Source organism: Parasedimentitalea huanghaiensis (assembly GCF_009753675.1).
In the GTDB taxonomy this organism is placed as follows: domain Bacteria; phylum Pseudomonadota; class Alphaproteobacteria; order Rhodobacterales; family Rhodobacteraceae; genus Parasedimentitalea; species Parasedimentitalea huanghaiensis.
Genome location: NZ_WQLV01000005.1, coordinates 115,344 through 230,002, shown reverse-complemented (window position 1 = coordinate 230,002; position 114,659 = coordinate 115,344). Strand labels below are relative to the sequence as shown.

Genomic DNA, 114,659 nt, shown 5'->3' with positions numbered 1-114,659 from the left:
GAACATTGCCGACATTCTGGAGGTAACAAAGCGTACAATTTACCGCGACATCGCATCACTTCAGTCGATGAGGGTCCCCATCGAAGGCGAGGCAGGCATCGGATATGTCATGCGACCCGGGTACAATCTACCGCCGGTTAACTTTGACATTGAAGAAGCAGAAGCCATTTCAGTTGGGCTGAGCATGATCTCCAGAACTGGCGACAAGAGCCTGGAGAAAGCCGCGCTGCGCGCGATGAGGAAACTTTCCGAAGCCACCCAACTCAGTGAGAACTTATTCTCATCCAGTTGGGGTGCAAAAGTTCCCGGCCATATTGACCTTGCCGAAATTCGAAATGCTATCCGGCAAGAAACCAAACTTGGCCTGATCTACCAAGATGTTGAACACAAATCGACCAAACGCAAAATACGACCCATTGCACTGGTTTACTATGCTGAAGCGGTCGTGATCGCTGCCTGGTGCGAACTGCGCCATGATTTTCGACACTTCAGATCCGATCGCATACTCTCATGTGACCTACTGACCGAAGGGTTTGAGGGAGAAGGAGTTGAGCTAAGACGCAAATGGGCTGAGGTGCAGGATACCGATTTTTAGCCTAGGAGAGGCATTACAGTACTGCCTTGCCCGGACACGATCAGACCTCATCAAAATCCAGTCCCAGATCAATTGTTGGGGCAGAGTGCGTCAGGGCGCCTGACGAGATGTAGTCCACTCCGGTCGAGGCAATCGAAGCAATGCGATCGAGTTTCACATTACCGCTGGCTTCGGTCTTCATCCGTCCAGCCACCAGTTTCACGGCCTCACCCAACATGGCGTTATCCATATTGTCAAGCAACACCACCGAGGCCCCGCCGACATCAAGAACCTCTGCCAGTTGGTCCAACCTGTCTACCTCAATCTCGACAGCGACCATGTGACTGGCGGTTGCATTGGTTGCTTCCAGAACTTGCCGGATACCCCCTGCCGCCGCGATATGGTTATCTTTGATCATGATGGCGTCTGACAGGGAAAACCGATGATTGAACCCACCGCCATGCAGTACAGCGAGTTTTTCGACCAGCCGCAGGCCTGGTGTAGTTTTACGCGTACAGGTCACGCGTGTCTTGGTGCCCTTAGTTTCGGCCACAAAGGCAGCCGTCATGGTCGCAATTCCAGTGAGCCGTCCAGCAAAATTCAGTGCGACACGCTCGCCCGACAAGATCGACGCTGCTGACCCTTTTATCGTCATCAGCGTATCCCCTTTCTGACAGCATTGCCCATCGGGAATTTGAATAGCAATTTCAAGTGATGGGTCCACCAAACGAAACGCAATGGCGGCCACCTGCATACCAGAGACCACGGCCTCTTCGCGGGCATTAATTGCAGCTTCATAGAGTGTATCGGCTGCAATAACGGTTCGGGTGGTAATGTCCCCATAACTACCAAGATCCTCCATCAAAGCATTACGGATCATAGGTTCCAAAACAAGGTCGGGAACGGTGGCAAAACTCATACTTTTTCCTCACATGCCTGTGCCCGAATGGTGAGCGCTTCGGCGAATAGCATTTGTGATCGTTGTGCAAACTTCTCTGAGGCGACAGGAAAGTCAGAACGTTCGTGCGCGCCGCGACTTTCCTGTCGCACAAGAGCAGACGCAGCGATCAATGTGGCGGTCGCGCACATGTTCAAAAATGACGCACTATCGCGCTGGCTCGCTTCAAGCGTAGCGATCTTGCGAAGGGCTGTTGTTAATCCCTCGGCATCGCGTACCACGCCAACGAACTGGGTCATTGTTTTGCGCAGTTCAGCCACGGCCTTGGGATCAGCCCGAACACCGCAGGTTTCGAACTGAATATCAATTGGATTGGCAATTTTCACTTCGCCTAAATCGGCGGCAATGCTCAGTGCACAAATACGTGCGTAGACCAACGCCTCTAACAGCCCGTTTGACGCAAGCCGATTGGCCCCATGCAGGCCGGTCGAGGACGCTTCCCCACAAACCCACAAGCCTCGCAAGCTGGCGCGACCATCGGTACCCGTTTTGACACCGCCCATGTGGTAATGCGCCGCCGGGGCGATAGGGATCGGATCATTCACCGGGTCGATCCCATTTCGAACGCAGTGTTCAACAACCGAAGGGAACAGATCGGTGATATGCGCGCCGATGTCTTTGCGGGTATCAAGGACCGGACAGTTCCCCGCTTGCACTTGAGCAAATATCGCCCGAGCCACCACATCCCGTGGGGCAAGCTCGGCATCAGGGTGAACCGCTTGCATGAAGCGTTCACTATGGCGATTGATTAGTATTGCTCCCTCACCGCGCAGTGCTTCTGTTGCAAGTGGCGCCGGGTCTTCACCAACATCCATCGCGGTTGGATGAAACTGTACGAATTCGGCATCCGCGATCAACGCGCCAGCGCGCGCTGCCATGCCAATCACTTGTCCGCGAATACGAGGCGGATTTGTGGTAAGTGCATACAACCCGCCTGAACCACCTCCGGCCAAAAGAACCCCGGTTCCGCGCAGCATAACAGGTGCCGAGTCTTCATCTGCATCCTGGATCTCGATCCCAGTCACACGGCCAGCATCAACGTCCAGCGCCACCGCCATCATACCTTCAAGAACTTGGATCGAAGGCGTTGCCCTGACTTGTTCGATCAGCGCACCCATGATCCCTGCCCCGGCCTGATCACCCTTGACGCGTACAACCCGAGCAAACCCATGCGCCGCTTCACGCGATAAGACATATCCACCATCTTTGGTGCGATCAAAAGGCGTGCCCATAGAGGTCAGATCAAGGATGTAATCCCGAGCCTCTTGGGTCACCAACTCAGCCACTTCGGCATCTACCACACCCGCCCCGGCGTTAACCGTGTCACGGGCATGGTCTTTAGGGCTATCTGCCGGATCCATCGCCGCGGCCACACCGCCCTGGGCCCAAGATGAACTTGTCCCTTTGCCCAAACTTTCGGGTGAAACAACGACCACTGGATGCGGTGCCAACTTTAGCGCAGCATATAATGCACCCAGTCCAGCACCAACAATCACGATGCGGTCAGTGAAAACCTCGTTCATCGAAGCGTCACAGGCCCAGCTTACGAGAGAGATCGATCATCGCCTGTACGGACTGGCGCGCCTTGTCTGCAACCAGAGCATCCACCACAACCTGCCCCTCCATCGTGTGCAAGACATAGAGGATCTTCTCGAGCGTGATCTTCTTCATGTAAGGGCACATGTTGCAGGGGCCAATGAAATCTACTTGGGGCAGTTCATCAGCAATGTTCGACGCCATCGAGCACTCTGTGATCAGCATCGCCTGTTTGGGTTTTTCCTCGCGAACATATTTGAGGATACCACTGGTAGACCCACTAAAATCGGCCTCTGCCACGACATTGGGCGGGCATTCCGGGTGAGCGATCAGACGAACATCAGGGTTCCACTGGCGAAAGTCCCGCAGATCTTGTGGAGTATATTGCTCGTGCACGATGCAAGAGCCAGGCCAGAACACCACATTCTTGTGGCTTTCATTGGCCACGTTCTGTGCCAGGTATTGATCCGGCGTCATGATGACCGTGTCGCTCTCCATCGCGTTCACAATCTGGACCGCATTCGAGGACGTACAGCAGATATCTGATGCGGCCTTCACCTCTGCCGTTGTGTTCACATAGGAAACAACCGGCGCGCCTGGGTACTTGGCGCGCATTTCCTCAACACCTTCTGCAGTTATCGACTCAGCCAACGAACAACCCGCACCCATGTCCGGCATCAAAACTGTCTTTTCCGGACTAAGGATTTTCGAAGTTTCAGCCATGAAATGAACGCCTGCCTGTACAATGACATCCGCTTCAACTTCACCCGCCTTCATGGCCAGCTGCAAGCTGTCGCCAACGAAGTCAGACACACCATGGAAAATTTCCGGGGTCATATAATTATGACCTAAAATCACTGCATTACGCTCTTTCTTCAGCGCATTGATTGCCCTAACGTAAGGCGCATATACAGCCCAGTCGGGCGGTGTAACGACGCGTTCCATCTTGGCGTAAGTCTCCGACATCGACGCAGCAAGCTCAGCCGAAGGGGTCAGATCATAGAATTCGGAAAGGACAGTGTGAACATGTGAAAGATCTAGCAACGGGCTTGTCTCCATTTTCTCTGAGGCCTTGCTGATACACGCCCTCTGACCGGATGCCCACATCATATCTTATGGCAGATAGCCCGGGAAGATGAACTGAAGGAGACCACGCCGTCAGACTGTTCTCACTCAACTCTTTCGATGATGAAATTGTTCCAACTCCAATCCAATCAAACCAATAGTATGCCAAGATGCCTTGAAATCCGGCTGTATTTCCTTACCATCAACAAGTGTTGGCCCTGTTCTAATGTGTAATGAGTGAACAACTTCACGTATTGCGGAGATGCGACGCCGTGGACCAAAACCAAGATGATCCAGTGTTTCAAAAGATAACTGAATTGGTGCCACAAGAGTTTACGAAAGCTCTGACTGACGCCGGGATCGGGTTATGGTTATGGGATGTAAAAGCAGACCAGCTAGACGTCAGCCGCGGGATGGTACAGTTGACTGGCCTGAAGCAGCTTTACAGAGGTAGTCGTCTTGATGTGCTGCGTGACCTAATCCACCCCGAAGACGTCGAGGCCATTCAAGCCTCTACTCGCCGTCTTTTTGAGGATGGCGTCCCTTATGAAACTCTCTGCCGGATGCGACATAGCTCAGGTCACTTCGTATGGGCCAATACCTATGGATCATTGGTCCGCGATGAAAATGGTGAACCCCAGAAAATGATCGGCATCGTCCGGGTCATGGACGAATTGACACGGACAAAACGTGACCTGCTACATGCTGAAGAAATGGCACGCCTTGGAAATTGGACTGTTGATCTGGCCACGGACGAGCTCATTTGGTCGCAAGGAGTCTATAAGATCCTTGGGTATGAACCATTTAGCTTCCAACCCACTTTGGAATTTGCCCGCAAGCTTCGAGCAGAAGAAGACCGTGCGATGATCGAAGGTCTTATCGACGAAGCTGTAGAGAAAAGTGGCGCTTTCGAATACCGGACGCGTGTTCCCCATACCAGCGGCAAAGAAGTTCATATTAAGGTGAATGGCGCAATCGAAACTGGCATTACTGGTGCCCCGGTTTCTTACTATGGGACGATGCAAAACATCACAGCTGAAATCCAGCGTGATGAACAAATTAGGCAATCTCAGAAGCTGGAAACCATTGGCAAGCTGACAGGTGGCGTTGCGCATGATTTCAACAACCTGCTTGCGGTGATCCTTGGCAGCCTTGAGCTTGCTCAGGACGACATCGAGGACAGCGGCGTCAACGAGTTGATACAGATGGCAATTCAGGCAACGATGCGAGGGGTTGAGCTGACCGGAAGCATGCTGAGTTTTGCCCGACAGGCAAAATTGAAACCTCAAATTCTTGATCTCCACTCCGTTGTCGAGCAGACCAATAGCTGGATTGCCCGTACTCTGCCCGAGAATATCAGTATTAAAACCTCACTGCCGACCGATCTGTGGCCAATTTCCGCAGACCCAGGCTCAACTGAAAATGCCCTGCTCAATTTGATCCTAAATGCCCGTGATGCGATGGCTAAAGGGGGCGAGCTGACCATTGAGGCCGCTAATGTCAAAATAGACAGCGACTTTAGTTTTCAGCGGAATGATGAAGTTTCACCCGGTCAATATGTGATGTTGGCCATCAGTGACACTGGCGAAGGTATACCCGCAAACATCCTAAGAGAAATCTATGAACCCTTTTTCACAACCAAAGCACCCGGTGCAGGATCTGGATTGGGCCTTTCGATGGTACAGGGTTTCATGCACCAGTCAGGTGGCACCGTGCAGGTGTATTCTGAACCCGGTGTAGGCACGACATTCAAACTGTACTTCAAAGCTCTGAGCAGCAAAATTGAGACGCCCTCTGTCGAGACCGCGAAAACAAGAACTGCAAATGGAGCAGGTTTTAAAATTCTTGTCGCTGAAGACGAAAAAGAAGTTTTGGAGATCTTACTCGCGACACTCCGTCAGGCTGGGTATGCGGTCACCGCAGCACGGTCGGGCGATGAAGCACGGGAGATATTTGAAGCAGACCCGTCTTTTGATCTGTTGTTAACTGACATCGTCATGCCTGGCTCTCTCCAAGGGACCACGCTCGCACAGTTGTTGCGGAAACAAGCAGAGGATCTCCCGGTAGTCTTTTTGTCTGGTTACGCCAGCGAAGCAACCGTCCGCAGAAATGAAGTAAGATCTGAGGACATACGCCTAACAAAACCTGTCCGGCGCATAGAATTGCTGGAAGCATTAGAAAAAACGCTTGCCTCAAAGGTCGAGCCAAAACTGTAGAAGTCATTCTGATCAGCGCGAAACTGAGGAACAGCCCATGGCTTAAATATCTGGTTCCTACTGTAACCAGATCAGTAAACTGCTAGACTCAAACTCGCTGCAATGCCTCGGAATCAGTTTTTGCCTGACATCTGATTAACCATCTCTCGCACCCTCATTTCTGACGTTTCGAAGCGTCCACTGGGCGGATCGAAATCCGAAAATGCCAAATCGCCTGCCACCCTGACATTGCAAGAGGCGTGAACCTCTTGCACCCCAGTAACTGCAATCACTTCAGCTACATTGTCAGCGGTCAGCCCGCAGCCTGGCATTATTGAAATACGCCCAGCAGCTTGCGTTACCATCTGCGCAATCAACTTTGTGCCGTCTTGCGCAAATGGTTCAGCACCAGAAGTCAGAACCCGCTCAAACCCTAGATCAATCGCCTGACTAAGCGCGACAAGAGGCTCAGGTACTACGTCGATGACCCTGTGCAAGGTTGTCCCCAAATCGCCAGCAGCCGCCATCAATGTTGCCAACATTGGCACATTTAGACCGCGCGCAGCATTCTGCGCGCCCAACACAACCCCTGCTAGCCCGGCCTCACGTACCATCGCAATATCAGCCAACATAATACTGGCCTCAGCGTCAGAAAACTCAAACAAGCCACTACGCGGGCGGATCATTGCATAACACGGCACGGGGATCGCGGCTGCGGCATGCATCAGGCCTGCAGACGGCGTCAGCCCGCCCTCAGAGAGCGATGAACACAGCTCTACCCGCCCTGCCCCGCCATTCATTGCAGCAATCACGCCATCAATCGTATCGACACAGACTTCCAGCATGTTGCGTCCCTTCGTTTGCTTTGCAGGCCAACAGCCCACCAGATGCGCTCATGATTGTCAGACTTCAAGTCACTTGAAAACTACTTTGAGCGGACGCGACTACCCATCTCGAGCACTGGTTTGGCATGTTGAACCATGCGCGACTTTTCGAGCTCGGCGCTTACAGTTGGTTGGAACGCATATTCAAGTATTCAAGACGCGGTACAGACCAGCGCAAACCGATTTTCACTACTTTGTCGCAGTCGCACAGAAAGAGGCCAGGCTTTCATTCCCTGCCCATAAAGTGTGGATACACTAACCTTCTGCACGATTACAAACCCCGCTTGAATCAGGTCATGGCGAAGGTGTTCCAGAGTGAGCCCGTTTCGGTATGGCAGTTGCTTGCGGATCCTTTGATCTTTGGTCGTCTCGTCTGGAGATTTTTCCGGGAGCGGAGAAAGGAAGTCAGCAATTTGGCGCCGCAACCGATACAAAAACGAATGGCCCTGTTCCCAGTTGCCATCAACGAGCAACAGACGCCCTCCTGGCTTTAAAACACGACGCCATTCCGCATATGCTTTCTCTGGCTTGGTGAGTGTCCAAGCGAGGTGTCGTGTTACAGCAAAGTCAAACGCATCGTCAGCTACTCCTAACAAGTTTTCTGCATCGCACAGCAACGGTGTCCACGACTTCCCCATGAGCTTCTCTTTAGCTCTGTCATGCATTTTTTCGGAGAAATCCAGCCCCACGACCTCAGCACCAAGACTGCACAGTACCCGGCTGATCTCACCTGTGCCGCATGCAATATCAAGCACCTGCTTTCCGACCAGCATTTGGTCCGGCCCAAGCTCAAATGAGCGACGAATAAAATTCTGCCATACGGCTAATCCGTACTGATTTTCAATAAGATGCGAAGGGCTATCATCAAACGTGGCTGCACGATCCGACCAATAGCTTCGAATTTCTTCTTTCAGGTCAAAATTATGCCCACGAATATCCATCACGCTGAAAGACGTGCGTCAACGTAGAGCGCACCTCGTGTGGTTCGTTCCAAGTCCGTTTCCACCTTATAGGTCTCGCCAATTTCTGACAGTGCAAGGATGGTTTCAGGCGTCCCATCCGCTAGAATTTTCCCGTCTCGCAACAGGATCAACCGGTCACAAAATTTTGCAGCAAGATTCAGATCATGCAGGGCCGCAATGACCACTGGTCTATGCCGTCTGACCTCCGTTTTAATTGATGTCATGATCGACAACTGATGGTGTAAATCCAAGGCACTGGTTGGTTCATCCAACAAAATCACATCCGGCGCGCGGACCAGCGTTTGGGCCACCGCCACCATCTGTGCCTGACCACCGCTGAGATCAGCGATACCGCGATTAGACAAATGCGACAGACCTAATGCGGCAAGGATATCAGAGACCTGATCCAGATTTTCAGCCTCGACCCGCCATCCGGAGGTTTGTTTTAATGCCAACAACACACTTTCGAACACTGTCAGCAATGCATTGCAGCCAAAGGCCTGTGGCATATAGCCGAACCGCTGGGACCGGTCCCGGCGACGCATATGTGTAACATCATCATCATTCAACCGGATCGTCCCTGCACGAGCCGGGATTAGGCCCGCCAAGGTTTTGAACAAAGTAGATTTTCCTGACGCATTGGGCCCGATGAGTCCCACAAATGCCCCGTCTTCAATTTCTGGCACCGAGATATCGCTCAGAACTGTACGGTTGCCATACCCGGCCGCCAGATGCTCGATCGTTAGGGTCATGATAGCTTCTCCCGTCGTGAACTGAGGATGATGGAAATGAAAACCGGAACACCAATCAGCGACGTAATAATGCCGATCGGGTAAATGATCCCGGGTGTGATGGATTTCGAAATCAACGAGGTCAGCGAAAGCACCAATGCCCCGACCAGCGCTGAAAGTGGGACAAAGAACCGTTGATCCTCGCCCACCAACAGGCGCGCAATATGAGGCCCAACAAGACCAATGAAGCCAACGGTTCCAACAAAGGACACCGCCGTCGCTGCCAGCAGCGAAATGCAAATCAGCATCTCGACCCGAAGACGCGCCACATCAACACCCAGACTTTCTGCCGTTGCCTCGCCCATCCGCAGCGCCGTCATAGGCCAGGTTCTCAGCAAGCTGAAAGGGATCGCGACCCCAAGCAACAGTGTGCCAAGTGAGATTTTCTCCCAACTTGCCCGGCTTAATGAGCCCATCATCCAAAACACGATCCGCGCAATTTGATCTTCAGACGCCATGTACTGCATCAGGGCCAACAAGGCAGAAAACGTAAAGAAAATCGCAATCCCAAACAGGATCATGGTTTCTGATCCGACACCTTTTAAGCGGGTCGCAAACAGGATGAAGCCGCAGGTCAACAGCGCAAAGAAGAAGGCATTTGTGGTGACCAAAAGCCCGCCCACCGCAGGGACGATGCTAAATCCCAGAACGATGGCCAGCGATGCGCCAAAACTGGCCGCAGCTGACACACCAAGGGTAAAGGGCTCAGCCAAAGGGTTGTTCAGGATCGTCTGCATCTGCGCACCGGCCACAGCCAGCAACGCGCCGACCAGCACAGCGGTCACAGCCACTGGCAAACGATAGTCCCATACAATCACCTTGAGACGCACGCCGTGCGACATTGGGTCTGCAAAGACTTCGAGGACGGTAGACAACGGGTAGTGACCAGGGCCTGTAGCTACGTCGAGGACGAAGCTGAGAAGGAGAAGGCCTGCCACGCAGGCAATCATCACATAGCGCCGCATCACTTGGGATGCATAGGCCTGCCGCATCTCTGCGGGGCTCACATTAATTGACATATTGAAGATCTCTAATTGGATGAATGGTCCCGCCCAAAGGCGGAACCAATAGACCTAAGGGCTCAACCGCCAGCTGATAGGCTGCCCCAGAAAACGCCGGAGTAATCGATTGGCAGGAACTTCTCATGCAGTTCAATCATCGTGGCTTCTGGATCCAGATCCGCGAACAGATCAGGATGCAACCATTTGGCAAAAGCTTGCATCGCTACAAAGTGGTAAGGACTGTTGTAGAACTGGTGATAGATTGAGTGGAAATTACCATTCTTGACCGCCGACAGATCTGACCAGCCTTCACGGGCAGCCAGTGCGCCAAGACGCTCTTGAACCATGTCTTCACTGGCTTCATAGCCGAACAAAACCGCAGCGGTTGCCGGATTTGCCTCTGCCCAGTTTGCACCAGTTCCGATGATCACTTCAGGGTCGTCGGCAAAAATAGCTTCCAGGCTCACAGCGGTTTTGAACCCAGGGAATTTAAGCGAACCCCAGTTGCGACCACCGGCCAGATCAACCAGACGTCCCAAATTTGCGGCTCCAAAGGTACCACAACACTTGGCCGGATTATAGCCTGCCGCGCGCTCGATAAACACAATCGGGCGGTCTTCTGCGGGGATGGATTCAACGCGGCTGTAGATTTTCTTCATCTGCGCCTGATAATAGTCGGTAAAGGTATCTGCCTCGTCCCGCTTATCAAAGATCCGTCCCAACAACTGGATACTAGGCACTGTATTCTGAGTAGGGTCCTGCCGGAAATCGACAAAAACAGTAGCAACACCAGCCTCTTCCAGCTTCTCAATGATACCGCTTTCCTGGGCCTTCATCAGGTTGCCAAGGTTCATCAGTACCACTTCGGTACCCAGTGAAATCACCGACTCGAGGTTCCATTCGTCAGCATATGGGCTGCCAAAACTCGGAATGTCAGCAGCTTCGGGGAAGACGGCCTGATATTTACGGTAAGCATCCGGGTCATATTTGACCATGTCGTCTTTCCAACCGACGATACGCTGGAATGGGTTGTCACTGTCTAACAGCGCGATCGAATAAATCATCCGACCTTCGCCCAGAACAACTTTTTGTGGGTTCTTTTCGACTTCGACCGTACGGCCGGCGATATCAGTTATGGTTACGGTCTCGGCCAAAGCGAACGTGGCGGATGCGAAAGAAATCGCAGTAGCTGCGGCAGCGGAGCAAAGACCCCGTGTCAGAAGACTGACTGTCATGGGTCTCTCCAAATTATTAGGCTAACGGATGCATCCGTTAACCAGAGGAATGCTATTAACCCAGTTAAATTGTCAAGATATTTATTCCATCAAATTACAAGGCTTTCACCTGCAACCGAACCCAAACACTCGCATTGTCAGGGTCCGGTCTTCAGGTTTTAGCTCACCATCTTTAGTCCAACGGTTTATAAACCATCGCGTCGATCTCAACTTTGGCATCAACCATGATCTGCGAGCGCACGGTCGACCGGGCAGGACCACCATTGGGGAAATAACTCGCGTAGACCCGGTTGAAGGTCCAGAAGTCACGCGGATCATCCAACCAAACGCCAACCTTGGCGATGTCCTCCAATGTGCAATCAGCCAGCGCCAAAGCGGCAATCAGGTTCTCCATAGTTTTGCGGGTCTGACTTTCGATACCACCGGCTTCTATTTCGCCGTTTTCCTTCATGGCCACCTGACCGGAAATAAAGACAAAATCACCGGCACGAACCGCTGGCGCAAATGGCAGGGCCTGGCCACCTGCCCCGGTACGATCATCGCCTAAACGCACGATTTTCTTGCTACTCATTTTAGATAGTCCTTTTAAAGTTTAGAGTGTGTGATTGAACGGGATTGAATCAACCGCGCCATAGCCAGTGGTGGACAAGGCTGCTCCGCTGTTGGCGATTTTTGCAGCGTTCAAGATATCGCCGTCACGCAGATAGTTCGCCAGAAAGAGCCCATTGAAACAGTCGCCTGCTCCGGTTGCGTCTTTGGCCTGCACTGGTGTACCGGGAATGGTAACAACATCATCGCCACCAGAAACGGATACACCATCTGCACCCAGTGTCAGGGCAACAATTTTGACCCCCAGATCATGGTAGAATGCGATAATGTCCTCGGGGTTGTGCAAGCCAGTCAACTGGCGCGCGTCATCCAACCCTGGCAAGGCAATGTCGCAACATTGCATTAGGTCATGTGTCACCGAGCGTGCCTGTTCCAGTGACCAAAGCGCAGTGCGCAAGTTCGGGTCGAATGCCACCGCCACGTTGTTTTTCCGCGCAGTCGCCACGGCCTGAAAAGTTGCGTCGCGCAGGCAGCTACTGACCCCAAGCCCAATGCCTGAAGAATAGAACATACGGGCCTTGGCAATCGCGTCGTCAGGCAGGTCATCTGCCGTCATCTGGCTGGCGGCAGAGCCCTTGCGCCGATAGACAAAGTGATGCCCCTCCGCATCATGAAACACAAAATAGATCCCGGTTTCCTGCCCCGGCACCACCTTTACATGATCTGCCGAAACCCCTTCACGCTGCCATAGCTGACAAAGATCACGTCCAAATGGATCATCTCCAACCCGCGAGATCAGACCAACGTCCACACCCTGTCTTGCGGCTGCAATGGCAACGTTGGACACATCCCCGCCAAAGCCCGCCCGAAAAGAACCATCAGGCTGAGCATTCAATTCACAAAGTGGTTCGCCAAGACATATGAGCGCACTCATCTGATCACCACACCTTGCCCCGAGCCACCACTGGACTTGCACCCAGAGCTGTTCCCCCTCGGATCAACTGTACCTCGTCCAACATATTGCTGACCACACAGACGTGGTTTGGAATAATGCGAAGGCGGTCGCCGACGTTTAAGTTGATATCATCCGCTGTCAGCACTCCATGTTCTTCGGACAGGCCCGCCACTTTGATGTCGGGGCGACCCAATACATGACCATGCCCATCCAGCCCTAACAGATCCGAAGTCAAAACCTTGGTTCCTGCATCAACAACGGCGCGCCCCGCGGATGGGACGGAAATAACAGTGACCAAGACACTAAGAGCGCAATCATCCCAAGTACAAACGCCACGATCCTGCAGTGAACGATCGTTATAGACATAGGTCCCAATCCGGTATTCGGTGGCTACCGGTACATCTTGCGCTTGCCACATGCCGGGAGACCCACCGTTTGAAATTATCGGAACCGATACCCCCGAAGTCTCAATCATCTTTTTCGCTTTGGTCAGCCAGTCCTGAACTGCAGGTTCTTGGCCCGTCGGCGGGTAGGTCATTAACCCACCAAACATCAGTCCGCTTTGGCCATCAATGTAAGCGGCCAATTCAGCCGCTGCCTCACTAGTGGTCACCCCGCAACGCGCACCTCCCGTGTCACATTCGACAAGAATAGTAAGCGGTACATCCGCGTCACAAAAGGTCCCAGCCAGCCCGTCAATTGTCGCGACGTTGTCGGCCACGACACTGAGACGAACCTTTTGAGCCAGCTTTTTCAGCCGGGACAGTTTGTCTGCGCCAAAAATGTTGAAAGTGATCAGCACATCTTCGATGCCACCTTCAGAAATCATTGCTTCGGCTTCGCTGACCTTTTGGCATGTGATGCCAATCGCCCCGGCCTGTATCTGCCGTTGCGCCAATCTCGGCAATTTGTGAGTTTTAATATGTGGGCGCAGCTTCAGGCCATATTCATCACAATGGGCTTGAAATCGGTCGATGTTTGCCTCGGCAATGTCCAGATCAACCAGCACCGCAGGCGTGTCAATATCGGGAAAGGTCATGCGTTCTCAACCTCGAATGGATTTGCAGCGATCGGCCACAAAGGCCGCGTTAGTCGGGTGTATTTGGTTTGTGTCGGGTCATTGGGATACGGCCCGTTAACCGCGGCATATAGAATTTCAGAGGCGACCGTGGCAAATGCCCCGTGGAAATGATTAGTCGATTTCACAACCAATATTTTTCTGGACCCGATATCGACCCCAAGATTGGTGAACAAGTCCGGCGAAAACGCCTGAGAGCGGTTGGAGTTCAACACCACCTCAACCTCATCAATGCGAATTACCGCACAGTCGCCCAAGGGAACAACAGACGCACCAAAGCTCTGCACCGCATCGCTGGCAACCTTCACCACCGTTACCGCGGCATCAATTGGAGCACCGGCAAAGGCAGAGGTTTTGCCACCAAAACGCAGGTCAAGTTGTGCCCCTTCTCCGGCAGCATGACACAGGCGCACAGCCATCGGGTCCCAGATTGTGGCCAGCGCCAGAGATTTTAACTTCATCTCAAGCGCGGCGCGGAGCAGAATTGTGGAATCCCCAGCAACGCCGCCTCCAGGATTATCCCAGACATCCGCGATCACAACCGGGCCTGCCTTTGCATCGTTGGCAGCCGTGAGCGCATCCTCGACGGTCAAAAATTCTGGCTTGGTTGTTCCACGAAATGAAAACAACTCCATCCCCAGATCATGGGCAAGCTTATCGCCAGCATTTTGGTTGCCGTCCGAAATCACGATAATTTTGGCCCCCAAATCCGGCGAGTCCCCGGCCATGAAGCCGTGAATGGTGGATATGGAAAGCGCAGATCCATCCGCCTCTAGGGCTAGCATTTTATCCACGAACCCGCGCATTGGGGCGCGGCTAGTTGGCAGCACATCAATCATACGCACATCAAACACCGACAAGGTTGGCGTGATTTCTGAACGCGCGGCTCGTAGGGTCAGATCAACACAGTTTTCACCGGTTTCGGCAAAGTCGGTGTGCGGAAATTCTTTAAATACAGTAATAACATCAGCGTTTTCGACCCGACGTGCGCTAAGGTGACTGTGCGGATCGAAGGTAACCCCGATCTTGGTCTTGGGACCCGTAATCTGACGTACGGCTTCAATCAGAACACCTTCGCAATCGACGCAGCCATCGGCAATCATCGCGCCATGTAAACCCAGTACGACAGCGTCAACCGGAAGGGCAGCGCGCAGCTGGTCCAGCACTTCATCGCGCAGTCGCGCCCAGGTTCGCGCGTTGACCAAGCCACCGGGTTCAGCCCATGTGGCAGTGCCCTCAACCAACTCAATCTCTCCGGCTCGCGCACGTTTACGGAGGGCCGGAAACACGGCGCTACAGAGGGTCGGCGTTTCCGGATGGTCCCCCGGAGCCGCATAGAAGCTTTGTTCGAAATCGGTAAAATCGGTGCGTAGAGGCGAAAACGTGTTGGTTTCGGTAGCAATCGAGGCGCAGAAGACCCGCATGTTTCGATCCTTTAGTCTGAATAGGTAGGCAGGTATCCAGTGGATACCTGCCCGCTCCCCACCCACGTTGCCGCAGGTGGGGTGGGAGTGAGTTAATTGAGGTAAGCAGCAGCGTTTGCAGCAGCAACTTCAGACTTGAACATGTCCAACAGCTCGCCTGCGCGGGCATCCATGTTTTCGGCAACGTGGGCCTCAAAGGCTGGCTGAGCAGCTCCGGCCATGGCGGCACGCTGGTCGGCGGACAAAGCCGTCACTTCGATCTGATCCATCAGGCCTGCGAGACCACGATCAGAAGCTTCGATGATGCGCGACAACCCACGACTTGCAGCAACACAGTTTTCAGCTGCGGTATGCAACGTCGCCTGCTCACTGTCACTCAGACCTTCATAAAACGCGCGGTTGATCATGAAAGTATAAGGCGAGAACAGGTGGTTGGTCAGTGTCATGTACTTTTGTACTTCGGCGAAGTTTGCAAAAGAGATGATTGGAACCGGGTTCATCTGACCGTCGATCACACCAGTTTGCAGACCCGAATATACTTCACCCCAGGACAAAGGATAGGCTTCGGCACCCAGCGACTGCATGATTTTCTGGTGCGACGGTAGGGTCATTGTACGAATGCGGATACCGTCAAAGTCCTTCAAATCGGCAATGGCGTGTTTGGAGTTGGTCACTGCAAAGAAGCCACCTGTGTCCGGGAAGCCAAGCACAACCACATCACCCAGTTCGGCTTCAATATCGGCTGCTAGTTCTTTGCCAAATGCGCCGTCAAAAACCTCGTAGGTCGATGCATTGCCGTCGAAAGCAAACGGCAGATTCAGCACGTCAATACGCGGGTAGTAGCTGGCCAGCGCACCTGTGGATGTCAAGGTTGCCTGAATGATACCATCGCGGACCTGCTGAACGTGCTCAGACGCGGACCCCAATTGGTTGGAGCCAAAGACTTCGACTGAAACAGAGCCGTTGGTGTCAGCGGTGACAATGTTCGAGAACACAGCGGTACAGGCGTGTGCCGGGTTTTCAAACGGGTCGGTTTTGTTGTCATGGCCGAATTTGATCACGCCACCTTCAGCATAGGCACTGCCGGCTGTCATCGTCGCGGCAATGGCCAGACCTTTGATAATCGTTTTCATAGTTTCCTCCAGTTGGTTTTGGTTTTGATTTTGGTTGGTCGTTATTGTGCGTAGCCAAGCAGGCGAGGCAGCCAAAGGGCGGCATCCTCCCAAAAGGCAAAGGCAAACAGGATGGCAATTTCAGCAATCAGGAACGGCATTAGCTTGATCGAAATGCGTTCCAGTTTTTCACCGGTGACTGACGACAGAACAAATAGGCAGGCCCCGACCGGTGGCGTCATCAGTGAGATATTGAGTGCCAGAACAAAGATAATGCCTGCATGGATCGGCTCGAGCCCGACCTGTTCGGTCAGAGGCACCAGAACCGGAGCCAGAATGATCAGGATCGCGGTGATATCCATCACCATGCCAACAACCAGCAACAGTCCAATGATAATTGCGATCACAGCATAGCGATTGTCGGACAGGCCCAACACTGTTTCGGCGATCAGCTGAGGGATACGCTCAAAGCTCATCCACCAGCCAAGAATGCCAGCAAACGCGATGATAACAAAAATCACACCCATGATACGCGCCGTGCGTACCAGCATGCCGTAGAACCCTTTAAACGTCAGTGTGCGGTAGACAAAAATACCAATGAACAGGGCATAAGCCACGGCAATGGATGCTGCTTCGGTTGGCGTCACGATGCCACCTAAGATACCGCCCAGAATGATCACCGGCATGGCCAAGGCAGTTAATGACGACACGAATGTATCCCATATCTCACGCGGACTGGCACCACGAATAGCTTTGGGCAGATTTTCGCGTTTACCGCCAATGGCAATCACCGCCATACAGACCACACAAATCACCAGTCCAGGCAACACCCCTGCAGCAAACAGTCCTGCAATCGAAACGCCCATCAGCGAACCATAGACGACCATTAGACCTGAAGGCGGAATGGTTGGCCCAATGATCGACCCTGCCGCAGTGACCGCACAGGCATAGTCGCGATCATAGCCTTCTTTAACCATCGCCGGGACCAGTGTACGACCAAAGGCAGCAGCATCTGCAGTAGCGGAACCGGTTAGCCCAGCAAAGAACACCGACGCCAGCATATTGGTATGTGCCAGCCCACCACGAAACCGTCCCACCAACACTTGTGCCAGCTTGACCAAGCGGCTTGTGATGCCGATGTCATTCATGATTTCACCAGCCAGGATAAAGAATGGCATGGCCAGGAACGGAAAAATATTCAGCCCGTTGAAGATCTTGCTTGGGCCAATTTGCAGAAACTGGGTTCCGCCCATATCGATTAGGCCCACAACTCCTGCCAGGCCGATGGCAAAACCAATTGGCATACCAAACAGGACGAGCGTGACAAAACAGATAGCAACGATCATGGCAGCTCCTCCTCCAAATGATCGGCAAATGGCGGTTCATCAATGTGAGATCCCAGATCGCGCAATAGAACGAGAACGAGCTGTAAGGAGGACATGAAGGCCGCTGCTGGGATGGCTGCGTAGAATGGGGCAAGGCTAGCCCCAAAAATCATCGCATGGCGTGGAGCCCCGCTTTGTGCAAATCCAATGCCAAACCAGGCCACGTATAGAAACAGCGCAAGAGCGAGCAGATCCATACAGATCAGGAGGGCGCGGCGAAGCTTGAATGGTATGGCCATAATAAACGCTGTCAGACCAATATGGTCCCGCCGGGCCACACCCGATGACACCGCCAGCATCGCAGCCCAGATCATCAGATAGCGGGCCAGAACCTCGGGCCAGGGCAATTGCCAATGGAAATAATAGCGGTCCATCACCCCCAACCAGACGTCAAGAACCAAAGCAAGCATCAAAGCTGCGACAATAGCTTCGACGACAGTGTTGATCCTTGCACTGGTTACTTCTGCCCAGTTACGCACCTGTTTCCTCCCCTGAAACGAACATGTAATTGAGTTACATTAAGTCGCGACTCGCATCGTAAATCAAGCCCATTTCGTTACGGAGTTACACATTTCGCTCAAACCACGGGAAAACTTGGCTTTTGCTTGTGTAATTAGAGTTGATATGTATCTTAGTTACAGGCCGCATGTAGTTGAGGAGAGCACAGTGCCCGCTGATTCCACTGAAACGAACGGCGTTGATCTACCGCCACAAAAAGGTCAGCCCGGTGTCGCGGACGTTATCTCAGCGCTGTATCACCACGATGGCAAGCTGGCGACCCAAGAGCAAAGAGTAGCGAATTACGTCAAGGACCATCTGGAAGACATCAGCGCGATGACAATTGCCGAGCTGGCAGGTCAGTGCAATGTCAGCACCCCAACGGTGATCCGGTTCTGCCGGACGCTTGGCTGCGACGGGTACCGTGAATTCAAGCTGAGATTGGCGCAAAACCTTGCGGTGAGCATGCAATATTTGTCGGCGGATCCGAAAGCTGGTCCGACAGCGGGTGACAGCGCCATTGACCAGATCCTCAACGCCATTAATGCGACAGCAAACGTCATGCGCCGTCAGATCGACCCGTTTGTTCTAGATTGCGCCAAAGCCGCCCTCTTGGACACCCGCCACCTACTATTTGCCGGGATTGGCGGTGGATCCTCGACTGTAGCACAGGAAGCGGCCAATCGATTTTTCCGGTTGGGTATTCCATCCATGTCGACCAGCGACAGCTACACCCTGCAAATGCGCGCAGCCACACTAAAGGAAGGCGATGTATTATTCCTGGTCTCTGCCAGTGGCGAAGCAGACGCCATTATTGGTGCCGCCAAAATCGCAAACAATTACGGCGCTACGACCATCTGCATTACCAAGCCTGGAACCAAACTGGCTGATGTCTGTTCGGTCCCGATCCTGGTGGACCTTCCCGAAGACCGAGACATCCACAAACCAACATCTTCGCGCTACATTCACATGATCATCGTCGACGCTCTTGCCATGTCTGTTGCCCAAGAGATGGCGCACGAAACAACGGAAAACCTGCGCCGAATCCGGGCTTCCCTCACCGCATACCATGGCAGAACCGGGCCCCAACCCCTAGGGGATTGACCCGCGCCACTCAGGCCACCCCATTGTGCCGCCCCCTAGCTAGAGACGGCAAGACCACATTATTCTGGGCAATAGCCCATTCTAGCGCTCCCAGCATCCAGTTGAACACCTCTGTTCCGGCAATTTCCTCTATTGTCCAATTGATCAGATCACCGACCACCCCGTCATGATCAACCGCTCGCCTAATTGCGACCAGCTCCCCCCACAGCCAAATTTACTGACCGATCAGTACACAATATTACATAAATATGTAAGATTTTTCGGCCCTTTTTTCGTGTTTTTACAAGAAATTTCCACATATGCCGATCGTGATTGCGCAAAATCCAGTGAAACCAATTGACTTCAAGTACAGATTGGTACATCTAGCTCAAACCGTAAGGTTACCGATCTGTACATCATTATCTGCATTGGAAAACGCAAATGACCCGCCCGCCTCTCCCTCCATTTGACACGCCGTCTGCCGAGAGCAAGGTCCGGATGGCTGAAAACGCCTGGAACAGCAGGAATCCGGATGTTGTAACTGCAGCCTATACGGAAACCAGCCAATGGCGGAACCGGTCTGAAATTTTGTCAGGTCATACCGAAATCCACGCTTTTCTGACCCGCAAGTGGGCCAGTGAACATGAATACCGACTTATCAAAGAGCTTTGGGCCGCAGCTGGGAACCGCATTGCTGTCCGCTTTGCATATGAGAGCTGCGACCTGGCAGGCAACTGGACCCGCTCCTACGGTAACGAAAACTGGGAGTTCGCAGCAGATGGCCGCATGGCCCGTCGCATTGCCAGCATCAACGATCTGACAATCACTCCAGAACAACGGCTATTTTTTTGGCCTCAAGGCCCCCGACCTGAGGATCACCCCACCCTAAGTGACCTTGGTCTTTAAAGTTGAAAGAAGGAGAAGAAAGATGCCTCTCGCATTTGCAGATATTGCCTTCACACCAAAAGTTCGCGCCGAACAGGAACGACACGGATCCTCCAAGGCATACGGTAAATTCCTGTCGGACGAGCGTTGGGGCGGAGACCGTCTTGGTCCGGAAGAAGCAGCGTTCCTGAGCGAACGTGACGGCTTTTTTCAGGCCAGTGTCTCGGAAAGCGGCTGGCCCTACGTACAGTTTCGGGGTGGCACACCTGGCTTCATCAAAATTCTGGATGACCAGACGATCGCCTACGCTGACTATCGCGGAAATCGCCAATACATCAGCGCAGGTAACCTGGCCCACTCCAGCCGCCTGTCGATCATTGCAATGGATTATCCAAATCAGCGGCGCCTAAAACTATGGGGTGAGGTTGAACTAATCGACCCAGAGACCGACCCGCAACTTCTTGGGCAACTGCACGCTGGCAAAGAAACCGTTGAACGCATCGTCAAGATCCGTCTGTCTGCGTTTGACTGGAACTGCCCACGCCATATCCCGCGCCGCTTCACTCTGGAGGAGTTGGAGCCGGAACTGGCCCTGCTGCGCAAACGCCTGTCCGAACTAGAAGCAGAAAACGCACAACTCAAACGCACGCTATGAACACAACTATCCACCAACGAAGACAGCCTGCGCGAGTTTGAAGACCGGGTAAAAGCCCAGTGGGCTGACCCATCAGAGGCAAATGGCGATGCACTGAGGGGTTATCTGAAAATGGAAGCTCCAAGCTGCGGTTCAGTGATGAACGTCAAGATCAACAACCGCCAATCAGAATGTCCAAACGACAATGGTTGCTCGATCTGTGCCTCCAGCAATACCCCTTGTCGAACCATTAAGTTGCTTTTGATCGTCACTGGCTACTGTATCAGACATAGTATTGTCGGGTTTTGGTACATCATGAATGCAACGCAGGTCGTCACCGAAAATTCGGCTCGCGGCAGCATCCATTCCGGAAGCGAGTTGCCCATACAGACTTTTCTTGGGGAAATACAAAAACAGCGGCGTGTCGCGGTTGACCGATACCCCGTGCAGAACAAGTCGCGCCTGTAATCCAAGTGCCATCGCGTCATACCCAACCGCTAGCAGAGGCTCGTTCACATCCCCTACATAGAACACCGACGGATCAGCTTCGGCCTGAGCCTGCACAACTCGGACCGCGTCGGGGAAATGCCCCAAATGGCAAGCCACAGTAGCCCCAAGTGCGCGCAATGCATCAATTTTCCATTGTGGCGCAGAGGCAGCCAGATGCACTTCCGCCTGAAATCCCAAGGCCCGTGCAGCCACACCGACGGCCAGGCCGATATTGCTGGGCGCCGCAACACTGATGGTGTGTTGCGAAAACTTCTGGCGGATCTGTGGCGAGGTCAATTCAATCGGGTCACTACCTTCACGAAACGCTCCGAGGTCACAGGCCAAAGCCCTTGCGTGCTGGAGCACACTGAAAACACCACCAATAGCTGGAACTCCACCCACTACAGGCTGCTCCTCACTGCCCGTCGTATATAACGCACCAGCTTCTGTCAGGAAATCAGTGGCTGCTAAATTGGCTGGTAACCGTGTCTGTAGCACCAAATCGGAAAAATTGACCCCAAGCATCGGCGCAAGATGCAGCCAATCTCTGCTGAGCCAACTCCCTTGGACACCCGCCACAGGATCCTCGCTCCAGAACGGGCTCTGATTTAGAACCCCGACTGGCCAATTGATTGCACGCTCAGCGCAAATTTCATCTATATTGGTTCGAATAGCCAAGTTCATGAGGCAAGCCCTATCCTTCAGGAAAGTCGCACGTTTCAGTCACAAAATTTCCGAGAAGAAAGAGTACCAGGCCTGTACAAATATTCGCAGGCAAACTCGCAAAATCCGGCAAATAGCCGAACTACTATTAACCTAGTATTAACCTTTCCGCTTGGTCACAAGCATTTGATTGACCTAAGGGCGAACTGTGGCAAAATAGTCCTACCCGCTAAGGTTGCTCCTTCAGAAGGAAACGCTGAATCTTTCCGGTCGCAGTTTTTGGCAACGAAGGCGTAAAGACCAGAGATCGAGGGTATTTGTATGGCGCGATCACCGCTTTGACATGGGTTTGCAGCTCTTTGATCATGGCCTCGTCAGCCAACATGCCCTGTGCCAGCACCACATGGGCCTGCACAATTTCACCCCGTGCCTCGTCCGGCGCCCCAACCACTGCGCATTCCACCACAGACGCATGACTTAGCAAGGCCGCCTCGACTTCAGGACCGGCGATGTTATACCCAGACGAGATGATCATATCGTCATTTCGCGCTGCAAAATGAAGATACCCGTCCTTGTCCATTCTGAAACTATCGCCGGTGATGTTCCAGCCATCCTTCACATAGGCCCCCTGCCGGTCATCCGCCAGATAGCGACACCCGGTCGGCCCTTTGACAGCCAGTCGCCCAACTTCACCACTCGGCACTTCAACACCATCCTGGCCCAGAATTTTCACTTGATAACCAGACACGGGCTTACCTGTGCAGGCCGGGCGATGGTCCGAGAACCGATTGGTCACAAAGATATGAAGCATCTCGGTGGCACCGATGCCATCCAGCATCGGCTTGCCAGTTTTCGCCATCCAATCGTCATAGACCGGCGCGGGAAGAGTTTCTCCTGCTGAAACTGCTGCACGTAGACTGGAAAGGTCTGCCCCCTCCTCCATCGCCCGCAACATAACACGGTAGGCTGTGGGGGCGGTAAAGCAGACAGTCGCTCTATATTTCTCAATAATCTCGATCAGATTTGGAGGCGAGGCATCTTCAAGTAATGTAGCAGCTGCCCCAAAGCGTAATGGAAAAATTGCCAATCCACCCAAACCAAAAGTAAAGGCCAAAGGCGGGGAACCGACAAACACGTCTTCCGGGCTGACGTCCAACACTTCGCGGGCATACCCGTCCGCAATAATCAGTAAGTCACGATGAAAATGCATGGTTGCTTTGGGGGAACCGGTGGTGCCTGATGTGAACCCCAACAGCGCCACATCATCACGCCCCGTAGTCACGGCCTGATAGGTCACCGGCTTTTCAAGCGCCAGGTGATCCAGCTCGGCATTGTGGTTCTCTGTGCCGTCAAACCCTACTACGGATTTCAGAAAATTTGATCCTTTGGCACAGATCTCAAGCTCCTCCATCAGTCGCGTATCGCACAGCGCATGACTGATCTCAGCCTTATCAACAATTGCCGACAGTTCTCCTGAACGCAGCATCGGCATAGTATTGGCCACCACAGCACCTACTTTGGTGGCCGCCAGCCAGCAGGCCACCATCGCCGGATTATTGGCAGATCGGATAAGCACCCGATTTCCGGGCTCAACACCCAGATCTTCGCTCAACACATGTGCCAACCGGTTGGTCCAGTCCGAAAGCTCTTTATAGGTGCGCCGGCGCCCGTTGCCGATCAGGGCGGTATGATCACCAAATCCCTTTGCGACCATTGCGTCTGTCAGCTCAACCGCAGCATTCAACTGCTCCGGGTAGTCATATCCATCCAGCAGGAACTCAGGCCACTGATCCACCGGTGGTAGATTATCCCGGGTAAATGTATCGATATGTGCACTCACTCCAAGCATCACATTCCTCCCAAATAGGCAGCCATAGCCTGCCGTGCGATCACCACGCGCTGCACGTCCGAAGCACCTTCGTAGATACGTAAGGCGCGAATATCACGGTATAATTCTTCAACCTTTTGACCATGCCGCACTCCATCACCACCATGCAATTGCACTGCCTTGTCAATCACTTGCTGCGCCTGGTCTGTTGAAAACAACTTGGCCATTGCGGCCTCACGCGTGACCCGCGCCGCGCCGCTATCCTTGGCCCAGGCAGCCCGATAAGTCAGCAATGCCGCAGCATCCACATCCAGGGCCATGTCAGCAATGTGTCCTTGCACCATCTGCAGGTCAAACAGTGGAGCCCCCTGTACTTGACGCGTTGAAACTCGGTCCAGCGCCTCATCCAAGGCGCGACGGGCAAACCCCAGCGCCGCTGCCGCAACAGTTGAACGAAACACATCCAGTACCGACATCGCAATCTTGAAACCCGCTCCGGGCTGGCCCAGCAAGGCTCTGGCGGGGACGCGGCAATCACTGAACCGCAAGCGCGCCAAAGGGTGCGGTGCAATAGTAGTTAAGCGTTCAACTACTTCCAGTCCGGGCAAATCTGCGGGAACGACGAAGGCACTCAACCCTTTGGCCCCCGGAGCCTCGCCAGTGCGCGCAATCAGAGTGTAGACATCTGCAATACCGCCGTTAGAGATCCAGGTCTTTTCACCGTTCAGCACATAGTCATTGCCATCCCTAACCGCAGTCATGGTGGAATTGGCCACATCCGATCCCGACTGCGGCTCTGTCAGCGCGAATCCGGCAATGGCCTGTCCCGACCGGGTCAAAGGCAGCCACTGTTCTTGCTGGTCCAGGGTGCCAAACAGAGAGATCGCTCCTGTGCCAAGTCCCTGCATTGCAAAGGCAAAATCGGCCAAACCATCATGACGCGCCAGTGTTTCACGGATCAGACACAGGCTACGAACATCCAGAACCTCACCTGTTCCAGCACCAGAATGTTGGGTCCAACCTGCTGCACCAAGTTCCGCCACCAAGCAACGACAACTTTCATCTACGTTTCGATGATCAATTCCTGCCAGGTTCTTACTTGCCCAATGCTCGAGCTCTTCTGCAAGCGCCTTATGACGATCCTCAAAAAAAGGCCAGTTCAAAAATGTCCGGTCTGCCATATCTAGCCTCCCCCTGGGTATTCCTGTCTTAACAACCTCCACCAGAGGCGTCTTTTAGGTGCCACTCGTGGCCCCCTATCGTTTCGGGCGTAAGGTGCGTGCTCGCACGCACCATCCATCAGTTGCCCTCGAACAGTGGCTTTTCCTTGTTCACAAAGGCCTCATAGGCGCGGGTGAAATCCGCCGTTTGCATACAAATTGCCTGCGCTTGCGCCTCTGCCTCGATCGCCTGTTCAATCGACATCGACCACTCCTGCGCCAACATAGTCTTGGTCATCATATGTCCAAAGTTTGGCCCGGCCACGATACGCACAGCCCAGGCCTGCGCCTCTTCAAGCAGTTTGTCCGCAGGCACCACCTTATTGTGAAACCCCCAGTTGGCCCCTTCTTCGGCACTCATCGAGCGACCGGTATACAGCAGTTCCGCTGCCCGGCCCTGGCCAATGATCCTGGGCAAAATCGCACAAGCGCCCATATCACATCCGGCCAATCCGACCCGCGTAAACAGAAATGCAGTCTTTGCCTCTGGTGTTGCAATACGCAGATCCGAAGCCATAGCGATGATGGCCCCAGCCCCGACACAAACACCATCAATAGCTGCGATGACTGGCTTGCCACAGTTCACGATAGCTTTAACCAGATCGCCAGTCATGCGGGTAAATTCCAACAGCTCTTTCATACTCATCCGGGTCAATGGTCCGATGATATCATGCACATCCCCACCCGAACTGAAATTGCCGCCGTTTGGTGCAAACACCACAGCTTTAACGTCCTCACAATACACCAATGCTCTGAACCAATCCCGCAGTTCGGCGTAGCTGTCAAAACTCAGGGGATTTTTACGTTCCGGGTGATCCAGCGAGATGGTTGCAACGCCATCGTTGACCGCGCACAAAAAGTGCTTTGGTTCCATGTTGATCATCGCTCGTCCTTATCGTCTAGTTGTCGTGCAACGGCATCCAGTGCATCTGCAATCGGCACCACCTGCTCGGCTGCAACACCTGCAAACATTGTATCAATCCATTGCTCGTGCGCTGCCGCCTGCTTGGCAAATTCTGCGCGCCCCTTGGCGGTCATCTTGACCAGACTTGCGCGCCGGTCGCCGGGCACCTTTTCACGGATCACCAAACCATCTTCGACCAACCGCTCAACAATACCGGTGACATTGCCATTCGACACTTTAAGAACCGTCGATAAGCCACTCATCTTCAGCCCATCATTGTGTTGTGTCAGGGCCGCCATCACATCAAATCGAGGGAGTGTCGATGAAAATTCGCGGCGCAGGTTTTCACGCACTTCGTTTTCAACAGCTCGGGTTGCCTTTAACACCCGCAGCCATAACCTCAGTCGATCTTTGGACGCCTGCGTGTCTACTGCAATTGTCTTGGTCAAATCTCACCTCCAGTAATCGGCAACGCGGTCCCGTTCACCGAAGCAGCTGCCTCACTTGCCAGCCACAGCGCAGCATCAGCCACTTCACCGGGTTGTATAAACCGGCCCTGCGGATTTCCGGCACGAAGTGATTTCGCAGCCTTATCCGCACTCATCCCAGTTTTAGCCACGATGGTCTCAATAGATCGTTGCAGCAATGGTGTTTCAACAAAACCTGGGCAGATCGCATTCACCGTCACGCCGCTTCGTGCCAGTTCAACCGCCAATGCTCGGGTTAACCCGACAACCCCATGTTTGGCCGCACAGTACCCCGAGACATAGGGGTACCCCTTCAACCCAGCGGTTGAGGAAATAGCGATAAGCCGCCCCCATCCTTGAGCTTTCATTCCTTCCAGGCATGCCTGCCAAAGGTTGAATACTCCGGTTAAATTGACCGAGAGGGCCGACTGAAAATCCTCTTGGTTCATCTTTTCAAATGGCATGCTGGGCGCCGAACCCGCATTTGCAATGGCGATATTGATCGGCCCATTCATCCCCACCGCTACGGCCAACCCGGCGTTCAGACCCTCGCGATCGGTCACATCACAGGCCACAGGTAAGGCCCCGGAACTTTGTGCAACTTCATCAAGCACATCCGCCCGGCGCCCCAGAATGGTCACATTAGCCTCGTTTTGCGCGAACTGAGCCGCCATTTCTGCACCAACACCGGAGCCCCCGCCCGAGATCACCACGTGTTTACCCGCCACGTTCATGCTCGGATCACCTCCGCTTCACGATCTGCCAGCCGCCAAATCTGATCGCGTCCAGGCTGATAAGGCAGGGGCCAGTTTGCATGACGGTCCCCAATCTTTGCAGCCTCGCGTAGGATCCAATACGGGTCCGCCAAGTGTGGGCGTCCAACACAGACCAGATCAGCTCGCCCAGCCATCAAAATCGAATTGGCGTGGTCCGCCTCATAGATATTACCGACGGCCATAGTGGCTATACCAGCCTGATTACGAATCTGGTCAGAAAACGGTGTTTGGAACATCCGACCATAAACCGGCTGCGCCTCGACCGAAGTCTGACCGGCTGATACATCAATGATGTCTGCACCGGCGGCACTGAACATCGCAGCAATCTGCACTGCCTCTGCTGGCGTCACACCATCTTGACCCGCCCAATCATTGGCAGAAATCCGCACTGACATAGGCTTATCTTCAGGCCAAACAGCCCGCATAGCTTCGAACACCTCCAGTGGGTATCGCATCCGGCTTTCCAAATCCCCACCGTAGTCATCCGACCGTTGGTTCGAAAGTGGCGAGATAAAGGATGAAATCAGATATCCATGAGCGGCGTGCAGCTCGATCATGTCAAACCCGGCGCGGTTGGCCATCTCGGTGGAGGCGACAAATTCATCCCGGATCACGTCCATTTCTACGCGCGTAATCTCTTGCGGGGTGGCATTGTTTTCCGACCACGGGATGGCCGAGGCTGAAACGAGATCCCAGTTTCCATCAGCCAAAGGGGCGTCCATTTCCTGCCACCCCAACTGGGTCGACCCCTTACGCCCGGAGTGACCAATCTGACAGCAGATTTTGCTGCTGGTTTCGCTGTGTACAAAATCGGTCAACCGCTTCCATCCGGTCTCGTGCTCGGGGGCGTACAGCCCTGTACACCCCGGTGTAATTCGCCCAGCAGAGCTGACGCAGGTCATCTCTGTATAGACCAGTCCAGCCCCCCCTTTTGCTCGTTCACCATAGTGGATCAAATGCCAATCATTCGGGCAACCATCCGTCGCTTTGTACTGCGCCATTGGCGACACGACGATACGGTTTCCCAATTCCATTTCACGCAACTTGAATGGCGCAAACATTGGCGGCCTAACCGGTGCATCCGTAGGTGCGCCTGCGCGGGTCTGAAACCACTTCTCGGCCGAGGCCACCCAGTCCGGGTCACGCAAACGCAGATTTTCATGACTGATCCGTTGGGACCGGGTCAACAGCGAGTAGTTAAACGTCACTGGATCCATATCCAGATAACGCTCCACATCCTCGAACCATTCCAATGAATTTCGCGCAGCAGATTGCAAACGCAGCACATCTAGCCTGCGTTCTTCCTGATATCGTTCAAAGGCTTGCGGTAAGCTCGGTTCGGTGCAAACAAATTCGGCCAGCGCAATTGCGCTATCAAAAGCGAGGCGCGAACCTGACCCGATTGAAAAGTGCGCAGTGGCAGAGGCGTCGCCCAACAGCACGACATTTTCATGGTACCAAGTCTCACACAGAACACGTGGGAAATTGATCCATACCGCTGATCCGCGCAGATGATCAGCATTTGAAATCAGTGAATGCCCATCTAAATGCTCTGCAAAGATCTGCTCACAGGTACGGATGGTTTCTTCCTTGGACATTGTCTCAAATCCCCAAGCCTCCCAAGTTTCAGCCGAGCATTCGACAATTACTGTCGCGGTATCATCATCAAATTGATAGGCGTGTATCCAAACCCAACCATGGACGGTTTTTTCAAAAATAAAGGTGAAAGCGTCATCGAATTTTTGATGCGTCCCAAGCCAAATAAACTTGCAGGGGCGGACATCAATATTGGGCTTAAACTGATCAGTAAACTCAGTACGGACGGCCGAATTCAGCCCGTCACACCCAACCACCAGATCATATTCTTTTTGATATTCAGCAGCAGGCTTGGCAGCGGTTTCAAATTGCAAATCCACCCCAAGTTCTAGCGCGCGTTGCTGAAGGATCAGCAGCATTTTGTGACGCCCAATCCCGGCAAACCCATGTCCGCCCGACACTGTACGCTGGCCGTCGTGTACAACCGCTATATCGTCCCAGTAGGCAAAGTTCTTCCGGATCTGTTCGGCGCTAACCGGATCATTTATCGTCAGATTGTCCAGCGCATCATCGGACAGCACGACACCCCAACCAAAAGTGTCATTCGGCTTATTGCGCTCGATCACTGTGACTTCGGTATCAGGTTGGCGAAGCTTCATTGAAATCGCAAAATACAGCCCGGCTGGGCCTCCTCCAAGACAGGCGATTTTCATCACTCACACTCCCTGCAAACTGTCATCACTATATGTCAGGATAGGCCGACGCCAGTAAACTTCAAGCTTAAAGTTTCATACTTAAAATTTATTCCATCTAATTTCACCGCAAGAGGTGCCTAAGCTATGCGAAACCATCACAATTGGTAGTCGAAAGTTATCCAAGCAACGCAAGCACTGCCCTCATCTATGCTTATGCTAGGGTCTTGATGATCAAACTGGGTTTGGGTTTACTTGTTGTTATTCAATTCAGTCGCAGAATGTCTTAAACTTCGTGAACTTCGCTTCATCCGTGCAACCGTCATGCTGGCCCACAATCATTGACCCTGCTCATCGGCTACGACTTTGTTCGTCTTGTAGCCGCACAGCAGTCATTTGCAGACACTTGCCAGCTTGCAAAAGCGGTCTCCCCTCTGAGCCCAATTGTCGACCCTACCCCCCGGCCAGGGGTTAACTTGATATTAACGTTTGTTTTCAATCAGCAACAAGACATACATAATGTGATTAACTTGTGGGCAGAAACTGAATAACTTCAAGATCACCATTTTGCACCGGAAGGTTCCCTGCAAAGAAACATCACGCAGAAGAAAGGTATCACAGAGCAAACTTATTTCTGTCTTCAACTGAATGCCAGGACGTCAAACACACCTCGAGACGAAACGTGTTCAATTGAGAGAAAAGGTACACAAATCTTCTGACTTATACACATTTTGACATCTAAAAGTGGAGAAAGCTGAATCAGCTCACCCCTCCTCAGACGCAAGAATGTCCCTTCCCCACGTCTCTCCCCGCCAAAAGGCCGAACAATCGTGTCGGAATTCACTTGCTTGCAAGTACTTTGTTGAGGCAATCAAAGGTCGCGAAGGTAGTCCATCACTGCCGGGCGCACTGACTGGTCGCCACGATGGCGGGCATCAGCAATGATTTTACGAAGCGCGCCTAAATCTACACGCAGTAACAGCGACTTCACCGGCCCAATTGATGCAGGACGCATCGACAATGTGCGAATGCCGATCGCGGCAAGACACACCGCTTCAATCGGACGCCCCGCATCTTCACCACAAAAGCTGAGAGGTGTGTTGGTTGAATTACAACGCTCAACGATACGTTCAATCAAACTCAAAAAGCTGACATTCAGTGTATCGTAGCGTTTGCGTACCCGTTCATTTTCACGGTCGGCTGCAAAAAAGAACTGTTTCAGATCATTGCCACCAATTGAGAGAAACCCAACCTCTTCGAAAAACTTCTGCGGCGCAAAGGCCAATGACGGGGTTTCCAACATGGCCCCGACATCCAAAACCTCTGGCAGGGCGTGGCCCAATTTGCGTTCAAGCTCGAGAGTCTTTTCCACCTCGGCACGAGCGGCGCGATACTCTTCGAACTGTGCAACAAATGGAAACATGACGGTCAGTGGGCGGCCGTCTGCGGCCCGTATCAGCGCCTGGAGCTGCATTCGCATGATTCCAGGCTTGTCCAACCCCACCCGGATCGCACGCCAACCCAGGGCCGGATTTGGCTCGTCGGTGGGCTTCATATAGGGCAACACTTTATCTGACCCGATATCCAGTGTGCGAAAGACCACTCGTTTGCCATTCCCAGCGTCCAGCACCCGCTTGTACAGAACCACCAACTCGGATCTTTTAGGCATTTTGTTGCGCACCAAAAACTGCAATTCGGTTCGAAATAGCCCAACACCCTCGGCCCCCGAACTCTCTAGCGACGGTAGATCCGCCATAAGCCCAGCGTTCATCAGCAAGTCAACGCGCTTACCATCTTTCGTCACTGCGGGCAGATCACGAACCGAACCATATCGTTCCTGCGCATTGGCTTGCATCGCGATCTTGTCACGAAATGCGCTGGAAACTGTGTCCTCTGGGCGAAGGTGAACCAGTCCCTGGTCACCATCGACCATAATATGGTCGCCGTTCAGCGCTTCGGTTGTGATACGTTTGGCATTGACGACTAGCGGAATGGCCAGTGCACGGGCAACAATTGCCGCATGTGACCCAACCGAGCCCTCTTCCAACACCAACCCACGCAGGCTACGTCCATACTCCAACAAATCTCCGGGTCCAATATTGCGAGCAATCAAGATTGGATCGGCGGGTAAATCAGCGCTCGATGTCGCCCCCTGTCCAGTCAGGATCCGCAATAGACGGTTCGACAGGTCGTCCAGATCGCTCAACCGTTCACGCAAATAGGCGTCTTGCACCTGGCTCATCCGCGCCCTTGCCTGGGACTGCTCTTTTTCAACCGCCGCCTCGGCGCTTAGCCCTAACGCGATGTCCTCTTCCATCCGCCGCATCCAGCCCTTGGAGTTCGCGAACATGCGATAGGCCTCAAGCACTTGCACTTGCTCTTTGTCACCATCCAGCGACATTTCCAGCATTTTATCGACCCCAACCCGCAACTCGTCCACAGCCTCGTGCAGGCGTTCGCGTTCTCGGTGCGGATCATCGGCAATGGGATTGGTTATCACCACCCTCGGTTCATGCATCCAAACATGACCCTCAGCAGTCCCCTCTTGGGCCGATGTTCCACGCAGAAGAACCGGCTGTTGATGTAACGGTGACAGCGCCGCGCCTTCACCAACAAAAGCGCCAAGCTCGGTCATCTCAGCGATGACCATAGCCACCACTTCCAGCGCATAAACCTCATCAGCAGAAAACTCACGCGCATCGCGCGACTGTACAACCAAAACGCCCAGCTTTTCACCCAGACGTTGCACAGGAATACCTAGAAAGGATGAAAACCGCTCTTCGCCGGTCTCGGCCATATAGCGGAAACCCTTGGCATTGGGGGCATCCGGTGTGTTTACGACCTTGCCGTATTTTGCGACTCGGCCAACCAGCCCTTCGCCTAGCCGCATGCGGGTTTTGTGAACGGATTCGAGGTTTAAGCCCTCAGTAGCGCAGAGCTCCAGCGTCTCGTCGTCACGAAACAGATAGACCGAACACACTTCGGTTCTCATGCTGTCAGCGATCAAATGAGTGATTTTGTCAAGCCTGGTCTGGCCGGCGTCATCGCCAGCCATCGCTTCTCTCAGCCGCCCCAGTAACTTGCGGCTTTCAGATTCTGTACTGTCTGCCATAGGCCCTGTTCACGCAATACGGGTGTCAGGTCGCCGAAATAAAGTCAGGCAACCTTGTCCAGATCAAAGGCATCATGCAGTGCTTGGACCGCAAGTTCCATGTATTTCCGATCAATCAGCACGGAAATTTTTATCTCAGAGGTCGTAATCACCTTGATGTTGACGCCTTCATCCGACAACACTTTGAACATCTTAGCAGCCACACCAGACTGCGAGCGCATGCCGATTCCAACAACCGAAACTTTGGCAACATCTTTGTCAGCGACCAGCTCGGCATAGTTCAATTCACCAGCATTTTTTGTACCAAGCAACGCCTGTTCAGCGCGCGCCACTTGATCCGTTGGGCAAGAAAACGTCATATCGGTGCGACCATCTTCGCTGATGTTCTGCACAATCATGTCGACATTGACGCCGCCCTCGGACAGCGAGTTAAAGATAATGGCCGCAATGCCTGGACGGTCAGCAACTGACAACAGGGTCAGCTTGGCTTCATCGCGGGAATAGGCCACTCCGGCCACTGCATTGGATTCCATGATTTCCTCCTCGGCACAGACTAAGGTCCCAGCCTCATCAGATTGTTCTTCAAAGCTGCTCAAAACACGTAGTTTAACCTTAAACCGCATTGCCAGCTCAACAGATCGGGTCTGTAAAACCTTCGCGCCCAGCGACGCCAGCTCCAACATTTCTTCGAAAGAAATCTTATCCAGCTTACGAGCTTTGTCGCAGATCCGCGGGTCGGTTGTGTAGACCCCATCCACATCGGTGTAGATGTCGCAGCGTTCGGCACCAAATGCAGCGGCAAAGGCTACCGCTGTGGTGTCAGAACCACCGCGACCCAACGTGGTAATCCGTCCCTCAGAGCTAACCCCCTGGAACCCGGCAACTACCGCCACCTTCATCCCTTCGCCGAACTTTTGGTTGATATTGTCGGTGCCGATCTCTTCGATCCGCGCCTGGCTGTGGGCACTGGTGGTTTGCAATGGCACTTGCCAGCCTTGCCAGCTTCTCGCCGGAACATCCATTTCCTGCAACGTCAGCGCCATCAACCCGGCTGTAACCGCCTCCCCCGAAGACACCACGGCGTCATATTCGCGGGCGTCAAACAGAGGCGAGGTTTCTTCAACCCAACCCACCATTTCGTTGGTTTTACCTGACATCGCCGAGACAATGACGATGACGTCATAGCCTTTGGCGACTTCCACACCAACACGTTTGGCGGCCCGACGGATCCGGTCCAGGTTGGCGACCGAGGTGCCGCCGAATTTCATCACAAGTACCGGCATGGGGGACACTCTCCGTGCGCTGGCTGTTTTCGATCTCCCGCGTCTTAAGCGAGCTGTGAAATAAGAGCAAGAGCAACGGCACCGTCGCGGTATTGCGACGCAGGCCAACATTGCCTCACATCCGGGTTTACAGCCCCGGGTCCCAATGCAAGAGTCCCCGCAACACATTATCGACGAAAGGAATAGTCATGCGGTTTTTTGCCTTCTTGGCCATCACCACCCTGTTGCCCCTGCCCGTGCTCGCCAGTGGTACTAACATCGCAGGCACCGATGGTACTCGCTCAGTCGGCCACGTCTCCTGCGCTGCAATGGATGGCCAGCCTTCAACAGACTGTCCGCTTGAGATCCTGCCGAAGGAAGATGGCTCAGTGACCCTACGCGTTCTGCTTCCCGGCGGCCAGGTACGCTATCTCTATGTCACCGATGGCAAGATCACCTCCACCGACAGCACAGGCTCACTGGCCTCAAAGCGACTGGCAAACACCACCGTGGTGCATATCACTCCAGAAGAACGGTTTGAGATTCCCAATGCCCTGCTGGAAGCAAATTAGACGCTAAATCAATGTGTAGGGTGTGCAGATGCACCCTGCATTCTGTTCGTCGGCAGCGCCGGACAATAGTGCTCGATAGTCCAGCGGGCCGGTCAGGCTCTCCAGAAACGGACAGTAAAAAGAACATAAACAGCCATCAGTTCCAGCCGACCAATCAACATGGCGGCGATCAGGATCCATTTGGCTGCGTCGTTCAGGCCGCCAAAATTTCCTGCAGGTCCAATGCGGTCGCCCAGACCCGGCCCAACATTGGCCACCGCAGTAGCCGCCCCCGATACAGCAGTGGTGAAATCCAGCCCCGTCAACGCCAGCGCCCAGGCAACAATGCCAATGGTGACAACGAAAAATACAAAGAATGAGATGACCGAGCTAAGCACATCATTGCCTACTTTGCGACCTTCATAGCGTGGAATAAAAACACCATGAGGCGCACGAATTCTTTGGATCTGAACTCTGATCGAAGCAAACAGCAACTGATATCGGAATATCTTTATCGAACAGGCCGTCGACCCAGCACAACCTCCAACCAGCCCGACGAAAAAGAACATCATGACTAGAAAGCTGCCCCACTTCATATAGTCAACACTGGCGTATCCGGTGCCTGATATGATTGAGGTGATGTTGAACAGAGCCTCACGGACAGCTTGCTCAATGTGATACGGGAAAACTGTTGTCAGGATCACTGATGTGACAGCGACCAGTACCGCGATGATCACTAGAAACACATGGATTTGGCTGTCCCGCAGCAGCGCCTTGCCCTGACCGTTCAGCAGTTGCACGTAGCGCACAAATGGGAGCGCTGCGAGGATCATAAAAAACACTGCCGCATATTCAGCGGGTCCGGAAAAGGCACCAAACGACTCATCATAATTGGAAAACCCACCCGTGGAGACGGTGGTCAACGCGTGCACCAATGCGTCGAAAAACCCCATACCCAAAGCCCCATAAACCAAGCCGCACAGCAACGTCAGTGCAATGTAGATCATTGATATCTGCCCAGCGATCTCCTGGGCGCGTGGCAGAATTTTACCCATGGTTTCAAACCCTTCGGATCGGAAAATTTGCATCCCCCCAACCCGAAGTTCCGGCAGAAAGACCATTGCCACCACAATGATACCGATCCCCCCCAGCCATTGTAGAATGCCGCGCCACAGCAAGATGCCGCGAGGTAGGTCATCAAGGCCGGACAGCACGGTCGACCCCGTGGTGGTCATCCCAGACATAGCCTCAAAAAAGGCATCCACAAATCGTGCTTCTGTGGCCCCCAGGACAAAAGGCAGCGCACCAAACAGCGGCAGGGCCAGCCAGACACCCGTGGTAAGCAAAAAGGTCTGCTGAATGGTCAACCCTTCGCGCACTCCATTGGCACAGCTCAACGCAATCAAGCCGCCAGCCAACACCGTGAAAACAGCACTCTGAAGAAAAACCGGCCATTGGCCATGGTCGTCGTACAGGTCGACCAACAAAGGAAACAGCATGGTCCCGCCCAGAATGGCGACCAGCAAGCCAATGACATATCCAACAGGGCGAAGATCCAACATAGCGCGCAGGGTTGGCGTCCAGTGCCCCAACTGTCAAGCAAAAGGCACCCTATTTGCAGCGGTTGGCACTCGTTACAGGTGATCGAATGCGATCATCCGCGATGGATCAGTGTTGAAAACAACTTGGGGTCAAGACTGCGCGTAACAAAGCTGGGTCCCTGCGTTAGGACACTCACTGCATCATGACTATGGAGACTTTCCTGATGGCTGGCGACCACCCTGAAATCGGCAATCCGAGGGTCCTGTTGCAAGGCTTCACAGAACAATCGCGCTGCATCCTCGACGAAGATCGGATTGGCTGCATTGAGCTCCGCAAAGGCCTGCTCATCCTCGCGCTTCACCATGACCTGGGTCTCAGTTGGGACCGCGCGTCGACAATGATCAATCAGGTCTTCGTACCACAGACAATTGCTACCAGGTTTGACCTGCACCGAGATTCGCGCCACCGAGCGTTGTGAATGTGGCGTGGCCAGTTGCCCTCGGGCGGTGCGGGCATGTTCGCTAAGCTCCAGCGAACAGGGACAAGTCGACGAATAGACATAGTCGAGATGGATGATTTCCTCGCGCCGCCCATCATGGTCTACCAGTTCCAGCGCAATATCGTAGTATTGATACCCCGACAGGCCAGAACGCAGACTATTGACCCGAGCAGGAAATGAAAATCGCATCTGAATACGCGCGTCTGGGCTGTTCAGGTCGCTAAGGTAATCATCCAAGGCTGTCGCCATGACTTCAAAGCTAAAGGTCCGATCCGCGTGCTTATAAAACGACCGCATGATGCGCGACATGTTGATGCCCTTCTTTTCCCCTTCAAGACTGACCGTACCCGTGATTGAAGCCTCCAGGGTCAAATCGCCACCATCGCGGGTATGAAATCGGATAGGCAACCGGAAATTGGAAATACCAACATGTTGGATCAACTGCCGTGCGCCCCGGATCAGACTGGCTGGGCCGTTTTGCAGGTCCGGCAATGTCGCACGGTATTGCTCGTCTGATTTGAAGTTTTCCGGATAGTCGCGCGACAGATCTGGATAGTTCCCCAGTTCTTGTCCCGGCAGTAATCGCGCCACAGCTGGATCGAGCTGAGCAACTTCTGTCACACTTGCCTTCAAAGCCCAATTTCGCAGCACCTTCAGTGCCGCTTCAGCAGCATCCCGGTTCGGGGCCTCATCTGTGTCGCGAGGGTGTATAGTCATCAGCCGGGCTTCCTTTGCTGTGCAGCTGCAGAGACGCTACAGACCAGTATTTTACCGATGTAACCAGGAAAATACAAAAGTGATCTCTCAAATGCGGCAGTTTTGTTGGCAAAGCTGCCGTACCGCATGTTCGGAAACAAAAAAAGGGGGCTGTCTGCCCCCTTTTGACCTAGCGGCCAATTCACCCCCGAGGATATTTTTGGCTAGATGAAGCAAAGACCAGGGTAGATAGAACATTCATTGAATTGACTGCAGGGAACATCAACTCAGTGTCGTGTCCAGTGCTTGTCTTAGGTCTGCAATCAAATCATCGGCATCTTCAAGCCCAACAGAGAAACGCACCAGTCCCGGCGTAATGCCTAGCTCATCCTTCAGTTCATCCGGCAGGCGTTGGTGTGTTGTCGTTGCAGGGTGCGTAGCAATGGACTTGGCATCGCCGAGGTTGTTGGAAATGACCGCAATGCTCATCGCATTCAGAAACTTGAACGCCGCGTCTTTGCCATCTTTCAGATCAAGCGACAAAACCGTACCTCCCTTGCCACCAAGCTGTCGCTGAACCAGTGCGTTTTGTGCATGGCCCGGCAGGCCGGGATAAAGTGTACGCACCAATGCAGGATGCCCTTCAAGCGCTGTTGCGATTTTCAACGCACTCTCCGCCTGCGCATTGACCCGCAGGGAAATGGTTTCAAGCCCTTTCAGCAACACCCATGCATTGAATGGGCTGAGGGAGCCGCCGGTATGTTTCATATAGGGTTCCAGCGTGCCACGGATAAAATCCTTGGTGCCCAATACCACGCCACCAAGTGCACGCCCCTGACCATCAATATGTTTGGTTGCGGAGTAAATCACCACATCTGCGCCCTGCGAAATGGCGTTGGAAAACACAGGCGTAGAAAACACATTGTCGACCACCACCGTTGCGCCAACCCCATGAGCGATCTCCGCCACGGCTGCGACGTCAATCACTTCGAGAGTTGGGTTTGACATGGTCTCGAAAAACACGGCCTTGGTGTCCGGACGCATGGCGGCGCGCCATTGGTCCAGATCGGTGCCATCAACAAATGTGACCTCAACGCCAAAACGACCCAAGACACTTTCAAGAATGTAAAGACACGACCCGAACAACGCCTTGGCTGATACCACATGGTCGCCGGACTTCAGCATTGATGTCAACGCGCCGTTGACCGCTGCCATCCCCGATGCGGTGGCAAAGGCATCCTCGGCCCCTTCCAGTGCGGCAATGCGATCTTCGAACATCGCAACCGTTGGATTGCCATACCGAGCATATATGAATTCATCCGGGCCAGTTTCTATAAACCGCGCTTCGGCTTGCTCTGCACTGTCATAGACAAATCCCTGGGTCAGGAAAATTGCTTCGCTGACTTCGTTGTACTGGCTACGCCGAGTGCCACCATGTACCATTTTGGTAGCTTTGTTCCAGTTCTCACTCATCACATGTCCTCCTGCGCTCTCCGCGCATAAAAAAACCCCAATTCGGCCAAGCGAAAAGGGGGTCCTTTACATCCTGACCTCTTTAGCGGGTGTGTTTAACGTGGCCCGCAATCCGGTAACAAATCGCCACGAGTTCTGTCCCTCGCCCTTACGACGCCATTGTGCCCACGTCAAGTTTGTGGAGAGCAGGGACCGTACAAGAACTGTACGAAAGCAACAGTAGAGACCCACATCACGCATTTTTGCGCAGCAGCTGCCGCTCCCCTCTTGTCGTCAACTCGCAAAAGGCCAAGATCGCAATCAGCAAATTAGGGGGAAATCATGCAACAGCCGATACAGCTGTATTACTGGCCAACACCAAATGGATGGAAAATCTCCATCGCACTCGAAGAAATGGGCCTGCCCTATGATCTGAACCTGATCAACATCTCCAAAGGAGATCAGTTTGCTCCTGACTTTCTGAAAATTGCGCCAAACAACCGAATGCCAGCAATCACCGACCCAAATGGCCCGGACGGTATCCCCATCTCACTGTTTGAGAGCGGCGCTATCCTGATGTATTTGGCCCAAAAAACCGGGCAGTTCTATGGTAAGGATGAGCGAACCAAGCTGTTGGTAGATCAATGGTTGATGTGGCAAATGGGCGGGGTTGGACCAATGGCAGGCCAAGCACACCATTTTTTGAAGTATGCGCCCAAAATGGATCCCCCCCAGGACATCCCTTATGCCAAGGACCGCTATCGGGCAGAAGTTGCCCGGCTGTATGGGGTACTTGACCGACAGTTGGCCGGGAATGAATATGTGGCAGGCGACGACTATAGCATTGCTGATATGGCGATTTGGCCTTGGGCTTCACTCTGGGAAGGGCAACAGCAATCCCTGGAGGACAAACCCCACCTTACCCGTTGGCTAGACTTGGTTGGCAAACGACCGGCAGTGGTTGCAGGTCATGCTTTGGCCCTTGAATTGCGCACTGGCTCGCAAAGCAAAACGGCACAAGATCTATTGTTCAAACGATAGCGGCAGGCTGCAGCGCACCGTAGGTGCGCTGCTCGGCCCAAGTCTTATGGGTCACATCTGTGATGTGGCACCAAGGCGCGGGAGTTTTTGATTATTCGGCGGCATCTGGTGTGTCTTCGCTCTCTTCGCCGTATTTTTGGAATAATGCACTTTGGGACATGAAGAAGATAAAGACCCCGGCCGTCAGGCCAAATGTTTTGAAATAGACCCAGTTATCAGTGCTCTGCGTGCGCCAGATTAACTCGTTCAATAGGGCCAGCCCCAAAAAGAACCCACACAGGCGACGGGTCAGGATCATCCATCCTTCTTGCTGCATCGGCAGGACCTCCTCCATCACCACCTTCAGATAGCTCTTGCCCCGTAACAGGCCAAAACCCAACATACCGCCAAACAACAAGTAGATAATTGTCGGCTTCATTTTGAAAAATCGTTCATCGTTGAACCAGACCGACAAGCTGCCAAATACAATTACCAGAACCAAGGTGGCCATTTGCATTTTTGACAAATGGCCTGTGAGTTTCCACAGGATGCCTGACGAAAGAACCATCAATGGAATGAAGGCCGCCGTGACAATGATAAAACCCTGATAGTCACTTCCTGCGATGGTAAAGCTACTATCTCGCAACTTTAGGTAACCAATAAAGAACAGCACGATGGGCCCCATCTCCAGTACCATCTTCAAAGTTGGATTGATCTTTGTTTTGGCCATTGCCTGTCCTTTTATTCCATTCAGCGGGGCGGGCCGCCTTATCCGCCCATTTCCACTATCACGGCGCCCAGCGCGATCAAAGCCATCAGCGCAATTCTGCGGGGCCCCACGGTCTCTTTTAGCACCAGCCAGCCAATCAGCGCTGCAAACACTGTTGAGGTTTCACGCAGCACTGCAGCCTCACCAACCTTGTCGAGACGTGTCGCCAGCATCACCGCACCAAAAGACATAAAGGCCACAATTCCGCCGAAGAACCCGCGCAGCATTAGCGGACCTGGTGTTGGCCGGTCAGCCATTCTGCGCCACCGCAGGAACGCAAAGACCGGCAACGCCGCGCCATCTATCATGAAGAACCAAGCGAGAAAGGTGAATGGATCAGCCGTGGCTCGAATACCATATGCATCGTAGGTGGTATAAAGCGCTACAAACAATCCGGTAATTCCGGCAAGGGCTAAAGCAATGACCAGAGTGTCGCGATTGGTTTCAAGATAGCGCAGGTTATACGCGGCCAGGCCAAAAATGCCTGACAAAAGCACCAGAACGCCCGACCACTGGATCAAAGTGAAGGTTTCACCAAACAGAAAATAGGCCCCGATCACAGTAAACAATGGGCCAGTTCCGCGCACGACCGGATAGACCACTGTATAGGAGCCTTTGGTATAAGCCAGCGCCTGCAAGGTTTTATACAGGATATGAATAACCCAGACCGCTGCAAAAATGGGCCACATATGCGGTTCGGGCCAAGGCACCACAAACAAAGCAAAAGGCGCCGCCATCAAGCAATAGGAAAAATCAATTGCCCCGCGTGACAACCATGGATCATGGCGGCCTTTCTGCAGCGCCCCAAACACCGCATGCAGCACAGCGGCCATCAAGGCGAGTATCAACGCCGCTTGATGACCTGCTTGTGTGCCTTCCAGGGAAATCAGCCAATCGCTCAAGTGATTACTTGCCTTATGTCAGGTTGATATCGCCGGGGGCTCTCTGCCCCCGGACCCCCGAGGATATTTGCAGCTAGATGAAGAGTCCGGATCAGGTTTTGTCCAAGCCAGTCAATGCCGCCGCAAAGTCCTGTGGATCAAACGGGGCAAGATCGTCAATCTGCTCACCCACACCAATTGCGTGGATTGGCAGGCCGAATTTATCTGCCAGAGCCACCAGCACACCACCACGAGCCGTGCCATCCAATTTGGTCATCACCAAACCCGAAACATCCGAAATTTTTTGGAACACATCGACCTGATTCAACGCATTTTGGCCCGTGGTTGCATCTAGTACCAGCAATGTATTGTGGGGAGCAGTGGGATCAACCTTACGGATCACCCGGACAATCTTGGCCAGCTCCTCCATCAGATCAGAGCGATTTTGTAGCCTTCCCGCCGTATCTATCATCAGCAAATCAGCCCCGTCTTCTTGCGCCTTGGTCAAGGCATCAAAGGCCAGAGAGGCCGGATCTGAGCCTTCGGGGGCTGTAAGAACCGGAACGCCGGCACGATCTCCCCAGACCTGCAACTGTTCCACAGCAGCAGCGCGAAAGGTGTCGCCTGCAGCAATCACCACCGATTTTCCGGCTGCCTTAAACTGGCTGGCCAGCTTACCAATTGTAGTGGTTTTACCCGAGCCGTTGACACCAACCACCAGCACCACTTGTGGACGCTTGGAGTAGATCGGCATCGGTTTGGCAACATTTTCCATAATGCGGGCAATTTCTGCCGCCAGCAGGTTTTTGATCTCACTGGATGACAGGCGTTTGCCAAAGCGGCCCTCGGCCATATTGGCGGTGACCCGCAGTGCGGTATCCACGCCCATGTCCGAGCTGATCAACAACTCTTCGAGCTGTTCCAGCATATCATCGTCCAGCACCCGGCGCGGCTCGTCAGCTTTTCGGCCAAGCAAGCGGCCAACCAAGCTCGGTGAGCTCGTTTCAGGAGCAGCCACCGCAGCAACATCTGGAGTGGTAACCGACACGGGTGTTGTCTCCTGTGCAGGTGTTGGCGATGGCGCTGCGGTCTCAGCCGCATCTTCGACAATAGCGTCCAACCCCTGCTCTAGCTTCGAAGAAGACTTGAACAACCGGTCTTTTAACTTAGAGAAAAACGCCATCTTAGTCTCCGCAAAGGGTTTCACACCCACCTAATGCGGATTGGTGCCACTTGCAAAGCGCCTCAGGCAAATGTTGCAAAAAACTCGACCGAAGTCGCCGAATAACAAAGATCGTGAGCTTTTACTTCAAAACGAAGCTTCGGTTTCTGCTGCCAGAGCTAGATTGCGGCCGCGCGCTGTTGTCAAAAGGACCAGAGCAACCTCCGATGGTGCTTTCCCGCTAGCGGACTTGCTCTCCATTGCCTTGGTACTGGCGCATTTCGCACTATTGTTGATCAAAATGCCTGTGGGATTGTCTATGGGACAAGTGTCACATCCCAATGCCCACGAATTAATCCATCATCCACTTCGCCGGATGCGACGACTTGGGTCATTAATCTACACGACCATGTTGATCGGCCATCATGTGTCCGCCCATCTGCGTGTGCACCATCCGCAGGTGGCTACGCGTGATGATCCAAACACCGCCCGCCGTGGAGAAGAGGTTTACTGCTTTCTCCTGCGAGCGTGGCTTGGGTCTTTCCGCGCCGGACTACGCGCAGACGATAGGCTCCCGACACGTAAATCAGTGCCGGCTACAGCATGGAGCCACCCTTATGTCGGATATTGTGGTGGCGCATCCTTTGCACTGATACTGGCCACAGTTGCTGGCGGTGCGCCCCTGTTGCTTTTGTATTTGCTGCTGACTGGCTACGCTCAGCTCCAAATTTTTCCGGTAGATTGCGTCCAGCACTACGGCTTGCAGTCTGCCATGACAGGATCGGGGAGGGTGGAACCCGTTGGGCCAGGGCATTCCTGGAACGCTCCGCACTGGTACTCCTCAGCGATGATGCTGAATGCGCCACGCCATTCGGACCACCACTTGCCCCTCAACGGCGCTACCCGGAACTAGGATTGCGCAGGGATATGCCGGTACTGCCCTTTGCGATTCCGGAAATGGAGGCCATCGCGCTGTTGGCACCTTTGTGGCGCAGAGTGATGGCACGGCGTTTTGGCGTAGTTGGAAAAACTGACACCGTGGCCTGAAGAGGCAATTTCTGACACTATTGGCCCATGCGCGTTATTTTAATGATTCCCCTGATGTTTTCATTGTTGCAGCCAGCACCGCTGACTGCTGGCGAACAGCTCACCGGCGAGACCTTTGATCGCTACACCCTTGGACGCACTTTGTATTATGGATTTGAGGGCACAATCTATGGCGTGGAACGCTATCTGCCAGATCGTCAGGTGTTGTGGTCATTTCTCGATGGCCGATGCCAAAAAGGCCACTGGTACGAAGACGCCGATCAAATCTGTTTTGTCTATGAAGACAACAATACGCCTCAATGCTGGAGATTTGCGCTGGAACCAGAAGGCCTGATCGCGCAATTCGAAAGTGACCCACGTGCTACGGAGCTCTACGAAGTAGAGGATCTGGATGAGGATATGCTGTGTTACGGACCAGAAGTCGGCGTCTGAGACCAAGGCCGGGATTTGAGTATTTTTAGCAAAAAGAAATTACGCACAAATAGTTAGTCCTCGGCTCCGCCCAGTTTGATCGTTCCATCAGAAAACTCAATCTCAAGCGCCGAAGCCTTGGCCGCTGTTGCTTTGCTAGTGATCAACTGGCCTGCGTCCCGTACCACCGCATATCCGCGATCCAGCGTTGCCCGATAGCTAAGAATTTCCAACTGTCGGCCTGCGGCGTCTAGCTGCTGTCGGGTTTTTTCAATCCGTTGTTGATGGAGGCCATCGAGTTGCTTGGAAAGATGTTCCAGGCGTTCTTTGTGCAGGGCCAAGTTCTGCGAAGTCGTTCGCAGATTTAGTTGTGACGACAGGCTGATCAACTTATCGTGCCGTCTGGCCATCAATTGCTGCAACGCCTGTGGGCGCAGCCCCGCGGATTTCTGGCTGAGCTGAACCCGACGATTTTGGACGCCGCGAATCAAGGCGTTGGGCAACTTATCGAACAAAATATCCAGCTTTTGGCGCGGATCATCCAACAGTCGTTCGGGTTTGGGCATGGCCCGCGACATGTCTTTTAGCCGCTGTTTGCGTTGCTGCACTGATTGGCCGACGGCATGGGTCATCCGAGCGCCCTGCTCGCCTGTCCAGGCCAGCAGTTCCAGCCGCACTGGTACCGCCAATTCTGCCGCTGCCGTGGGTGTTGGCGCGCGCTGGTCAGAGACATAGTCAATCAAGGTGGTGTCTGTTTCATGCCCGACGGCCGAAATCAGCGGGATCTGCGAGGCCGCGACTGCGCGCGCGACGATTTCTTCGTTAAAGCCCCACAGATCTTCGACCGAGCCACCGCCACGGGCAACGATGACCAGGTCCGGTCTCGGCAGTGCCCCACCGGGAGTGAAGCCATTGAAGCCGTTGATGGCATTGGCGACCTCTGCCGCGCAGTTTTTGCCTTGGACTGCGACGGGCCAGACCAGTACCTTGCGTGGGAAACGGTCGCGCAGACGGTGCAGGATATCGCGGATCACCGCGCCGGATGGCGATGTCACCACGCCAATGAAACGCGGCAGGTAGGGCAGCGCCTGTTTACGCTCGGGCGCAAACAATCCCTCGGCCTCTAGCTGTTTCTTGCGTTTCTCTAGCAACGCCATCAACGCGCCCTGCCCGGCAACGGCGACTTCCTCGACGTTCATATTGTATTTCGACTGCGCACCAAAGGCGGTCAGGCGGCCGGTGACAATCACCTCCAGCCCTTCTTCGGGCACCACCGCCAGCTTCGACACCTGCCCCTTCCAGGTGGTGCAGGCCAGCACAGATTTGTCGTCTTTGACGTCGTAATACAAATGCCCCGAGCGCGCCTTGAAGATACGCCCCACCTCGCCGCGCACCCGAATGCGGCCAAACGTGCCCTCAAGCGTGCGCTTTACCTCTCCGGAAAGCTCGGAAACGGTGAATACGGGAGTGTTTTGACCCGGTGTCGGGTCGTCAAACAGGTCTGACACGGGGCTGGTTCTCGGCTCGGTTGGTTAGGTTGGTTCTATTTGTCGGGCCACCATAGTTGCAGCGATTGCCAAGGCCAATCCCGGAAAGCTCACCTCACTCCCAGTTAAGGCCTAACGATCTCGCTTTCACAGGAAAAGCCATCGAAAAGAGAAAGGCTGATCCAAACAGAAATACAATCTCCCCGGTCTGCAATGCTACGGCTGCAAATGCAGCTATCCCAAACAAACCCAAAACCTTAAAGCGCTTGTTCGGCAGTCTTAAAGGGCCAAATCAGTTCCGGCGCTGTGTTGCCGAATTCACGCCAGTAAAGCTTATGGGCCTTCGCATAACCGCCTGTTTTTTTGAAATCCATCGCTAGTGGGAACATGGTCCAGTCGGCAGCCCAACACGTCTGGGCAAAACTGCTCCGAGTAATCGTGCGTTAGTGCTAAATGGCTATTCCAGACCTCATCTACCATTTTGGGCGGCACTACTTCTCCCGGCGCAACCATGCACAGATATATGAACCGGCGATATTCGGTAATGGCTAGCGCCACCGTCTCAGAGCTGGCCTTGATATTGCTTTCCACATAATCAGCAAAACTGGTCCCATCTTGAAGATCAGAAAACTCATAGCTCTCAATCTTCGCCCATAATTCGGGCTTGCTTAAATGCGCCATAAAATAATGCCACTCTTGCCTGTTTCGCCGTCAGCCTCTAGACCGCGCGCAAAGCTTAGCATTTGGAGAGCACGATGAATATCCTTATCCTCGGCAGCGGTGGGCGCGAACATGCGCTGGCTTGGGCGGTTATGCAGAACCCCAAATGCGACAAGCTGATCGTTGCGCCCGGCAATGCGGGCATCGCGCAGATCGCCACCTGCGCCGATCTGGACATCAACAACGGTGGCGCGGTTGTCACCTTTGCCGAAGAAAACGCCATCGACTTTGTCATCGTCGGCCCCGAGGCCCCGCTGGCCGCTGGCGTATCTGATCGCCTGCGCGATGCGGGCCTGCTGGTCTTTGGCCCATCCGAGGCCGCGGCCAAGCTGGAAGCGTCAAAAGCCTTTACCAAGGAAATCTGCGCCGCCGTGGATGCACCCACCGCAGGGTACGGCCACTTTACGGATGCTGAGGCCGCCAAGGACTACATCCTCCAGCAAGGCGCGCCAATCGTGGTCAAGGCCGACGGTCTGGCCGCCGGCAAGGGCGTGATCATGGCCATGGACGAGGCCACCGCGCTGGAGGCCATCGATGATATGTTCGGCGGGGCCTTTGGATCCGCAGGCGCCGAGGTGGTGATCGAAGAGTTCATGGAAGGCGAGGAAGCCTCGCTGTTCGTGCTGGTTGATGGCACCAACGTGTTGTCGATGGGATCGGCCCAGGACCACAAGCGCGTTGGCGAAGGCGACACCGGGCTGAACACCGGCGGCATGGGCGCGTACTCGCCCGCCCCAGTGCTGAGCGCAGAGATCGAGGCCAAGGCAATGGCAGAGATCATCAAGCCCACCATGGAAGAAATGGCCCGACGTGGAACGCCCTATCAGGGCATTCTCTACGCCGGTCTGATGATCAAAGACGGTCAGCCGCGTCTGGTGGAATACAACGTGCGTTTTGGCGACCCGGAATGCCAGGTGCTGATGATGCGCCTTGGCGCACAGGCGATGGACCTGATGCACGCCGCTGCCGAAGGCCGCTTGGATCGAGCGCAGGTCAACTGGGCGGATGATCACGCCATCACCGTTGTCATGGCCGCCAAGGGCTATCCGGGGTCTTATGAAAAGGGCACCGAGATCAAGGGTCTCGACGCCCTGACCGAAGATGGCCACAACATGGTGTTCCACGCAGGCACCAAGGCCCAAGACGGCAAGGTGCTGGCTACTGGTGGGCGGGTTCTGAACGTCACAGCCCGTGGTGACAGCCTGCAAGAGGCCCGCGACCGCGCCTATACGGCTGCTGACGCCATCGACTGGCCCGGCGGCTTTATGCGCCGCGACATCGGCTGGCGCGCGCTGAAGTAACCGGTTGATCGAACCACCGGTAGCTCGGCCGTTTGGCCGGGCAGCTGAACATCAGGTGACTTTAGCTGTTGCGTCATCAACTGACCCAGCGGTCACAAACCGGACATGTGCGGCGGCGATGCATGTGTCCGACTGAGCCCGAGTGCATAATGCTGCAAATAGTTAGAATGTCCGTTCTTCGCATCTCAATGCACGTTCATTCGCCAGTTCTCGGCAGATTGGAACGCGCGCGGAAACAAAAAATAGCACTGGGCGGCAAATGAAACCCAACCACAGTACGGAATATTATAACAGATAAATAGGGATCTGAGCAGGTAGCGGCATAGTAGCAACCCGCATTTGCAAGAAATCAGGGTGGTGATAAACCTCCTATCCCTGGGCAATCCGCAGCAACAGATCGTTGATAGGCAGTTCTTCCATACTTCTCGGTGAGGGATGGGTCCGCACCAGCGTTCAGAAGAGCTTCTACGGCTCTCCCAAGACAAAATTTGGCAGCCCTGTGCAAGGGCGTCACCTGCAAGTTTGTTCGCGCGTCGATCTCAACGCCGTGTTCAAGCAGAATTCCCAGAGATTGAAATCTAACACCATCTGCTAGGATCGCGTGGTGTAGCGGCGTCCAGTCGAAGCAAACCCGTTGATTAGGGTCGCCGCCGTTTTTCAGGATCAAATCTAGTGTAGCGACACTATTCTCCCGCACGGCAGTCACTATAACACTGCTTCCCAAGATTTTGAAATTTGGATCGGCCCCAGCTTCGAGCAAGAGTCGCGCGGCGGCTGGTCGATTAAGCCCTGCTAGCAGCAACTAGGGCCTTTGAAAGATCGGGCCTGGACCATTGTTGCCGTTCAAGAGCTTTCCGAACGTCAAGAAATTCATGATCCCGCACGATCTCGTACAGCTCTTGGGCAAATGAAGGCACTCCTGACGCTGATACACTCAGGAACAAAGAAAAAAGCAGCCCCGTTCTCACATTAGTATCGCTGTTTGAATATGCATCTGATTAATCGCCTTTTGACAGTGAAACACTGCTAACTGCCGCCTCGACACCTTCTAACGTTAAAACCCCGAGGGTCACGGAAAACTGCGCTACCGCCACACAACCGATCCAGAAGAAGTGTTTAGAAGCGGACACAAAGGCGGCCTGGCGAGAGCCAACAACACCGAGAATGGCAAAATCAACTTCTCTGTCAAGTGACCCAAGCAGCACATACTCGGGCTGATAGATTTGGGCAAATGCCCCGCGAGCCAAAGCATCGGATCGCTCCCGCACGGCTTCCCGGATTTCTGGCGACAAAGCTCCAACTCTCCGCCCCCCCCAATCTCTCCCGCCCGTCGGCTGGCATCTGGCGATGCCGCCTCCCGTTGGGCCCAGCGCCGCTGCGCGGCGCAGGTTTGTCTTCTATTCAGGCTCTGCGGCAAGCCGTTTGACCAGGATGCTGACTAGGATCACGGCGACCACAAGAAACACAGCGCAGGCCATCCAAGCCGTGGGTGTCGAATAAACCTCGGCAAGAGCACCGGCCAAGATCAGGCCCAAAGCTGCTCCTAGCTGCTGTATCAGCGACCTTAAAGACAGCATTGTGGATCGCTGATGGTCCTCAACGCATCTATGCAGAATGCTGCTGGCTGGCGTCTCGGACACTCCAAGCACGACCGAATACAGGATGAAAAACACGACAAAACCAATGATGCTGCCTTGTAGCGCCAGTGCGATCTGAGCCCCTGCCAAACAGGCAAACGCCGCCGCAAGGGTCACGGCATGCCGCCGCCTGAACATCCGACTGATGCGAGCGGACAGCGACGCGCCAAGCGCGATTGAGAAGAAATACGAGGCGGTCAGGAACCCAATAACCGTGTTTGCATAGGCTTGGTCTAACATCGGCTTGGCATGGGTCGGCCAAATCACCTCAACCGGGTTGGTTGCCATCAGGAAAAACGCCAAAGCTGCCAACAGCATCGACAACGCCGGATGTCTGAGCGCGAGAAGACCGGCGTCTTTGATCACCAATGGCACAGATGCAAACCCCTGCTTCAGGGCTTGAGGGTTCAGCGGGCGCGGTTTTTCCTCAATGACAAGCAGAGTATAGACGAACACCCCAAGCATCACCGCCAAACTGACCAAATAAGACACATCATATACACTGAACCCCAGACTCTCAGCCACCGAACCACAAAGATCGGGCAGAAGCCCACCCAACACAGCCCCCACCGCCAGCCCAATAGCATTGGCCCATTGCGCCTTTGCCAGAGCGGGCTGAATATCCACATTTGGCGCAGCGGCCTTGAAGGTTTCAACAAACCAGGCGTCAAGCGTGCCCGACCGCAGCGCCCGACCAAAACCGATAAAGGCAAATGAGAGCCCGAGGACATAGAAATCGCTGGTTGAGAGAAAGAGTACGAGTGAGACCATGCTGGCCACGACCGCAGCCAGAAAAACCGGCTTGCGCCCGATACTGTCGGCCAATCCTCCAAACGGGAGCTCCATCGCCAAGGTCGTAAGGGAATAGACCCCAAAGAGCAGAGAAATCTGGAAGAGGTCCATGCCTCGATCAGTTAAGGCCAGAGCAACAACGGCAACTGTCAAACCCATCGCAAAACGATCGAGAAATTGGTGGACCTGAAACACCCGGATATGCCGTCTCGCCAGTCCGGTTAGTGCAGCGGTGGAGCAGTCTAGTTCGGTAGCCATGGTTGCACCTTCACCCCCACAGACAACTTGTGCAATAGCTCAGAAGATCTGACGAGTTGGAGGGGCTGGATCGGAAATACGTGGCCTATCAAATCAAAGATGTGCGATGTTCCACACGGGCAGCCCCCACCTCGGCCATGCTCTACCTTAGCTACCAAAATCTCTCAGCAACAATTCGGCAAGGCTTTGCCAACGGTCGACTGTGTTCCAAAGCGCGACATCCGCAACGACGCCTGCATGGTCCGACCCCAGATTGGGCCGCACCTCCATAGCCCCTCCTCCCGGAGCCAAGACCAGATCAATCGGCAGCGGTATGTTTCGCAGGTACAACGTAGGGCGCGCAGGACCTGCTAGTTGAGTTCCCGTCAAAGCCGCTGTTCTTTCAATCCGCCCTGACCACGGGACGATATTGAAATCCCCTGCAATGACAATTGGCCCCTCCAGTTTGGATAGGACATCCTCGGCTGCCTGTTCATTCTGAACACTGTCATGCGGCCAAGGCCATGGAACATGTGCAGACACCGTCCAAACACGCTGACCATCCACGACAACCGGTGCTGCCAATACCGCCCGCCAACTGGAACACTCCGGGTCTCCGGCAAATGGATGCCGTGAGGCCAAAGCTATGCCACTCCAGCCCGAAAACCTGCACAGATGCTGATGAGGAAAGCTTGGCTCCAGCAGCCCTAGGATTGACCTGTTCTTGTCCGACACTTCCTGCAGCATAACCACATCCACATCGGCGGCCTCAATATCGGCAGCCACCGTCTGGACCTCTGCATTCGCAAACCAAAGGTTCTTGGAATAAACCCGCAGATCTCCGCCCGCAGGCTGCGGCAGGAACGAGACAGCGGTGGTGGACACAGCTAAGAGCGTGATTGCCGCAAAGACTGCCCTGTCCCAAAGCGCCCTGCCAAGGATGACTCCCAACAGGCAAACGATCCCAAGCATGGGCCTAACAATAGCTATACTGTCCGCAGCGCGGTGCAATGAGCCCAGAAAGCCAACAACCACCAGCACAGCGGCGATCCAAACAAGAGCCAAAAGGAAATTGCGTAACATCAAACGGCTTTCAAAGTTCAACGCGTGAACACTGTGAGGAAATCCAGCCCAACGCAAGTCGGCAGACTCGACACGTTGCGCCTACCCCCTAACAGCGTACGCTCTTCTTACCCGCCGGTAATCCTGCTGTGTTTAGTTGAGAGACACGAGGTTTTTGAATGGATCCAAGGAATACAGAACCCAAGTAACCCATGGGTTACCCCACCCGCCAAGCTCTCCCGCCCGTCGGCTGGCATCTATCGATGCCGCCTCCCGTTGGGCCCAGCGCCGCTACGCGGCGCAGAGGTTCGGTCTTACCCCCTTAAACTCCCGGCGTTGGATAATCAGTTATAAGTCTATCGATTTCAGGAATATCTCTGAAAGGAAAAGAAAAAATTGCACCGTCTAACGAATAACAAATTGCTTTGTAATCCGCGTCATAAAAGAAATCATACGCCAGTTTCGATTGTTTGTCGCTACGGTAAAACTTGCAAATCATTGGCCATATTCCATGCGGTAGCGTAATCCACATTGACCGCCTTACATCCGCCCAAGAGATAGTCGGATAAACCGCTGTGTCCTGCCGTAAATAGACGGCCTTCAGCTCTGATTTCCGGTTTGCCACCAAGCCCACAACTATCCCCGAAGGCAGGGGAGTTTCGCTCCATGTCCAGCCGCAAAGTCCATACCAGAATTTTTGAATGCTCAAAAACATGCATCACCAGAAAATAATTGAATATAGTTGGGCCATCTCTCCCAAAAGCACAGTAGGCTATTGAAAAGACAAAACCCGCTTCCTTACCGCTACCCCCTTATTGGCACTGCAACACCCGATCCATACTCGCCCGCCCGTCAAACGCCCCGACATCCCGGCTGCTGATCACACCACCCTCCAGTGTCGCAGCCACAATCCGCGACCAAGCACTATCCACAGTCACCACCTCAGGCCTTTCGCCACAATCGCGAATACCCGAGGTAATAAAATCCTCACCAATCCGATGATTGGTCAATCCACCCTGACTGGCCACCTCGATCAGCTCACCATCCCGCAAGCTCCAGATCCGCAATGTCTTGGCCAGATGAGGGCGGTCAATATAGGCTACCTCGGGCCAGCCGTCGCCATCCAGATCCGCCGAACCGATCGGTGCAAGCCAGCGATGTGGGCGGCCAATGAATGGTGTCGCGGCATACAATCCGGCCTCGTCATACAGCGCCAGCCGCGCGCCTTGGGTCTGGCTGCTTTCCACCACCATCACCAGCGTCGGCCCATCATCGCCCGCGATGATACGCGGTTCCAGATCTTCGAACACATGGGTTTCTGGCAGGCGAATGATCAGCCTGTAGGTCTGGCTGCTTTCACATTGCCAGCAGGCGTCGACTTCTAGTGACAACGCACCCCACTCGACATCATCACCCAATATGGCGTGATCATACCGGGTAGTCGGTTCACTGAACCAGGCATCGACAATAACGTCCGGCGGCGTGGCCTGCGCCGCACCGGCAACGCAGATCCCGGTTAGCCACAAGCGCAACAACTGCGCCGCGCGGCGGCAGGAACCGGGCCAAAGGCGGGACATCAGACGCCGCGCCATTGAACCCGAGGAAAACATCAGATCTGTTTTTCCGGCATTTTGACAACCAGACCGTCCAGCGCATCGGTGACCTTTATTTGACAGGTCAAACGCGAACGGGCGGGATCAGGCTCAAAAGCAAAGTCCAGCATGTCCTCTTCCATGTCGTCCTTCGCTGGGACTTTTTCCACCCAAGCTGGATCCACATAGACGTGGCAGGTAGAACAGGCACAGGCGCCACCGCAATCTGCTTCGATGCCCGGGATATTGTTGTCGCGCGCACCTTCCATCACGGTGAGCCCATTGGCCACCTCGACGACGTGTTCTGTGCCGTTGTGCTCGACATAGGTAATTTTTGCCATAATCAGGTCTTCCCCTTTCGGTACTCGAGCGCCTGTGTAGCCAAGCCCCCCTATCAGCGCCAGACCCATTTGCGACACCGATTGGTTGAAGCAGGATATTTATCGCCTGTGTTCCACTTATGTCCCGGTCAATCTTTCGCGACGCATATGATCCGGTGCCACCACCCAGCCCCCCCACAAGTGGATCTGCTGCAATCACCAGAACAGGTCACCTTTGCGCCGCCGCCAGAACTAAGCTAGTCTGCGCCAAATCGCCCGGCATATCCGCCGCCAGAGGCCAACGAGCATGACGTCGACGACCAGCCCCATTCTCCTGACCGCTCTGCTGTCAGGTCTTCTCAGCGCTTGCACGCCTCTTGGCGATGACAACGGCGTGGTCACCCGCGCCGGACAGAATGCACCACCGGGCGCTGCTCCAGGTAGTTGTTGGGGCAAACACGTCACCCCTGCTATAATTGAAACCGTGACTCATCAGGTGATGTTGCAACCGGCCGAAGTGCTTGCAGATGGCACCGTCATCCAACCCGCTATGTTCAAAACCGAAACCCGGCAGGACATCGTCCGCCCACGCCGCGAGATCTGGTTTGAATCCCCCTGCCCCGAGGATCTCACACCTGAATTCATCGCCTCGGTTCAACGAGCCCTAACAGTGCGCGGCCTTTACCGAGGCCCGATCAACGGCGACATGGATCGCATGACCCGTGCCGCAATACGTCGCTATCAGGAAAGCCAGGGGCTAGATAGCAGCCTGCTATCCCTAGCTGCGGCACGCAAGCTGGGTCTGGTTGCTATAGAAAGCTAACCACAGGACGCGAAACGGAGACTTACGAATGCCACGTGACCAACTGCCGCAAACCGGTTTCCTGTCTGGGATTTCCGAAGGCCTAAAACAAATGCTGGAAAGTCAGGCTACTGAGGTCAAGCTGGCGCCCGGCGAGGTCTTGTTCGAGCAGGGCGATGCGGGCGATGCACTGTTTGCCATCACCAGCGGTGCGTTGGAATTCTCCATTCTTTCCGCAGCAGGGCGCAAGCTGTCCCTCGATATCATGCGAACCGGCGCTGTGTTTGGTGAAATCGCGCTGTTTGATCCAGGTGAGCGCACCGCCACCGCTACCGCGATGGAAGCAAGCCGCGTGTTGCGCCTGCGAAATCGTGACGTGCTCTCGCAGATTTTGCGCTACCCCGAACTGGCAGGAGACCTGTTGCGACTGGCTGGACAGCGGATGCGTTGGATGGGTAATCAATACAACGAGCAAGTTTTTCTGGCGATGCCAGTTCGGTTGGCTCGTAAATTGCTGCACCTGACATCGGAAACCCGGGGCGGCAGGCTGGCGTTATCGCAAGCCGAACTCGCAGAATTCATCGGCGCCACCCGCGAGGCAGTCTCTAAGACCTTGGCCGCCTGGAAGCGTGGCGGAGTGATCGAAATCAGCCGTGGAGGGGTGGTCATCCTGGATCGTGCTGCCCTGCATGGCTTGGCGGAACCTGAACTGATTTAGATTGACCTTAACCACTCCCTGCTCTCACGTTTTCAACCGTGACACACAACTGGTGATCACGCTCCTAAACACTGATGTAATTGCGAAAAAAGTCACCGTTTCCAGGTTTTTTTGAAACTCTTGTGATCTGGGTCACAGATCACAAGGGATCGGTGCCGCATACAGAGACCACGGCGGATCATGCCAGTTCCATCCCATTGATCCGTCGACCCTTAGAAGAGCCATGTGCCCCCGCACATGGCTCTTTGTTTGTCGAGCTAACGCAAAAGCAAAAGGCCGAGCACCCGGCCCGGCCTCCTACACGCAATCAATTTGGCTGGCTTAGTCGCCAAGATTGAGCGCAACAAACCGAGGCTGACCGCCGCGACGCACCAACAGCAACAGCGACTTACGCCCCGCCTCTTTTGCCTCGGCAATACGATCCTCAAAGTCATCAAGCGCGGTCACTTTTTGCTGGCCAGCCTCAGTGATGATATCCCCACCACGCAAACCTTTTTCCCAGGCTTCCGAAGCTTCATCTACCGACAGGATGACCACACCATCTGACCCTTCTGGCACACTTAATTCGCCGCGCATTTCATCAGTCAACGTTCCGATGGTAAGGCCCAAAAGCTCTTTTTCAGCAGCTTCTGGTGCCGCATCTTCTTTAGGGGGTGTCAATCCGGCGCTGCGTTCGGCATCCTCTCGACGCCCCAGCGTAACCAAAAGAGTTTCAGTACCGCCTTCACGGTGAACAACAACCCGGACGGCCTTGCCCACCTGCGTCGCGCCAACCTGACGGACCAATGCGCGGGTGTCTTCAACCTCGACGCCATCAAATGTCAGGATAACATCTCCAGCCAACATTCCGGCTTCTTTGGCAGGACCATCAGGCACATCAGTAATCAGTGCGCCAGCAGCACTGGCCAGACCAATGGCATCTGCCAGATCTTCGTCCACATCCTGAATTCGAACGCCCAGCCAACCACGACGGGTTTCTCCGAATTCCTTCAGCTGATCAACAACTTTGGTCACCACATTCGATGCCATCGAGAACCCGATTCCGATCGAGCCGCCATTGGGTGACAAAATTGCAGTGTTTACGCCAACGACTTCGCCATCCATGTTGAACAGCGGTCCACCTGAGTTGCCCCGGTTGATCGCCGCATCTGTCTGAATGTAATCATCATACGACCCGCTCAGCTCGCGGTTTCGCGCTGAAACGATCCCAGCCGAAACTGAAAACCCCTGCCCCAGCGGGTTGCCCATGGCTACCACCCAGTCGCCAACCAATGCGCTGTCACTGTCACCAAAGCTAACAAAAGCCAGAGGCATTTCTGCTTCTACCTTGAGAAGGGCAATGTCGGTCTTCTCGTCTGTGCCAATTACTTTGGCTGGTAGCAGCTCTTTCGGCTGGCCGTCCCCTGGAAAGAACTCGATCTCGATCTCATCGGCATCAGCAATCACATGGTTGTTGGTGACAATGTAGCCGTCCTCAGAGATGACAAACCCTGAACCCAAAGCCGAAGAGCGGCGTGGTCTGCGACTTTCACCTTCACCATTGCCTTCGCCATTGCGATCCTGGAACTCACGGAAAAAATCTTCAAACGGTGACCCTTCGGGGACAATGCCCTGTGGTCCAGTTCTGCCTTCAATCACCGTTGTTGTGGTGATGTTGACCACCGCCGGGCTGATCTTCTGAGCCAGCGGCGCAAGGCTCTCGGGTCGTGCCTGGGCCACCAGCGCTTGGGCCAGAACCATCACAGTGGTGACCAGCGCCAGCCACATCAACCGGGGGGCAGCGGCCAATCTGTCTTGGCTGATTGAAATTGATTTTGCCTGAGGCTGCACGGAACTACTCCTTATCATTGTTGCCTTCCTCCTACGCATCAAAGCGACAGGGCCAGTTTTGCGACCCGGGGAGGCATGAGCAACAATGTAGTCACTTCCACGCTTGCCGCAATAAATGTTGCACGCTTTCAAAATGAAGTGAGAACTCTTTACGGCTTATCCCGGGGTTCAGTTGGAAATATGCGCTAAAATCCGCCCATAACCAGCAACTTGCGTAGATTTATGTAACCGTAGAGTCGTTTTACACAGCGCTACGCCCCCAATTGATGCGCGATCCACAGCAGGGTCACTCCCAAAACGATGGCCAAGACCCCAACCCGGCGGCGTTCATCCAATGCCAGTTGCCGCATCATTTCTAGCAACCGTTCAACAAGCGAAGGGGCCAGCACATAGGCCAGCCCCTCCACTACTAACACCAGCCCAAGGGCTAGAAAGATCATCGCCATCAGTTGGCTGCAGCCCCGGTTGAGGACTTCAGGTAATTGAAGAACTCAGAGTCGGGCGACAGAACCATCGAGGAATTTCCTTCCAGCATCGAGCTGCGATAGGCAGACAGTGTCCGGTAGAACTCAAAGAACTCGATGTCCTTGCCATAGGCCTCGGCAAAAATCGCGTTGCGTCGGGCATCTGCCTGACCGCGAATGATCTCTGCTTCACGCTCAGCCTCAGACACCAGTTCGACCTGTGTACGGTCGGCTTGAGCCCGAACCCGCTGCGCGGCTTCCTTACCACGGGCAATTTCATCTGCAGCTTCACGCTCACGTTCGGCCCGCATCCGGGCAAAGGTCGCTTCAAGGTTGGCCTGTGGCAAATCGGTGCGCTTTAGTCGAACATCGATCACTTCCAGACCCAGTCCACGCGCTTGAGTAATGGCGCTATTGCGGATGCGCAGCATCAACACAGCCCGATCAGATGACAGGATGTCGTTGGAGCTAACCGAACCCAGAACCTCACGGATTTCTGCCCGCAAGATCGAATCAAGCCGGTTTTCCGCGACCGCGATACCACCAGCACCCACCGCTTGGCGGAACTGACGAACATCGGCAATACGGTATCGGGCAAAGGCATCAACCACCAAACGGCGATCATCCAATGGAGTGATCTCCAGCGGGCCAACTTCACGGCTCAGGATGCGGTCATCATAGGTGACAACTTCCTGAATCAGCGGAATTTTAAACGCTAGACCGGGATCTTCTTTAACCGAAACAACCCGACCAAACTGAAGTACCAGCGCTTTTTCGCGCTCGTCCACGATGAACAGTGCCGACAGCATTGCAACAACTGCAAGTACAATGACAGGCAGGAGAAATGTAGTTTTCCGCATTAGTTGCCCTCCGTCCGGCGTAATTCATTCAGCGGCAGATAAGGCACTACGCCCTGACCACCACCACCAGCGGTATCATCCAGAATGACCTTGTCGACCCGACTTAGAACCTCTTCCATGGTCTCAAGATACAGTCGCTTTCGCGTCACTTCTGGAGCCTTGGCATATTCTTCCAAAACGGCAGTGAAACGGCTGGCTTCACCTTCGGCTTCGTTCACCACCTGGGCGCGATACCCTTCGGCTTCTTCCAGCGTCTGAGCGGACGAACCACGGGCTCCAGCCAGAACCTGGTTGGCATAGGCATCCGCTTGTTTTTCCAACCGGTCACGTTCCTGACCTGCTGACTGTACAGCACGGAAAGCATCCTTAACTGGCTCAGGTGGATCAGCACCGTCAAAGTTAACCCGGATAATATCGACGCCACTGTCATAGCTGTCGAGTGTTGATTGGATCAGCTCTTGCAGTCGGTCCGAGATGATGCCCCGGTCACGGTTCAGGATTGGCGCCAGTTCAGACTGCGCGATAATTTCACGCATGGCTGATTCAGACACCGCCTGAATTGTCTGCTTTGGGTCGCGCAGATTAAACAGGAAGCTAGCCGGGTCGTTGATATTCCAGACAACCTGAAAATCCACGTCGATGATGTTTTCATCACCGGTCAGCATCAAACCAGCATCTCCGCCACGTGCGCCTGCGCCAATGGTTTCTGTTTGTTCAACCTTAACCGGGATCACCTCGGCACTGACCAAAGGCCAAGGTGCGAAGTTCAGGCCTGGTTCACCCGTGGCATAATATTCACCCAAAAACAGCTCAACTGACTGCTCTTCTGGTTTGACAGTATAAAAACTGGTCGCAAGCCACACACCAACAGCAATAACTGCGCCCAGTCCTACGGTGCCTTTGGTGAGCTGTGGGCCGCTACTGCCGCCGCCGCGATTACCGCCGCCTTTGCCACCGTTACCGCCGCCGCCCATAAGCACACGCAGCTGTTCCTGGCCTTTTTTCACCAGCTCATCGATCTCAGGGATCTGAGGGCCGTCATCGTCAGGACGTTTGCCGCCACCGTTGTTGCCGCCGTCATTATTACCCTTATTGCCTCCGCCACCGGAAGAGCCTCCGCCCCCCCAGGGGCCACCACTATTGCCCGACATTTGTGTCCTATCCCTATCTCATCGCGAAACGCGACATTTGTGCTAACCTGTGGTCCGAGCGCTAAATTTCAAGCGCTGCGCACAGGTGTTTTCATTGTTACCAATTCTTCGGACATGGTCGGATGCACCGCCACTGTCCGGTCGAAATCTTCCTTGGTGGCTCCCATTTTGACCGCAATGCCCGCCAGCTGGATTATTTCACCCGCGCCTGGTGCCACAATGTGACAACCCAAAACCTTGCGACTGGCCTTACTAACCACCAGTTTCATCAAAACACGTTGCGCGCGGCCTGCAAAGGCCTGTTGCATGGGTTTAAAGCTGGTCGAGTAGACATCGATCGGTTCTTGTTCGGCTGCATCTTCTTCACTTAACCCAACGGTACCCATTTCGGGTTGGGTAAAGATGGCCGTTGGGATCAGCTCATGATCCGGTTTCGTGGGGTTGCCTTTGAACACGGTCTCAACAAAGGCCATGCCTTCGCGGATCGCAACAGGGGTCAGATTGACCCGGTCGGTCACGTCTCCAATGGCAAAAACAGATGGCACCCCAGTCTGACTGTAGTCATCAACCAGAATTTCACCCTTGCGACCACGCTCTATGCCCAGCGCCTCTAGCCCCAGATCATCGGCATTGGGTGCTCGCCCAGTGGCAAACATAACCTGATCAAACAGACGCTCTTCACCATTCGTCGCTTTGACCCAGATCTGATCGCCTTCTTTGCGCATTTCCAGCACATTGGTGCCGAGATGAACGTCAATGCCTGCCTGGCACATTTCTTCGCAGACCAGCCCGCGCGCTTCGTCGTCGAAGCCGCGAAGAATTTGCGCCCCACGGTAAAACTGCGTGGTCTTGACGCCCAAGCCATTCATAATGCCGGCAAATTCACTGGCGATGTAGCCACCGCCAACAATCAGCATAGTCTTGGGCAAGGTTTCCAGATGGAAGATCTCGTTTGAGGTGATTGCCAGCTCGGCACCAGGAATGTCTGGTTTGATCGGGTGGCCCCCTGTCGCGATCAGAATGTGTTTGGCAGTTTTCCGTGTCCCATCTGACAGCTCAACCGTATGAGCATCCACCAGTTTGGCGCGCGCATCAAAGCTCTCGACACCATTGTTCTTCAGGATGTTGCGATAGATGCCTTCCAGCCGGTCCAGTTCAGCATGCATCTTGCCGCGAAAGTGACCCCAATTGAACCCACCGGCTTTGATGTCCCATCCATAGGCCTGCGCATCTTCGACCATGGTGGCGTATTCGCTTGCAAACACCATCAGTTTCTTGGGTACGCAGCCCCGGATCACACAAGTGCCGCCATACCGGTCTTCCTCTGCCAGCGCCACCTTGGCGCCGGTGTCACCCGCAGCAACCCGCGCAGCCCGAACACCGCCGGACCCGCCACCGATAACAAAAAGATCGTAATCAAAGCTCATGGTCGTCTATCCCTTAATCCGCCAGATCGGTGAACAAATTGTCGCTCTCGACAAAATCCAACCGATCATGCTCAACAGTGCCTTCATTGATGTCGCGAACCTCGACCTTACCATCGCCATAGCCGATCACGACGGTGTCACAGATATCAATGAACAATCCGTTTTCAACCACACCCGGAATCTGGTTCATCACCAGAGCCAACTGTCTAGGGTTGCCAATGCGTTGCAAATGCAGGTCCAGAATGTGGTTGCCTTCATCCGTGATGGCAGGCCTGTCCCCGTTCATGCGCAGGGTCGCCGAGCGGCCCAATACATCCATGGAAATAAGGGTTTCTTCGATCAGCGCATGGGTGGTCTGCCACCCAAAGGGAATGACCTCTACTGGCAGAGGAAACGCGCCCAGCGTTTCGACCTCTTTGCCAACATCTGCGATCACCACCATTTGATCAGAGGCTGTCGCCACAATCTTCTCTTGCAGCAGGGCCGCGCCGCCGCCCTTGATCAGGTTCAAATCGCCGTCAAACTCATCCGCACCATCAATAGTCAGGTCCAGCCACTTGGCCTCGTCCAGCGAAATCACTTCGATACCAACTTCACGCGCCAGCTCAGCAGTGCGGGTTGATGTTGGTACACCTTTGAATTTCAGCCCCTCATCGCGGACCATTTCGCCAAGACAGCGGACCAGCCATGCGGCGGTTGAGCCAGTGCCCAATCCAACCCGCATTCCGTCCTCGACAAAATCAGCTGCACGCTTTGCGGCAACAAACTTTGCCTTGTCGATAGGCGACAGTTCTCCGGTCATGACGGTGACTCCGTAGGGACGTTTGCAGGCGTTATAAGCAAAGCAGGCCAAGGTTGCGAGCGACAATTCACAAGAGTGTTTAACGCGTTGATGACAGCCCCCCACAGATCCGCTAAATAGGCAAGAATTACGTGTTTCCTATTGGAAACGTCGGAAACAGGCACCTGTTCTGCCCTTATGTTAACTAGGACCATGGCTATGACATCGTGCTATCGCCTCCATTACGCCCCTGACAATGCCTCGCTGATCATTCGGCTGGCACTGGAGGAGCTCGGCCTGCGCTACGAAACTGTGCTGGTCGATCGCAGTATCAGCGAGCAGCGCAGTGACGCATATCGTACTCTAAACCCTAATGGGCTGATCCCGGTTCTGGAAACTCCAGAGGGGCCGATATTCGAGACTGCAGCAATTTTACTTTGGCTGTCGGACCGTCACCAGGCACTAGCACCCGATGTTGACAGTAAACAGCGTGGCGACTTCCTGAAATGGTTGTTTTTCACATCAAATACCCTGCATGCCGATCTGCGCATGCTGTTCTATCCCGGAACCTATGTCGGTCCGGACGCAACACAGCAGAAAGTCCTGCGCAAAACTTTGCGTCAACGGCTGCACAGACATCTGACCAATGTGGAAGCCGCGGCAGCCCAACACCCAGGCTGGCTCGGAGCAAAAGAGCCATCCGTGTTAGATCTCTATCTGGCTTGCCAGCTGCGCTGGATGGCGCTCTACCCGGCTGGCTGCGACCGCAGTTGGTTTGTGTTGGCCCAGTATCCGCACCTGTATTCCCTTTGCGCCGAGCTCGAGCTACGTGCCTCGGTCACTGTTGCCCGGACTGCCGAAGGTCTTGGCGCCACCCCGTTCACCAGCCCTACACCTGCCACCCCTCCAGAAGGCTCTGCAACCTGATGTTCCTCTCTGTTTTTGATATGTTCAAAGTGGGCATCGGCCCATCATCTTCGCACACTATGGGCCCCATGGTGGCAGCAGCGCGCTTTTTGGACCTGATGCGCGCCTCTCCGTTTGACTTTCACGGAGTGAAAGCCTCGCTGCACGGTTCACTGGCCTTCACCGGTGTCGGCCATGCCACCGACCGCGCTACGATTCTTGGACTGGCCGGGTTCCTGCCCGACACTTATGACGATGCCAAAGCCGAGGCTGCATTGGCTGACATTCACGCCACCCAAACCGTAAGTCCCGAAGGTTTGGGGTCGCTGCGCTTCAATCCAACGTCCGACATGGCGTTTGACTATGACCATGCCTTGGAAGGGCATGCCAATGGTATGATCCTGATGGCAACGGATGCACAGGGTGATGTGACTCTGAAACAGATCTACTATTCTGTTGGTGGAGGCTTTGTCCTGACCGAAGAAGAGCTGGCTGATGGCAAAGATACCGACGAAGGCGCGCCAGTCCCGTTCCCGTTCCACTCTGCTGCCGAGATGCTGCAAATGGCCAAATCCAGCGGCAAGACCATAGCGGGCATGAAACGCGCCAACGAGATATCGCGCGGCTGCGAGCAAAGCCTGGCCAAGGGAACTGCGCGTCTGTGGCAAGTGATGAACGCTTGTATTGAACGCGGGTTGGTGCGTGATGGCATTCTGCCCGGTGGGCTGAAGGTGCGCCGCCGAGCCAAGGGTATTCATGATGCTCTGGTTGCCGAACGAGGACTAAACCTGACAGCACCGCATACCATCAATGATTGGATGAGCGTCTACGCCATGGCCGTGAACGAGGAAAACGCCGCCGGTGGTCAAGTGGTGACCGCACCAACCAACGGCGCAGCCGGAGTGCTGCCCGCCACGTTGCGTTACTATTTGGACCATGTTCCCGGTGCCTCTCCCAGCCATGTTGAGGATTTTTTACTAACTGCAGCCGCGATTGGTGGATTGGTGAAATACAATGCCTCTATTTCAGGGGCCGAAGCGGGTTGTCAGGCAGAGGTCGGATCTGCTGCAGCCATGTCAGCAGCGGGCCTCTGCGCTGTCATGGGTGGCACTCCAGAACAGGTTGAAAATGCAGCGGAAATCGCCTTGGAGCATCATCTTGGTATGACCTGCGATCCTGTAAAAGGGCTGGTACAGGTGCCCTGTATCGAGCGCAACGGACTGGGTGCAATCAAAGCTGTGTCTGCAGCTTCGCTGGCGTTACGGGGTGACGGCCAGCACTTTGTACCGCTGGACTCGGTGATTGAAACCATGCGACAGACTGGCCAGGATATGCATGAGAAATACAAGGAAACATCACTTGGCGGTCTTGCGGTTAATGTGCCCAATTGTTGAATCCCCCCCAGGAGAATTCAACCAAAGCTTGCATTTACGCCACTCCAAAATTAGTGTGTACCCATGACACGGGATCATCCCACTCTTGGTATCCTACTGATGTTGGGATTTTGCGTTGTCGCCCCACTGGGTGACGCCGTCGCCAAACTGTTGGGCGATACTGTACCGCTGGGAATGTTGCTGTTTATACGGTTTGCGGTACAGGTCTTGCTTCTGACGCCACTGATCTGGGTCAACAGGCGTCAATGGCGTATGCAGGGCCGTGTGCTGCAACTCACTTTTTTACGCACTCTACTACACATCATCGGTATTGGCGCCATGTTCACGGCGCTGAAACACCTGCCACTGGCAGATGCCATTGCCATCGCATTTGTAATGCCCTTCATCATGTTGCTACTGGGAAAATACGTGCTTGGCGAAGAGATCGGTATACGCCGACTCGGCGCATGTATCGTTGGTTTTGGCGGCACTTTGCTGGTGGTGCAACCTAGCTTTGTTGCGGTCGGCTGGCCTGCTTTATGGCCACTTCTTGTGGCTGTGATTTTTGCCCTTTTCATGCTGGTGACAAGACAGATTGCCAAAGAAACTGACCCGGTCAGCCTGCAAGCTGTGTCGGGGGTAATGGCCTGCGCTCTGCTGACGCCTTTGCTGCTCATCGGCAATCAAATGGAAGTCCCTGCCCTGATGCTACAATCTCCGGGTGGCCAGGCATGGCTGTTGCTGGCTGCTATTGGTGGGCTTGGCACGGTGGCGCACCTGCTGATGACCTGGAGCCTGCGATACGCTCCAGCCGCAACGCTTGCCTCTATGCAGTATCTTGAAATTCCAGTGGCAACCCTGTTTGGCTGGCTGATTTTTGATCAATTGCCCAACACTATGGCGTCGGTTGGAATTGCATTAACAATCTCAGCAGGGCTCTATGTAATTCTGCGCGAAAGAACTACCGCAAGGCAGCTTTCGACGACCAAGACGGCGCCTGAGCGATCTGCTGCATAAGCTGTGGCAGATGGCGGCGCGGAATAATCCCCAACAAACCTGGCCCCTCCATTGTCAGAGACATAGGCCCTAACGCCCGATTTGAAGTTCCGATGTTTCCCATTGGGGACATATTCAGGCCATTCAATGGCCATTGCAGCCCAGTTGATTCCGCTGTGACAGGGCCCATTGGGAATAATGACACGGTTTCCCCTGCCTCGGTTTCCAAAGAGATTTCACGAGGAACATGAAAGACCAATTCTTGCTCTCCCAATAGAATGCAAGGGCTGCTCAATACCTGAACCAGTGTATTAAAAGAGGCCAGCTGATGGTCCACTCGTGCCCCCAAAAAACCAACCGCCAGCACCACTGGCGCTTTGATGTGGCGCAGCGCCTTATGAAAGTCCGTACTGGACTGTTCAGCAATTTCGTAAATTGTATTTGGCGCCAATTGCTTGCGTACTATATTTGAAAGAGAGTCCAAATCTCCAATCACCGCATGAGGAATGCGCCCCTCACTTAAGGCCAGGTCGGCGCCTCCATCAGCAGCAACCAGAAAGGGAGCCAGAGATAAGGCGAGATCCAGATCCCCGGCGGCAACTGCACCGCCTCCGATCAAAGTTACTGGTTCGTTTTGCTCTACAATCAACGTTTTCCCCCGGAATTTGTGTCGGTTTCGAAACAGGCCATAATCTGGTCACAAAAAGATACGATCAATTGCACGAATTCGGGCAGAATTTGACGCTCTGCGCCCATTATGTAAACGGCAATAGCTTTGGCGAGGACAAGATTCCTATGGTACAGAATAACAAAGTTTTAACCGTTTCTTATGGAACCTTCTCCTGCACGCTGGAAGGGTTCGAAGATTCGTTTGATACCATGAAGGCAATCGCTGAATATTTCCGCGATCTTGCGTCCGACGATCGCTATTTTGGCGCTGAACCGCCTCAGCCGGACGCCGAGATGTTGACGCGCATCGCTCAACGCGAAGTTTCCCGCCAGGTTGAAGCCCGCACAAGTGATGGAGCTATCCACCTGCGGGCAGCCGAATCCACGGAACCTGCCAAGCCAGCTGCTGCACCAGTAGCACCCGCTGTTGAACCAGCCGAACCAGCGCCTCAGGCGGCTGAGGCACCAGAAAAACCCGCAAGAAGTACCGCTGAGGTGCCCACTCCGAAGGCCGCCGCCGAAGTGGCCATTGAAGAGGCCCCGGCTGAAGATTTTGTTGTCACCAAATCCGAAACTGAAACCGCAGTTGAAGAACCGGTAGATCTAACAGCCGTGGCTGCTGCACCTGCGACCCCAGAAGCTGCAAGTCTGCCCACCGCTGAGGACTTGGTCGCGGATGAACCTGCAGGCGAGCAACCTGACGCAAGCGAAGACTCTTCGCCAGCAGCAGACAGCATCGCTGCCAAACTGCAGCGCATTCGTGCCGTCGTTGCGCAGGCCCCACGGGACGAAGAATTTTCAGAAGATCAACACGCCGAGAATTTCATCCAGGAATCCGCCGTGGATATCGCTGCCGCAATGCGTCTGGACGACGAAGCCGAACTTGCTGCTGATGAGGCAAGTCAGGATCAGGTCGAAATCGCTCAAGCATTAGACCTGATTGATCAACGCCAGGCAGACAACAGCGAAAGTCAACCCAAGGCTGAAGTCGAGACGAAGGTCGAAGCGGCAACCAAACCTGCGCCGGATCTTGAATCCCCAGCGGAGCCTGAAGTCTCGGAAGAGATTGAACAGGCTGCTGTAATCAAAACCGATCCAGAACCCGAAGTTGACCATGCCGCAGCCACAACGTCGGCTACTGAAGCTGAAGCTGACGTCGAAGAGGACAATAGCCTGTTTGAAGGCGTTGAAAAGCAAGACAGCACATCTGACAGCCAAAGCGAGGACGCCAATATCCTCGCTGAAGTGTCCAAACAGGTCGAACCGGCTGAAACCGCCGCAGAAGCTCCAGCGACAAAGCGTCCAAGACGCGCCAGAATCGTGCGCGTGAAGCGTGCAGTGATCGACGATGCCGTCAAATCTGGGGCATTGGAAGAAGTTGCGGAAGAGCCTGTTCAACCAGCGCCTGAGACCTCCTTGTCGGACGCTGACGAGGCTGAATTGCTGCAGGAACTGGCCGCTGTCGAAGCGGAACTGCTGGCCAATGATGACACCCCGGAACCAATTGATGAGACCAAGCAGGAGGTAGCAGAAGACCCTGCACCGGCCCCTGCGCCCTCCCCAGTGGCGGAAACTCCGGACAGCGATGTCTCGCGGTTGATGGATGCCGCGGATGAAAAATTGGAAGATCCCGAACTTTCGTCATCGCGTGAAACCTACGACCATCTGCGCGCAGCCATGGCCGCAGCTTTGGCCGACCGCGCCGCAGGCGGTAGTACTGGCGTCACCAATAGTGATGAAGATTACCGCAATGATCTGGCCAGCGTGGTTCGCCCACGCCGTCCAACTGCTGCAAAGGGAAGCGCACCACGCCCGACTCCGGCCCAACGTCCAGCCCCCCTAAAACTGGTGGCCGAGCAACGCATCGACGAAGCCCCAGAAAAATCCAACGGACCGGTTCGTCCGCGCCGGGTCGCATCGGCCCAGGCAGATGATGCAGCCTTTGCGGACAAAGGGCTCGAAGGTGGATTTGCGGCCTATGCATTGGAAAGTGGCGCGGTGGAATTGTATGAACTACTTGAAGCCGCCGCCTCTTACATGAGTTTTGTCGAAGGCCGAGAGCATTTCTCACGTCCGCAGTTGATGAATAAGGTCAAACTGCTGGACAGCGCTGAGTTCAATCGCGAAGACGGGTTGCGATCCTTTGGGCAGTTGCTCCGCGAAGGGAAAATTGAAAAGACCAACAGTGGACACTTTACCGCCTCTGGTCAGATCGGGTTTCGCCCAGACGAGCGTGTCGCTGGCTAAACGTCATAGTTTTTTTTCTAGCAAAAAGGCAGGTCTCTCGACCTGCCTTTTGCGTTTAATCAGCACCCTTTATTGATCTTTGGGTGCGTCCGGGTCGGGCTGCCCAATACCGCGAAACAGCGGTTTGAACGGGACAATCCAGATAATTCCTAGGACAACAAAAACCACAAGTTGCAGCAGCACAGAATACTCGGAGAGTCGTCCTGCCAGTGTCGTTGCCACCATAATGTACAATGGCAGCCCAATTAACAGAACCACCAGAGCCCAGCGACGCCGGGCCCTGTAGCTGAGACCTTTTTTGTCAGCCATCAGTCTTCAAACGGGTCAGTCACCAGAATGGTGTCCTCCCGCTCCGGGCTGGTCGACAACATCGCAACCGGGCAACCGATCAGTTCTTCGACTCGACGCACGTACTTGATCGCATTGGCTGGCAGATCGGCCCAGCTGCGCGCACCTTCGGTCGATTCGCTCCAACCTGGCATCTCTTCGTAGACAGGAGTGCACCGCGCCTGCTGATCAGCAGCTGTAGGTAGATAGTCCAGCGGCTTGCCGTCCAGCTCGTAGCCGGTGCAGATCTTTAGGGTTTCGAACCCGTCCAACACGTCCAGTTTGGTGAAGGCAATGCCATTGACGCCGCTGGTGGCACAGGTTTGGCGCACCAGAACCGCATCAAACCAGCCGCAACGCCGCTGGCGTCCGGTATTGGTGCCAAATTCATGGCCGCGCTCACCCAGACGTTGGCCGTCGGCGTCGTTCAGTTCCGCCGGGAACGGACCTTCGCCAACGCGTGTGGTATAGGCTTTGACGATGCCCAGCACAAAATCGATAGCGCCCGGGCCCATGCCAGTTCCGGTTGCGGCCTGACCTGCAATCACATTGGACGATGTCACAAAGGGATAAGTACCAAAGTCGATATCCAGCAGCGCGCCTTGAGCGCCTTCGAACAGGATCCGTTTACCGGCCTTGCGCTTGTCGTTCAAAACTTTCCAGACCGGTGCAGCGTATTGCAGGATTTTTGGTGCGATTTCTTTGAGTTGCGCAATCAAAGCATCACGATCGATGGGTTCGATACCCAGTCCCTTACGCAAAGGATCATGGTGCTGTAAGGCGCGATCAACGCGTGCTTCCAAGGTCGCGTCATCGGCCAAATCTGCCACCCGAATAGAACGGCGGCCAACCTTGTCTTCATAGGCCGGGCCAATACCGCGACCAGTGGTCCCGATCTTGGTGCCCTTGCTGGCAGCTTCTTCGCGGGCGCGATCCAACTCACCGTGAATGGGCAGAATCAGCGGCGTATTTTCGGCAATCATCAACGATTCTGCGTCAACGATAACACCCTGCGAACGGATGCTTTCGATCTCTTTGACCAGATGCCAAGGATCGAGCACGACGCCATTGCCGATCACACTCAACTTACCGCCGCGCACGATACCCGATGGCAATGCGGCAAGCTTGAACACCTCGCCGTCGATAACCAGCGTGTGGCCTGCGTTATGACCACCCTGAAAGCGCGCGATGACATCGGCGCGCTCGCTGAGCCAGTCTACGATCTTGCCTTTTCCCTCGTCACCCCATTGGGCGCCGACTACGACGACATTGGCCATATCTGGTCCTTTGTATTTATCTGAAACCGGCCCTCCTATAGCGGTGCAGAGGGCATTGTGGAACCACAAATTCGTCGCAGGCGAGTCAGGAGAGAGACATTCGTCGGCAACCAGGGCCGTCAGAGGTGCGTGGAAGCACGCACCCTACGTATTTTGCGAGGCTGCAAGTCGAACAACATCTCCATGTGGCGTCTCCAGATAAGCGCGTTCCCAGTCGCCACGTAGGCGTTCGACATCAGGTGCGGGTGCGGCACCATCCTTGGCCAGAATCATTTCTAGCGTCTCCAGCCAGGCGGTAAAATAGTCGTCGCCACCATCCAGATCCTTATCCAGACCGTGGCGTGCCAGCACCTGCGAGAACTGTGCCACCCAGGTGGGCCAACTGAAACGACCAGCCTCATTCAGTGACACCGTGAGCGCAAAGACCTGGGCGTGCCAAGGGTGCAGAAATACCGGCTCGGGTGCGGACGCGGGAAGACAGGCCGTCATAGGGGCTCCAGATAGCTTTGCCACAGGTCAATGATCACCTGATCATCGGCATTTTCGGGATTGGCCCAAAGCTCGCTTGCGGCAAAACGCACCGCATAGAGCGGTTCCGGCGCTTCGCCCAGATCATGAGCGTTGCTGTCTGGCAAAACATGGGTGCCGTGCAACCGCAGGACATACCCGCACGCGCCCGCAGCATAGGCAGGCAGACGCGTATGCCCGCCATCGACCAAACAACTATCGCCTGGATGACGACAACGAACCGCCTGTCCGGGGGAAAATTTTGGCGCTATTTCGCTCTCTCGGTCCGCTGGTCCTCCCTTTGCCAGCATCGCGGTCACGGCATCAGCTTTGAGCATCCGCGAGGCCAGAGGATGAGACCTATCATCCCCCTGCCCCCTGAGATCGTCTAATGTCAGAACGCCACGTTCCACCAACAAGCCTGTCAGCGCAGAAATCCAGATTTCGTAGTAGGAGAATCCCGTATAGTCCTGCGGTGATAGACGTTCCCGGGCATGGCGTGAGATATCGATATTCCACTGCCCCAGGGCCCCACAGGCCAGCGTCACAGCCAGAGCCTGAGCATGCCAGTCTGTGGCGAACACCGGGGCATCTGGCGCATCCGGCACCACAGGGCCATCGCCAAAGCGCCCTCCCATGTCATGAATGCGAGTCATTTGGCCACCTTGGCCAGCCCGGTACCAATCATACTATCCCGGCTGACCAGCGCCGCGAGCTCATCGACGCTCAGCCCCTCACTACCTTCCGGACGCATTGGGATCACCAAATAGCGCATCTCGGCTGTTGAATCCCAAACTCGCACGGCTGTTTCTTTGGGCAAAGCCACACCAAAGTCAGCGAGAACCGCCCGCGGCTCTCGCACCACGCGGGCTCGATAGGCGTCAGATTTGTACCAAGCAGGCGGAATACCTAGCAACGGCCAAGGGTAACAACTGCACAGGGTACAAACGACCATATTATGCAGGTCCGGGGTGTTCTCTACGGCCACCATATGTTCACCCTGACGGCCAAAATAACCCAGATCCGCAACCACCGCAGTGGCATCCTGCATCAAAGCGTCCCGAAAACCCGGATCACTCCAGGCCCGCGCAACAACCTGCGCCCCATTTTTAGGGCCGATCTTGTTTTGATAGGTGTCAATAATCTGATCCAGGGTGCGGGGGTCAATCAACCCTTTGCGAGTCAGAATCGTTTCCAACGCCTTGACCCGCAAAGCAGGTTCGGGCGGTAATAGCGCATGCGGGTGGTCGTGATGATCATGAGGCATACAACCAGACTGCGAATTTGCTGCGGCCCTGTCCAGTCCAATTGTCGGCCTTAAAGGTGCTGACAATTGAGAGCAGAGCAGATTCATGATCAACAAGGGCGAACTCGGGTCTTGCCCCTCCCCGCAAACTTGCCTACATACCGCTCGATACTCAGCCAATTGCCGCAGGGGCCCATGGAAAACGTCGTTCTTATCATCCACCTTTTTCTGGCCCTTGGCCTGATCGCTGTCGTTCTCCTTCAACGGTCCGAAGGCGGCGGCCTTGGCATGGGCGGAGGCGGTGGCGGTGCCATGTCCGGCCGCTCAGCTGCAACAGCGTTGAGCAAGGTTACTTGGATCCTAGCCATTGCATTCATCGTGACCTCGATCACCTTGACTATTCTGGCCGCTCAGAAATCTGCCGGATCCTCAGTTCTGGACCGGACCGACGGGCCGGTTGCAACTGAAGGTGACGCAAATACTCCGGTAGCGCCAATTGGCAGCGATCTGCTGCCACCAAGCGCTGGTGACAATGCGCCACTGGTTCCAAGCGCCGATTGAACTACCATACCTAGACGGGGATTTTGAGCCGCAACAGCATCTTGCGGCTCCCTTGCGTTGAAGACACGAATCCTCTATTAGTGAAGTCCCGTGATGCTTTGGTTTTTCGGAACCTTTCAGGGCACCTGAATTCTGATTTCTTCATGACTTCTCACGGGAGCAGCCGACACTCATGGCGCGTTATATCTTCATTACTGGTGGGGTGGTTTCCTCCCTTGGCAAAGGTCTGGCATCGGCGGCTCTGGGCGCACTGCTGCAAGCACGTGGCTACTCGGTGCGTCTGCGCAAACTGGATCCCTATCTGAACGTCGATCCGGGCACCATGAGCCCATTTGAGCACGGCGAAGTGTTTATCACCGATGATGGCGCCGAGACCGATCTGGACCTGGGCCACTATGAACGTTTCACCGGTGTGCCAGCACGTAAGACCGACTCGATTTCGTCTGGCCGCATCTACACCAATGTGCTCGAGAAAGAGCGCCGGGGTGACTATCTGGGCAAGACCATCCAGGTGATCCCGCATGTCACCAACGAGATCAAAGACTTCATCTCAATCGGTGACGACGAAGTTGATTTCATGCTCTGTGAAATCGGCGGCACCGTGGGCGACATCGAAGGCCTGCCGTTTTTTGAAGCGATCCGCCAGTTTGGCCAAGACAAGCCCCGCGGCCAGTGCATTTTCATGCACCTGACCCTGCTGCCCTATATCAAGGCAAGCGGCGAGCTGAAAACCAAGCCGACCCAGCACTCGGTCAAGGAACTGCGCTCGATCGGTCTGGCACCGGATATTCTGGTCTGCCGTTCTGAGGGCCCGATCCCAAAGAAAGAGCGCGAGAAGCTGGCACTGTTCTGCAACGTGCGCCCTGACAGCGTGATTGCGGCGCAGGATCTGAAGTCGATCTATGAGGCGCCACTGGCCTATCACCGCGAAGGTATGGATCAGGCGGTTCTGGATGCCTTTGGCATCGCCCCTGCCCCCAAGCCAAACCTCGCCCGCTGGGAAGACGTGGCGGATCGGATCTACAACCCCGAAGGCGAAGTCAAAATCGCTATCGTTGGGAAATACGTGCAGCTGGAAGACGCCTATAAATCGGTTGTAGAGGCGCTGACCCACGGTGGCATGGCCAACCGGGTCAAGGTCAAGATCGAATGGGTGGATGCGGAGACATTCGATTCCGAAGATGCCACCCCGCATCTGCAGGGCTATCACGCGATTCTGGTGCCCGGCGGCTTTGGCGAACGCGGCACCGAGGGCAAGATCAAAGCGGCCCAATTTGCCCGCGAGCATAAGGTGCCTTATCTGGGTATCTGCCTTGGCATGCAAATGGCAGTGATCGAGGCCGCCCGCAATGTCGCAGGCATCTCCGAAGCTGGCTCGGAAGAGTTCGACCATGAAGCTGGCAAGAAACGGTTTGAACCTGTTGTCTATCACCTGAAAGAGTGGGTGCAGGGCAACCACAAGGTTGAGCGCAAAGTGGGCGACGACAAAGGCGGCACCATGCGACTGGGCGCCTATGACGCCACTCTGGCGGAGGGGTCGAATGTGGCCCGCGTCTATGGCGGTAGTCATATTGAGGAACGTCACCGCCACCGCTATGAGGTGGACATCAAATACCGCGAAAAGCTTGAGGAAGCTGGTCTTAAGTTTTCAGGCATGTCCCCCGACGGCAGCCTGCCCGAGATTGTCGAATGGGCAGACCACCCCTGGTTCATCGGTGTCCAATTCCACCCTGAGTTGAAATCCAAACCGTTTGCGCCACATCCGTTGTTTAGTGATTTTGTCCGCGCTGCAATCGACTCCTCGCGGTTGGTCTAGCCCTACGGCAGGTGCGTGCAAGCACACACCCTACACTCCATTTTTCAGGGCGCACTGGATTTCCAGTGCGCCTTTCTCGTTCCTGACTCGGCAAGTCTGAATAGGGCTTTTGTGCCCATTGGTCCGCAGCCAACAGAAATCTGGCTACTGTTAGCGCAACACCCAGCCCGCGCAGGTTGTTTCCGCCCCAAACCGCGTTATAGACGGGCTAAGCTTTGAACATTCGCGGAGACCTGGGCATATGACACAAGAGAATTCCATTCAGCAGCAGCAATTTGACCGCATCGCAAATGGCAACGGTTTTATCGCCGCACTGGATCAGAGCGGAGGCTCAACACCCAAGGCGCTGGCCCTATATGGGGTGATGGAAGACGCCTATTCCAGTGACGAAGAAATGTTCGGTGAAATCCAGAAGATGCGCGCCCGCATCATCACCTCGCCGGATTTTAACAGCCAGAAAATTCTGGGTGCGATTCTGTTTGAAAGAACCATGGATGCCGAAATCGATGGCACCCCTGTCCCCGCCTATCTTTGGGACCACTGTGGCGTAGTGCCCTTTTTGAAGGTCGACAAAGGTCTGGCAGACGAGGCCAACGGCACCCAGGTGATGAAGCCAATGCCGGATCTGGATGCGCTTTTGGCCCGTGCCAGCAAGGCCGGTATTTTTGGAACCAAGATGCGGTCAGTGATCAAAGAGGCCAACACAGATGGGATTCGCGATGTGGTGGCCCAGCAATTCGAAGTGGCCAAACAGATAGCCGCTGCGGGCCTGCTGGCCATTGTAGAGCCAGAAGTCGACATTCACTCTGATACCAAGGGCGAAGCTGAAATCCTGCTCAAGGCGGAACTGTTGAAGCAGTTGAATGCCCTGCCTGTCGGGACCAATGTTGCGCTAAAGCTGACACTGCCAAATGTATCGGGTCTGTATGATGACCTTGCGGATCACGCCAATGTTGTTCGGGTTGTTGCGCTGTCAGGCGGCTATTCCACCGATCAGGCCTGTGCCCTGCTGAGCCAGAACGCCAAAATGATCGCCTCTTTCTCGCGCGCCTTGACCGAAGGGTTGAACGTGGCGATGAGCGATGAGGACTACAACGCCGCGCTGAGCGCAAACATTGGCAAAATTTGCCAGGCTTCACTGTAAAAAATAGCTAAATTGACAAAGAACCGCGCCTGTTTGGGCGCGGTTCCTGACTTCAAGCCTTTGACTTCGGTCGCCCTACAAGGCCTAGGCTTGCTCTGTGCCTACACCAGTCTAAAAGCCGGTGCGATTAATTGTGGCTTCATGTTTCTGGGTAGACTTACTTAAACTAGGTTTAAATGCAGGTGCCCCCCAAATCTTGCCATTCTGAGACGCCAGAATGAGCACATCATGGCGGCGCGACAACAACACGAATTGATGACCCGGTGATCTGCGGCTTCGGATATAGGGACGCGGGCCTTCCAAGGGCATTTTGGTGGGCTTGGATTGCAGGATCAATGGATTAGCCACCTGATATACAATACTGAACAAATTGATCGCTGCCACCTCATACGGCGGAGGTAAATCAGATTGAGTAGCGTGTGCTAATGCAAACGCGCAAAGATACAGATTCACGAAAATATACCGAATAAACGGAATATTGACGTCTTCAGGATTATGTTTTCGGCAGACCTATGTCCAAATCAATAACCTGAATGGCCAGAACGATGATGATTAAACAAACCCTGACAGGCGTTGCCTTTGCGATTGTTGCAAGCGGAGCTTCGTCGACAGAACTCCAACAAAGTGACCCCATCTCGGCACGGATCTTTTTGGAACTGCATAGTATTCAGAAACTTGCGGGCAACATCCGCCCCCTGGTTTCAGCCCCCGGTCAAGCATTCCGCGTTATTGATGGCGAAGTGCTTGCGTTGGGTAAACTCAAGATACGCCTCATCGGCATTGATGTTCCCGAAGCCGCCCAGCAGTGCAACTCTCAAAGCGGTGATAGCTGGGATTGCGCCGGCCGGGCAAGTGACCGGGTTCAGGACATCATGGATCTGGCAGAGCGCGTTGAGTGTTTTAGCAGCCAACCTGAAAGCCGCGGCCACTACATCGCCACATGTGATGCAGACGGCCAAGACGTCGGTGCACTTTTGGTGGCAGAAGGACTGGCTTGGCCTGATCGTAATCAGGGCTACTACCAGCCGGAAGTCAGCACTGCTCAGGCAGACGGGCTTGGCATTTGGCAGGCTCACACCCCGCCACCATGGGAATGGCGTCAGGAACAGCACTGACCACTGACGGGGCTAGAACTTCACCGAGCTGGGCCAATTACGGGAATTCCCTTTGCCCTGCTCGCTACACTTTGCATTCAGATCCACGCGTGTAGCCCGCTAAACTGGTATGTTTCCATTCCCTACGGATTAAGAACGTGGGGAAAAGGCGCAGGCTCGACTTTGTTCCTGGCGCACTCAACTGATTACTAATTTTGGCGATCTAAGACGACCAAAGACCACTCGCCTTGGTCAGCACCATCTTCCACCGATACAAAGACGCAAGTGTTGACTTGCATCTTGCTGGTCTGGGTTTGCTTAACCTTCATGAAGTCAGCTAATCGAACCAGCGTCTGCAAGCGTTTGCCCGCAGGCGTTCTCTAATCAAACACTGGCGCCCGGTTTTGCATCTGGGCCGAAACCACTTCCATCTGTTCTGCTTTTCCAATCAGCTCAACCTGCTCAGACGACTCGGCCAGCAACACCGCCTCGCGACCCTCTGCCTCTGCCCGTTCAATCAATCGCTTGGCGGCGCGAATAGCCGAGGGGCTCTGATTGGCGATCTTCGCGGCCAATTCATCTGCACGCGCCATTGGATCCTCAGCCAGTTCCGTCACCAGCCCCCAGTCCAACGCCTGATTCGCGTCAAACACTTCGGCTGTGTAGGTCAATCGCCGCAATAGATCGGACCGCAATAGGCGTGGCAACAGGACCATGCCCCCCATGTCGGGAACAATGCCCCACTTCATTTCCATCACGGACAACCGTGCATCCGGTGCTGCCACACGTATGTCAGCCCCCAGCGCCAGTTGAAGCCCGCCGCCATAGGCAGCCCCCTGCAACGCCGCGATCACCGGCACTTGCACCCGCCGCCAAACCATGGCCACTTCCTGCATTTCATTGGCATCTTCGTGGCTGCGTTCCATCAGCCATTCGTGCGGATCAATCTGTCCCATCTGCGCAAAACTCATCAGGTCCAGCCCGGCACAAAAGCTTTTGCCTTCACCAGACAAGACCACTGCACGGGCATCGGAGCCTGCAACCTCTTGCCCTGCGGCAATTATGGCCTGAACCATATCACGATCCAGCGCGTTCATCTTGTCACCTCTGGTCAGGGTCACATGGGCAATGTGATCTTCGTACTCGACGGATACCCGCGCCATATTAGTCTCCCTTTCTGGTCACAGATCCCAAGGTGGCGCACAAAATGAGTACAGGCCAGCACAACGTTGGGGCAGCCAAGTCTTGCCGCCACGGGCCTGATACGGTTATCTGCCCCCATGACAGATCCGCGCTACACCCCGCTTGCCCTCTCGCTGCCTGCAACCGTGCCTTTTGTTGGCCCCGAAACGCAGGAGCGCGCCCGAGGCACCGCCTTCACTGCGCGGTTGGGCGCCAACGAAAACATCTTTGGCCCCTCACCCAGAGCTATTGAAGCCATGCAGACCGCATCTGCTGATATCTGGATGTACGGCGACCCCGAAAACCACGAGTTGCGGCAAGCACTGGCGGCACACCACGACCTAAGTCCAGACAACATCATGGTCGGAGAAGGTATCGATGGCCTGCTTGGCTATTTGGTTCGCCTGCTGATTTCACCCGGAGATACAGTGGTGACTTCCCTTGGGGCCTACCCAACCTTCAACTATCACGTCAGCGGATATGGCGGCGTGCTGCACACCGTTCCCTACAAAGACGACCACGAAGACCTGACGTCGTTGTTTGCCAAGGCAGGTGAGGTCGGTGCCAAACTTGTCTACCTAGCCAATCCGGACAACCCGATGGGTAGCTGGCATCGTGGTGCAGACATCGTCGCCGCACTGGACCATCTGCCCAGCGACTGCTTGTTGCTGCTGGATGAGGCCTATGTCGAATGTGCCCCCAAGGGCACCGCTGCACCCGTTGATGCCAACGATACCCGCCTGATCCGCATGCGCACCTTTTCCAAGGCCTATGGTATGGCCGGAGCCCGGGTCGGCTATGCCCTTGCTGCCCCAGATTTGATCGCGGCCTTCAATAAGGTGCGCAACCACTTTGGCATGAACCGCGCCGCACAAGCCGGGGCCCTTGCGGCGTTGCAGGATCAAGACTGGCTGGCTCATGTGCTGGCTGAGATCACGACAGCACGTCGCCGGATTGGTGAAATCGCCGATCAAAACGGACTAAAGGCCCAACCCTCCGCCACCAACTTTGTCGCAATTGACTGCGGACAGGACAGCATCTTTGCCAAACGGGTACTGGACGCGCTGATTGATCTGGGGATTTTTGTCCGTATGCCTTTCGCAGCACCGCAAAATCGCTGCATCCGTATCAGCTGTGGCCCAAGCAAAGACCTCGAAGCCTTTGCATCCGCGTTGCCACAAGCGCTGATTTCTGCTCGAAAAACACAATGATGCAGGTTTCACGCCAACTTCGCGGTTCTTTTACCGGACATTGTTGCCCATTGTCCTAGCTTGTTAAGGGTCCCCCTCAAAAGCCGGAGGCTCTTATGCGCGATCAAAAATTGTCCCAATCAGCAGACCTCGTGAATGGGGTTGTCACTTTTCTGGGACTGAACTTGGTGTGGATCTTTCTTGTAATCTGGATGCTGTATGGCATGGTTCCGGTGCTGGTGCTTGCAGTCCTAGTCAACCACGCCATTAGCCGGTTTGAATACCACCAAAACTGATAAGAGCACCAAAACGCTCCCGGCAATTCCCCGCTCTATTCGCATTTCGAACCCGATGTGTAGCTTCGTTTACACAGCCCAAGGGCCTGCGTCCTTTCCATGCCAAGTCTTCTCACGCCAAGTTCCGATGAGCCTGCGCGCTTGCACCGTCGGCGCGAGATGCTTAAATAGCGCCAGTTCAACCAATTGGCCGTAAATGCCTTAACACTCTTGGCGAAAGATCCCAGCATGACCCGCAAACCAATGTCTTCCCGCGAGTTGATGATCTGGCTCTGGCGCGGCTACCTGCGCCACTATATCCCCCTTTTGGGTGTCGCAGTGGCTCTGATGTTAATCGAGGGTGGCACAGTTGGTGCCCTCAGTTACATGATGCAGCCAATGTTTGACGAGGTGTTTGTGGCAGGCAATTCCGACGCGTTGTTCTGGGTTGCCTTTGCATTTCTGATCATTTTCACTTTTCGCGGTATGGCCAGCGTTGGTCAAAAGGTTATCCTCAGCAAGATTTCACAAACCTCCGCAGCGCACCTGCGCAAAGACATGCTGGCACGCATGATCCGCCAGGACCCGGCCTTTCACCAGGTTAACCCACCTGGCTTTCTAATTCAGCGTATACAAGGTGACGTCTCAGCTCTTAACTCAATTTGGCAAGCAGTAATCACCGGGGCTGGACGCGACTTAACGCAACTGGTGGCCGTGCTCGGCGTGGCAGTCAGCGTTGACTGGCGCTGGACACTAATCATGCTGATTGGCTTGCCAATGCTGCTGATACCGATTGCAGCGATCCAGCGCTACGTCCGTAAAAAAGCTTCTATTGCCCGTGATATGGGTGCATCTCTATCAACCCGTTTGGATGAAATTTTTCATGGCATGGTGCCCATTAAGCTGAACAGCCTCGAATCCTATCAAACCGAGCGCTTTGCTGACCAGACCAACGTGTTTGTGCGCGCTGAAATACGGGCGTCGTTTGGCACCGCCTCAATCACCGGCATGATCGACCTCATGGCAGGGCTTGGGGTGATGGGGGTGGTTCTATATGGCGGCAGCGAAATCATAGGTGGCGAAAAAACGGTAGGGCAGTTCATGACTTTCTTTACCGCAATTGGCCTGTCCTTTGATCCAATGCGGCGACTAGCCGCGATCAGTGGCGTCTGGCAGGCGGCAGCGGCAGCTCTGGAACGGATCAAAGAATTGATGGATACACCAATTCTCCTGACATCACCGGACAATCCAGTTGCCAAACCCGAAGGGTTGCCTCAAGTGCAGCTTGATAACGTAACGCTGCACTATGGCGATGCTGCGGTCCTGCGAGATTTGTCCCTGGTGGCCGAAGCTGGCAAAACCACTGCACTGGTTGGTGCCTCTGGGGCAGGCAAATCGACCATTTTCAACCTCCTGACCCGCCTGATCGACCCACAACAAGGGGCGGTAAAGGTCGGTGATGTTACCGTAAGCGACCTCGCACTAGAGGATCTGCGTGACCTATTTTCTGTGGTCACGCAGGAAGCTCTATTGTTCGATGAAACGCTCCTGGAAAACATCCTTTTGGGCCGCACTGATGTAAGCGATGAACGTCTTCAAGAGGTCCTAAAAGCCGCCCATGTCGCAGATTTCCTACCCAATTTGACCCAGGGGCTGGATACACCGGTTGGCCCCCGCGGTTCAGCCTTGTCAGGCGGGCAGCGCCAACGGGTGGTAATTGCCCGCGCACTGCTGCGTGATACGCCAGTACTGCTGCTGGATGAGGCCACCTCTGCACTTGATGCCCAGTCGGAAAAGGTCGTGCAGCAGGCGTTGGACAAGCTGACTGGCGGTCGCACCACGCTGGTGATTGCGCACCGGCTGTCAACAATCCGCAATGCGGACAAGATCATTGTCATGGAACGCGGTAAAGTGGCTGATCAGGGCACTCATGATGAATTGCTGGCCCGCGGTGGCATCTATGCTGATCTCTACAGACTTCAGTTTCAGGACGGCAAAACTCTTGTGGATCCTGTGGGCGTTGCAGCCCAGGTACCAGCCATAACACAGGACGCCACTATCCAGCCCAGTTGGTGGCGCCGTATCAGTCGCAAGGTGTTTGGATGAAACCAGCGTAGGGTGCGTGCTTGCACGCACCTTCCTGTGTCACATCTCTTCGCCACGTTCCTGCTCATACGATCGCGCCAAGGTGTCCGGACGCGCCCCGATCAAATACCGCAACTGCAGCCATAGATTTCGGGTGCCGCGCCGCAGCCATCCCTGTTGTTCATATCGCTTCGCACTGGTCAGCGCGTCGCTCTGTAGGGCCACCAACCCGTTCATGCGCCGAACCAGGGCCACGTCCTCCATCAAAGGCTGATCCGGGTATCCACCCGCCGCCTCATAGTCGCGACGTCGGATCAACAACCCTTGATCGCCAAAAGGCACCCCCAACACCCTTGCACGCAGATTGGCCCACCCTGCCACCAGTACCGGCATCAGCCCCGTCGCACGAAACCTCAGTCCAAAATAGGCTGGCCGCCCCTGACCCTGATCCAGATGCCGCGCCACCACCGAGCTCCAGCCCGCGACAAGCTGGGTATCCGCGTGCAACACCAACAGCCAATTTCCCCGCGCCGCGATACAGCCCCGCTGCAACTGCCCCCCGCGAGAGGCATCCCCGGTGATCACCCGCGCACCTGCCGCTTCGGCAACCTGCACTGTTGCGTCTTTTGATCCGCCATCGCTGACCACCAGTTCACGAATAAGCCCAGCAGCCAGCCCCTCCATCAACGTCTCCAGACAGGCCGGCAGTTCTTCTTCGGCGTTTAAAGTCGGTATCACGATACTGATCTCAGCCCGCATCTCGCGTTTTCCTGTTTTCTTCCACCGGTCTTGCTATATCACTGCCTCAACGTATGACCATGGTGATGGAGATCCCAAATGAGCCAACGCCGCATCCTGCGCCTGTCTGGTCCTGATACCCGCAGCTTTCTGCAAGGGTTGGTGACCAATGACGTGGAGAAAATCGATCAGGGCCTGGTCTATGCAGCACTGTTGACACCGCAAGGCAAATATTTGGCCGATTTCTTTTTGCTGGCTGAAGGTTCGGATGTCCTGCTAGACGCCGACGCTGATCAGGCCGAAGGCCTGATGAAACGCCTGTCCATGTATCGACTACGTGCCAAAGTCGACATTACCCAAAGCGAGCTGCAGGTACAGCGCGGCACCGGACACGCCCCCGATGGGGCCTTGAGGGACCCGCGTCATAGCGGCTTGGGATGGCGGCTGTACGGCGATCAAGGTGGCGATGACGGCAGCGATTGGGATGCAATCCGCGTGGCCCATTGTATCCCGGAAACCGGTATCGAGCTGACACCGGACAGCTATATCCTCGAAGCAGGGTTTGAAGCACTGAACGGGGTGGATTTCCGTAAAGGTTGCTATGTTGGTCAAGAAATCACCGCCCGCATGAAGCACAAAACGGAACTACGCAAGGGACTGCGCGTAGTTGAAATCAACGGCATGGCTCCTACTGGCAGCGCAATCACAGCGGCGGGCAAACCTGTCGGCACTTTGTTCACCCAGTCCGGCCCACGCGCCATCGCTTACTTGCGGTTGGATCGTGCCAAGGGTGAAATGATGGCAGCCGATGCACAGCTGAAACTACCCAATACAGGTTGAGCTTTAGCGCTTCCCGGTCCACGATCCCAGAACGTTGACAAATACAAAGGCCCCACTTCGTGTTGCAGCTCTATATTGCTATCTGGCGCGTTAGCGGCGGTCGCCAACTTATCCTGATTGTATTGTCGGTGGCTATCGCCGCGCTGGCCGCATTGCCGTTGAAATTTCAACAAGAGATCGTCAACACCCTGACCGATGGCGCCGCAACGATAAACACCCTGTTTTTGCTCGGCGCTGGCATGTCAGCAGCCATCTTGCTGAGCCTTGCGCTAAAGTGGGTGATGGGGCTGCGATCGGGCATTCTGGGCGAGGACATCATCCGGCTGCTCCGCCAGCGGCTGTATACACAGACCACTCGATGTGTAACTGACCCTAACGCCATTCAGACCGGTACTTTGACCACCGCAATTTCGGCAGAGGCCGAAGAGCTGGGAAAGTTTGCAGGCAGCGCTTATTCAGAACCTGTGGTCCAAATAGGCACTCTGATCAGCGTTATCGGCTTTATTGCTTCAACCCAGCCAGGATTGGGAACCATCGCACTGGCAATGATAGCGCCTCAGGTGGCGTTGGTGCTTTTCACTCAGGGGCGGATCAACACCCTTGTTGCCAACCGTGTACGTATTCTTCGTCAGGCCACCAATCAGATCAGCAGCGCCGAGGCCAATGCCTTGGAGCAAACTGTTTTGGACGAATTCGATCACATCTATGAAACGCGTCGACGGATGTTCATCTGGAAATTGTCGACCAAGTTTTTGCTCAGTACGATCAACGGCGCGGGCACCGTTTCTGTTCTCATGCTGGGTGGCTGGCTGGTGCTTCAGGGACGCACTGATGTTGGCACGGTTGTGGCCGCGACACTTGGATTGTCACGCCTGCAGGCCCCCACGGCCTTTCTGATCGCCTTTTATCGCCAGGTCAGTGCCAATCGGGTCAAATTTGAACTATTGCGTGACATTCTTCCGGGTCCAAAAAATATCGAGTAATTTCAACAAAATACTAAAACCATCCTTTCACACGCAACCATGCAGAGAGCAATGAGGCTAGGGGTTGTGCGAATTGTACATGAACGGAAATAGCCATAGGCGCCATCACGTGGCAATCTGACAGCAGATAGCTGAGGGTAGTTTGATGCGAGTATTGATGATTTCACTGGCGCTGGCCACTGCGCCTGCCTTTCCCGTCGCTGCCGTGGATGGCGACTATTGGAACTACAAGGACTGGCACGTCTCGGTGAATCGAATTGACACTGGCGAAGACCTGCGGATCACTTGCTATGCTCACACAGGTGGCGATGGTGATCCCGTCTGGGCACTGGAAGTCTCCAACGGAGACGCCGGACCTCCCGACTTTTTCCCCGCGCCGCGCCTAATCGAAATTGCCCCCAGTCACCACCAGACCACCATGCAGGATCAGCAAATCGTTCAGTTTCAATTTGACACTGGCAGCTCCGTTCAGGGCGAAGCAAATGCTTACATAAACGACGAGGGTTTCTTTCAGGCCGAAGGTGCGCCGCTGCCCAACTCAGTTCTGTCTATGCTGATGTCGATGCGCCGGGCAGCAACGGTTGAAGCCCATATTGGCCCCAATGTCATTGCCACCGCCTCGCTCTCGGGTTTCACCGCCGCATATGGCAAAATGATGGACGAATGCGGTTTTTCACTAGCAATGCACTAATATGCGGATGGAACAAAAAAGGCCCCACGCTGATGCCAGCGTAGAGCCTCATACATAGTGGGGCTTAGTGCTTAAGCGCGCTCAGCGTATTCCATGGTGTCGGTGTTGACGACGATCATTTCGTCTTGGCCCACAAAAGGTGGCACCATCACGCGGACGCCATTGTCCAGTACAGCTGGTTTGAATGACTTCGCCGCAGTCTGACCTTTCACCACGGGTTCTGTCTCAACCACCTTGCAGACCACTTTTTGTGGCACTGTTGCGTGCAGGGCCTCTGTCTCGTGAAATTCAACCACAATGGTCATACCGTCTTGCAGGAAAGGGCGGCGGTCGCCCAGCAACTCGGCTGGTAGTTCGATTTGTTCGTAGGTTTCCGTGTCCATGAAGACCAGCATTCCGTCACTCTCATAGAGAAACTGCTGATCTTTCTGCTCCAGACGCACTTTTTCAACTTTATCGGCGCTGCGGAAACGCTCGTTTAGTTTGGAACCGTTGCGCAAATTCCTCAGTTCTACCTGTGCAAAGGCCCCACCCTTGCCTGGTTTGACGTGATCGACCTTGACTGCAGCCCAAAGTCCATCGTTGTGCTCGAGCACGGCACCGGGCCGGATTTCATTTCCGTTGATCTTGGGCATGAGATAAATCTCTCTCGGGTGTTGATGAATTGTTAACCGTTCCTATATCTGGCGTGCCCCTTACTGGCAAGACAACGATATTTTGTGGTTAGCAAGAAAAAGGTATGCAAAATTTGCATAAGAGCCATGCAACAAGAGCCTATCCGAATCGTTTTAGATCAGTCATAAGGAGCGCCACGCCAGAATTGCAAGAGCAAGAACAACAAAGGAAACGAGATGAGAGATTTCGTTGACGGCACTGCCTTTAATAACGAGCAAGGTAATCGTGCCCGTAAACTGTTCGCAGCTGTTGTATTGGCTGCGTTGGATGATGCCATAGCCGATGACAAGAAGTACGGCAATGGACCTGAACAAATCGCCCGCTGGGCACGCTCGCGCGATGGTCGCGAAGTGCTGTCCTGTGCAGGTATCGACCCTAATGAACGGGTTGTTTCAGGATTGATGGATTTTGTTGGTCGTGGTGTCCGCACCTCGGTTGCACTGTCCCGCGAAGAAAGTGAGCGCCGCAATGCTGCTCAGGCCGAAGCTGCCTAAGACTAGCCTGCCAAGCTGACTACAGAAAAACGCGTCCTGGGGGCGCGTTTTTCTGTTTCTGGCTCCCAAGATATTCCCTTCCATAGTCGTCAATGAAGTCTGAGATGCCTCCCAGGCCTGACACCGGGCAAAAAGCATCACCTACTTTACAATGCAGGTCTTCCCTCATGGGGGGGAATACGGCATGCAATAGGATGAAACAGGAGGCACGCAATGACCAAGGCGATCATGATACAAGGCACCGGCAGCAATGTTGGTAAGTCATTGATTGTAGCGGGCCTTGCACGCGCCTACCTGCGGCGTGGGCTGCGGGTGGCACCGTTTAAGCCCCAGAACATGTCCAACAATGCCGCAGTGACTCCTGAGGGCGGCGAGATAGGTCGCGCACAGGCGCTGCAAGCACGGGCAGCCGGGCGTGCTCCACACACGGATATGAACCCTGTTTTGCTTAAACCCGAAAGTGACACTGGCGCTCAGGTGATTGTACAGGGCAAGCGACGTGGCACTCAGGCGGCTGGCTCGTTCATGCGCGACAAAACCGGCCTACTAGAGGCCGCGCTGGAGAGCTTCCATCGGTTGTCAGACACCGCCGATCTGGTACTGATCGAAGGCGCAGGCTCTCCGGCTGAAACCAACCTTCGTAAAAATGATATTGCCAATATGGGTTTTGCCTGCGCCTCCAATGTCCCTGTAGTGCTGGTTGGTGACATCCACCGGGGCGGTGTGATTGCACAGATCGTTGGGACACATGCGGTGCTGGACCAACAGGACTTGGATCACGTGGTTGGCTTTGCCGTGAACAGGTTTCGCGGCGAACTCAGCCTGTTTGATGCGGGCCGCGACGACATCGCGCGGCGCACCAACTGGCCATCGTTAGGGGTGATTCCGTGGTTCTTTGACGCCTGGAAGCTACCAGCCGAGGACATGATGGACATTACGTCACGTAAAGGTGGTGCCTGTAAAGTGGTGGTGCCGCAGCTGGAACGGATGGCAAACTTTGATGATCTGGACCCACTGGCGGCGGAACCCAACGTTACTGTCGAGATCGTTCCTGCAGGCCGCCCCCTGCCCGGTGATGCCGATTTGATCCTGATCCCCGGCAGCAAATCCACCATTGGCGACTTGGCCTATCTGCGGGCGCAGGGCTGGGATATCGACATTCTGGCGCATTATCGTCGCGGAGGACATGTCTTGGGGCTCTGCGGAGGCTATCAGATGCTGGGCCAGAGCATTGATGACCCGGACGGTGTTGATGGCGCACCGGGTAAGGTGCCTGGTTTGGGGCTACTGGATATCGACACGGTGATGGCAGGAGACAAGCAAGTTGCCCTGCGTCAGGCACATGCCATTGGTGGCAATGAACCAGTCTCTGGCTATGAAATCCACATGGGGCGCAGCGAAGGGCCAGATTGTACTCGGGCCTGGCTGAGCGTCGAAGGCCGCCCCGAGGGCGCGACGTCACCGGACGGACGGGTGCGTGGTTCGTATCTGCACGGGTTGTTCAGCTCGGATCTATTCCGAGCCCGCTTTCTGGCTGGGTTGGGACACGAAAGCAGCGCAGGCTACGATGATGGTGTCGAGGCAACATTGGACGCGCTGGCGGATCATCTGGAGCGCTATATGGATCTGGATCAGCTGTTAGACCTGGCAAAGCCCGTCAAAGCCTAAGCTGCCAAAATCCACGTGATCTGAGCCAAAGTCACCCGGCGCTGATCGCGTTTTAGCTAAGATCTTGCACCGCCAAGGCACGATGGATTTCACGGCGGACCAGTTTGCGGACGTTGCGTGTAATACGTTCGCCCAAAGCGCCCTGAAGTTCTTCACGAACAATATCTGCAACCAATTCGCGCAGTGTCTCTTCATCCATGATCGCTTCGTCAGCAGCAAAATCACCCAGAACTTCATCTGCAACGGCCTGCTCAGCCAGATGTGCCGCGTTCAGCGGGTCGACCTCTGGTGTAGCAACCTCAGGAGAGGCCGTGAATTGAGGGCTGGCCTCAACAACGTCATCGGCAGCACTGACGACTGGTTCAGCAACTTCTTCCTCAAGATCTTCCCAATCCAGAGTTTCTACAGCTGTGCCGGAATACTCTTCATCCGTCTCGCCATCCGGCTCCCACTGCTCCTCAGCCTGGCCAATGGCGGCCTCCAAAGCAGCGATTTTATCGGCAAAGCTAAAGTTTGATTTGTCGTCACCCAACACAGCGGAACCATCCGCTGCCGGTGTTTCGGCCACACCAGCCGCAGCATACAGCGTTGCATCCGGATCGCGCCAAGGGGCATCGTCCGGTTCCACCTGTTCAGCCTGTGGCACATCAGTTGATGGTTCCGCAGGAGCTAACTCTTGCGTTTGTAATATCGTATCGGGCTGAGCGGCTTGAACTGGCTCAACTTCTGCAGGCTCAACAGCGAACGCCTCGGTAGAGGGTTCCTCTGAAAACACAGAATCAGCCTGTTGCAGATCCAGTGACTTTGCCAAAGATTCATCCGTTGGAGTGGCACCCGCTTCGGTGATGGCTTGGGCCGAAGTATCTTCAACTTCGGCATTTACAAGTTGGTATGCATCAAGTTTGTGGGCATCAAGTTTGTGGACAGGCTCACGACTGCCGATATCATCGACGGCGTCCAATGCCACATCGGCCACTCGCAGGGACGGTGTCAGAACCAAACGCGCAGCAGGTTTTTGGACAGGCTCGGTTGGTCGATCAGCCACCGGGGCTGAAGAACGGCCATCATCACTCACCAAACGGCGAATCGAAGACAGCACGTCCTCTATCTCGGCATGGGTTACAGGTTCAGACATATCTCGCTTACCACTTTCGCCTCTTGGGGAAAGTGTAGCGAGATTAGCTTATTCGCACAACCGATAGAACGAATTGTTAATTCTTTCCTAAGGCTTTCATCACCCGGTCCAGATCCTTGCTACGCTGGCTGACATAAGCTGGCGCATCTTTCACCAGATTATAGTAGAGTGTCGGGTCATAAATTTCGACCGCCAGACCCAGATGTTCAGCTGTCAAAAGCCCCTGCGAGCTAAGCAATCCGTAGGCTGCGATCACCTGGTTGGCCCGGGCCTGAACCCGCGCTGTCTGTGCATCCAGCAATTCTTGTTCGGACTGCAAGACATCCAGAGTCGTACGTGCACCCAGGGTGGCTTCTTCTCGGATCCCGTCAAAGGCAACTTGTGCAGCCCGCACGCGCTCGTTGGAGGACACCAGGCTCGCGCGTGAAGTTTCAAGCACAACATAGGCCTGACTGACAAACTGCACCACCGAGCGCTGCACCGAGATCAAAGCCCCTTTTTGGGCATCGACCTGGGCCACGCTGGCGCGGGTGGTGGCAGCAAGTGCACCGCCAGCATAAATTGGCTGTGTCAGGGTTATACTGGTGCTAGAGGTATCGGTCCCGCCAGTACTGCCCCATGGGTCCGAGTAAGAGGCGCTGGCGCTAAAGGAAACGCTCGGCCCAAGCGACTTGCTTGTGCTCTCAGATGTCAACTCTGCCGCTTTAACTGAATGCTGTTGTGACAACAACGCAGGGTGATTGCGCACAGCTACAGACGTTGCAGAATCAAGAGAGGAAGCCCGGCGTGGTATATTGGGTTGCCCCGCAAGCCCACCGGGCGCATGGCCAACCACTTCGATATAAACAGCCTGAGCTGTGAGCAAATCACCGCGACTTTCGGTCAGGTTAGCCTGAGCAGCAGCAACACGGCTCTGCGCCAGAGCCACATCCGTTCGCGTCACCGCGCCAACATCAAACCGATCCTGTGCGGCCCGCAGCTCTTCTTGCAAAAGGCGCAGGTTGTTGCCACGCAGGGCAACGGTATCTTGCTGCAACAGAACATTTACATAGGCTTGCACAGCAGAAAACAGGACCTGCTGCTCGATATCAATCAATGTTTGACGGGTCGCAAGCACTGTTTCTTGTGCGGCCCGCTGGCTGAGCAGCGACGCCCCGCCATCATACAACAACCAATCCAAACGCAGCCCTGTGGACAAGGCATCGTTGCTGGTCTGCGAAATCACTGCGCCAGTGTTGGTGCGGCTATACGACTGTGCCGCCGTCAGCGTCCAGTTCACCACTGGACGCAACCGCGCCACAGCAATTGCGACGTTTTCGTCGGTTGCGCGCAGCAGCGCACGGTTCTGCTCTAGCAGGCCGCTGGTCTTATAGGCGCCAATCATCGCATCCGAAATATTGTCGGCCTGCACAATCTTGGGAGCCAGCGCAACAGCCAGCAGGCCGCCCGCAAAAACAAAGTTTTTGATTAGTCCTGCTGTTACCGTCTTGCGCATCTGTCGCCTCACCTGTCCGGGCCATTAGAGACCCTGTCGTTGGAATTCTGAACGATACAAATAGTCCCGGTCAGAATGTGTTTCTAGTCACCGCTGAAAATAACAGCAGATCATGCTCTGACCCGGTCCCGGTATCAGAGCGCAAATTCTTTCGCCGCAGCGAACCCTGGCAAAACAGGAGCACCCGCATTGAATGCAAAACGCCATGAAATCTGCTCGCCGTTTTTGTAGCCAACTTTGACTTGCCCCAGCGCGCCGGTCATGAAGATCGCGGCAACGCGGCCGCCGTCTTTCAGTTGCGACAGCAGCGATTGTGGTAGCTCTTCGACCCCGCCCTGAATCAGAATGACGTCATATGGGCCGTGCTCATCAGCACCCTCAACCAGATCGGCGACATGCACGATTGCATTATCAGCGCCAACTTCGCTCAACTGGGCTTGGGCCTCGGCGGCCAGCTCTTCGTCGCCTTCAACGGCGATAACCATCTCTGCCATGCGGGCAACAACAGCCGAAGAATAGCCCATCCCACAAGCGACATCCAACACCAGCTCGTCGTTCTGCACATCCAGCGCATCAAGCATCTTGGCCAGCGTGCGTGGCTCCAGCAGGGTCCGGCCCTGCCCCAGATCAATATTTTGATCGGCATAGGCCGCATCTCTCTGTGCGCCAGCAACGAATTTCTCGCGCGGGACGTGGAGCATAGCCTCAATGATCGGATACTTGGTGACGTCCGACGGGCGGACCTGGGTATCCACCATCATACGGCGGCGTTCGGCAAAGTCAGTCATGTGCTAAACTCATCTGTTCAGTCAGTTGTGTCAGGTTGTGCCACATCCCCGAAGGCGCGGCAACGGGAGATGGCAAAATTGCAGTGTGCTGATGCTGCGCGTCTACTTCTTTTTGACAAACTGGGTCAGTATTACAATGCGCTGCCCTTCTACACGGCCCTCAATATGCTCAGGATTGTCCGCCACCAGCGAAATGCCGCGCACCGCCGTCCCACGCTTGGCCGTAAATCCGGCCCCTTTGACCGGCAGATCCTTGATTAGAACCACGGTATCGCCCTGGTTGAGCTTGCCTCCATTGCTATCGCGGTGCACGACAACAGTTGCGACGTTCTCAACCCAGGCGCGGATCTCACCATCCAGCCACAGCTGATCGCTCAGATCGCGCGCCCAATCGTGATCCGCCAGCCGGGTCAACAGACGGGCTGCCAGCACCTGTACAGGCAGGTCGTCCGACCACATTGACGAGGACAGACAACGCCAGTGGCTGGGGTCCAAATCCCCCTCAATCTGCGTCTGGCAGGTCTCGCAAATGGCGGCAATTGCACCGTCTGGGCCGCCACTGACAGGGAATTCAGACAGTGGGACATCAGCGGAACATAGGGCGCAAGTCATTTGGCGGGGCACTCCGAAAAACAAAAGTCAAAGTTGCTATAAGTCAGCCGGAACACAAAGGAAAGTAGCGAGGTATCAGCCGTCACAGCTAGAGCAAAATGGGGTTGCCGGGCATTTGTCCAACCGTTCTTCTTCGATGTCGTCGCCACAGATCTGGCAAAAACCATAGCTGCCTTCGCGCAACCGGGCCAAGGCCACATCAATCCGCCGCAGCTCATCCATTTCCATGTGACCCAACATTTCACCACATCGCTGCTCATCTCCTTTTGGCTGCCAGCCCAGAGGGATCGCCCCAGCCAGTGCAGCCCCCGCACCAGTGCCGATCTCGGGCAGATGTCGGGCCAGCATCCGACGCTGTGCTTCTAGTGTGTTTCTGCGGGCGGCAAAATTCATCTCCATCGCTCCCTTCACAACCCCTGCGCCATCTCCTGACGTCACTGGAAGCTTAGTTCGTTGACCCAACGCAATAAACTCACTGGATATGAGGAGTCTGCGCCGCCCCCAAATCCGCCCCAAGCCTCCTATTGGCAGAGACAACGGAATGCTGGTAAAGATCCCCAACGCTAAAGACGGAGACACCAATGACCAAATTCCTCGCACTGGGCCTGGCCCTGTTTGCTCTTGCCGCATGTGAAACCACCAAAGGCGCCGGCCGCGACATTTCCAAAGCCGGAACCGCCATCAGCGACGCCGCACAAGACGTCCAGAACGCGCTGTAAGCCACCCCAAGCGTTGCGCGCCCATATTATTGGCGTGCGCAACGCTTGCACGATGTTAAATCCAATACGCCAGTGTCCCTCTGTCGCGACACCCCAGCCGGACCTGACACCCCCGGCTGACAAGGAACCGGGCCCCGATTAAAACCGGGGCGCCTAGCAACGGCTATTGCGGGTCGGGTGAAACCCCCGACCTCCTCCGCCCCTCGGGCGGCGCCGCCTGAATTTACGATGGATGATCATCAGAACCGTTTCACGGGGACGTCATTGGAGGATGTCTCTGATAGAAACCCGGCCTGGATTGGCCTGCCCCGACAGAGTGAGAGCCTTTGCCGGTGAGTTTGGTGTGTATCAGAGGTGAGTGGAGAAAAGGAAGTGATCTGGGGGAGTGAAGACACTTCTCAGAAATCATCTGGGGGATGATGTCTGAACCGGCGGAGCCCATGAGCGCAGGTTCCTAGCGGCACAGTTTTGATAGTAGAACTAAGGGAAGCGCGCGACCCTGGGTGGGCGTGAAGCGCCCTCCCGTGGGGAGGGTCGTGCGCTGCCCGGTCTGGCGACCGGGTGGGAGAACAAAGTTTTAGAACAAATCGGCTTGGCTGTTTTGATCTTCTATCACTGCAAGAACCTTGGCGATTGCCTCATCTGTTTCGATCAAGTCGCCTTTAACATCATACTTGTGAGTCGTTCGAAGTCGAACACGAAGTGCGTCGCCAGGCTTGAGTGGATAGTGACCAGCTCGAAATTCTTCCAGCCATTCCTCATCCTCGACCCGAAGTTGCAGAGAGCGCTTTCCATGTCGAAAGTGCCACTTTGCTTTTCCAATGAAGTCCGGCTTGCCAATAATTAGGTAAATGTCCTGAAAATTCTCAAGTTCCTTATCGGCCTCTACTTGATCGACCGTCTCTGAAGGAAGCCAAGTACTGTTGAGGTCAACTTTATACTCGTCTTTTCCCAACGTAATCGTAATTCCTTCAGTTTCCCTCATTCGTTTCTTTGTTTCCTGAAAGCGGTCAAGAGGCTGCGCCAGCCTTACTGGATTTGGCGGAGGGTAGTCCGGAAGCCTGCGTAGGTCAGTTTCCTTTGCCAAAAACGCCACCTCTTCTGTCAGGTCTCGAATGGATTTATGATTGCTTTTAGGCTCATCCAACCAACGAACTGCAGCGTATTTTGCCTTGATTAGATAGTGCCCCAATAACTTCTTGAGATCTGCTTCTTTCAGAGCTTCATCGGGAATATCTTCGACAACATTCTTTAGGAACAGTTTCAAGCTAGATTTTTGCAAATCCTCGACGATGAGGGAGGTTCGCAAGCCTGCATGAATAGTTTGAGAGAAAATCCGATCAAGATCTTCTAGGGCGTGAATAAGTTCAGCGGCTATTTCGAAGGCTCGCGCTGCTGATCCAAAGGTTTCATCGTAGTCAATTTTAAGAATGAGATCGGCTTGCTCGGCTGTCTCCGAGCCTGAAAGGGAAGTGTTCAATGGCATTGGTTTTCGAAAACAATTAGGTGAGGCAAAAACCCCACCCCACTCAACCATCGATAGCAGTTGGCTTCAAGAAGTTATCTTCCGCGCTAGTGAATGCACAGAACACCCTCGTGTGGGTACGCGTTTGACTTCGTCAATCGCTGCCACCCGCTCGCACTTGAAAATGGGCAGCCTTAGCTGTCCAAATCAGGCGCCATTGTCTCGCAGAACTCTCCGGTGTGGGCACGCGATTGGCTGCGCCAATCTCTTTCGCCCACCGTCACTCAAGTTGAACAGCTTTAGCTGTCCATCTTGAGTGCTGAAATAAACGCTTCTTGTGGGATGTCCACTTTACCAAACTGGCGCATCTTTTTCTTACCCTTTTTCTGCTTGTCCAGCAGTTTCCGCTTACGACTGGCGTCGCCGCCGTAACACTTGGCGGTCACGTCTTTGCGCAGGGCAGACAGGGTTTCGCGGGCAATGACTTTGCCGCCAATAGCCGCCTGGATCGGGATCTTGAACATGTGACGCGGGATCAGGTCTTTTAGCTTTTCAACCATCGCACGGCCCCGGGCGTCGGCGCGGTCACGGTGCACCATCATCGACAGCGCATCCACCGGCTCGTCATTGACCAGAATGGACATCTTGACCAGATTGTCCTCGCGGTAGCCGGTCATCTGGTAATCAAACGAAGCATAGCCCTTGGTCACCGATTTCAGACGGTCGTAAAAATCAAACACCACCTCGTTCAGCGGCAGGTCATAGACCGCCATCGCACGCGAACCGGCATAGGTCAGGTCTTCTTGCAGACCACGACGATCCTGGCACAGTTTCAGCACATCGCCGAGGTATTCGTCAGGCACCAGAATGGTCGCTTTAATCCGCGGCTCTTCCAGGTGGTCCACATGGGTCAGGTCGGGCATATCTGCGGGGTTGTGCAGTTCAACCATGGTGCCGTCGCGCATAAACACATGATAGACCACCGAGGGCGCGGTGGTGATCAGCTCGATGTTATACTCGCGCTCAATGCGGTCGCGGACCACTTCGAGGTGTAGCAGCCCCAGGAAGCCACAACGGAAGCCAAAGCCCAGCGCCGCGGATGTCTCCATCTCAAACGTAAAGGAGGCGTCGTTCAGCGCCAGCTTGTCAATCGCGTCACGCAGGTCTTCGAATTCAGCACTGTCGACCGGGAACAAGCCACAGAACACCACGGGTTGCGCAGGCTTAAAGCCGTCCAGCGCGGTTTCGGTGCCGTTGCGGTCGTTGGTGATGGTGTCGCCGACGCGGGTGTCGCGGACCTGTTTGATCGAAGCGGTCAAGAACCCCATCTCACCGGGGCCAAGCACATCAATAGTTTCCATCTCGGGGCGGAACACGCCGATGCGGTCAACACTGTGCAGGGTGTCGTTGGACATAAACTTGACCCGCATGCCCTTTTTCAACTCACCGTCGATGATGCGGACCAGAACGATCACCCCCAGATAGCTGTCATACCAGCTGTCCACCAGCATCGCCTTCAGCGGTGCATCGCGGGTGCCGGTTGGGGCGGGTAGTTCGTTGACGATAGCTTCGAGAGTTTGGTGAATGCCCTGCCCGGTTTTGGCAGAAACCTGAATGGCGCCTGTGGCCTCAATGCCAATCACATCTTCGATCTGTTCGGCCACGCGGTCACAGTCGGAGGCCGGCAAGTCGATCTTGTTCAACACAGGCACGATCTCGTGGTCGGCCTCCATCGCGTGATAGACATTGGCTAGCGTCTGCGCCTCGACCCCTTGCGAGCTGTCGACCACCAAGAGCGAGCCTTCAACCGCACGCATAGAGCGGGAGACCTCATAGGCGAAATCGACGTGACCGGGGGTGTCGATCAGGTTCAGAACATAGTTCTCCCCGTCGTCCGCCTTGTAGTCGATCCGCACCGTGTTGGCCTTAATCGTGATACCGCGCTCGCGCTCGATATCCATGCTGTCGAGCAGCTGCGCCTTCATATCACGGCCAGCCACCGTGCCGGTCTCTTGGATGAGCCGGTCAGCAAGGGTGGATTTGCCGTGGTCAATATGCGCCACGATCGAGAAATTGCGGATTTTGGACAGATCAGTCATGGTTGGGGATATGATTTGGATTTAGCGATTGGTCAAGCGGGCATGATAGATATTGACGTTTCAAATATGGATTCTCTTTCAGAGAAACAGCTGGATACCGCATTCAAGTGCATTGTGGCTCGCGAACTTCTCCGAACGTTGCTCTACTTACCGCGCAGCATGAACACGCACGAACTTGGGTGGCACTATCTCTCACAGATTGATCTAGTGCGCGTCATACACCTTGTAGTTACTGAGACCGAACTGAAAACAGATCAACTTTCGAATTCAATAAATTCCGCATTAAAGCAACTCCAAACAAATCAAATGACCGATGACCCGGCCTTGTTTGACGATGCTCTATCTTTAGTCTCATATTTGTCTCCCAACTTCCAACTAAAGACGACTGTCGCAACTTGTTTACAAAATCTCTATTGGCGAGCGCCAACTTCTGAGGAGCGCCGTATACTCTACCCTCGGAGAGAGGGACTACGCTCAGACACCTTATATGTTGGATCGATTTCACACGCCCAGCTCTTAGTAGAGAATCCTGAAGCGCGCGAATTGGCCGACCGGCTACTGAGCAACTTAGAGCGAGACAAATTCCTAGCCAACTATTGGCATGATTGGTTTCGAGGCTTTTTGACTGGCAATCCAATTGATTGGGAACTGCAGCGTCGCGTTTCTTCGATTGATGAAAAAACTTGGAGTGCTGGCCACTTAGCTGTCACCAAAGAGATTGAGCGCATCCAAGCCGAAATGCTCTCTGAAAATCTGCCAATGGCAGAGGTCGTTGAAACCAATCCCGAAACAGGCAAGTTTCGCGCTGTTCCTATCCCCGTCGAAAACCCAGTCACCGTCGCAGCTCTGCTGTCGCAGATCGAAGATTCACTGGAGGATTGCCTCGGCGGACACAATGGGCTGGCACAACACTCGGGCACAGTGAAGAAACTCAACCGGGTTCTGACCAAATACCGGGATGATCCCCAAAATGCGGAACTCACCCTGACCCGCGTTGCTGGTAGTCTGCGCAGCCAACTGCATGACACCCGGGAGCTGCCCGACAACGAGGATAACCTTTCCCTACTTGATGCGGTCGAGGAAGGCGTGCGCGGCATTCGCGCCAACCACCCAGAGGTGGCCAAGAACCGCGAGCAACTAGCACAGCAAGCTATGAAAGCCTTGGCGCCAGAGGACAAAGAACTGCTGGCGCAGGCCCTGCCCGTTTTGGCCGAGATCAGCGAGCCGGAACTGGCTGAAGATTTTGAGGCTGACATTCCCGAGCTCATCAACGACACAATCCTGCCCTTGCCAGATGGCGCGCCACCCCTCCCCGGTACAGATGTGACAACACGCGTGTTTAGCCGGGTGTCCAAGATGGCGATTGCTACTGAAAAAGGGGCACAGATTTTTGATAGCAAAGAAATCAAAACTGCGCGACTTGCCCACCTAGGATACACAGTCCTCGGTTTGCTTTACAGTCTGGCTCAAATTGGCCTTCGTATACTTGGCATTATCTGACGATCAAAGGTCAGCGCCTGACCCCGGGTGGGTGCAAAGCGCCCTCCCGTGGGGAGGGTCGGGCGCTGACCGGCGGTGCCGCCGGTCAAAGGCATCAGCCAAACACAGGTGAAAAATCGCTCTGCCTGCCCCTCCGCCCCATGCATCAAACCGCAATTTCGTGTATACTACCCTCTCCAGACGCGCGAACAGACAGGTGCTAACCGCAGAAGGATCCCCCTATGAATGCCGTCCAAACCGCAGAATTTGCTCGTGCACTGTACAGCGCGCATGGCGACAAGGCAGAAGCAGAAGCGGCTCATAAGATGCAAGAATGTGAAGCCGCGGGTAACAGTGACAAGGTTCAGGACTGGAAAGCCATCCGGCAAGCCATTCGTGCGCTGCGCGGGCCTAATCAGTCCTGACGGTACTGTCCTCGGGTCACAGCTGATATTTTGGCTCAATACGGCTCAAACAACTTGGGCCCGGCAGATTCCTGCCCAAAGCTTTTGCTGCATTTACCATGATTGCAACAAACCCTCGCTTTCGTCATAGTGCCCAAAACGCGAGCACCAAGACTCGCTTATCTGGCCCGAGGACGTCGACTATGAAGCTGCTGCTGATCCCCCTGCTCTGTGCAGGGCCACTTTTTATTGTACCTTCCGCGCCTGTTCAGGCGAGCACCGTTGAGCGCGCTTGCCGCCAATCCGACCGCTCGGCGTCATCGCCGTCGCTGTGTCGGTGCATTGGCAAGGTCGCCAAAGCCAGCCTCTCTAACTCAGAACAGCGCACTGTTGCCAAGTGGTTTGATGATCCACATCAGGCCCAGGTGATCCGGCAATCCGACAACCGCAGCGATGAGCGTCTTTGGCTGCGCTACAAAGCCTTTGGAGAGCGCGCAGCCCGCACTTGCAGCTGATCAACGCGCTGCCTAGACCATCCCAAACCACCTCCAGACCTCTGGCGTCACTTCAGAACGTGTGACGCAAGGGAAATCAGCCTCAACAATTACTTACAATTTTAATGACTTTTAAGTTGTTCCGCCACCTCGACATTCCCGCCTTCCGGTTTTCGCTCTTGACCCTAGTACCCCGCATATTCACAAAAGGCAGAACAAAAAAATGGGGAGCGTGCAAATGCTGATGAAAGGGGTAACCCTTCGGGGGCTCGAGGTGTTTGAAGCCCTGGCCAAAACGGGGTCAGTCGCGCAGGCCGCTGAACTGACCGGACTAAGCCAGCCAGCCGTGAGCCAACAGCTGCGCAATCTGGAAAAGGCACTGGGGTCTGACCTGGTTGATCACAGTCGCCGCCCAATGCTGGTGACCGCTGCGGGCCGCAATTTCCTGAACCGAACCGAAGTCGTCTTGTCCGAGCTGCGTCTGGCGCAAAGCGAATTGACGGTGATGGATCTGACCCACCTGTCGACCTTGTCGATTGGCCTGATCGACGATTTTGACAATGATCTCACCCCTCGTCTGGTTACCATTCTAGCCGATAGCCTGACCCAATGCCGTTTCAAGATGATCACTGCCTCCAGCCATGACATCAGCCGGGCAATGGCCGCGCGGGATTTGCACATTGCGGTGGCAGCCAGCACCGGTGAACAGCGCGAAGACATTGTGGAATACCCTCTGGTACGCGACCCTTTCATTCTGGTGGCCCCCAAAGGGTTCCTGACCGATCCCAGCACTCAGGAAGAATTACTAAGACAGTTGCCCCTGCTCCGGTATGATCACGAGCAACTGATTTCACAACAAATCGAAGCCCATCTGGCGCAGCAGAAATTGGAATTCGAAGAGCGCTTTGAAATCGGTTCTCATTTGGCCCTTATGGCGATGGTTGCACGGCGGATTGGCTGGTCCGTGACCACGCCACTTGGCTATATGCGGGCGGGCCGGTTCCACGATCAGATTGATGCTTTTCCTTTACCTTTCGGGGCGTTTTCACGCGACATTTCCCTGTTCGCCGCCGCCGATTGGGCCGACCGGGTGCCACGCGACGTCGCGCAAACCATGCGCCACCTGTTACAAAGTCAGGTCATTGGGCCTGCGGTCAGCCAGTTACCCTGGCTGGCCGGACAGTTGCAGGTGATGGAAGAGTAAATCTCTGCCCCTCTCGCTGGCTCCGACGAAAGATCAGTCAGGCGCGTCGAGTGCCTGCTTCAATCCAGTGGCGCACTGGGCAATCAAATCCAAACAGCCGTCAAAATCTCGGGTGTAATAGGGATCGGGCACATGATCCGCCTGCGTCGCAGCGGCGTAGTCTGTGAACAACCGCACTGGCGTCTGACACCCTGTTGGGCGCAGTGTCTCGACTTTGAAGTGATTGTCAGTATCCATCACGATGATCAGATCAAAACGATCATAGTCAGATGGGGTGAATTGCCGGGCCCGAAGGTCAGAGATATCGACCCCACGCCCCCGCAGCGCAGTTTGCATGGCCCCATATGGTGGCTCCCCCACATGCCAGTCTGATGTGCCAGCACTGTCCGTCGTGAACTCCGGCGCAAGATCGCGAAACACACCCTCAGCTGCAGGCGAGCGGCAGATGTTACCAAGACAGACAAACAGAATTTTCTGAGGCATGGTAGAGAGGTGTCCTGTGTGAGTTGTGGAAAGGCGCTGATGTGAAGTTATCTAACAACGGCTTGCAGGGGTTTGCTATAGCCCTGTTAATCATGTCGGCCAGTCCGCTCTGGGCAGACACTGCGCCATCCCCCTACGAAACAGACTGCACAATGAAAACCTGGGCTGGCTACCTTGCCCCCTATGAGCAGAAAATCACCCTGAAAGAAGTTCTTCCACACTCTAATGGAGACATTCTTGCATATGAATTGTCACCCATAGTCGGAGACTTTGCAAAGGCCTATATGTTCCTGCTTGATGATGGCACCTGCTTTCGCGAAGTGATTTCCATTGGCTCTTATGCGATTACCACAATGATGCATGAAGGTTCCGGGCGGTTATTTCATGCCGATCATTATAAAGAAGACGAGCATGGCACCCTCGATTTCTTCACGGGAAAACCGAGTTATGAAGCCGCAAAGGCCTTGGCCCTGGGAGTGTTGAATTGAGCAAAATCGTTATCCTCACCGGAGCCGGGATCTCAGCTGAAAGTGGCTTGGGCACGTTTCGAGATGAGAATGGGCTCTGGGCGCAACACCGGATTGAAGATGTCGCAACACCCGAAGGGTTTGCCCGCAATCCCGATCTTGTTCATGCCTTCTATAACGCCCGCAGGCAGCAGTCCTCGGCGGCGCAGCCCAATGCCGCACATATGGCACTGGCACAGTTGCAGGCCCAACACCCCGGCGAGGTTGTGATCATCACGCAAAACGTTGATGGGCTTCACGAGAAAGGTGGCGCCTCTAAAGTCTGGCATATGCATGGTGTTCTGGACAGCGCCCTTTGTGCGGCTTGCAGCCACCGCTGGCACGCAGCTGAGGACATGCACCGGCGCACACTCTGCCCGTCTTGTCAGAGGCCTGCAGCACGTCCTGATATCGTTTGGTTTGGCGAAATGCCTTATGACATGGAGCAGATCTATGCCCACCTCGCCGGTGCGGATCTGTTTGCTTCCATTGGAACCTCATCACAGGTCTATCCGGCAGCGGCATTTGTCCACGAAGCTCAGGCGGCGGGCGCTCACACGGTTGAGCTTAATCTGGAGCCTTCGTCACTGGTTTCGAGCTTTGCCGAAACACGTTTTGGCCCTGCCACCGTGATTGTCCCTCAATGGGTCAATGAGGTGATCGGCCAGCCCTGAAACGTCAAAGCCAGCCCCAAAGGGCTGGCCGGGCGCGAAGGAGGGCGGCAGCGCCGTCGGACGCCGCGCCCCGTTTGCTTAGTTGCTGTGTTTGGTATGATCCATCCCACCATGGCTCGCCTTGCGCTCCAGATCGACTGGGACTTCAACAACCACATCGCCGGCCTTTTCAAAGGTCAGAGTCAGCGTAACTGTGTCACCCTGCTTCAGCTCCTGGGTCAGACCCATAAACATCACGTGGTCACCACCACGTTGCAGCATATGTGTCTCGCCTGCTGGAATGGCAAAGCCTTCCTCGACATGCATCATCTTCATGACGCCATCGCCCATGTCCTTATGGGTGTGCAGCTCGGTGCGCTTGGCGATATCGCTGCTGACTGCGATCAGGCGGTCATCCTCACCTGTGTGGTTGGCAACAGCCATAAAGGCCGCACCTGCCATCTTGTTAGAAGCCCGCGCATAAGCATCTTCCACCATGATCTTGGACATATCGGCAAAGGCTGCTCCAGCCAGAGTCAGGGATGCAGCGGCAGCAATAACTACGGATTTGAAAGACATAGTCGTCTCTCCTTTAGTCTGATTTTGATTTCTTAGTTTGAGTTTGTGTAGGTTCAGGACCCAACCGGCGGTGAACGCGCACCGGCCTGCAGTGGCATCCGAGACTGGAGACGTATCGCTACAAGAAACTCAGCCCGGCGCATTGGCTCGGGGGTGGCATGCTCTGCGTGTTGCACTGGCAACACCACATCCAGCGCCGCAGAAATGCAATCAGGACAGTCATGTGGCGCCCGCGTGGGCTGACCATCCGCGTCCACATAGATCACCACCGGTCCATTGCCTGAACAGATCACCATCTGACCGGTCGCATCACGCATCCCCGCCGCAGCGCCAGCGCTATGGGCGGTCAGGGTGATCGCAAAGACCAGAAACAGGGTCAGGTATGAACGGATAAGATGTCTCATTGCCGCAAGATAGGCCGGGGTTTGGTCAATCTGCAAGTCGCAAAACAGTCGCAGTTTGTGCTGGCACAACAAACAACAACACCCTGCACGATCACTCGTACAGGGTGCAAATTTTTAGACCCGGTGAAGGGATCAGGCCTGAGCAGCTACAGTTGCCTTGGCGATCTCTTTCTTCACTTTCAACGCGCCTGTTGACAGCTCGTCGTCTTTGGCTTTTGCCAAGAATGCGTCCAGACCACCACGGTGATCAACGGTGCGCAGAGCAGCAGCCGAAATCTTCAGCTTAACGCCGCGGCCCAGAGTCTCGGACTGCAGGGTTACGTCGTTCAGGTTTGGCAAAAACCGACGGCGTGTGCGGTTTTTGGCGTGGCTTACGTTATTGCCCGTCATCGGGCCTTTTCCGGTCAATTCGCAACGGCGCGACATGGCATTATCCTCATTTTCGTCACGGGGAAGCAGACCCCGTCAATGTAAGAGAGCGCCGCCTAAGCCGCACTCAGAATTTCGTTGGCTGCTCATACGCGGAATCAAAACGGGCGTCAAGCGAGTCAGGTCACCCTGCGACCACTAGTGTTTGCATTTCTGCTAACAGCCATTTCCGAAACGCACGGATCGCAGGAGATTTCCGCCTACGCTCAGCATAGACCAGCCACACCGGGCGTCCACTCTCAACCACGATATCAAAGGGTTGTATCAATTCCCCATTGGCCAGTTCCCGGCGGTAATAGGTTGGGGTCAGCAGGGTTACCCCCTGCCCGGCCTTGGCGGCCTGAACCTCAAAAATTTGCGACCCCATGGTTTTATCACGCAGGTTCTTGGTACACGGCGGTGTCAGCCCGGCCGCTTCAAACCAGCGATCCCATGCAGGATGCCCTGCAACCACGCGCGGAGCTGTCAACAGATCCTCAAGACAGGTCAACGGCCCGTGACGTTCAATGTAGGCCGGGCTGATCATCGGCGTAATCTCAGGCCGCATCAAATGGTCCGCTCGCATGCCCTCCCAATTGCCATCACCAATGCGGATGGCAACGCTCGCCTCACCGGCCTCCAGATTGACCGGTTTTTGATTGATATCGATCCGGGTGGCGATATCCGGGTTCTCGGCCTGAAACTGCCACAACCTTGGCCCCAGAACACTGGCTGCAAAAGCGGCAATAACAGAAATCACCAAAGTGTCCTCGGTCGTCTGGCGCAGTTCAGCAAAGGCCTCACGCAGGATCTCAAGCGCCTCTCCGGCGCGGGCCGCCAATTGCGCCCCGTCTGGCGTCAGTTGCACGCCGCGTGGCTGGCGGCGAAACAAGGGCACCCCAGCGCGATCTTCCAACTGTTTAATCTGATAGCTCACAGCGGCCTGAGTCATCCCCAACTCTTCAGCTGCGCGGGTAAAACTGCCAAAGCGCGCCGCGGCTTCAAATGCGCGCACGGCGGTCAACGGTGGAAGAGGTCGCTGATCTGGCATAAAATCTCCTTATGCCTCCCCATGGCAATTCAATTGGTCATTCCGGCACCTCATCCCCATTTAGCCAATGTAAGAGATGAAAGGAAAGCGCTATGACCACGCATTGTATTGAGCACCAGCCACAAAGATCACTTTGGACAGGCCTGAAACTGCGCTGGCCCCAAAAGCGCCGCGATCAGTTGGTCAGGCAGTTGCAAGCACGTTCATCGCTACGCGATTTGTCCAGCCATATTCAAAAGGACATTGGCCTGTTCAATGAAACAGGTCGCCCCCCCTTCACCCGGTGGTAATGTTCAGGCGGGCCAAGGCAAGGCCCGCCGCTTTGACCGAAGACACCTCTCCACTGGCAACCTGTTGCGCAAGCTGATTGATCTCACCTTGCGCTTCAGCACTATTCAATTGGGACAAGACCGCCTGTCGCAGTTCTTCGTGAAACCAGTATTGGGCCTGTTCTGCGCGACGTTGCTGCCAATGCCCATGTTCGCGGCGCCAGGCATCCAGTTGCTGCAACTCGTCCCAGGCAATGGATAGCCCCTGATCTTCCAGCGCAGACACCATCAGTGCTTTGGGGAAACCTGCTGGATCCTGCGGTCGTTTGCGCAGCAGTCGCAGCGCGCCGGAATAGTCAGCACATGTGCGGCTGGCGGCGGACTTCAGCTCTCCATCTGCCTTGTTGACCAGAATCACATCGGCAATTTCCATGATGCCGCGTTTGACCCCCTGCAATTCATCCCCACCAGCCGGGGCCAGCAACAGCAAGAACAAATCAGATATTTCGCTTACCACGGTTTCGGATTGACCAACCCCAACCGTTTCGATCAGCACCACATCGTAGCCCGCAGCTTCACACAGCGCCACAGCTTCACGGGACCGCCGTGCCACACCACCAAGATTGGTCTGACTGGGCGAAGGCCGGATAAAAGCATTAGGGTCACGTGACAGTCGCTCCATCCGGGTCTTGTCCCCAAGAATCGATCCTCCCGAACGCGCCGAACTTGGATCAACTGCAAGCACCGCAACCCGCAGCCCCTGTTCGGTGAGCATCAGGCCAAAACTCTCGATGAAGGTGGATTTGCCAACACCGGGCGTGCCGGACAGGCCAATGCGTAGCGCCTGTCGTTTATGTTGGGCCAGAAGATCCAGCAGCTCGGTTGCCTGCGCCCGGTGATCGGCACGGCCACTTTCCACCAGCGTAATGGCGCGGGCCAGTGCGCGTCGGTCGCTGCTCAGGATCTTTGTGCTTAGCTCGGCAATATCCATGCCTGCCCCCTTGGTTTGGTCTCGCTTACTTGACGCAGCTGAGTGCAGCTTGTCCAGTGGCTAGACCTTAGTGCAGTCATTGGCGATAACAGCGCCATGACAAAACTTCCCATTGATGCCGTCCTGCCCGAATTGATTGATGCCCTGCGCGCCGATGGCCGGGCCGTTCTGCAAGCGCCCCCCGGTGCGGGCAAAACCACCCGTGTGCCATTGGCGATGCTGGAGGCCAACCTGTGCAAGGGCCGCATCGTAATGCTGGAACCGCGCCGTCTGGCCGCGCGTGCCGCAGCTGAACGAATGGCCGAGACATTGGGTGAACGGGTTGGCGACACGGTTGGCTACCGGGTGCGCGGCGAATCCAAGGTGTCCAAGACCACCCGCATCGAAGTGGTCACCGAGGGCATCCTGACCCGGATGTTACAGTCAGATCCAGACCTGCCGGGCATCGGCGCGGTGATCTTTGATGAATTCCACGAACGGTCGCTGAACGCCGACTTTGGCTTGGCTCTCTGTCTGGAAGTGGCAGAGGCCCTGCGCGACGATCTGATCCTGATGGCGATGTCTGCGACACTGGATGCGGGTCCCGTGGCCGAGTTGATGCAGGCCCCAATGGTTACGTCTGAGGGACGCAGCTATGATGTGGAAACACGCTGGCTTGACCGACCCATTGCGACACAGGGGCCTCGTGGGCCATCACGCGGGGCCGCCGCGCGAACACAGCGACTGGATGCGCTGGTGGATCTGGTGCAACAGGCCGAAAAAGACACGCGTGACACAGGGGGGGGTATCCTGGTGTTTCTCCCCGGCGAAGGGGAGATCCGCCGAGCAGCCTCGGCACTAACGGCAAAGCTGCCAGAAACCTGTGTCGTGCGACCCTTGTTCGGCGCCCTGCCCTTTGCCGAACAACGCGCCGCCATCGCACCCGTCAAATCCGGCCGCAAAGTTGTGCTGGCGACGTCCATTGCTGAGACATCACTGACCATTCAGGACATTCGCGTGGTGGTCGATATGGGTCAGGCGCGCCGGGCCCGGTTTGATCCCGGTTCCGGCATGTCGCGATTGATCACCGAAAAGGTAACACGGGCCGAAGCCACCCAGCGGCGAGGCCGGGCTGGACGGGTGGCAGAGGGTATCTGTTATCGGCTGTGGACCAAGGGCGAAGAAGGCGCGCTGATGGCCTATCCACCAGCCGAGATAGAAGCTGCAGATCTGACAGGGCTGGCGCTGGAACTGGCCCTATGGGGCGCCGCCACAAACGATTTGTCCTTCCTGACCCCACCGCCCGAGGGGGCGATGACTGAGGCCCAGGCCCTGTTGCGGATGCTCGGTGCCCTGGATGATCATGGTCGGATCACCGTGCACGGCAAGGCTCTGGCGACCCTGCCGCTCCACCCGCGACTGGGGCATATGCTGGTCACCGGCGGTCAAGACGCGGTGCAACTGGCAGCATTGATGGCCGAACGCGATCCCTTGCGCGGTGCACCAAGTGACCTCTTGCTGCGGATGCAGGCCATGCAGGACCCCAAGGGGTTCATGCGGAAACGCCCCTATCAGGTGAACCTGCCGGTGATTGAAAGGATCAAAGCGGAGAGCCGCCGTCTGCGGCAGCAGGGCACGAAACAGCCAAAACTTGATGCCCCGTTGTCCCCTGCTGCCATGGCCGCGCTCGCTTATCCCGACCGTATCGGGCAGCGTCGCAAGGGGGACACGCCGCGCTATGTCCTCTCCGGCGGTAAGGGCGTGGTGCTGGATGACAGCGATACCCTGGCAGCGGCGCCCTTCATTGTGACGCTGGACAGTGACGGTAACCTGCGCGAAGCGCGGGTGCGGATGGCGGCACAGATCTCACAAAGCGAGATCCGTACCCTGTTCAAGGATCAGATCGTTTGGCAGGATATCTGTGAATGGTCCAAACGTGACCGGCGGGTGGTATCGCGCAAACAAGAGCGGTTTGGCGCCATAGTCCTGGATGATCAGGTCTGGAAAGATGTCCCGCCCGAAGCGGTGGCAGAGGCGATGCTGGACGGGGTGCGTGACCTAGGGTTACGCCTGACCGGAGCGGCGGCACGGTTGGCGGCGCGGGTTGAGCTGGTGCGCGCCGAAGGTCACGGCCTGCCTGATTTCTCAATTCAGGGGCTCACCGACACTATAGGTGACTGGCTGCTGCCGATGCTGACCGGGATAAAAACCGCAGAGGACTGGAAGCGGTTCGACCTGCTGCCTGCCCTGCGTGCGGCGCTGGACTGGAACCAAACCCAACTGCTGGACCGCGAGGCCGCCAGCCACTTCACCAGCCCACTGGGCAACCGGATACCGATCACCTATGCCGAGACCGGCCCCGAGATCGAGGTGCGGATACAGGAATTGTTTGGCGTCACCCGGCATCCGGCCAGTGGTGGTGTGCCCTTGAAAATAACTTTGCTGTCCCCTGCCCGTCGCCCCATCCAGATCACCCGAGACCTACCCGGATTTTGGACCGGATCTTATGCAGACGTGCGCAAGGATATGCGGGCACAATATCCCAGACATCCTTGGCCAGAAGACCCCACACAGGCAGATCCAACCCTGCGAGCAAAGCGGCGACCTAAATAGCCACGACAAAATGCAGCGAATCGGCGTCCAATCTGGTGGTTTTGGCGGCAAAAATGGTGGATCTGCCACTCTACCCGCCACATTGGCGGCATTTATGAAAATTTTGGCGTCAATGCTCATATCCACGGAGGCATCTAAAATGTATCTTAAATGCACAAGAACAAAAACAAGACCAAAAACAAAAACACGACCCTAAGAACACTGAATATAGGCAGACTTGACAGGCATCGAGTAGCACCTCTTTTCACCCCCTTCCTCTTTACCCGAGATGATCTCGGGCAATAGGGGCATCAGGCATTTGAGCCTGAAGTGGGGCGGCGCGTTTAATCCCTCCCCGGCGCGCTGCCCCCATCATTTCCCCAACAACACCCCCTGCCAAAGTGATGAGCAATGCGGCATCGCCTGCCTTAAGAACGGGCCAAGTCTGTCAGTCCGCTGTGTTTGAGGCTCTCAGCGCAGGCAATCCAATCCCCACAGCCTCAAACCCGCCATCAGCCGCCAAGATTTGGCCGGTGATAAAACTGGCCTTATCCGACAGCAGAAATGTTATGGCCGCGGCGATTTCTTCTTCCTTGCCATAGCGGTTCAAAGGCAACGCGTCGTGATACGCGGCAATAATTTCAGGCGAGTGCACTGCCATTGCCAGTTTGGTGGCCACAGGCCCCGGAGCCACCGCATTCACCCGGATGCCCAGTTCGCCCAGCTCAGCAGCCTGTTGCAGCGTCAGCTGTGCCAAGGCCGCCTTAGAGGTGCCATAGGCCACCCGCAGTGTGCTGGCGCGCAACCCGGAAATCGAGGTGATATTCACCACCGCCCCGCCACCACTTTCCGCCAGCAAGCTGGTAAAGGCCTGTGTCATCAAGAATGGGCCATCCAGATTGGTTTGCATCACCCGCTGCCAGCGCTCAAACGTTGTGTCCCGGATGGGGCCAAAATCCGCCACACCTGCGTTGTTGACCAGCCCGTCCAGACGACCAAAGGCTTCGGTTACCTCAGCCAGAACGCGATCTGTATCTGCCGGGTCTGAGACATCCGCATCAATTCCGAGAGCACCGGGCAGTTTAGTCAGCGCCTCTGCCAACTCAGCGCTGTCGCGGTCCAGAATTGCGACCTGCCAGCCTTCAGCCATCAGCTCTTTGGCTGTGGCAAAACCAATGCCGCGCGCACCACCGGTGATCAGTGCAGATTTCATCGAACTCTCCTAGGCCAGTTTCTTCACTGGCGCATGGCGCCTTAGCGCAGTGGAATTGTCAATCCATTCACAGCACAAGATTGGGATCGTCAAAAATACCGCACTTTGAACTGTTATCCCCAGCCCGCATTGTAACCAAGACAGGCTAGGCCTATATGTGCGACATCCAAATATCACACTGAGGCAAGCCGCAAAGGCACCGAGCAGTTATGACGCGCGCGTTAACCCGTGCCTGGGAAGAGATTCTCAGGCCCATGATCTTTAGGCCAAAGCGCCTACAGGTAGCAGCCCTGTGCTACCGCAAGACAGACGACGGCACCGATGTGCTGATGATCACCAGCCGTGGCACCGGCCGCTGGATCCTCCCCAAAGGCTGGCCGATCCAGGGCAAAGACGGCGCCCAATCCGCTCTGCAAGAAGCCTGGGAAGAGGCCGGGGTCAAAAAAGCCGAGATCGAAGGCGAACCGATCGGGCACTATGACTATCAAAAAAACCGAGGGCGGGGCCGGGTCGAAACGGTAGAGACACTGGTTTATATTGCTCAGGTGACCAAACTGTCCAAATCCTATCCCGAGCGTAAACAACGCAAGCGCCAATGGGTCCCGGTCGAAGACGCCGCCAATCTGGTACATGAGCCACAGTTGCGAGATTTGCTACGCCAACTGTAACAGTCTTACGAACTATTTGCGACAAATCCCTTGCACCGAATCCAAGGGAGGGCTAGGCGCGTTTCCGATCACTGGATTCGGGACTGATACCATGAGCGACGACCCTCAACGCAGACAATGGAAAACACTCGACAAAGATCTGAACAGGATCGCGCAGCTGGAAAATGCGACCAGCTATGTCGCGCGGCCTATGGTTGGATCAGGCATTGCGCTGGTGTTTATCGTTTTGGCCGGCTTGGCCGCAGCCGTCTTGCTGGGCACCACACCTGTTAACTTTGTGGTGGTCGCAGCCGCTGCTTTTGGCGCCTATATGGCCGTCAACATCGGCGCCAACGACGTCGCCAACAACATGGGGCCAGCGGTAGGTGCAAATGCGCTGACCATGGGTGGCGCCATTCTGATCGCCGCCATTGCTGAAAGTGCCGGTGCCCTGCTGGCCGGTGGTGATGTTGTTTCAACCATCTCCAAAGGGATCATTGATCCGCAGGTGATGGCTTCAACAGATATCTTTATCTGGGCGATGATGGCGGCGCTGATTTCTTCGGCGCTCTGGGTCAATCTGGCCACTTGGGTTGGCGCCCCTGTCTCTACCACCCATTCGGTTGTTGGTGGCGTGATGGGCGCTGGAATCGCTGCCGCCGGCCTTTCCGCTGTGAGCTGGGGCACGATGAGCAAGATTGCCGCCAGCTGGGTGATCTCTCCCGTTTTGGGTGGTGTTATCGCGGCCGCCTTCCTGGCGCTGATCAAGGCGCAGGTCATCTACAAAGAAGACAAGATTGCTGCCGCCCGCCGCTGGGTTCCTATCCTGGTGGGCATCATGGCCGGGGCATTTGCCTCTTACCTTGCCGTTAAGGGGCTCAAACGGATCATCAAGATCGACCTTCAGACCGCATTATTGATTGGTTTGGTTCTGGGGACCGCCTGCTGGGCGATCACCAAACCGCTGATCAGCAAGCAATCCGAAGGTCTGGAAAACCGTAACAAATCCCTGAAAATCCTGTTCCGCATTCCGCTGGTAATTTCTGCCGCGCTGCTCTCATTTGCGCACGGTGCCAACGATGTAGCCAATGCTGTGGGACCGCTTGCGGCTATTGTACATGCTTCTGAGTTTGGCGACTTTGCCGCCAAGGTGGCCATTCCAACCTGGGTCATGGTGATTGGTGCCTTTGGTATCTCGTTTGGTCTGTTCCTGTTTGGGCCCAAGCTGATCCGTATGGTTGGAAGCCAGATTACCAAGCTCAACCCGATGCGCGCTTTTTGTGTATCCCTGTCGGCTGCCATCACCGTGATTGTGGCCAGCTGGCTCGGCCTGCCGGTCTCCTCGACCCACATTGCTGTGGGTGCGGTGTTTGGGGTTGGCTTTTTCCGGGAATGGCACATGGAGCGCCGTCTGCGCAAATCTGCCTTGGCACATCCCAAGAAGAAAGCTTTGGCCCCTGAAGAACGCCGCCGCCGCAAACTGGTGCGCCGCAGCCATTTCATGACTATTATCGCCGCCTGGGTGATCACAGTTCCTGCGGCAGCGGTCATGTCTGCTGTGATCTATCTGCTGCTGATCACCATGGTTGGCTGACCCAATCACAAAGCCCCGCAACACAGGTGCGGGGCTTTGTATTTCTCAACTCATGTCACTGGTCTAGTCCGTTGGCAGCTGGTCCAACACCTCTTGTGTTGGCAACACCTTGCCAAATCCAGCATGCAGGGCCGACAGTATCACCTCCAGAGCCACATCTGCATCAATGTCGCCGCCGTGCCGCGATGGCAGTGCAAAAGCGATCAGCGCATCTTCGGGGACCAGCACCTCAAACCCCAGGTTGGCCGCGGACCGTGCGGTTGAATTGACGCAGAATGCCGCGACACCGCCAACAATTACCAATCGGGTAATGCCGTTTTTGCGCAGATGATCCTCTAACCCGGTGTCAACAAACCCGGATGAGCCTGTTTTCCAAAATACAGGCTCATCCCCCATGGGCGCGGCACAAGGCATTGGCGCGCCGCCGGGGGCATCCCGGCGGAAGGGGCTTTCCGGCTGAGGGGCATCGTGGTGGACATGTAGAACTGGCAGTCCTGCACTGCGAAACCCTGCCACCAGATCCGTGACACGGTCTTCGGCCTGTGGGGTTGCGCGTGGACGACCTGCCTCTGTTCGGAAGGTCATTTCCATCTGCATATCGACAATCAAAAGAGCAGTTGTCTGGTCCATGTCATTTCTCGCGTTCTGAATACCAAACGCAATGAGTACAGGTCAGAGATCTGAAGACCAGCGTATAATCACATTTTCCGACGGCCACAGAGGCCCGCGATAGGTTTGCTCAGCCACGGGATCACCGTCACACGCGCGGTAAAAATCGAGCGCAGCCGTATTCTCGCGGACCACCTCCAGCACCACGGCTGGCTTCTTAAACCTTTGCGCAATGTGCTGCGCCAAGTTCAGAAAGTATCGCCCACCCCCCTGCCCGCGCAATTTCTCATCCAGATACAGATGTGTAATTTCGAGCGCATCCTCAAATCCAGAGATCGCGGAGCCTGTGAGATCGCAAAGGCCCATAATCTGACCCTGCTCATCTTCTGCCAGCAAAGTGACAGACTGCTCGCGATTTCCAGACAGTTTGACACGCCACTGCTCTTGTCGGCGGTCAAAATTCAGCGCTTCAACCGCAGCAGCGGGCGCAATCGCACCGTAAGTCTGCCGCCAGATCCGCAGGTGAAACGCAGCAATCGCATCGCAGTCCGATATCTCTGCGGTCCGCAAAAACAACTGACCTCGCTGGAGCCTATGCCCATACTCCAGCCACGCCAGCTCTGCCCGGTGCAGACTGTCCTGACGCACCAGCAGATAGTCGCGGTCAAAGGTCGAAACAAAAAAGATACCCAGCCCGGCCTCGGCAACTGGACGGGTTGCAGCGACAACTACGCCGGGTTCATCAAAATCAAACAGGTTGGAGACCTGAATGGCGGTCCAGCCTGCAGACTGTTTAACATCCGCCGGAACCCGTTCGCGCAGACAAAGGATCGAGGTTTCGTCCTCGGCGCTGGTCACCGTGACCAGACCGGGCCCATTCACCCAGTCGGGCGTGTCGCTACCGGCCGCCAGCCGAGAGACAGCATAGTCCCCCGGCAATTCTCGCAGCAGCAATTTAGGTGCGTTCATAACGGGTTACCTTAGACTCCAAGGCACCAGCGCATGACCGCCTTTTGGGCGTGCAGACGGTTTTCAGCTTCATCAAAGATCACCGATTGTGGGCCATCCATCACTTCTGAAGTGACCTCTTCCTCGCGGTGCGCAGGCAGGCAATGCATGAACAGCGCGTCAGGTTTGGCATGGGACATCAGTTCGGCATTAACCTGATAGCCGCGCAGCATGTTGTGGCGACGTTCCTTGGAGGACTGGCTGTCATGCATCGACACCCAGGTGTCCGCAACAACCAGATCCGCGCCTTCGACAGCTTTTTGCGCGTCACGCTCGATCACGATTTTGGATCCGGCGTTACGGGCCAGACCAATAAACTCGTCCTCAGGGTCCAACTGCGACGGGCCGGTAAAGGTCAGGTCAAAACCAAACTGCCCAGCCGCATGCAGGAACGATGCGCAGACGTTATTGCCGTCCCCTGTCCAGACCACTTTCTTGCCTTTGATCGAGCCGCGGTGTTCTTCGTAGGTTTGGATATCGGCCATGATCTGGCAGGGGTGAGTGCGGTCGGTCAAGCCATTGATGACCGGAACCGAGGCGTATTCAGCCATTTCCATCAGGACGGTTTCGTCAAAGGTCCGGATCATGATCATGTCAACGTAACGCGACAGCACGCGGGCGGTGTCGGCGATGGTTTCACCGTGGCCCAACTGCATGTCACTGCCCGACAACACCATCGACTGGCCGCCCATCTGGCGTACGCCAACGTCAAACGAGACCCGGGTTCGGGTTGACGGTTTTTCAAAGATCAGAGCAACCATGCGGCCCGCCAGCGGCTGGTCATCATCCGGTGCCGCCTTGGGCCGGTCCAGGCGCGCCTGTTTCATCACACTGGCCTGATCAATCATGCCGCGCAGGTCGGAGGGGTCGGTTTTATGAATGTCGAGAAAATGGTTCATGCTGTTTCGCTTTTTGTGAGACCGGGCCGGGGGCGCTGCCCCCGGACCCCCGGGATATTTATAGCTAGATGAGGATCAGGCCGTTTCAATCTGGGTTGCAGCTTGATCGAGGCGATTAAGGGCCTGGGTGATGTCGTCATCACTGAGAGTCAGTGGCGGCAGCAGGCGGATGACGTTATCGGCAGCCGGGACAGTTATGACCTGATTGTCATAGCCGGCATTGACCACATCGATATTGGTAGCCTTACATTTCAGCCCCAACATCAGGCCAGAGCCGCGAACACTTTCGAACACCTCTGGGTGGGCGCCGACCAGACCTTCAAGCTTTTGCCGCAGCAATCCGGCCTTGCGGTTCACCTCGTCCAGAAAAGCGGGGTCGGTGACGTGATCCATCACCGCACAGCCAACCGCGCAGCCCAGCGGGTTCCCGCCATATGTCGATCCATGGGTGCCCGCAGTCATTCCTGAAGCGGCGTCTTCGGTGGCGAGCACCGCGCCCAGCGGGAAGCCTCCGCCGATGCCCTTGGCCACCATCATGATATCCGGGGTGATACCCGCCCATTCATGGGCAAACAGTTTGCCAGTCCGGCCAACGCCACATTGGACTTCGTCCAGGATCAGCAGGATACCATGCTCATCACAAAGTGCCCGCAAAGTTTTTAACTCTGCATCGGGAACCGCGCGAATACCACCTTCCCCCTGAATGGGTTCGATCAGGATTGCCGCGGTGCTGTCAGTGATCGCATTGGTCACACCATCCATATCGCCAAATGTCAGGTGTACAAAACCTGGCAAGACAGGACCAAAGCCCTTGGTCATTTTCTCAGACCCGGCGGCCGAAATCCCGGCAGCTGAACGACCATGGAAGGAGCCATCAAAGGTAAGGATTTCAACCCGCTGCTCCTGCCCTTTGTCATAGAAATACTTGCGCGCCATTTTCACCGCCAACTCACAGGCCTCGGTGCCGGAGTTGGTAAAAAATGCGGTGTCGGCAAAGGTATGTTCCACCAGTTTGTCGGCCAGTGCCTGTTGCTGTGGGATCTGGTAGAGGTTGGAGACGTGCCACAGGTTTTGTGCCTGATCCGTCAGGGCCTGAACCAATGCCGGGTGGGCGTGACCCAAAGCGTTCACTGCAATGCCTGCGCCAAGATCCAGAAAACGTCGCCCGTCCGCCTCGATCAGCCAGGAGCCTTCGCCTTTGACAAAGTTCAAAGGGGCGCGGTTATAGGTTGGCAGAACGGAAGCGATCATCGGGATCATCCTTTTCGAAAATAGACGCCCAAGACGTGCAGTATGATGGGCAGTTGGTCAACGATGTTGATAGAGAGGTGCGTCAATTAGGGACGCATGGATCAAGAAGCCGTAACGCGGATTAGCGTCGGCGTCGCAGTGCAGGTGCCCGTCGGGTGGTATGTGCAAGTTTGATCATAGGAACAGCCCATAGCGGAGGATAGACCAGAAGGAAAGTCCTTTTGTGCACTCAGGATGAGCACTTTGGCAAATACGTCGAAACTGAACGCACCAGTTTCCAACCCTCTGTTCAAACGCTTCGTTGGCGAGCTGATCAAAAACTCTTGCATCCCAAGATCGGCTGACGCATCGCAACCCTATGCATAAAACAAGCCAGCAAAACCCAACCCTAGCCGCCGCCTTTATTCTGGTAGCAACCACGTTCATTGCCGGCACCACGCTGGTGGCCAAGGCCCTGGGCACCGATGCGCTGGGAGAACCGCTTCACCCGTTGCAAGTGAGCCATGGGCGGTTTGTGTTTGCTTTTGTGGCGATTTCAACAGCCGCAATGGTGCTGCGGACCCGTTTTAGCCGTCCCCATTGGGGTTTGCATATCGGGCGAACCTCGTTTGGCTGGGCCGGGGTTTCGCTGATGTTTGCCTCGGTGGCCTATATCCCGCTGGCGGATGCCACCGCGATCACTTTCCTGAACCCGGTTTTTGCGATGATGCTGGCCATTCCTTTACTGGGGGAAAGGGTTGGCCCGTGGCGCTGGGGGGCAGCCGTGACGGCGTTACTTGGTGCGATGATCCTACTGCGGCCCACCCCGGACAGCTTTCAGCCCGCCGCATTGCTGGCCCTTGCGGCGGCGATGATCATGGGATTTGAACTGATTTTCATCAAAAAGCTGGCCAGTCGCGAATCTCCGCTACAGGTCCTGTTGATCAACAACACAATTGGCATGCTGATTGCCTCTGCAGCAGTCATTCCGGTTTGGCAGATGCCAAGTGTTGGGCAGTGGGTCGCCCTGGCTGCAATCGGCGTGTTGATGGCCTGTGCCCAGGCCTGCTTTGTCAACGGGATGGCGCGTGCCGATGCATCGTTTGTGGCCCCATTCAGCTATGCAACGCTGATCTTTGCCACACTTTATGATTTTCTTGGCTTTGGTGCAGTACCGGATGCTGTGACCATTCTTGGGGCCAGTATCATCCTGACCGGGGCGGCGGTTCTTGCCTGGCGAGAGGGGCGGTTGCGAAAACCCAAAAGCCCGCAATAACGCCCCTGTCAGGATCAGCCAACGCGGGAGGCGTTGGCGGTAAATACGCCTGCTGCAAACATGCAGGATGCGCCCGTTCTATTGACCGCGCGCCGCGCACGCGGCTTCTGCAATCGCGCCCGCAACCCGGACGCAAAGAACAGCCACATCATCCCGTTAAGTGCGGCAACACCCACGAACGTGGCAGTGAGAATCGCAAACTGCTCAAACACCGGCAGCGATGTGTTCACGAATTGCGGTACAAACGCCATGTAAAACACTGGACCTTTTGGGTTCAGCGCACTGACGAGAAAAGACTGGGCAAAAATCGACCACAGGGACCTGCCCGCAACGCTCCCTGGTTCCTCGACCTCTTCGACTGGCGCAGTCCACAAGCAATAGGCCATCCAGATCAGATAAGCGGCCCCGGCAATTTTAAGGATTGAG

General features: G+C 55.1%; 112 protein-coding genes and 1 riboswitch (2 of these 113 cut by a window edge). Of the genes, 39 read left to right on the top strand and 73 right to left on the bottom strand.

Features of this window, described 5'->3' with window-relative positions; translation table 11 throughout:
* Positions 1–595: the 3' portion of a helix-turn-helix transcriptional regulator gene (locus GO984_RS10165; RefSeq protein WP_157022427.1), read on the top strand. The gene continues 68 nt to the left of window position 1, outside the view; the window shows 595 of its 663 coding nt (coding positions 69–663); its start codon lies off the left edge, out of view; it ends in the stop codon at positions 593–595.
* A gap of 40 nt (positions 596–635) precedes the next feature.
* Here GO984_RS10165 and nadC read toward each other — a convergent pair whose 3' ends face one another.
* The 3 genes from nadC to nadA are packed head-to-tail and all read right to left on the bottom strand — an operon-like array spanning position 636 to position 4,112.
* A complete protein-coding gene (gene nadC / locus GO984_RS10160; protein ID WP_157022426.1) occupies positions 636–1,493 on the bottom strand; it encodes a carboxylating nicotinate-nucleotide diphosphorylase in 858 nt (285 codons plus the stop codon).
* Entirely contained in the window at positions 1,490–3,055 is a 1,566-nt protein-coding gene (locus tag GO984_RS10155) for an L-aspartate oxidase (protein ID WP_157022425.1), read from the bottom strand. The genes nadC and GO984_RS10155 overlap by 4 nt, the downstream gene beginning before the upstream one ends.
* Before the next feature lie 7 nt (positions 3,056–3,062).
* On the bottom strand, positions 3,063–4,112 hold the full coding sequence (gene nadA, locus GO984_RS10150; RefSeq protein ID WP_425339648.1) for a quinolinate synthase NadA: 1,050 nt from the start codon (positions 4,110–4,112) through the stop codon (positions 3,063–3,065).
* A 254-nt stretch (positions 4,113–4,366) separates the two neighbouring features.
* Here nadA and GO984_RS10145 point away from each other — a divergent pair, with 254 nt between their 5' ends.
* Complete coding sequence (locus tag GO984_RS10145) at positions 4,367–6,349, top strand: hybrid sensor histidine kinase/response regulator (RefSeq protein ID WP_157022423.1); 1,983 nt, start codon at positions 4,367–4,369, stop codon at positions 6,347–6,349.
* 113 nt (positions 6,350–6,462) lie between these two features.
* Here GO984_RS10145 and GO984_RS10140 read toward each other — a convergent pair whose 3' ends face one another.
* From GO984_RS10140 to GO984_RS10085, 12 genes are all read right to left on the bottom strand, one after another.
* Positions 6,463–7,173 carry a copper homeostasis protein CutC gene (locus GO984_RS10140; RefSeq protein WP_157022422.1) on the bottom strand — a complete coding sequence of 237 codons (711 nt, stop codon included), beginning with the start codon at positions 7,171–7,173 and terminating at the stop codon, positions 6,463–6,465.
* Positions 7,174–7,364: 191 nt separating this feature from the next.
* Entirely contained in the window at positions 7,365–8,153 is a 789-nt protein-coding gene (locus GO984_RS10135; RefSeq protein ID WP_157022421.1) for a class I SAM-dependent methyltransferase, read from the bottom strand.
* Complete coding sequence (locus GO984_RS10130; RefSeq protein ID WP_157022420.1) at positions 8,153–8,926, bottom strand: ABC transporter ATP-binding protein; 774 nt, start codon at positions 8,924–8,926, stop codon at positions 8,153–8,155. The genes GO984_RS10135 and GO984_RS10130 overlap by 1 nt, the downstream gene beginning before the upstream one ends.
* Positions 8,923–9,984, bottom strand: a complete 1,062-nt coding sequence (locus GO984_RS10125; protein WP_157022419.1) for a FecCD family ABC transporter permease — start codon at positions 9,982–9,984, stop codon at positions 8,923–8,925. The genes GO984_RS10130 and GO984_RS10125 overlap by 4 nt, the downstream gene beginning before the upstream one ends.
* Before the next feature lie 62 nt (positions 9,985–10,046).
* Entirely contained in the window at positions 10,047–11,201 is a 1,155-nt protein-coding gene (locus GO984_RS10120; protein WP_138162372.1) for an ABC transporter substrate-binding protein, read from the bottom strand.
* 172 nt (positions 11,202–11,373) lie between these two features.
* A complete protein-coding gene (locus tag GO984_RS10115) occupies positions 11,374–11,772 on the bottom strand; it encodes a RidA family protein (protein WP_138162373.1) in 399 nt (132 codons plus the stop codon).
* A 21-nt stretch (positions 11,773–11,793) separates the two neighbouring features.
* On the bottom strand, positions 11,794–12,684 hold the full coding sequence (locus tag GO984_RS10110) for a sugar kinase (RefSeq protein ID WP_157022418.1): 891 nt from the start codon (positions 12,682–12,684) through the stop codon (positions 11,794–11,796).
* A gap of 4 nt (positions 12,685–12,688) precedes the next feature.
* The gene (locus tag GO984_RS10105) at positions 12,689–13,744 is read right to left on the bottom strand and encodes a D-TA family PLP-dependent enzyme (protein WP_157022417.1); all 1,056 of its coding nucleotides are present in this window, start codon (positions 13,742–13,744) and stop codon (positions 12,689–12,691) included.
* Entirely contained in the window at positions 13,741–15,207 is a 1,467-nt protein-coding gene (locus GO984_RS10100) for a M81 family metallopeptidase (RefSeq protein WP_157022416.1), read from the bottom strand. The genes GO984_RS10105 and GO984_RS10100 overlap by 4 nt, the downstream gene beginning before the upstream one ends.
* A 92-nt stretch (positions 15,208–15,299) precedes the next feature.
* Positions 15,300–16,340: a TRAP transporter substrate-binding protein gene (locus tag GO984_RS10095; RefSeq protein ID WP_138162377.1), complete on the bottom strand. Its 1,041-nt coding sequence runs from the start codon at positions 16,338–16,340 to the stop codon at positions 15,300–15,302.
* Positions 16,341–16,381: 41 nt separating this feature from the next.
* Positions 16,382–17,665 carry a TRAP transporter large permease gene (locus GO984_RS10090; protein ID WP_157022415.1) on the bottom strand — a complete coding sequence of 428 codons (1,284 nt, stop codon included), beginning with the start codon at positions 17,663–17,665 and terminating at the stop codon, positions 16,382–16,384.
* Positions 17,662–18,183 carry a TRAP transporter small permease gene (locus GO984_RS10085; RefSeq protein WP_342448074.1) on the bottom strand — a complete coding sequence of 174 codons (522 nt, stop codon included), beginning with the start codon at positions 18,181–18,183 and terminating at the stop codon, positions 17,662–17,664. The genes GO984_RS10090 and GO984_RS10085 overlap by 4 nt, the downstream gene beginning before the upstream one ends.
* Before the next feature lie 187 nt (positions 18,184–18,370).
* Between GO984_RS10085 and GO984_RS10080 the strand changes: the two genes are divergently transcribed.
* From GO984_RS10080 to GO984_RS10070, 3 genes are all read left to right on the top strand, one after another.
* Positions 18,371–19,306 carry a MurR/RpiR family transcriptional regulator gene (locus GO984_RS10080; protein ID WP_342448073.1) on the top strand — a complete coding sequence of 312 codons (936 nt, stop codon included), beginning with the start codon at positions 18,371–18,373 and terminating at the stop codon, positions 19,304–19,306.
* 420 nt (positions 19,307–19,726) lie between these two features.
* Positions 19,727–20,191, top strand: a complete 465-nt coding sequence (locus GO984_RS10075) for a nuclear transport factor 2 family protein (protein ID WP_157022413.1) — start codon at positions 19,727–19,729, stop codon at positions 20,189–20,191.
* 22 nt (positions 20,192–20,213) lie between these two features.
* Positions 20,214–20,825 (top strand): pyridoxamine 5'-phosphate oxidase family protein, encoded by a 612-nt coding sequence (locus GO984_RS10070; protein WP_157022412.1) that lies wholly within the window; start codon positions 20,214–20,216, stop codon positions 20,823–20,825.
* A 165-nt stretch (positions 20,826–20,990) separates the two neighbouring features.
* Here GO984_RS10070 and GO984_RS10065 read toward each other — a convergent pair whose 3' ends face one another.
* The 9 genes from GO984_RS10065 to GO984_RS10025 all read right to left on the bottom strand — a co-directional run bounded on the left by GO984_RS10065 (position 20,991) and on the right by GO984_RS10025 (position 33,774).
* The gene (locus tag GO984_RS10065; protein WP_157022411.1) at positions 20,991–21,977 is read right to left on the bottom strand and encodes a pyridoxal-phosphate dependent enzyme; all 987 of its coding nucleotides are present in this window, start codon (positions 21,975–21,977) and stop codon (positions 20,991–20,993) included.
* Between the two features lie 208 nt (positions 21,978–22,185).
* A complete protein-coding gene (locus tag GO984_RS10060; protein ID WP_157022410.1) occupies positions 22,186–23,805 on the bottom strand; it encodes an AMP-binding protein in 1,620 nt (539 codons plus the stop codon).
* Positions 23,805–24,965 (bottom strand): acyl-CoA dehydrogenase family protein, encoded by a 1,161-nt coding sequence (locus GO984_RS10055; protein ID WP_157022408.1) that lies wholly within the window; start codon positions 24,963–24,965, stop codon positions 23,805–23,807. Before GO984_RS10055 ends, GO984_RS10060 begins: the two co-directional genes overlap by 1 nt.
* A 118-nt stretch (positions 24,966–25,083) precedes the next feature.
* A complete protein-coding gene (locus GO984_RS10050) occupies positions 25,084–25,887 on the bottom strand; it encodes an enoyl-CoA hydratase family protein (RefSeq protein ID WP_157022406.1) in 804 nt (267 codons plus the stop codon).
* On the bottom strand, positions 25,884–26,357 hold the full coding sequence (locus tag GO984_RS10045; protein ID WP_245231066.1) for a MarR family winged helix-turn-helix transcriptional regulator: 474 nt from the start codon (positions 26,355–26,357) through the stop codon (positions 25,884–25,886). The genes GO984_RS10050 and GO984_RS10045 overlap by 4 nt, the downstream gene beginning before the upstream one ends.
* On the bottom strand, positions 26,354–27,109 hold the full coding sequence (locus GO984_RS10040; protein ID WP_157022404.1) for an SDR family NAD(P)-dependent oxidoreductase: 756 nt from the start codon (positions 27,107–27,109) through the stop codon (positions 26,354–26,356). Before GO984_RS10040 ends, GO984_RS10045 begins: the two co-directional genes overlap by 4 nt.
* Positions 27,106–29,400, bottom strand: coding sequence for a bifunctional salicylyl-CoA 5-hydroxylase/oxidoreductase (locus GO984_RS10035; RefSeq protein ID WP_157022402.1), 2,295 nt, complete (start codon positions 29,398–29,400; stop codon positions 27,106–27,108). The genes GO984_RS10040 and GO984_RS10035 overlap by 4 nt, the downstream gene beginning before the upstream one ends.
* Before the next feature lie 850 nt (positions 29,401–30,250).
* Positions 30,251–32,491: a phosphoenolpyruvate--protein phosphotransferase gene (gene ptsP / locus GO984_RS10030; protein WP_157022400.1), complete on the bottom strand. Its 2,241-nt coding sequence runs from the start codon at positions 32,489–32,491 to the stop codon at positions 30,251–30,253.
* A 44-nt stretch (positions 32,492–32,535) separates the two neighbouring features.
* Complete coding sequence (locus tag GO984_RS10025; RefSeq protein ID WP_157022398.1) at positions 32,536–33,774, bottom strand: aspartate kinase; 1,239 nt, start codon at positions 33,772–33,774, stop codon at positions 32,536–32,538.
* A gap of 188 nt (positions 33,775–33,962) precedes the next feature.
* Between GO984_RS10025 and GO984_RS10020 the strand changes: the two genes are divergently transcribed.
* Complete coding sequence (locus GO984_RS10020; RefSeq protein WP_157022396.1) at positions 33,963–34,325, top strand: hypothetical protein; 363 nt, start codon at positions 33,963–33,965, stop codon at positions 34,323–34,325.
* Between the two features lie 92 nt (positions 34,326–34,417).
* Here the strand turns inward: GO984_RS10020 and GO984_RS10015 are convergent, their stop codons facing one another.
* The 3 genes from GO984_RS10015 to metZ form a co-directional block, all read right to left on the bottom strand.
* Entirely contained in the window at positions 34,418–35,866 is a 1,449-nt protein-coding gene (locus GO984_RS10015; RefSeq protein WP_157022394.1) for a TrkH family potassium uptake protein, read from the bottom strand.
* Between the two features lie 92 nt (positions 35,867–35,958).
* On the bottom strand, positions 35,959–37,062 hold the full coding sequence (gene folE2, locus GO984_RS10010; RefSeq protein ID WP_157022392.1) for a GTP cyclohydrolase FolE2: 1,104 nt from the start codon (positions 37,060–37,062) through the stop codon (positions 35,959–35,961).
* A 261-nt stretch (positions 37,063–37,323) separates the two neighbouring features.
* A complete protein-coding gene (gene metZ / locus GO984_RS10005; protein WP_157022390.1) occupies positions 37,324–38,514 on the bottom strand; it encodes an O-succinylhomoserine sulfhydrylase in 1,191 nt (396 codons plus the stop codon).
* 61 nt (positions 38,515–38,575) lie between these two features.
* Positions 38,576–38,654, bottom strand: a riboswitch (SAM riboswitch).
* A gap of 181 nt (positions 38,655–38,835) precedes the next feature.
* Here metZ and GO984_RS10000 point away from each other — a divergent pair.
* Entirely contained in the window at positions 38,836–39,534 is a 699-nt protein-coding gene (locus GO984_RS10000) for a glutathione S-transferase N-terminal domain-containing protein (RefSeq protein ID WP_157022388.1), read from the top strand.
* A gap of 91 nt (positions 39,535–39,625) precedes the next feature.
* Here the strand turns inward: GO984_RS10000 and GO984_RS09995 are convergent, their stop codons facing one another.
* The 3 genes from GO984_RS09995 to ftsY form a co-directional block, all read right to left on the bottom strand.
* Positions 39,626–40,243 carry an inner membrane-spanning protein YciB gene (locus tag GO984_RS09995; RefSeq protein ID WP_157022386.1) on the bottom strand — a complete coding sequence of 206 codons (618 nt, stop codon included), beginning with the start codon at positions 40,241–40,243 and terminating at the stop codon, positions 39,626–39,628.
* A 38-nt stretch (positions 40,244–40,281) separates the two neighbouring features.
* Complete coding sequence (locus GO984_RS09990) at positions 40,282–41,184, bottom strand: EamA family transporter (RefSeq protein ID WP_157022384.1); 903 nt, start codon at positions 41,182–41,184, stop codon at positions 40,282–40,284.
* A 91-nt stretch (positions 41,185–41,275) separates the two neighbouring features.
* The gene (gene ftsY, locus GO984_RS09985; protein WP_157022382.1) at positions 41,276–42,346 is read right to left on the bottom strand and encodes a signal recognition particle-docking protein FtsY; all 1,071 of its coding nucleotides are present in this window, start codon (positions 42,344–42,346) and stop codon (positions 41,276–41,278) included.
* A gap of 298 nt (positions 42,347–42,644) precedes the next feature.
* Between ftsY and GO984_RS09980 the strand changes: the two genes are divergently transcribed.
* Together GO984_RS09980 and GO984_RS09975 are read left to right on the top strand one after the other, a co-directional pair.
* Entirely contained in the window at positions 42,645–43,238 is a 594-nt protein-coding gene (locus tag GO984_RS09980) for a fatty acid desaturase (protein ID WP_167740288.1), read from the top strand.
* Positions 43,239–43,399: 161 nt separating this feature from the next.
* Entirely contained in the window at positions 43,400–43,804 is a 405-nt protein-coding gene (locus GO984_RS09975; protein ID WP_157022378.1) for a hypothetical protein, read from the top strand.
* A gap of 53 nt (positions 43,805–43,857) precedes the next feature.
* On the opposite strand, the gene xseA is transcribed toward GO984_RS09975, so the two are convergent.
* Both xseA and GO984_RS09965 read right to left on the bottom strand, forming a co-directional pair.
* Positions 43,858–45,291, bottom strand: coding sequence for an exodeoxyribonuclease VII large subunit (gene xseA / locus GO984_RS09970; RefSeq protein WP_167740287.1), 1,434 nt, complete (start codon positions 45,289–45,291; stop codon positions 43,858–43,860).
* Between the two features lie 312 nt (positions 45,292–45,603).
* The gene (locus GO984_RS09965; RefSeq protein WP_157022376.1) at positions 45,604–45,951 is read right to left on the bottom strand and encodes a glycine-rich domain-containing protein; all 348 of its coding nucleotides are present in this window, start codon (positions 45,949–45,951) and stop codon (positions 45,604–45,606) included.
* A 74-nt stretch (positions 45,952–46,025) separates the two neighbouring features.
* Between GO984_RS09965 and purD the strand changes: the two genes are divergently transcribed.
* Positions 46,026–47,291: a phosphoribosylamine--glycine ligase gene (purD, locus tag GO984_RS09960; protein WP_157022375.1), complete on the top strand. Its 1,266-nt coding sequence runs from the start codon at positions 46,026–46,028 to the stop codon at positions 47,289–47,291.
* Between the two features lie 349 nt (positions 47,292–47,640).
* On the opposite strand, the gene GO984_RS23975 is transcribed toward purD, so the two are convergent.
* The 7 genes from GO984_RS23975 to GO984_RS09925 all read right to left on the bottom strand — a co-directional run bounded on the left by GO984_RS23975 (position 47,641) and on the right by GO984_RS09925 (position 52,952).
* Positions 47,641–47,988 (bottom strand): ankyrin repeat domain-containing protein, encoded by a 348-nt coding sequence (locus GO984_RS23975; protein ID WP_425339647.1) that lies wholly within the window; start codon positions 47,986–47,988, stop codon positions 47,641–47,643.
* 301 nt (positions 47,989–48,289) lie between these two features.
* Complete coding sequence (locus GO984_RS09950; protein WP_157022371.1) at positions 48,290–48,583, bottom strand: hypothetical protein; 294 nt, start codon at positions 48,581–48,583, stop codon at positions 48,290–48,292.
* Between the two features lie 105 nt (positions 48,584–48,688).
* Complete coding sequence (locus tag GO984_RS09945) at positions 48,689–49,978, bottom strand: MFS transporter (RefSeq protein WP_157022370.1); 1,290 nt, start codon at positions 49,976–49,978, stop codon at positions 48,689–48,691.
* A gap of 147 nt (positions 49,979–50,125) precedes the next feature.
* Entirely contained in the window at positions 50,126–51,040 is a 915-nt protein-coding gene (locus GO984_RS09940) for an endonuclease/exonuclease/phosphatase family protein (protein ID WP_157022369.1), read from the bottom strand.
* Between the two features lie 301 nt (positions 51,041–51,341).
* Positions 51,342–51,734: a hypothetical protein gene (locus tag GO984_RS09935; RefSeq protein WP_157022368.1), complete on the bottom strand. Its 393-nt coding sequence runs from the start codon at positions 51,732–51,734 to the stop codon at positions 51,342–51,344.
* A gap of 97 nt (positions 51,735–51,831) precedes the next feature.
* Complete coding sequence (locus tag GO984_RS09930) at positions 51,832–52,611, bottom strand: VCBS repeat-containing protein (RefSeq protein ID WP_245231064.1); 780 nt, start codon at positions 52,609–52,611, stop codon at positions 51,832–51,834.
* A 17-nt stretch (positions 52,612–52,628) separates the two neighbouring features.
* The gene (locus tag GO984_RS09925; protein WP_157022366.1) at positions 52,629–52,952 is read right to left on the bottom strand and encodes a 2Fe-2S iron-sulfur cluster-binding protein; all 324 of its coding nucleotides are present in this window, start codon (positions 52,950–52,952) and stop codon (positions 52,629–52,631) included.
* Between the two features lie 286 nt (positions 52,953–53,238).
* Here GO984_RS09925 and GO984_RS09920 point away from each other — a divergent pair, with 286 nt between their 5' ends.
* Together GO984_RS09920 and GO984_RS09915 are read left to right on the top strand one after the other, a co-directional pair.
* Positions 53,239–53,754 (top strand): peptidoglycan-binding domain-containing protein, encoded by a 516-nt coding sequence (locus GO984_RS09920; RefSeq protein WP_157022360.1) that lies wholly within the window; start codon positions 53,239–53,241, stop codon positions 53,752–53,754.
* Positions 53,755–53,782: 28 nt separating this feature from the next.
* Positions 53,783–54,451: a Crp/Fnr family transcriptional regulator gene (locus GO984_RS09915; RefSeq protein WP_157022359.1), complete on the top strand. Its 669-nt coding sequence runs from the start codon at positions 53,783–53,785 to the stop codon at positions 54,449–54,451.
* A gap of 321 nt (positions 54,452–54,772) precedes the next feature.
* Here the strand turns inward: GO984_RS09915 and GO984_RS09910 are convergent, their stop codons facing one another.
* The 6 genes from GO984_RS09910 to rpiA form a co-directional block, all read right to left on the bottom strand.
* Positions 54,773–56,281: a Do family serine endopeptidase gene (locus GO984_RS09910; protein ID WP_425339649.1), complete on the bottom strand. Its 1,509-nt coding sequence runs from the start codon at positions 56,279–56,281 to the stop codon at positions 54,773–54,775.
* A 251-nt stretch (positions 56,282–56,532) separates the two neighbouring features.
* The gene (locus tag GO984_RS09905; RefSeq protein WP_157022357.1) at positions 56,533–56,727 is read right to left on the bottom strand and encodes a DUF2065 domain-containing protein; all 195 of its coding nucleotides are present in this window, start codon (positions 56,725–56,727) and stop codon (positions 56,533–56,535) included.
* Complete coding sequence (gene hflC, locus GO984_RS09900) at positions 56,727–57,605, bottom strand: protease modulator HflC (protein ID WP_138162408.1); 879 nt, start codon at positions 57,603–57,605, stop codon at positions 56,727–56,729. Before hflC ends, GO984_RS09905 begins: the two co-directional genes overlap by 1 nt.
* Positions 57,605–58,756, bottom strand: a complete 1,152-nt coding sequence (hflK, locus tag GO984_RS09895) for an FtsH protease activity modulator HflK (RefSeq protein ID WP_138162409.1) — start codon at positions 58,754–58,756, stop codon at positions 57,605–57,607. Before hflK ends, hflC begins: the two co-directional genes overlap by 1 nt.
* Before the next feature lie 68 nt (positions 58,757–58,824).
* Positions 58,825–60,183 carry a glutathione-disulfide reductase gene (gene gor, locus GO984_RS09890; RefSeq protein ID WP_157022356.1) on the bottom strand — a complete coding sequence of 453 codons (1,359 nt, stop codon included), beginning with the start codon at positions 60,181–60,183 and terminating at the stop codon, positions 58,825–58,827.
* Between the two features lie 13 nt (positions 60,184–60,196).
* Positions 60,197–60,985, bottom strand: a complete 789-nt coding sequence (rpiA, locus tag GO984_RS09885) for a ribose-5-phosphate isomerase RpiA (protein ID WP_138162411.1) — start codon at positions 60,983–60,985, stop codon at positions 60,197–60,199.
* A 198-nt stretch (positions 60,986–61,183) separates the two neighbouring features.
* Here rpiA and GO984_RS09880 point away from each other — a divergent pair, with 198 nt between their 5' ends.
* The 3 genes from GO984_RS09880 (at position 61,184) to GO984_RS09870 (ending at position 64,260) form a co-directional block, all read left to right on the top strand.
* Positions 61,184–61,891: a glutathione S-transferase family protein gene (locus tag GO984_RS09880; protein ID WP_157022355.1), complete on the top strand. Its 708-nt coding sequence runs from the start codon at positions 61,184–61,186 to the stop codon at positions 61,889–61,891.
* Entirely contained in the window at positions 61,891–63,264 is a 1,374-nt protein-coding gene (locus GO984_RS09875) for an L-serine ammonia-lyase (RefSeq protein WP_138162413.1), read from the top strand. The genes GO984_RS09880 and GO984_RS09875 overlap by 1 nt, the downstream gene beginning before the upstream one ends.
* 63 nt (positions 63,265–63,327) lie before the next feature.
* A complete protein-coding gene (locus GO984_RS09870; protein ID WP_157022354.1) occupies positions 63,328–64,260 on the top strand; it encodes a DMT family transporter in 933 nt (310 codons plus the stop codon).
* Here the strand turns inward: GO984_RS09870 and GO984_RS09865 are convergent.
* On the bottom strand, positions 64,205–64,888 hold the full coding sequence (locus tag GO984_RS09865) for a thiamine diphosphokinase (protein WP_245231063.1): 684 nt from the start codon (positions 64,886–64,888) through the stop codon (positions 64,205–64,207). The two genes, GO984_RS09870 and GO984_RS09865, sit on opposite strands and share 56 nt — an antisense overlap.
* 146 nt (positions 64,889–65,034) lie before the next feature.
* On the opposite strand from GO984_RS09865, the gene GO984_RS09860 reads away from it, so the two are divergent.
* The gene (locus GO984_RS09860; protein ID WP_157022352.1) at positions 65,035–67,155 is read left to right on the top strand and encodes a prolipoprotein diacylglyceryl transferase; all 2,121 of its coding nucleotides are present in this window, start codon (positions 65,035–65,037) and stop codon (positions 67,153–67,155) included.
* Positions 67,156–67,224: 69 nt separating this feature from the next.
* On the opposite strand, the gene GO984_RS09855 is transcribed toward GO984_RS09860, so the two are convergent.
* The 5 genes from GO984_RS09855 to nthA all read right to left on the bottom strand — a co-directional run bounded on the left by GO984_RS09855 (position 67,225) and on the right by nthA (position 70,533).
* On the bottom strand, positions 67,225–67,464 hold the full coding sequence (locus GO984_RS09855) for a DUF2842 domain-containing protein (RefSeq protein ID WP_157022351.1): 240 nt from the start codon (positions 67,462–67,464) through the stop codon (positions 67,225–67,227).
* On the bottom strand, positions 67,464–68,759 hold the full coding sequence (locus GO984_RS09850) for an adenylosuccinate synthase (protein ID WP_157022350.1): 1,296 nt from the start codon (positions 68,757–68,759) through the stop codon (positions 67,464–67,466). Before GO984_RS09850 ends, GO984_RS09855 begins: the two co-directional genes overlap by 1 nt.
* A 144-nt stretch (positions 68,760–68,903) precedes the next feature.
* A complete protein-coding gene (locus GO984_RS09845) occupies positions 68,904–69,248 on the bottom strand; it encodes a nitrile hydratase accessory protein (protein ID WP_157022349.1) in 345 nt (114 codons plus the stop codon).
* The gene (gene nthB, locus GO984_RS09840; protein WP_157022348.1) at positions 69,245–69,922 is read right to left on the bottom strand and encodes a nitrile hydratase subunit beta; all 678 of its coding nucleotides are present in this window, start codon (positions 69,920–69,922) and stop codon (positions 69,245–69,247) included. The genes GO984_RS09845 and nthB overlap by 4 nt, the downstream gene beginning before the upstream one ends.
* Entirely contained in the window at positions 69,919–70,533 is a 615-nt protein-coding gene (nthA, locus tag GO984_RS09835) for a nitrile hydratase subunit alpha (RefSeq protein WP_157022347.1), read from the bottom strand. Before nthA ends, nthB begins: the two co-directional genes overlap by 4 nt.
* Positions 70,534–70,707: 174 nt before the next feature.
* On the opposite strand from nthA, the gene secG reads away from it, so the two are divergent.
* From secG to GO984_RS09815, 4 genes are all read left to right on the top strand, one after another.
* On the top strand, positions 70,708–71,073 hold the full coding sequence (gene secG, locus GO984_RS09830) for a preprotein translocase subunit SecG (protein WP_157022346.1): 366 nt from the start codon (positions 70,708–70,710) through the stop codon (positions 71,071–71,073).
* 172 nt (positions 71,074–71,245) lie between these two features.
* A complete protein-coding gene (locus GO984_RS09825) occupies positions 71,246–72,889 on the top strand; it encodes a CTP synthase (RefSeq protein WP_157022345.1) in 1,644 nt (547 codons plus the stop codon).
* 241 nt (positions 72,890–73,130) lie between these two features.
* Entirely contained in the window at positions 73,131–74,033 is a 903-nt protein-coding gene (locus GO984_RS09820) for a fructose bisphosphate aldolase (RefSeq protein ID WP_157022344.1), read from the top strand.
* Between the two features lie 545 nt (positions 74,034–74,578).
* Positions 74,579–75,148 (top strand): thermonuclease family protein, encoded by a 570-nt coding sequence (locus tag GO984_RS09815; protein ID WP_167740285.1) that lies wholly within the window; start codon positions 74,579–74,581, stop codon positions 75,146–75,148.
* Positions 75,149–75,507: 359 nt separating this feature from the next.
* Here the strand turns inward: GO984_RS09815 and GO984_RS09810 are convergent, their stop codons facing one another.
* Entirely contained in the window at positions 75,508–76,290 is a 783-nt protein-coding gene (locus GO984_RS09810) for a crotonase/enoyl-CoA hydratase family protein (RefSeq protein WP_157022342.1), read from the bottom strand.
* 117 nt (positions 76,291–76,407) lie between these two features.
* Between GO984_RS09810 and GO984_RS09805 the strand changes: the two genes are divergently transcribed.
* The 3 genes from GO984_RS09805 (at position 76,408) to GO984_RS09795 (ending at position 79,880) form a co-directional block, all read left to right on the top strand.
* Positions 76,408–77,520, top strand: a complete 1,113-nt coding sequence (locus GO984_RS09805; RefSeq protein WP_157022341.1) for a pyridoxal phosphate-dependent aminotransferase — start codon at positions 76,408–76,410, stop codon at positions 77,518–77,520.
* Between the two features lie 95 nt (positions 77,521–77,615).
* Positions 77,616–77,795: a histidinol phosphate aminotransferase gene (locus tag GO984_RS09800; protein WP_157022340.1), complete on the top strand. Its 180-nt coding sequence runs from the start codon at positions 77,616–77,618 to the stop codon at positions 77,793–77,795.
* Positions 77,796–78,023: 228 nt separating this feature from the next.
* Positions 78,024–79,880: an ABC transporter ATP-binding protein gene (locus GO984_RS09795; protein WP_209279397.1), complete on the top strand. Its 1,857-nt coding sequence runs from the start codon at positions 78,024–78,026 to the stop codon at positions 79,878–79,880.
* Between the two features lie 39 nt (positions 79,881–79,919).
* Here the strand turns inward: GO984_RS09795 and GO984_RS09790 are convergent, their stop codons facing one another.
* The gene (locus GO984_RS09790) at positions 79,920–80,618 is read right to left on the bottom strand and encodes a TIGR04283 family arsenosugar biosynthesis glycosyltransferase (RefSeq protein ID WP_157022339.1); all 699 of its coding nucleotides are present in this window, start codon (positions 80,616–80,618) and stop codon (positions 79,920–79,922) included.
* A gap of 78 nt (positions 80,619–80,696) precedes the next feature.
* Here GO984_RS09790 and ygfZ point away from each other — a divergent pair, with 78 nt between their 5' ends.
* From ygfZ to GO984_RS09775, 3 genes are all read left to right on the top strand, one after another.
* Positions 80,697–81,437 (top strand): CAF17-like 4Fe-4S cluster assembly/insertion protein YgfZ, encoded by a 741-nt coding sequence (ygfZ, locus tag GO984_RS09785; protein ID WP_157022338.1) that lies wholly within the window; start codon positions 80,697–80,699, stop codon positions 81,435–81,437.
* A gap of 59 nt (positions 81,438–81,496) precedes the next feature.
* Positions 81,497–82,420, top strand: coding sequence for an ABC transporter transmembrane domain-containing protein (locus tag GO984_RS09780; protein WP_167740284.1), 924 nt, complete (start codon positions 81,497–81,499; stop codon positions 82,418–82,420).
* 145 nt (positions 82,421–82,565) lie between these two features.
* A complete protein-coding gene (locus GO984_RS09775; protein WP_157022337.1) occupies positions 82,566–83,111 on the top strand; it encodes a hypothetical protein in 546 nt (181 codons plus the stop codon).
* 71 nt (positions 83,112–83,182) lie between these two features.
* On the opposite strand, the gene efp is transcribed toward GO984_RS09775, so the two are convergent.
* Entirely contained in the window at positions 83,183–83,746 is a 564-nt protein-coding gene (gene efp, locus GO984_RS09770; protein WP_138162435.1) for an elongation factor P, read from the bottom strand.
* A 216-nt stretch (positions 83,747–83,962) separates the two neighbouring features.
* Here efp and GO984_RS09765 point away from each other — a divergent pair, with 216 nt between their 5' ends.
* Both GO984_RS09765 and GO984_RS09760 read left to right on the top strand, forming a co-directional pair.
* A complete protein-coding gene (locus tag GO984_RS09765) occupies positions 83,963–84,280 on the top strand; it encodes a DUF6280 family protein (RefSeq protein ID WP_127749698.1) in 318 nt (105 codons plus the stop codon).
* Positions 84,281–84,493: 213 nt separating this feature from the next.
* Positions 84,494–85,948 (top strand): cobyric acid synthase, encoded by a 1,455-nt coding sequence (locus GO984_RS09760; RefSeq protein ID WP_157022336.1) that lies wholly within the window; start codon positions 84,494–84,496, stop codon positions 85,946–85,948.
* A 52-nt stretch (positions 85,949–86,000) separates the two neighbouring features.
* On the opposite strand, the gene GO984_RS09755 is transcribed toward GO984_RS09760, so the two are convergent.
* The 5 genes from GO984_RS09755 to GO984_RS09735 all read right to left on the bottom strand — a co-directional run bounded on the left by GO984_RS09755 (position 86,001) and on the right by GO984_RS09735 (position 90,371).
* Complete coding sequence (locus GO984_RS09755) at positions 86,001–87,083, bottom strand: hypothetical protein (RefSeq protein WP_157022335.1); 1,083 nt, start codon at positions 87,081–87,083, stop codon at positions 86,001–86,003.
* Positions 87,084–87,159: 76 nt separating this feature from the next.
* Positions 87,160–88,578, bottom strand: coding sequence for a TolC family outer membrane protein (locus GO984_RS09750; RefSeq protein ID WP_157022334.1), 1,419 nt, complete (start codon positions 88,576–88,578; stop codon positions 87,160–87,162).
* Between the two features lie 134 nt (positions 88,579–88,712).
* Complete coding sequence (locus GO984_RS09745; RefSeq protein WP_138162439.1) at positions 88,713–89,366, bottom strand: protein-L-isoaspartate O-methyltransferase family protein; 654 nt, start codon at positions 89,364–89,366, stop codon at positions 88,713–88,715.
* A gap of 102 nt (positions 89,367–89,468) precedes the next feature.
* Entirely contained in the window at positions 89,469–89,978 is a 510-nt protein-coding gene (locus tag GO984_RS09740) for a PhnA domain-containing protein (RefSeq protein ID WP_157022333.1), read from the bottom strand.
* A gap of 75 nt (positions 89,979–90,053) precedes the next feature.
* Positions 90,054–90,371: a TraR/DksA family transcriptional regulator gene (locus tag GO984_RS09735; RefSeq protein ID WP_157022332.1), complete on the bottom strand. Its 318-nt coding sequence runs from the start codon at positions 90,369–90,371 to the stop codon at positions 90,054–90,056.
* 188 nt (positions 90,372–90,559) lie between these two features.
* Here GO984_RS09735 and GO984_RS09730 point away from each other — a divergent pair, with 188 nt between their 5' ends.
* Complete coding sequence (locus tag GO984_RS09730; protein WP_138162442.1) at positions 90,560–90,697, top strand: entericidin A/B family lipoprotein; 138 nt, start codon at positions 90,560–90,562, stop codon at positions 90,695–90,697.
* A 577-nt stretch (positions 90,698–91,274) separates the two neighbouring features.
* Here the strand turns inward: GO984_RS09730 and GO984_RS09725 are convergent.
* On the bottom strand, positions 91,275–92,183 hold the full coding sequence (locus GO984_RS09725; protein ID WP_157022331.1) for an LAPAL motif-containing putative phage structural protein: 909 nt from the start codon (positions 92,181–92,183) through the stop codon (positions 91,275–91,277).
* A 278-nt stretch (positions 92,184–92,461) separates the two neighbouring features.
* Positions 92,462–94,261 carry a translation elongation factor 4 gene (lepA, locus tag GO984_RS09720; protein WP_157022330.1) on the bottom strand — a complete coding sequence of 600 codons (1,800 nt, stop codon included), beginning with the start codon at positions 94,259–94,261 and terminating at the stop codon, positions 92,462–92,464.
* Positions 94,262–94,882: 621 nt separating this feature from the next.
* Here lepA and GO984_RS09715 point away from each other — a divergent pair.
* The 4 genes from GO984_RS09715 (at position 94,883) to GO984_RS09700 (ending at position 97,842) form a co-directional block, all read left to right on the top strand.
* Entirely contained in the window at positions 94,883–95,761 is an 879-nt protein-coding gene (locus tag GO984_RS09715) for a hypothetical protein (protein WP_245231062.1), read from the top strand.
* Between the two features lie 221 nt (positions 95,762–95,982).
* Complete coding sequence (locus GO984_RS09710) at positions 95,983–96,165, top strand: hypothetical protein (RefSeq protein ID WP_157022329.1); 183 nt, start codon at positions 95,983–95,985, stop codon at positions 96,163–96,165.
* A gap of 182 nt (positions 96,166–96,347) precedes the next feature.
* Entirely contained in the window at positions 96,348–96,659 is a 312-nt protein-coding gene (locus GO984_RS09705; protein WP_157022328.1) for a hypothetical protein, read from the top strand.
* A 217-nt stretch (positions 96,660–96,876) separates the two neighbouring features.
* Positions 96,877–97,842, top strand: coding sequence for a LysR family transcriptional regulator (locus GO984_RS09700; RefSeq protein WP_157022327.1), 966 nt, complete (start codon positions 96,877–96,879; stop codon positions 97,840–97,842).
* A 33-nt stretch (positions 97,843–97,875) separates the two neighbouring features.
* Here the strand turns inward: GO984_RS09700 and GO984_RS09695 are convergent, their stop codons facing one another.
* Complete coding sequence (locus tag GO984_RS09695; protein ID WP_157022326.1) at positions 97,876–98,325, bottom strand: low molecular weight protein-tyrosine-phosphatase; 450 nt, start codon at positions 98,323–98,325, stop codon at positions 97,876–97,878.
* Between the two features lie 152 nt (positions 98,326–98,477).
* On the opposite strand from GO984_RS09695, the gene GO984_RS09690 reads away from it, so the two are divergent.
* The gene (locus tag GO984_RS09690) at positions 98,478–98,813 is read left to right on the top strand and encodes a hypothetical protein (protein WP_157022325.1); all 336 of its coding nucleotides are present in this window, start codon (positions 98,478–98,480) and stop codon (positions 98,811–98,813) included.
* The gene (locus GO984_RS09685) at positions 98,810–99,505 is read left to right on the top strand and encodes an NAD-dependent deacylase (protein WP_157022324.1); all 696 of its coding nucleotides are present in this window, start codon (positions 98,810–98,812) and stop codon (positions 99,503–99,505) included. The genes GO984_RS09690 and GO984_RS09685 overlap by 4 nt, the downstream gene beginning before the upstream one ends.
* Before the next feature lie 78 nt (positions 99,506–99,583).
* On the opposite strand, the gene GO984_RS09680 is transcribed toward GO984_RS09685, so the two are convergent.
* The 5 genes from GO984_RS09680 to meaB form a co-directional block, all read right to left on the bottom strand.
* Positions 99,584–100,063 (bottom strand): copper chaperone PCu(A)C, encoded by a 480-nt coding sequence (locus GO984_RS09680; RefSeq protein WP_157022323.1) that lies wholly within the window; start codon positions 100,061–100,063, stop codon positions 99,584–99,586.
* Between the two features lie 53 nt (positions 100,064–100,116).
* On the bottom strand, positions 100,117–100,467 hold the full coding sequence (locus GO984_RS09675; protein WP_138162451.1) for a hypothetical protein: 351 nt from the start codon (positions 100,465–100,467) through the stop codon (positions 100,117–100,119).
* Between the two features lie 132 nt (positions 100,468–100,599).
* A complete protein-coding gene (gene rpmB, locus GO984_RS09670; protein WP_157022322.1) occupies positions 100,600–100,893 on the bottom strand; it encodes a 50S ribosomal protein L28 in 294 nt (97 codons plus the stop codon).
* A 127-nt stretch (positions 100,894–101,020) separates the two neighbouring features.
* Positions 101,021–101,926, bottom strand: coding sequence for a LysR substrate-binding domain-containing protein (locus tag GO984_RS09665; protein WP_157022321.1), 906 nt, complete (start codon positions 101,924–101,926; stop codon positions 101,021–101,023).
* A gap of 276 nt (positions 101,927–102,202) precedes the next feature.
* Entirely contained in the window at positions 102,203–103,186 is a 984-nt protein-coding gene (gene meaB / locus GO984_RS09660; RefSeq protein WP_157022320.1) for a methylmalonyl Co-A mutase-associated GTPase MeaB, read from the bottom strand.
* 96 nt (positions 103,187–103,282) lie between these two features.
* Between meaB and hrpB the strand changes: the two genes are divergently transcribed.
* Positions 103,283–105,778 (top strand): ATP-dependent helicase HrpB, encoded by a 2,496-nt coding sequence (hrpB, locus tag GO984_RS09655; RefSeq protein WP_157022319.1) that lies wholly within the window; start codon positions 103,283–103,285, stop codon positions 105,776–105,778.
* A 427-nt stretch (positions 105,779–106,205) separates the two neighbouring features.
* Here the strand turns inward: hrpB and GO984_RS09650 are convergent, their stop codons facing one another.
* The gene (locus tag GO984_RS09650; protein WP_157022318.1) at positions 106,206–106,970 is read right to left on the bottom strand and encodes an SDR family NAD(P)-dependent oxidoreductase; all 765 of its coding nucleotides are present in this window, start codon (positions 106,968–106,970) and stop codon (positions 106,206–106,208) included.
* A 209-nt stretch (positions 106,971–107,179) separates the two neighbouring features.
* Between GO984_RS09650 and GO984_RS09645 the strand changes: the two genes are divergently transcribed.
* Entirely contained in the window at positions 107,180–107,638 is a 459-nt protein-coding gene (locus GO984_RS09645; RefSeq protein ID WP_157022317.1) for an NUDIX hydrolase, read from the top strand.
* 91 nt (positions 107,639–107,729) lie between these two features.
* The gene (locus tag GO984_RS09640; RefSeq protein ID WP_157022316.1) at positions 107,730–109,211 is read left to right on the top strand and encodes an inorganic phosphate transporter; all 1,482 of its coding nucleotides are present in this window, start codon (positions 107,730–107,732) and stop codon (positions 109,209–109,211) included.
* Positions 109,212–109,274: 63 nt separating this feature from the next.
* Here GO984_RS09640 and GO984_RS09635 read toward each other — a convergent pair whose 3' ends face one another.
* The 4 genes from GO984_RS09635 to GO984_RS09620 form a co-directional block, all read right to left on the bottom strand.
* The gene (locus GO984_RS09635; RefSeq protein WP_157022315.1) at positions 109,275–109,841 is read right to left on the bottom strand and encodes an isochorismatase family protein; all 567 of its coding nucleotides are present in this window, start codon (positions 109,839–109,841) and stop codon (positions 109,275–109,277) included.
* A gap of 42 nt (positions 109,842–109,883) precedes the next feature.
* Entirely contained in the window at positions 109,884–110,789 is a 906-nt protein-coding gene (locus tag GO984_RS23355; protein ID WP_167740283.1) for a GNAT family N-acetyltransferase, read from the bottom strand.
* An 11-nt stretch (positions 110,790–110,800) separates the two neighbouring features.
* Positions 110,801–111,727, bottom strand: a complete 927-nt coding sequence (gene argF / locus GO984_RS09625; protein ID WP_157022314.1) for an ornithine carbamoyltransferase — start codon at positions 111,725–111,727, stop codon at positions 110,801–110,803.
* Between the two features lie 75 nt (positions 111,728–111,802).
* On the bottom strand, positions 111,803–112,978 hold the full coding sequence (locus GO984_RS09620) for an aspartate aminotransferase family protein (RefSeq protein ID WP_157022313.1): 1,176 nt from the start codon (positions 112,976–112,978) through the stop codon (positions 111,803–111,805).
* Between the two features lie 358 nt (positions 112,979–113,336).
* Between GO984_RS09620 and GO984_RS09615 the strand changes: the two genes are divergently transcribed.
* The gene (locus GO984_RS09615) at positions 113,337–114,233 is read left to right on the top strand and encodes a DMT family transporter (protein ID WP_157022312.1); all 897 of its coding nucleotides are present in this window, start codon (positions 113,337–113,339) and stop codon (positions 114,231–114,233) included.
* 14 nt (positions 114,234–114,247) lie between these two features.
* Here the strand turns inward: GO984_RS09615 and GO984_RS09610 are convergent, their stop codons facing one another.
* Positions 114,248–114,659: the 3' portion of a LysE family translocator gene (locus tag GO984_RS09610; protein ID WP_157022311.1), read on the bottom strand. Its footprint extends 215 nt past the window's final position; only the last 412 of its 627 coding nucleotides appear in the window; its start codon lies beyond the right edge, outside the window; the stop codon is at positions 114,248–114,250.

Bases quoted from the DNA above. Each gene is read 5' to 3' on its own strand.
- nadC (WP_157022426.1), bottom strand. From the start codon at position 1,493: ATGAGTTTTGCCACCGTTCCCGACCTTGTTTTGGAACCTATGATCCGT.
- GO984_RS10155 (WP_157022425.1), bottom strand. From the start codon at position 3,055: ATGAACGAGGTTTTCACTGACCGCATCGTGATTGTTGGTGCTGGACTG.
- GO984_RS10145 (WP_157022423.1), top strand. From the start codon at position 4,367: ATGAGTGAACAACTTCACGTATTGCGGAGATGCGACGCCGTGGACCAA.
- GO984_RS10140 (WP_157022422.1), bottom strand. From the start codon at position 7,173: ATGCTGGAAGTCTGTGTCGATACGATTGATGGCGTGATTGCTGCAATG.
- GO984_RS10135 (WP_157022421.1), bottom strand. From the start codon at position 8,153: ATGGATATTCGTGGGCATAATTTTGACCTGAAAGAAGAAATTCGAAGC.
- GO984_RS10130 (WP_157022420.1), bottom strand. From the start codon at position 8,926: ATGACCCTAACGATCGAGCATCTGGCGGCCGGGTATGGCAACCGTACA.
- GO984_RS10125 (WP_157022419.1), bottom strand. From the start codon at position 9,984: ATGTCAATTAATGTGAGCCCCGCAGAGATGCGGCAGGCCTATGCATCC.
- GO984_RS10120 (WP_138162372.1), bottom strand. From the start codon at position 11,201: ATGACAGTCAGTCTTCTGACACGGGGTCTTTGCTCCGCTGCCGCAGCT.
- GO984_RS10115 (WP_138162373.1), bottom strand. From the start codon at position 11,772: ATGAGTAGCAAGAAAATCGTGCGTTTAGGCGATGATCGTACCGGGGCA.
- GO984_RS10110 (WP_157022418.1), bottom strand. From the start codon at position 12,684: ATGAGTGCGCTCATATGTCTTGGCGAACCACTTTGTGAATTGAATGCT.
- GO984_RS10105 (WP_157022417.1), bottom strand. From the start codon at position 13,744: ATGACCTTTCCCGATATTGACACGCCTGCGGTGCTGGTTGATCTGGAC.
- GO984_RS10100 (WP_157022416.1), bottom strand. From the start codon at position 15,207: ATGCGGGTCTTCTGCGCCTCGATTGCTACCGAAACCAACACGTTTTCG.
- GO984_RS10095 (WP_138162377.1), bottom strand. From the start codon at position 16,340: ATGAAAACGATTATCAAAGGTCTGGCCATTGCCGCGACGATGACAGCC.
- GO984_RS10090 (WP_157022415.1), bottom strand. From the start codon at position 17,665: ATGATCGTTGCTATCTGTTTTGTCACGCTCGTCCTGTTTGGTATGCCA.
- GO984_RS10075 (WP_157022413.1), top strand. From the start codon at position 19,727: ATGACCCGCCCGCCTCTCCCTCCATTTGACACGCCGTCTGCCGAGAGC.
- GO984_RS10070 (WP_157022412.1), top strand. From the start codon at position 20,214: ATGCCTCTCGCATTTGCAGATATTGCCTTCACACCAAAAGTTCGCGCC.
- GO984_RS10065 (WP_157022411.1), bottom strand. From the start codon at position 21,977: ATGAACTTGGCTATTCGAACCAATATAGATGAAATTTGCGCTGAGCGT.
- GO984_RS10060 (WP_157022410.1), bottom strand. From the start codon at position 23,805: ATGCTTGGAGTGAGTGCACATATCGATACATTTACCCGGGATAATCTA.
- GO984_RS10055 (WP_157022408.1), bottom strand. From the start codon at position 24,965: ATGGCAGACCGGACATTTTTGAACTGGCCTTTTTTTGAGGATCGTCAT.
- GO984_RS10050 (WP_157022406.1), bottom strand. From the start codon at position 25,887: ATGATCAACATGGAACCAAAGCACTTTTTGTGCGCGGTCAACGATGGC.
- GO984_RS10040 (WP_157022404.1), bottom strand. From the start codon at position 27,109: ATGAACGTGGCGGGTAAACACGTGGTGATCTCGGGCGGGGGCTCCGGT.
- GO984_RS10035 (WP_157022402.1), bottom strand. From the start codon at position 29,400: ATGAAAATCGCCTGTCTTGGAGGAGGCCCAGCCGGGCTGTATTTTGCG.
- ptsP (WP_157022400.1), bottom strand. From the start codon at position 32,491: ATGGCAGACAGTACAGAATCTGAAAGCCGCAAGTTACTGGGGCGGCTG.
- GO984_RS10025 (WP_157022398.1), bottom strand. From the start codon at position 33,774: ATGCCGGTACTTGTGATGAAATTCGGCGGCACCTCGGTCGCCAACCTG.
- GO984_RS10020 (WP_157022396.1), top strand. From the start codon at position 33,963: ATGCGGTTTTTTGCCTTCTTGGCCATCACCACCCTGTTGCCCCTGCCC.
- GO984_RS10015 (WP_157022394.1), bottom strand. From the start codon at position 35,866: ATGTTGGATCTTCGCCCTGTTGGATATGTCATTGGCTTGCTGGTCGCC.
- folE2 (WP_157022392.1), bottom strand. From the start codon at position 37,062: ATGACTATACACCCTCGCGACACAGATGAGGCCCCGAACCGGGATGCT.
- metZ (WP_157022390.1), bottom strand. From the start codon at position 38,514: ATGAGTGAGAACTGGAACAAAGCTACCAAAATGGTACATGGTGGCACT.
- GO984_RS10000 (WP_157022388.1), top strand. From the start codon at position 38,836: ATGCAACAGCCGATACAGCTGTATTACTGGCCAACACCAAATGGATGG.
- GO984_RS09995 (WP_157022386.1), bottom strand. From the start codon at position 40,243: ATGGCCAAAACAAAGATCAATCCAACTTTGAAGATGGTACTGGAGATG.
- ftsY (WP_157022382.1), bottom strand. From the start codon at position 42,346: ATGGCGTTTTTCTCTAAGTTAAAAGACCGGTTGTTCAAGTCTTCTTCG.
- GO984_RS09980 (WP_167740288.1), top strand. From the start codon at position 42,645: ATGGGACAAGTGTCACATCCCAATGCCCACGAATTAATCCATCATCCA.
- GO984_RS09975 (WP_157022378.1), top strand. From the start codon at position 43,400: ATGCGCGTTATTTTAATGATTCCCCTGATGTTTTCATTGTTGCAGCCA.
- GO984_RS09965 (WP_157022376.1), bottom strand. From the start codon at position 45,951: ATGGCGCATTTAAGCAAGCCCGAATTATGGGCGAAGATTGAGAGCTAT.
- purD (WP_157022375.1), top strand. From the start codon at position 46,026: ATGAATATCCTTATCCTCGGCAGCGGTGGGCGCGAACATGCGCTGGCT.
- GO984_RS09945 (WP_157022370.1), bottom strand. From the start codon at position 49,978: ATGGCTACCGAACTAGACTGCTCCACCGCTGCACTAACCGGACTGGCG.
- GO984_RS09940 (WP_157022369.1), bottom strand. From the start codon at position 51,040: ATGTTACGCAATTTCCTTTTGGCTCTTGTTTGGATCGCCGCTGTGCTG.
- GO984_RS09935 (WP_157022368.1), bottom strand. From the start codon at position 51,734: ATGTTTTTGAGCATTCAAAAATTCTGGTATGGACTTTGCGGCTGGACA.
- GO984_RS09930 (WP_245231064.1), bottom strand. From the start codon at position 52,611: ATGGCGCGGCGTCTGATGTCCCGCCTTTGGCCCGGTTCCTGCCGCCGC.
- GO984_RS09925 (WP_157022366.1), bottom strand. From the start codon at position 52,952: ATGGCAAAAATTACCTATGTCGAGCACAACGGCACAGAACACGTCGTC.
- GO984_RS09920 (WP_157022360.1), top strand. From the start codon at position 53,239: ATGACGTCGACGACCAGCCCCATTCTCCTGACCGCTCTGCTGTCAGGT.
- GO984_RS09915 (WP_157022359.1), top strand. From the start codon at position 53,783: ATGCCACGTGACCAACTGCCGCAAACCGGTTTCCTGTCTGGGATTTCC.
- GO984_RS09905 (WP_157022357.1), bottom strand. From the start codon at position 56,727: ATGGCGATGATCTTTCTAGCCCTTGGGCTGGTGTTAGTAGTGGAGGGG.
- hflC (WP_138162408.1), bottom strand. From the start codon at position 57,605: ATGCGGAAAACTACATTTCTCCTGCCTGTCATTGTACTTGCAGTTGTT.
- hflK (WP_138162409.1), bottom strand. From the start codon at position 58,756: ATGTCGGGCAATAGTGGTGGCCCCTGGGGGGGCGGAGGCTCTTCCGGT.
- gor (WP_157022356.1), bottom strand. From the start codon at position 60,183: ATGAGCTTTGATTACGATCTTTTTGTTATCGGTGGCGGGTCCGGCGGT.
- rpiA (WP_138162411.1), bottom strand. From the start codon at position 60,985: ATGACCGGAGAACTGTCGCCTATCGACAAGGCAAAGTTTGTTGCCGCA.
- GO984_RS09880 (WP_157022355.1), top strand. From the start codon at position 61,184: ATGACATCGTGCTATCGCCTCCATTACGCCCCTGACAATGCCTCGCTG.
- GO984_RS09875 (WP_138162413.1), top strand. From the start codon at position 61,891: ATGTTCCTCTCTGTTTTTGATATGTTCAAAGTGGGCATCGGCCCATCA.
- GO984_RS09870 (WP_157022354.1), top strand. From the start codon at position 63,328: ATGACACGGGATCATCCCACTCTTGGTATCCTACTGATGTTGGGATTT.
- GO984_RS09860 (WP_157022352.1), top strand. From the start codon at position 65,035: ATGGTACAGAATAACAAAGTTTTAACCGTTTCTTATGGAACCTTCTCC.
- GO984_RS09855 (WP_157022351.1), bottom strand. From the start codon at position 67,464: ATGGCTGACAAAAAAGGTCTCAGCTACAGGGCCCGGCGTCGCTGGGCT.
- GO984_RS09850 (WP_157022350.1), bottom strand. From the start codon at position 68,759: ATGGCCAATGTCGTCGTAGTCGGCGCCCAATGGGGTGACGAGGGAAAA.
- GO984_RS09845 (WP_157022349.1), bottom strand. From the start codon at position 69,248: ATGACGGCCTGTCTTCCCGCGTCCGCACCCGAGCCGGTATTTCTGCAC.
- nthB (WP_157022348.1), bottom strand. From the start codon at position 69,922: ATGACTCGCATTCATGACATGGGAGGGCGCTTTGGCGATGGCCCTGTG.
- nthA (WP_157022347.1), bottom strand. From the start codon at position 70,533: ATGCCTCATGATCATCACGACCACCCGCATGCGCTATTACCGCCCGAA.
- secG (WP_157022346.1), top strand. From the start codon at position 70,708: ATGGAAAACGTCGTTCTTATCATCCACCTTTTTCTGGCCCTTGGCCTG.
- GO984_RS09825 (WP_157022345.1), top strand. From the start codon at position 71,246: ATGGCGCGTTATATCTTCATTACTGGTGGGGTGGTTTCCTCCCTTGGC.
- GO984_RS09820 (WP_157022344.1), top strand. From the start codon at position 73,131: ATGACACAAGAGAATTCCATTCAGCAGCAGCAATTTGACCGCATCGCA.
- GO984_RS09815 (WP_167740285.1), top strand. From the start codon at position 74,579: ATGATGATTAAACAAACCCTGACAGGCGTTGCCTTTGCGATTGTTGCA.
- GO984_RS09810 (WP_157022342.1), bottom strand. From the start codon at position 76,290: ATGGCGCGGGTATCCGTCGAGTACGAAGATCACATTGCCCATGTGACC.
- GO984_RS09805 (WP_157022341.1), top strand. From the start codon at position 76,408: ATGACAGATCCGCGCTACACCCCGCTTGCCCTCTCGCTGCCTGCAACC.
- GO984_RS09800 (WP_157022340.1), top strand. From the start codon at position 77,616: ATGCGCGATCAAAAATTGTCCCAATCAGCAGACCTCGTGAATGGGGTT.
- GO984_RS09795 (WP_209279397.1), top strand. From the start codon at position 78,024: ATGACCCGCAAACCAATGTCTTCCCGCGAGTTGATGATCTGGCTCTGG.
- GO984_RS09790 (WP_157022339.1), bottom strand. From the start codon at position 80,618: ATGCGGGCTGAGATCAGTATCGTGATACCGACTTTAAACGCCGAAGAA.
- ygfZ (WP_157022338.1), top strand. From the start codon at position 80,697: ATGAGCCAACGCCGCATCCTGCGCCTGTCTGGTCCTGATACCCGCAGC.
- GO984_RS09775 (WP_157022337.1), top strand. From the start codon at position 82,566: ATGCGAGTATTGATGATTTCACTGGCGCTGGCCACTGCGCCTGCCTTT.
- efp (WP_138162435.1), bottom strand. From the start codon at position 83,746: ATGCCCAAGATCAACGGAAATGAAATCCGGCCCGGTGCCGTGCTCGAG.
- GO984_RS09765 (WP_127749698.1), top strand. From the start codon at position 83,963: ATGAGAGATTTCGTTGACGGCACTGCCTTTAATAACGAGCAAGGTAAT.
- GO984_RS09760 (WP_157022336.1), top strand. From the start codon at position 84,494: ATGACCAAGGCGATCATGATACAAGGCACCGGCAGCAATGTTGGTAAG.
- GO984_RS09755 (WP_157022335.1), bottom strand. From the start codon at position 87,083: ATGTCTGAACCTGTAACCCATGCCGAGATAGAGGACGTGCTGTCTTCG.
- GO984_RS09750 (WP_157022334.1), bottom strand. From the start codon at position 88,578: ATGCGCAAGACGGTAACAGCAGGACTAATCAAAAACTTTGTTTTTGCG.
- GO984_RS09745 (WP_138162439.1), bottom strand. From the start codon at position 89,366: ATGACTGACTTTGCCGAACGCCGCCGTATGATGGTGGATACCCAGGTC.
- GO984_RS09740 (WP_157022333.1), bottom strand. From the start codon at position 89,978: ATGACTTGCGCCCTATGTTCCGCTGATGTCCCACTGTCTGAATTCCCT.
- GO984_RS09735 (WP_157022332.1), bottom strand. From the start codon at position 90,371: ATGAATTTTGCCGCCCGCAGAAACACACTAGAAGCACAGCGTCGGATG.
- GO984_RS09730 (WP_138162442.1), top strand. From the start codon at position 90,560: ATGACCAAATTCCTCGCACTGGGCCTGGCCCTGTTTGCTCTTGCCGCA.
- GO984_RS09725 (WP_157022331.1), bottom strand. From the start codon at position 92,183: ATGCCATTGAACACTTCCCTTTCAGGCTCGGAGACAGCCGAGCAAGCC.
- lepA (WP_157022330.1), bottom strand. From the start codon at position 94,261: ATGACTGATCTGTCCAAAATCCGCAATTTCTCGATCGTGGCGCATATT.
- GO984_RS09710 (WP_157022329.1), top strand. From the start codon at position 95,983: ATGAATGCCGTCCAAACCGCAGAATTTGCTCGTGCACTGTACAGCGCG.
- GO984_RS09705 (WP_157022328.1), top strand. From the start codon at position 96,348: ATGAAGCTGCTGCTGATCCCCCTGCTCTGTGCAGGGCCACTTTTTATT.
- GO984_RS09700 (WP_157022327.1), top strand. From the start codon at position 96,877: ATGCTGATGAAAGGGGTAACCCTTCGGGGGCTCGAGGTGTTTGAAGCC.
- GO984_RS09695 (WP_157022326.1), bottom strand. From the start codon at position 98,325: ATGCCTCAGAAAATTCTGTTTGTCTGTCTTGGTAACATCTGCCGCTCG.
- GO984_RS09690 (WP_157022325.1), top strand. From the start codon at position 98,478: ATGAAAACCTGGGCTGGCTACCTTGCCCCCTATGAGCAGAAAATCACC.
- GO984_RS09680 (WP_157022323.1), bottom strand. From the start codon at position 100,063: ATGTCTTTCAAATCCGTAGTTATTGCTGCCGCTGCATCCCTGACTCTG.
- GO984_RS09675 (WP_138162451.1), bottom strand. From the start codon at position 100,467: ATGAGACATCTTATCCGTTCATACCTGACCCTGTTTCTGGTCTTTGCG.
- rpmB (WP_157022322.1), bottom strand. From the start codon at position 100,893: ATGTCGCGCCGTTGCGAATTGACCGGAAAAGGCCCGATGACGGGCAAT.
- GO984_RS09665 (WP_157022321.1), bottom strand. From the start codon at position 101,926: ATGCCAGATCAGCGACCTCTTCCACCGTTGACCGCCGTGCGCGCATTT.
- meaB (WP_157022320.1), bottom strand. From the start codon at position 103,186: ATGGATATTGCCGAGCTAAGCACAAAGATCCTGAGCAGCGACCGACGC.
- hrpB (WP_157022319.1), top strand. From the start codon at position 103,283: ATGACAAAACTTCCCATTGATGCCGTCCTGCCCGAATTGATTGATGCC.
- GO984_RS09650 (WP_157022318.1), bottom strand. From the start codon at position 106,970: ATGAAATCTGCACTGATCACCGGTGGTGCGCGCGGCATTGGTTTTGCC.
- GO984_RS09645 (WP_157022317.1), top strand. From the start codon at position 107,180: ATGACGCGCGCGTTAACCCGTGCCTGGGAAGAGATTCTCAGGCCCATG.
- GO984_RS09640 (WP_157022316.1), top strand. From the start codon at position 107,730: ATGAGCGACGACCCTCAACGCAGACAATGGAAAACACTCGACAAAGAT.
- GO984_RS09635 (WP_157022315.1), bottom strand. From the start codon at position 109,841: ATGGACCAGACAACTGCTCTTTTGATTGTCGATATGCAGATGGAAATG.
- GO984_RS23355 (WP_167740283.1), bottom strand. From the start codon at position 110,789: ATGAACGCACCTAAATTGCTGCTGCGAGAATTGCCGGGGGACTATGCT.
- argF (WP_157022314.1), bottom strand. From the start codon at position 111,727: ATGAACCATTTTCTCGACATTCATAAAACCGACCCCTCCGACCTGCGC.
- GO984_RS09620 (WP_157022313.1), bottom strand. From the start codon at position 112,978: ATGATCGCTTCCGTTCTGCCAACCTATAACCGCGCCCCTTTGAACTTT.
- GO984_RS09615 (WP_157022312.1), top strand. From the start codon at position 113,337: ATGCATAAAACAAGCCAGCAAAACCCAACCCTAGCCGCCGCCTTTATT.